Annotated in this window: 90 protein-coding genes and 2 tRNA genes (1 of these 92 cut by a window edge); 45 read left to right on the top strand and 47 right to left on the bottom strand. The window is 59.6% G+C overall.

What is annotated here, in order from left to right:
• The first annotated feature begins 89 nt into the window (after positions 1 to 89).
• Entirely contained in the window at positions 90 to 617 is a 528-nt protein-coding gene (locus tag ABD837_RS20730; RefSeq protein WP_345058424.1) for a DUF2062 domain-containing protein, read from the top strand.
• Between the two features lie 236 nt (positions 618 to 853).
• Here the strand turns inward: ABD837_RS20730 and ABD837_RS20725 are convergent, their stop codons facing one another.
• From ABD837_RS20725 to ABD837_RS20715, 3 genes are all read right to left on the bottom strand, one after another.
• Positions 854 to 1,381, bottom strand: coding sequence for an NADPH-dependent FMN reductase (locus ABD837_RS20725; protein ID WP_345058422.1), 528 nt, complete (start codon positions 1,379 to 1,381; stop codon positions 854 to 856).
• A 943-nt stretch (positions 1,382 to 2,324) separates the two neighbouring features.
• Positions 2,325 to 2,522 (bottom strand): hypothetical protein, encoded by a 198-nt coding sequence (locus tag ABD837_RS20720; protein WP_345058420.1) that lies wholly within the window; start codon positions 2,520 to 2,522, stop codon positions 2,325 to 2,327.
• Complete coding sequence (locus ABD837_RS20715) at positions 2,497 to 2,895, bottom strand: hypothetical protein (RefSeq protein ID WP_345058418.1); 399 nt, start codon at positions 2,893 to 2,895, stop codon at positions 2,497 to 2,499. The genes ABD837_RS20720 and ABD837_RS20715 overlap by 26 nt, the downstream gene beginning before the upstream one ends.
• Before the next feature lie 342 nt (positions 2,896 to 3,237).
• On the opposite strand from ABD837_RS20715, the gene gcvT reads away from it, so the two are divergent.
• Both gcvT and ABD837_RS20705 read left to right on the top strand, forming a co-directional pair.
• Positions 3,238 to 4,341, top strand: a complete 1,104-nt coding sequence (gcvT, locus tag ABD837_RS20710) for a glycine cleavage system aminomethyltransferase GcvT (RefSeq protein ID WP_345058416.1) — start codon at positions 3,238 to 3,240, stop codon at positions 4,339 to 4,341.
• 128 nt (positions 4,342 to 4,469) lie between these two features.
• Positions 4,470 to 5,207 (top strand): 2-phosphosulfolactate phosphatase, encoded by a 738-nt coding sequence (locus tag ABD837_RS20705; protein WP_345058414.1) that lies wholly within the window; start codon positions 4,470 to 4,472, stop codon positions 5,205 to 5,207.
• A 99-nt stretch (positions 5,208 to 5,306) separates the two neighbouring features.
• Here ABD837_RS20705 and ABD837_RS20700 read toward each other — a convergent pair whose 3' ends face one another.
• Both ABD837_RS20700 and dtd read right to left on the bottom strand, forming a co-directional pair.
• Entirely contained in the window at positions 5,307 to 5,633 is a 327-nt protein-coding gene (locus ABD837_RS20700; protein ID WP_345058412.1) for a nucleotide pyrophosphohydrolase, read from the bottom strand.
• 12 nt (positions 5,634 to 5,645) lie between these two features.
• Complete coding sequence (gene dtd / locus ABD837_RS20695) at positions 5,646 to 6,092, bottom strand: D-aminoacyl-tRNA deacylase (protein WP_345058410.1); 447 nt, start codon at positions 6,090 to 6,092, stop codon at positions 5,646 to 5,648.
• Between the two features lie 76 nt (positions 6,093 to 6,168).
• On the opposite strand from dtd, the gene ABD837_RS20690 reads away from it, so the two are divergent.
• Positions 6,169 to 7,683 (top strand): hypothetical protein, encoded by a 1,515-nt coding sequence (locus ABD837_RS20690; protein ID WP_345058408.1) that lies wholly within the window; start codon positions 6,169 to 6,171, stop codon positions 7,681 to 7,683.
• A gap of 83 nt (positions 7,684 to 7,766) precedes the next feature.
• Here the strand turns inward: ABD837_RS20690 and ABD837_RS20685 are convergent, their stop codons facing one another.
• From ABD837_RS20685 to ABD837_RS20670, 4 genes are all read right to left on the bottom strand, one after another.
• Positions 7,767 to 9,149: a hypothetical protein gene (locus tag ABD837_RS20685; protein WP_345058406.1), complete on the bottom strand. Its 1,383-nt coding sequence runs from the start codon at positions 9,147 to 9,149 to the stop codon at positions 7,767 to 7,769.
• A gap of 37 nt (positions 9,150 to 9,186) precedes the next feature.
• Positions 9,187 to 10,431, bottom strand: coding sequence for an OmpP1/FadL family transporter (locus ABD837_RS20680; RefSeq protein WP_345058404.1), 1,245 nt, complete (start codon positions 10,429 to 10,431; stop codon positions 9,187 to 9,189).
• A gap of 165 nt (positions 10,432 to 10,596) precedes the next feature.
• The gene (gene mltG / locus ABD837_RS20675; RefSeq protein ID WP_345058402.1) at positions 10,597 to 11,634 is read right to left on the bottom strand and encodes an endolytic transglycosylase MltG; all 1,038 of its coding nucleotides are present in this window, start codon (positions 11,632 to 11,634) and stop codon (positions 10,597 to 10,599) included.
• Positions 11,634 to 13,139 carry a helix-turn-helix domain-containing protein gene (locus ABD837_RS20670; RefSeq protein WP_345058400.1) on the bottom strand — a complete coding sequence of 502 codons (1,506 nt, stop codon included), beginning with the start codon at positions 13,137 to 13,139 and terminating at the stop codon, positions 11,634 to 11,636. The genes mltG (ABD837_RS20675) and ABD837_RS20670 overlap by 1 nt, the downstream gene beginning before the upstream one ends.
• Before the next feature lie 264 nt (positions 13,140 to 13,403).
• Between ABD837_RS20670 and aceB the strand changes: the two genes are divergently transcribed.
• Together aceB and aceA are read left to right on the top strand one after the other, a co-directional pair.
• Positions 13,404 to 15,029 carry a malate synthase A gene (gene aceB, locus ABD837_RS20665; protein WP_345058398.1) on the top strand — a complete coding sequence of 542 codons (1,626 nt, stop codon included), beginning with the start codon at positions 13,404 to 13,406 and terminating at the stop codon, positions 15,027 to 15,029.
• 195 nt (positions 15,030 to 15,224) lie between these two features.
• Complete coding sequence (gene aceA / locus ABD837_RS20660) at positions 15,225 to 16,508, top strand: isocitrate lyase (protein ID WP_345058396.1); 1,284 nt, start codon at positions 15,225 to 15,227, stop codon at positions 16,506 to 16,508.
• A gap of 153 nt (positions 16,509 to 16,661) precedes the next feature.
• Here the strand turns inward: aceA and ABD837_RS20655 are convergent, their stop codons facing one another.
• A complete protein-coding gene (locus ABD837_RS20655; RefSeq protein ID WP_345058394.1) occupies positions 16,662 to 17,834 on the bottom strand; it encodes a ribonuclease D in 1,173 nt (390 codons plus the stop codon).
• 279 nt (positions 17,835 to 18,113) lie between these two features.
• Between ABD837_RS20655 and ABD837_RS20650 the strand changes: the two genes are divergently transcribed.
• A complete protein-coding gene (locus ABD837_RS20650; RefSeq protein ID WP_345058392.1) occupies positions 18,114 to 21,221 on the top strand; it encodes a SusC/RagA family TonB-linked outer membrane protein in 3,108 nt (1,035 codons plus the stop codon).
• Between the two features lie 36 nt (positions 21,222 to 21,257).
• Entirely contained in the window at positions 21,258 to 22,625 is a 1,368-nt protein-coding gene (locus ABD837_RS20645) for a RagB/SusD family nutrient uptake outer membrane protein (RefSeq protein WP_345058390.1), read from the top strand.
• A gap of 96 nt (positions 22,626 to 22,721) precedes the next feature.
• On the opposite strand, the gene ABD837_RS20640 is transcribed toward ABD837_RS20645, so the two are convergent.
• Both ABD837_RS20640 and ABD837_RS20635 read right to left on the bottom strand, forming a co-directional pair.
• Complete coding sequence (locus tag ABD837_RS20640) at positions 22,722 to 23,633, bottom strand: prohibitin family protein (protein WP_345058388.1); 912 nt, start codon at positions 23,631 to 23,633, stop codon at positions 22,722 to 22,724.
• Positions 23,634 to 23,776: 143 nt separating this feature from the next.
• Positions 23,777 to 24,238 carry a hypothetical protein gene (locus tag ABD837_RS20635; RefSeq protein WP_345058386.1) on the bottom strand — a complete coding sequence of 154 codons (462 nt, stop codon included), beginning with the start codon at positions 24,236 to 24,238 and terminating at the stop codon, positions 23,777 to 23,779.
• 145 nt (positions 24,239 to 24,383) lie between these two features.
• Here ABD837_RS20635 and ABD837_RS20630 point away from each other — a divergent pair, with 145 nt between their 5' ends.
• Positions 24,384 to 24,620, top strand: a complete 237-nt coding sequence (locus tag ABD837_RS20630) for a hypothetical protein (protein WP_345058384.1) — start codon at positions 24,384 to 24,386, stop codon at positions 24,618 to 24,620.
• Positions 24,621 to 24,895: 275 nt separating this feature from the next.
• Here ABD837_RS20630 and ABD837_RS20625 read toward each other — a convergent pair whose 3' ends face one another.
• The 3 genes from ABD837_RS20625 to ABD837_RS20615 all read right to left on the bottom strand — a co-directional run bounded on the left by ABD837_RS20625 (position 24,896) and on the right by ABD837_RS20615 (position 27,470).
• The gene (locus ABD837_RS20625) at positions 24,896 to 25,204 is read right to left on the bottom strand and encodes a hypothetical protein (RefSeq protein WP_345058382.1); all 309 of its coding nucleotides are present in this window, start codon (positions 25,202 to 25,204) and stop codon (positions 24,896 to 24,898) included.
• A gap of 112 nt (positions 25,205 to 25,316) precedes the next feature.
• Entirely contained in the window at positions 25,317 to 26,552 is a 1,236-nt protein-coding gene (locus tag ABD837_RS20620) for an S-adenosylmethionine:tRNA ribosyltransferase-isomerase (RefSeq protein WP_345058380.1), read from the bottom strand.
• Between the two features lie 111 nt (positions 26,553 to 26,663).
• Positions 26,664 to 27,470 (bottom strand): class I SAM-dependent methyltransferase, encoded by an 807-nt coding sequence (locus ABD837_RS20615; RefSeq protein ID WP_345058378.1) that lies wholly within the window; start codon positions 27,468 to 27,470, stop codon positions 26,664 to 26,666.
• A gap of 182 nt (positions 27,471 to 27,652) precedes the next feature.
• Here ABD837_RS20615 and ABD837_RS20610 point away from each other — a divergent pair, with 182 nt between their 5' ends.
• A complete protein-coding gene (locus ABD837_RS20610) occupies positions 27,653 to 28,231 on the top strand; it encodes a hypothetical protein (RefSeq protein WP_345058376.1) in 579 nt (192 codons plus the stop codon).
• A 78-nt stretch (positions 28,232 to 28,309) separates the two neighbouring features.
• On the opposite strand, the gene priA is transcribed toward ABD837_RS20610, so the two are convergent.
• The 6 genes from priA to rpsF all read right to left on the bottom strand — a co-directional run bounded on the left by priA (position 28,310) and on the right by rpsF (position 37,361).
• A complete protein-coding gene (gene priA / locus ABD837_RS20605) occupies positions 28,310 to 30,853 on the bottom strand; it encodes a replication restart helicase PriA (protein ID WP_345058374.1) in 2,544 nt (847 codons plus the stop codon).
• A gap of 68 nt (positions 30,854 to 30,921) precedes the next feature.
• On the bottom strand, positions 30,922 to 33,018 hold the full coding sequence (locus ABD837_RS20600) for a thioredoxin domain-containing protein (protein WP_345058372.1): 2,097 nt from the start codon (positions 33,016 to 33,018) through the stop codon (positions 30,922 to 30,924).
• 107 nt (positions 33,019 to 33,125) lie between these two features.
• Positions 33,126 to 36,059, bottom strand: a complete 2,934-nt coding sequence (locus ABD837_RS20595; protein ID WP_345058370.1) for a GSCFA domain-containing protein — start codon at positions 36,057 to 36,059, stop codon at positions 33,126 to 33,128.
• Positions 36,060 to 36,159: 100 nt separating this feature from the next.
• Positions 36,160 to 36,603, bottom strand: a complete 444-nt coding sequence (gene rplI, locus ABD837_RS20590) for a 50S ribosomal protein L9 (RefSeq protein ID WP_345058368.1) — start codon at positions 36,601 to 36,603, stop codon at positions 36,160 to 36,162.
• A 91-nt stretch (positions 36,604 to 36,694) separates the two neighbouring features.
• Positions 36,695 to 36,970 (bottom strand): 30S ribosomal protein S18, encoded by a 276-nt coding sequence (gene rpsR, locus ABD837_RS20585; protein ID WP_241934763.1) that lies wholly within the window; start codon positions 36,968 to 36,970, stop codon positions 36,695 to 36,697.
• A 13-nt stretch (positions 36,971 to 36,983) separates the two neighbouring features.
• Positions 36,984 to 37,361 carry a 30S ribosomal protein S6 gene (gene rpsF, locus ABD837_RS20580; protein ID WP_345058361.1) on the bottom strand — a complete coding sequence of 126 codons (378 nt, stop codon included), beginning with the start codon at positions 37,359 to 37,361 and terminating at the stop codon, positions 36,984 to 36,986.
• A gap of 504 nt (positions 37,362 to 37,865) precedes the next feature.
• Here rpsF and ABD837_RS20575 point away from each other — a divergent pair.
• The 19 genes from ABD837_RS20575 to ABD837_RS20485 all read left to right on the top strand — a co-directional run bounded on the left by ABD837_RS20575 (position 37,866) and on the right by ABD837_RS20485 (position 63,702).
• Positions 37,866 to 39,200, top strand: a complete 1,335-nt coding sequence (locus ABD837_RS20575; protein ID WP_345058359.1) for a c-type cytochrome — start codon at positions 37,866 to 37,868, stop codon at positions 39,198 to 39,200.
• A gap of 97 nt (positions 39,201 to 39,297) precedes the next feature.
• Positions 39,298 to 42,309 (top strand): TAT-variant-translocated molybdopterin oxidoreductase, encoded by a 3,012-nt coding sequence (locus ABD837_RS20570; RefSeq protein WP_345058357.1) that lies wholly within the window; start codon positions 39,298 to 39,300, stop codon positions 42,307 to 42,309.
• Positions 42,310 to 42,319: 10 nt separating this feature from the next.
• A complete protein-coding gene (nrfD, locus tag ABD837_RS20565; RefSeq protein ID WP_345058355.1) occupies positions 42,320 to 43,777 on the top strand; it encodes an NrfD/PsrC family molybdoenzyme membrane anchor subunit in 1,458 nt (485 codons plus the stop codon).
• Positions 43,770 to 44,294: a DUF3341 domain-containing protein gene (locus ABD837_RS20560; RefSeq protein WP_345058354.1), complete on the top strand. Its 525-nt coding sequence runs from the start codon at positions 43,770 to 43,772 to the stop codon at positions 44,292 to 44,294. The genes nrfD and ABD837_RS20560 overlap by 8 nt, the downstream gene beginning before the upstream one ends.
• Before the next feature lie 2 nt (positions 44,295 to 44,296).
• Positions 44,297 to 45,067, top strand: coding sequence for a c-type cytochrome (locus ABD837_RS20555; protein WP_345058352.1), 771 nt, complete (start codon positions 44,297 to 44,299; stop codon positions 45,065 to 45,067).
• 2 nt (positions 45,068 to 45,069) lie between these two features.
• A complete protein-coding gene (locus ABD837_RS20550) occupies positions 45,070 to 46,380 on the top strand; it encodes a quinol:cytochrome C oxidoreductase (protein ID WP_345058350.1) in 1,311 nt (436 codons plus the stop codon).
• A 99-nt stretch (positions 46,381 to 46,479) separates the two neighbouring features.
• Positions 46,480 to 47,550, top strand: coding sequence for a cytochrome c oxidase subunit II (locus tag ABD837_RS20545; RefSeq protein WP_345058348.1), 1,071 nt, complete (start codon positions 46,480 to 46,482; stop codon positions 47,548 to 47,550).
• 23 nt (positions 47,551 to 47,573) lie between these two features.
• Positions 47,574 to 49,469, top strand: coding sequence for a cytochrome c oxidase subunit I (locus ABD837_RS20540; protein WP_345058346.1), 1,896 nt, complete (start codon positions 47,574 to 47,576; stop codon positions 49,467 to 49,469).
• Between the two features lie 132 nt (positions 49,470 to 49,601).
• The gene (locus tag ABD837_RS20535; protein WP_345058344.1) at positions 49,602 to 50,735 is read left to right on the top strand and encodes a COX15/CtaA family protein; all 1,134 of its coding nucleotides are present in this window, start codon (positions 49,602 to 49,604) and stop codon (positions 50,733 to 50,735) included.
• Between the two features lie 66 nt (positions 50,736 to 50,801).
• Entirely contained in the window at positions 50,802 to 51,653 is an 852-nt protein-coding gene (cyoE, locus tag ABD837_RS20530) for a heme o synthase (RefSeq protein ID WP_345058513.1), read from the top strand.
• 86 nt (positions 51,654 to 51,739) lie between these two features.
• Positions 51,740 to 52,324 (top strand): cytochrome c oxidase subunit 3, encoded by a 585-nt coding sequence (locus ABD837_RS20525; protein WP_345058342.1) that lies wholly within the window; start codon positions 51,740 to 51,742, stop codon positions 52,322 to 52,324.
• 22 nt (positions 52,325 to 52,346) lie between these two features.
• The gene (locus ABD837_RS20520; protein ID WP_345058340.1) at positions 52,347 to 53,120 is read left to right on the top strand and encodes a cytochrome c oxidase subunit 3; all 774 of its coding nucleotides are present in this window, start codon (positions 52,347 to 52,349) and stop codon (positions 53,118 to 53,120) included.
• A gap of 88 nt (positions 53,121 to 53,208) precedes the next feature.
• Positions 53,209 to 53,553 carry a cytochrome C oxidase subunit IV family protein gene (locus ABD837_RS20515; protein ID WP_345058338.1) on the top strand — a complete coding sequence of 115 codons (345 nt, stop codon included), beginning with the start codon at positions 53,209 to 53,211 and terminating at the stop codon, positions 53,551 to 53,553.
• 3 nt (positions 53,554 to 53,556) lie between these two features.
• The gene (locus ABD837_RS20510; RefSeq protein WP_345058336.1) at positions 53,557 to 54,231 is read left to right on the top strand and encodes a hypothetical protein; all 675 of its coding nucleotides are present in this window, start codon (positions 53,557 to 53,559) and stop codon (positions 54,229 to 54,231) included.
• A complete protein-coding gene (locus tag ABD837_RS20505) occupies positions 54,215 to 54,790 on the top strand; it encodes a DUF420 domain-containing protein (protein ID WP_345058334.1) in 576 nt (191 codons plus the stop codon). The genes ABD837_RS20510 and ABD837_RS20505 overlap by 17 nt, the downstream gene beginning before the upstream one ends.
• 40 nt (positions 54,791 to 54,830) lie before the next feature.
• Positions 54,831 to 55,085 (top strand): hypothetical protein, encoded by a 255-nt coding sequence (locus ABD837_RS20500; RefSeq protein ID WP_345058332.1) that lies wholly within the window; start codon positions 54,831 to 54,833, stop codon positions 55,083 to 55,085.
• A 56-nt stretch (positions 55,086 to 55,141) separates the two neighbouring features.
• Positions 55,142 to 55,468, top strand: a complete 327-nt coding sequence (locus ABD837_RS20495) for a DUF983 domain-containing protein (protein WP_345058330.1) — start codon at positions 55,142 to 55,144, stop codon at positions 55,466 to 55,468.
• 179 nt (positions 55,469 to 55,647) lie between these two features.
• Positions 55,648 to 59,550, top strand: coding sequence for a sensor histidine kinase (locus ABD837_RS20490; RefSeq protein WP_345058328.1), 3,903 nt, complete (start codon positions 55,648 to 55,650; stop codon positions 59,548 to 59,550).
• A 321-nt stretch (positions 59,551 to 59,871) separates the two neighbouring features.
• Positions 59,872 to 63,702 carry a hypothetical protein gene (locus ABD837_RS20485; protein WP_345058326.1) on the top strand — a complete coding sequence of 1,277 codons (3,831 nt, stop codon included), beginning with the start codon at positions 59,872 to 59,874 and terminating at the stop codon, positions 63,700 to 63,702.
• Positions 63,703 to 63,718: 16 nt separating this feature from the next.
• Here ABD837_RS20485 and ABD837_RS20480 read toward each other — a convergent pair whose 3' ends face one another.
• The 12 genes from ABD837_RS20480 to ABD837_RS20425 form a co-directional block, all read right to left on the bottom strand.
• Positions 63,719 to 65,215 (bottom strand): hypothetical protein, encoded by a 1,497-nt coding sequence (locus ABD837_RS20480; protein WP_345058324.1) that lies wholly within the window; start codon positions 65,213 to 65,215, stop codon positions 63,719 to 63,721.
• A 676-nt stretch (positions 65,216 to 65,891) separates the two neighbouring features.
• Entirely contained in the window at positions 65,892 to 66,524 is a 633-nt protein-coding gene (locus ABD837_RS20475) for an exonuclease domain-containing protein (RefSeq protein ID WP_345058322.1), read from the bottom strand.
• 93 nt (positions 66,525 to 66,617) lie between these two features.
• Positions 66,618 to 68,243, bottom strand: coding sequence for a hypothetical protein (locus ABD837_RS20470; RefSeq protein WP_345058320.1), 1,626 nt, complete (start codon positions 68,241 to 68,243; stop codon positions 66,618 to 66,620).
• 153 nt (positions 68,244 to 68,396) lie between these two features.
• Positions 68,397 to 70,400, bottom strand: coding sequence for a family 20 glycosylhydrolase (locus ABD837_RS20465; protein ID WP_345058318.1), 2,004 nt, complete (start codon positions 70,398 to 70,400; stop codon positions 68,397 to 68,399).
• A 145-nt stretch (positions 70,401 to 70,545) separates the two neighbouring features.
• A complete protein-coding gene (locus ABD837_RS20460; protein ID WP_345058316.1) occupies positions 70,546 to 71,895 on the bottom strand; it encodes a DUF58 domain-containing protein in 1,350 nt (449 codons plus the stop codon).
• Between the two features lie 2 nt (positions 71,896 to 71,897).
• Positions 71,898 to 72,449, bottom strand: coding sequence for a riboflavin biosynthesis intermediates N-glycosidase (gene ybiA, locus ABD837_RS20455; protein WP_345058314.1), 552 nt, complete (start codon positions 72,447 to 72,449; stop codon positions 71,898 to 71,900).
• 124 nt (positions 72,450 to 72,573) lie between these two features.
• Entirely contained in the window at positions 72,574 to 73,584 is a 1,011-nt protein-coding gene (locus ABD837_RS20450; protein ID WP_425554364.1) for an AAA family ATPase, read from the bottom strand.
• 69 nt (positions 73,585 to 73,653) lie between these two features.
• Positions 73,654 to 73,917, bottom strand: a complete 264-nt coding sequence (locus ABD837_RS20445; protein ID WP_345058310.1) for a hypothetical protein — start codon at positions 73,915 to 73,917, stop codon at positions 73,654 to 73,656.
• A 128-nt stretch (positions 73,918 to 74,045) separates the two neighbouring features.
• The gene (locus ABD837_RS20440) at positions 74,046 to 75,599 is read right to left on the bottom strand and encodes a hypothetical protein (RefSeq protein ID WP_345058308.1); all 1,554 of its coding nucleotides are present in this window, start codon (positions 75,597 to 75,599) and stop codon (positions 74,046 to 74,048) included.
• Between the two features lie 12 nt (positions 75,600 to 75,611).
• Entirely contained in the window at positions 75,612 to 76,406 is a 795-nt protein-coding gene (locus tag ABD837_RS20435; protein ID WP_345058306.1) for a DUF4129 domain-containing protein, read from the bottom strand.
• Between the two features lie 32 nt (positions 76,407 to 76,438).
• Positions 76,439 to 77,392 (bottom strand): hypothetical protein, encoded by a 954-nt coding sequence (locus tag ABD837_RS20430; protein WP_345058304.1) that lies wholly within the window; start codon positions 77,390 to 77,392, stop codon positions 76,439 to 76,441.
• Between the two features lie 29 nt (positions 77,393 to 77,421).
• The gene (locus tag ABD837_RS20425; RefSeq protein ID WP_345058302.1) at positions 77,422 to 78,408 is read right to left on the bottom strand and encodes a stage II sporulation protein M; all 987 of its coding nucleotides are present in this window, start codon (positions 78,406 to 78,408) and stop codon (positions 77,422 to 77,424) included.
• A 168-nt stretch (positions 78,409 to 78,576) separates the two neighbouring features.
• On the opposite strand from ABD837_RS20425, the gene ABD837_RS20420 reads away from it, so the two are divergent.
• A complete protein-coding gene (locus ABD837_RS20420) occupies positions 78,577 to 79,302 on the top strand; it encodes an RDD family protein (protein ID WP_345058300.1) in 726 nt (241 codons plus the stop codon).
• A gap of 99 nt (positions 79,303 to 79,401) precedes the next feature.
• Here ABD837_RS20420 and ABD837_RS20415 read toward each other — a convergent pair whose 3' ends face one another.
• Together ABD837_RS20415 and ABD837_RS20410 are read right to left on the bottom strand one after the other, a co-directional pair.
• Entirely contained in the window at positions 79,402 to 79,770 is a 369-nt protein-coding gene (locus ABD837_RS20415) for a hypothetical protein (protein WP_345058298.1), read from the bottom strand.
• Positions 79,771 to 79,986: 216 nt separating this feature from the next.
• Positions 79,987 to 81,186 carry a proline dehydrogenase family protein gene (locus ABD837_RS20410; RefSeq protein ID WP_425554363.1) on the bottom strand — a complete coding sequence of 400 codons (1,200 nt, stop codon included), beginning with the start codon at positions 81,184 to 81,186 and terminating at the stop codon, positions 79,987 to 79,989.
• A 135-nt stretch (positions 81,187 to 81,321) separates the two neighbouring features.
• Between ABD837_RS20410 and ABD837_RS20405 the strand changes: the two genes are divergently transcribed.
• Positions 81,322 to 82,449, top strand: a complete 1,128-nt coding sequence (locus ABD837_RS20405) for a chorismate mutase (protein WP_345058294.1) — start codon at positions 81,322 to 81,324, stop codon at positions 82,447 to 82,449.
• Between the two features lie 16 nt (positions 82,450 to 82,465).
• Here the strand turns inward: ABD837_RS20405 and ABD837_RS20400 are convergent, their stop codons facing one another.
• Positions 82,466 to 82,894 (bottom strand): hypothetical protein, encoded by a 429-nt coding sequence (locus tag ABD837_RS20400; protein ID WP_345058292.1) that lies wholly within the window; start codon positions 82,892 to 82,894, stop codon positions 82,466 to 82,468.
• A 35-nt stretch (positions 82,895 to 82,929) separates the two neighbouring features.
• Complete coding sequence (locus tag ABD837_RS20395; protein ID WP_345058290.1) at positions 82,930 to 83,379, bottom strand: hypothetical protein; 450 nt, start codon at positions 83,377 to 83,379, stop codon at positions 82,930 to 82,932.
• Positions 83,380 to 83,491: 112 nt separating this feature from the next.
• Between ABD837_RS20395 and aroB the strand changes: the two genes are divergently transcribed.
• Entirely contained in the window at positions 83,492 to 84,538 is a 1,047-nt protein-coding gene (aroB, locus tag ABD837_RS20390) for a 3-dehydroquinate synthase (protein ID WP_345058288.1), read from the top strand.
• Between the two features lie 108 nt (positions 84,539 to 84,646).
• On the top strand, positions 84,647 to 85,891 hold the full coding sequence (locus tag ABD837_RS20385) for a 3-phosphoshikimate 1-carboxyvinyltransferase (RefSeq protein WP_345058286.1): 1,245 nt from the start codon (positions 84,647 to 84,649) through the stop codon (positions 85,889 to 85,891).
• Here the strand turns inward: ABD837_RS20385 and ABD837_RS20380 are convergent.
• Positions 85,875 to 86,684 (bottom strand): ABC transporter substrate-binding protein, encoded by an 810-nt coding sequence (locus ABD837_RS20380; protein WP_345058284.1) that lies wholly within the window; start codon positions 86,682 to 86,684, stop codon positions 85,875 to 85,877. The genes ABD837_RS20385 and ABD837_RS20380 overlap by 17 nt on opposite strands.
• A gap of 114 nt (positions 86,685 to 86,798) precedes the next feature.
• On the bottom strand, positions 86,799 to 87,869 hold the full coding sequence (locus ABD837_RS20375) for a M42 family metallopeptidase (protein WP_345058282.1): 1,071 nt from the start codon (positions 87,867 to 87,869) through the stop codon (positions 86,799 to 86,801).
• Positions 87,870 to 87,928: 59 nt separating this feature from the next.
• Between ABD837_RS20375 and ABD837_RS20370 the strand changes: the two genes are divergently transcribed.
• Entirely contained in the window at positions 87,929 to 88,222 is a 294-nt protein-coding gene (locus tag ABD837_RS20370) for a hypothetical protein (protein WP_345058280.1), read from the top strand.
• A 1-nt stretch (position 88,223) separates the two neighbouring features.
• Here ABD837_RS20370 and ABD837_RS20365 read toward each other — a convergent pair whose 3' ends face one another.
• The 5 genes from ABD837_RS20365 to ABD837_RS20345 form a co-directional block, all read right to left on the bottom strand.
• Positions 88,224 to 89,792 (bottom strand): acyl-CoA carboxylase subunit beta, encoded by a 1,569-nt coding sequence (locus ABD837_RS20365; protein ID WP_345058278.1) that lies wholly within the window; start codon positions 89,790 to 89,792, stop codon positions 88,224 to 88,226.
• Positions 89,793 to 90,030: 238 nt separating this feature from the next.
• Positions 90,031 to 92,190, bottom strand: a complete 2,160-nt coding sequence (locus ABD837_RS20360; RefSeq protein WP_345058276.1) for a S9 family peptidase — start codon at positions 92,188 to 92,190, stop codon at positions 90,031 to 90,033.
• Positions 92,191 to 92,318: 128 nt separating this feature from the next.
• Positions 92,319 to 92,744 carry a hypothetical protein gene (locus ABD837_RS20355; RefSeq protein ID WP_345058274.1) on the bottom strand — a complete coding sequence of 142 codons (426 nt, stop codon included), beginning with the start codon at positions 92,742 to 92,744 and terminating at the stop codon, positions 92,319 to 92,321.
• Positions 92,745 to 92,832: 88 nt separating this feature from the next.
• Complete coding sequence (locus tag ABD837_RS20350; protein ID WP_345058273.1) at positions 92,833 to 95,448, bottom strand: ATP-dependent Clp protease ATP-binding subunit; 2,616 nt, start codon at positions 95,446 to 95,448, stop codon at positions 92,833 to 92,835.
• Between the two features lie 161 nt (positions 95,449 to 95,609).
• Positions 95,610 to 96,284: a WbqC family protein gene (locus ABD837_RS20345; RefSeq protein ID WP_345058271.1), complete on the bottom strand. Its 675-nt coding sequence runs from the start codon at positions 96,282 to 96,284 to the stop codon at positions 95,610 to 95,612.
• Positions 96,285 to 96,405: 121 nt separating this feature from the next.
• On the opposite strand from ABD837_RS20345, the gene ABD837_RS20340 reads away from it, so the two are divergent.
• Positions 96,406 to 97,278, top strand: coding sequence for a hypothetical protein (locus ABD837_RS20340; RefSeq protein ID WP_345058269.1), 873 nt, complete (start codon positions 96,406 to 96,408; stop codon positions 97,276 to 97,278).
• A gap of 2 nt (positions 97,279 to 97,280) precedes the next feature.
• On the top strand, positions 97,281 to 98,195 hold the full coding sequence (locus ABD837_RS20335) for a lysophospholipid acyltransferase family protein (protein ID WP_345058267.1): 915 nt from the start codon (positions 97,281 to 97,283) through the stop codon (positions 98,193 to 98,195).
• A gap of 210 nt (positions 98,196 to 98,405) precedes the next feature.
• Here ABD837_RS20335 and ABD837_RS20330 read toward each other — a convergent pair whose 3' ends face one another.
• The gene (locus ABD837_RS20330) at positions 98,406 to 99,038 is read right to left on the bottom strand and encodes an L-threonylcarbamoyladenylate synthase (protein ID WP_345058265.1); all 633 of its coding nucleotides are present in this window, start codon (positions 99,036 to 99,038) and stop codon (positions 98,406 to 98,408) included.
• 205 nt (positions 99,039 to 99,243) lie between these two features.
• Between ABD837_RS20330 and mltG (ABD837_RS20325) the strand changes: the two genes are divergently transcribed.
• The 9 genes from mltG (ABD837_RS20325) (at position 99,244) to ABD837_RS20285 (ending at position 110,744) form a co-directional block, all read left to right on the top strand.
• Positions 99,244 to 100,326 (top strand): endolytic transglycosylase MltG, encoded by a 1,083-nt coding sequence (gene mltG, locus ABD837_RS20325; RefSeq protein WP_345058263.1) that lies wholly within the window; start codon positions 99,244 to 99,246, stop codon positions 100,324 to 100,326.
• 142 nt (positions 100,327 to 100,468) lie between these two features.
• On the top strand, positions 100,469 to 100,960 hold the full coding sequence (locus ABD837_RS20320) for an acyl-CoA thioesterase (RefSeq protein WP_345058261.1): 492 nt from the start codon (positions 100,469 to 100,471) through the stop codon (positions 100,958 to 100,960).
• Positions 100,961 to 101,110: 150 nt separating this feature from the next.
• On the top strand, positions 101,111 to 102,100 hold the full coding sequence (locus ABD837_RS20315; protein WP_345058259.1) for a YihY/virulence factor BrkB family protein: 990 nt from the start codon (positions 101,111 to 101,113) through the stop codon (positions 102,098 to 102,100).
• A gap of 111 nt (positions 102,101 to 102,211) precedes the next feature.
• Positions 102,212 to 102,298, top strand: a tRNA-Ser gene (locus ABD837_RS20310).
• A 74-nt stretch (positions 102,299 to 102,372) separates the two neighbouring features.
• A tRNA-Ser gene (locus ABD837_RS20305) sits at positions 102,373 to 102,457 on the top strand.
• A gap of 135 nt (positions 102,458 to 102,592) precedes the next feature.
• The gene (locus tag ABD837_RS20300; protein ID WP_345058257.1) at positions 102,593 to 102,796 is read left to right on the top strand and encodes a YqaE/Pmp3 family membrane protein; all 204 of its coding nucleotides are present in this window, start codon (positions 102,593 to 102,595) and stop codon (positions 102,794 to 102,796) included.
• Positions 102,797 to 103,194: 398 nt separating this feature from the next.
• Positions 103,195 to 104,457 carry a zinc dependent phospholipase C family protein gene (locus tag ABD837_RS20295; protein WP_345058255.1) on the top strand — a complete coding sequence of 421 codons (1,263 nt, stop codon included), beginning with the start codon at positions 103,195 to 103,197 and terminating at the stop codon, positions 104,455 to 104,457.
• Positions 104,458 to 104,704: 247 nt separating this feature from the next.
• The gene (locus ABD837_RS20290) at positions 104,705 to 109,639 is read left to right on the top strand and encodes a beta strand repeat-containing protein (RefSeq protein WP_345058253.1); all 4,935 of its coding nucleotides are present in this window, start codon (positions 104,705 to 104,707) and stop codon (positions 109,637 to 109,639) included.
• A gap of 217 nt (positions 109,640 to 109,856) precedes the next feature.
• A complete protein-coding gene (locus ABD837_RS20285) occupies positions 109,857 to 110,744 on the top strand; it encodes a T9SS type A sorting domain-containing protein (protein ID WP_345058251.1) in 888 nt (295 codons plus the stop codon).
• 192 nt (positions 110,745 to 110,936) lie between these two features.
• On the opposite strand, the gene ABD837_RS20280 is transcribed toward ABD837_RS20285, so the two are convergent.
• Together ABD837_RS20280 and ABD837_RS20275 are read right to left on the bottom strand one after the other, a co-directional pair.
• Positions 110,937 to 112,307 (bottom strand): TolC family protein, encoded by a 1,371-nt coding sequence (locus tag ABD837_RS20280; protein WP_345058249.1) that lies wholly within the window; start codon positions 112,305 to 112,307, stop codon positions 110,937 to 110,939.
• Between the two features lie 71 nt (positions 112,308 to 112,378).
• Positions 112,379 to 115,343, bottom strand: the 3' portion of a protein-coding gene (locus tag ABD837_RS20275; RefSeq protein ID WP_345058247.1) for an efflux RND transporter permease subunit. It continues 143 nt past the right edge of the window; 2,965 of the gene's 3,108 nt are visible here — the last part of the coding sequence; its start codon lies beyond the right edge, outside the window; it ends in the stop codon at positions 112,379 to 112,381.

Genomic DNA, 115,343 nt, shown 5'->3' with positions numbered 1-115,343 from the left:
GGCCCACTCAACGCCAGAAGCACCCGGGCCGTCCCCGGCGAAGATACGGGCCCCTGCCGGGCTTTCCGGGTTTCGCCATCCCCTCGCTTATGACCCCCTTGCCCCCGCCCCCCCTCGTGCCGCCCCCCCCCGCTTCCTGGCTGCGCCGCCGCGTGTTCAACCCGCTACTGGACCTGCTCAAGGCCGGGCTCTCGCCCGAAAAACTAGCCCTCACCGTAGGCCTGGGAGTGGCTGTCGGGTTGGTTCCGGCCTTCGGCATTACAACCGTGTTGAGCGCGGCCGTGGCCCTGCGCCTGCGCCTGAACGTGGCCGCCATGCAGCTGGCCACCCACCTGATGACGTTTCTCCAGCTGGCGCTGTTCATTCCGTTCCTGCGCGCCGGGGCCACTATCATGGGCCAGGGCGGTAAAGTGGCGCACCTCACCGTTGCCAGCCTGCGCCAGCTTATCAGCCGCGAGGGCTGGGCAGCGGTGGGCAAGCTCTTGTGGCGGGCCGAGCTGGGCGCGCTGCTGCTGTGGGCCGTGGCCATGGTGCCGCTAGTGACGGTGCTGTATTTCGTCCTCCGGGTGGTGTTTCGGCAAGTACTGGCAAAGCAGGAGGTGGTGGCGGGAAGCTGACGCCCGGATAACATTGCCCGTCATGCTTCGACAATCTCCGCATGACGGGCGTTTATTCCCCCAGCTAAATCATCTAAGTAATCGAGCAGAAGTAATCAGGTCATCGTCCGGCCCGGTCCGACCGCCCTAGGCGGTCCGACCGGTTGTCGTCATCGCAAAACCGGAGGTGCTTCAACCGGTCAGACCGCCTGGGGCGGTCGGACCGGGCCGATGCCGAATTACTTTTGCTCGACTACTTAAAACGCCAGTAAGGCTGCGGCCTGCTCGTGCAGAAGCTGCCGCGACAGCTCCTGGCGCAGCCCCAGCTCCGGGTCGAGGTCCTGGTTGATGAAGGGCAGGCGCACGCGCTGGGGCAGCACCGCCGTGCCCAGGTACATCAGGATGTCGGTGAGGTGCGTCATGGCCAGCAAGCCGCCCTGGCCGCCGCTGCTCAGGCCCACCAGCGCCGCTTTCTTGCTTTTGAATGCGCCCGGGTAGGGCAGCCCATCAATAAATGCCTTGAGCACGCCCGGGAACGAGCCGTTATACTCGGGCGTGATGATGACCCAGTGGCTGCTGGCGGCCAGCTGGTCGGCCAGGCGGTTGAATTCGGGGTGGGTGCCGGCGTTGGCGTAGAGGGCCGTGCTGGTGAAATCGGTCGGCAGCTCGGCCAGGTTCAGCAGCTGGTAGTCGGCCCCCAGCTCGGCGAGGATGGTAGCATAGTAGTCGGCCACGCGCCGGGCGCGGGAGGCCGGGCGGTTGGTGCCGGAGACGATGGTAATCAAAGGAGCAGGGGAGGAGTTTGTAACAGTTGGTACCGAAACCAGAAACGATGACGGAGGTTCAGGAGACGTGGAGGCTAGTGCACCAACCAACTAGCGGCGGTTATAAAAATAATATCCCCAACTGACCTACAATCAGAAATTTGGATAACCGCAATAAAGCTATTCAGCGTCGGGCTGTCGGGGAGTGACCTGGCCGCTCCGAATGAGACTGGCCACGCGCCTACTCGTGTGCTCATGGTCGGCGCGGCCTGCAAAAGCACTTTAGGTTAACAAGCGGAAAAAGGGGCCTAATCATTAAAAAGCCGGCTTTGGCAGAGGGCTGCGAAGGAAAGCGGCCCCACCCCATTCAAGCGCAGGCCGGCCCGCGAAAGGCGATTTTACCACTCGTCCCCTCAAGCTATACTCGTGGCTAAGTGGTTTGCGAAAACAAAGTAGGGTGCGGGGCTTGCCCCCGCCCGTTGTTGCACGATTGGCGTGTGATTCGTGCAACGACGGGCGGGGGCAAGCCCCGCACCCTACTTCGCGATGAGTACAATTCGGCCACCTACCAAAAAAGAAGCCCCTGCCAGTAGCTGACTTGTCCTTACCCAAAACGGCGGTTGTTGCTCCGGTCCGACCGCCCTGGGCGGTCCGACCGGTTGTTGACGGAGCGAAACCGGGGGTTCTTCAACCGGTCCGACCGTCTAGGGCGGTCGGACCGGACCGGTCAAGTGCCGCCAGCAGGCAGGCAAAGCGTTTTGGGTAAGGACAAGGCTGCTGTGGTAGCCGGGGCTTCTTTGCGTTGCTTCCCCTGGTTCTAAGCCAGGGGCAGTCATCCCCGAAACAGGACTTTCCGAAGCCCGCGCCCGGCTGGTGGGCTCGCGCTGGGTAGGCCCTTTGTTCGTTCGGGGTTCGTTCTGCGTTCGTTCGGGGCCGCACCGGGCCGCCCCCGCCCGAAGTTGAACTATGCCAGGGTGCGCGTCTTCACCGCCTCGTGGCCGGGGTTGTCGGTAGCCGTCACCGTGATTTTGTCGCCAGCCAGCGACGTGTTGCGCTTGGTGCTGAGGTAGTGCCAGCGGTTAGGGTCGGCCTGCTGCACGGCGGGGCCCTGCTCCACCAGGCTGCCGTCGCTGTTCTCAATCTTCACCGTCACGGCCTTCACCGCGTTGGTCGTCGTTGGCCGTGATGGCAATCAGCTCGCCCACCTGGCCGGTGTATTGGCTCAGGTCCACGTCGGCGATGTTGGGGGCCTGCATGAAGTCGCGCAGCAGCACGTTGTACACGCTGATGTCCTCCGCCTTGGCTTGCTCGGCGTACTCGGCTTGCACGGCCGGGTCCTGGGCCTGGCCTTTGGCGTAGATAACCGCCTGTTGAAACCGCTCGCGCTGGGCCAGCTGCCCAGCCGAGGGTGGCCCGCTGGGCGCCTGCGGGTTCACGCCGACCACGGTGCCCCGGCTGGTTTGCCGGAATACCAGCTGCCCGCCGAGCATGCCGCTCAGCCCCTGGGTCACGATGTTGTTTTTGACATTAGCCATACACTTGAAAATGGGGGTTAGGGTAGATAAACACCTGGCCGTCAAGCCACGCTTCAACCGCCTAACGGCCAGCTTCGGACATTAGTATCGGGCCTGGGGCCGAGCCGGCGAAATCCTCTAATGGTTCCTGTGCGCTGCTTGTAACGGTGTTTCGATGGGTGCGCCGGGCGCATGCCAACCCAAAAAGCCCCACGTTGTCGTTGCAGAGCCTGTTTATTCCCCAGCAGCAGCTTCTGCGTTCCTGAAAAGCCGCTCAGCATAGAAGCAGCTTTTGTTTTTTGCCCCCACCTTTGCACCGCAATTCGTCATCCCGCCCACCCGTTATCCCAGCACTCCCTCCACATGTCCGTTTCCCTGAAAACCGTTACCCTCGATAGCAAGCACCGCGAACTGGGTGCCAAAATGGTGCCTTTTGCTGGCTACGACATGCCGGTGCGCTATTCCTCCGACCTCGACGAGCACCACACCGTGCGCCGCGCCGTGGGCATGTTTGACGTGTCGCACATGGGCGAGTTTCGCCTGCGCGGCCCCCAGGCCCTCGACCTCATCCAGCGCGTGACGAGCAACGACGCCAGCAAGCTGGCCGACGGCAAAGCCCAGTATTCGTGCCTGCCCAACCACGACGGCGGCATCGTGGACGACTTGCTGGTGTACAAGCTGGCCGATGAGGACTACCTGCTGGTGGTGAATGCCTCCAACATCGAAAAAGACTGGAACTGGATTCAGCACCACAACACGCAGGGCGTGGAGATGGAGGACATCTCGGACCGCACCAGCCTGTTTGCCGTGCAGGGCCCGAAAGCCCAGGCCGCCCTACAGTCGCTGACCGACGTGGACCTAAGCAGCATTCCGTACTACTCCTTCGTGCAGGGCACCTTCGCCGGCGCCCCCGACGTCATCATTTCAGCTACCGGCTACACTGGCGCGGGTGGTTTCGAGCTCTACATTCCGAACGAGAGCGCGGCCATGGTCTGGGATAAAATCATGCTCGCCGGCCAGCCGTACGGCATCAAGCCCATCGGTTTGGGAGCCCGCGATACCCTGCGCCTCGAAATGGGCTACTGCCTCTACGGCAACGACATCGACGACACGACTTCGCCGCTGGAAGCCGGATTGGGTTGGATTACCAAGTTCACCAAGGAGTTCACCAACTCCGAAAACATCAAGAAGCAGAAGGAGGCCGGCGTGAGCAAGAAGCTGGTGGCCTTCGTGATGGACGGCCCCGGCATCCCGCGCGGCCACTACGAGCTGGTGGACGCCGACGGCCAGAAAATAGGCGACGTTACCAGCGGCACGCAGTCGCCCTCGCTCAGCAAGGGCATTGGGATGGGCTACGTGAGAACCGAGTTTGCAACCCCCGGTACGTCCGTTTTCGTGCAGATTCGCGGTAAGAACCTGCCTGCTACCGTGAGCAAGCTGCCGCTGACAAAGGGCACGGAAGAGTAGCGCGCAGCCTTTGCTGCGTGTTTCGCCGCGCCGTGGCGAAGGCGGAGCCGCGCCGTTTCCAGATTCGAATAAGCTCATATCCAACTCGCTGCTGTGCGGCGAAACACGCAGCCAAGGCTGCGCGCTACATGCCCAAACTAGATATTTGCTTTTCGCCCGAGCTGCTGCCGCTGTATGATTTACGCGGCCAGGTAGCCGTTATCGTGGACATTCTGCGCGCTTCGAGCACCATCGTCACGGCGCTGGGCGAGGGCGTAACCCACGTGTTCCCGGTGGCTTCGTTGGAGGAATGCACCGCTTACGGCCAGCAGCACGGCTGCCTGACGGCCGCCGAGCGCGACGGCCTGCCCGCCGCCGGTTTCGACCTGGGCAACTCGCCCTTCGGCTTTTTGGATAAGGCCAATCCAGTGCGTGGTCGGGCCCTCACCATCAGCACGACCAATGGCACGGCGGCGCTGCGCCGCTCACTGGCGGCGGCCGAAATCGTGGTGGGGTCATTCCTGAACCTGGCCGCCGTGGCCGACTTTGCCCGGCAGCAGCAGCGCGATGTGCTGGTGGTGTGTGCCGGCTGGAAAGGCCACTTCTGCCTCGAGGATACCGTTTTCGGTGGCGCACTAGCCGCGCGGCTAAGCGCAGACTTCGATGTGCGCAGCTCTGATGCAACACTGGCTGCGCTGCACCTGTGGGAGCAGGGCCAAGCTGATTTGCCGGCCTACCTGCTGCAGTCGGCGCACGTGCGCCGGCTCAATTCACTGGAAGCCAGCCAGGACTTTGACTTCTGCCTGCAGATTGATTCCTACGCCGACGTGCTGCCTGTGTGGCGCGATGACCGACTGGTAATGGGTCTGAAACATGTGTCATCCTGAGTTTGCGAAGGACCTTATCACGTTGAAGAGGCTTGCGTTAATTCAATCGGCGCAAATGTGATAAGGTCCTTCGCAAGCTCAGGATGACAACGCGAAGGGTTACTTCAGCTTCTCGTTATTCTGGTGGCGCTGGCTGTCGCGCTGGGTCTTCTTGGCCAGGTTGCGGGTCATGGCTTCGGTGAGGTCGACGCCGGTTTGATTGGCCAGGCAGATGAGGACGAACAGCACGTCGGCTAGCTCGTCGCCGAGCTCCCGGCCTTTGTCCGACTCCTTGAACGACTGCTCGCCGTACTGGCGCGCGATGATGCGCGCCACTTCGCCCACTTCTTCCGTGAGCATGGCCATGTTGGTCAGCTCGTTGAAATAGCGGACGCCGGTGGTGGTTATCCAGGTATCAACGGTTTTCTGGGCTTCTTCGATGGTCATAGTAGGTAGGCTTTAAGCGGGCGAATCGAGCACAATGGTCACGGGGCCGTCGTTGTGCAGGCGCACCTGCATGTCGGCTCCGAAAATGCCGGTGGGCACAGGCTGGCCCAGCTCGGCGGCCACTAGGGCCACAAATTGCTCATACAGCGGCTCGGCCACGGCGGGTGGGGCGGCCCCAATGTAGCTGGGGCGGTTGCCCTTGCGCGCATCGGCCAGCAGCGTGAACTGGCTCACCACCAGCACCTGGCCGCCGATGTCCTGGACGCTGCGGTTCATCTGGCCGTTTTCATCCCCGAAAATGCGTAGCTGCACCAGCTTGCGGCACATCCAGGTGAGGGAGGCGGTATTATCGGTTGGGGCGAAGCCGGCCAGCACCAACAGGCCCGGGCCAATCTGGCCGGTAACCTGCTCGTCGACCGTAACGGAGGCTTCGCGAACGCGCTGAATAACGAGGCGCATAGGAGGGAAGGAGGAAAAAGAACGAGGGAATGTTGGGAACGGCTGCCGACCTTCGCGCCGACCTTCGCGCCGACCTATGCCCGCCGTTGCCCCCACAAATAACGCCCCTGAACGCCTACGTCGCGCCGCGTGGCTGCTGGGCGCGCTGCTGGCAGTGGCTATTCTGCGCCTGTGGCGGCTGCCCGAAGCCGGCCCACCCGACTTCGATTCGGTGCGCAACTGGCAGGTGGTGCAGGAGCTAGCCCAGGGTAACTTCGCGCACCTGTTTCATCACGGCAGCCCGGGTTTTTTGCTGCTCTTCGCTCCCGTAGCCTTGCTGACGCGGGATTTCATGGTCTTCCAGGGTATCAACGCATTGCTGGGCGTAGCGGGCCTGGGGCTGTTTGCGGCCTGGGTATCCCGGGAAGCCCGACTGCCGGGCCCCGAAGCCGCCGGGCTGGTGTTGCTGGGTGGCACCAGCCTGCTGCTCACCTTCTCAGGTCGCGATTTTACCATGAGCTCGGTGAGCTTGATAGTGGCCGCCGGGCTACAACGAAGCCACTTTGCGCGGCTGCAACAGCCAGGTAGAACTGGGCTAGTGCGCGTGGCCAGCTGGCTGGCGCTGGGCCTGTGTCTGAACTACAAATTCCTGTTTGCACTGCCCATTCTGGCTGTGCTGGAATGGTGGCAGGCCGATGGCACCTGGCGGCGCGCCGGGGGCCGGGCGCTGCTGGTGCTGGCCACACCCTACGTGCTGTTCGGGCTGCTGGGTGTAGCCGTGGGGCTGCCATGGTACCGTTGGCTGGGTTTTTACTGGCGCACGGTGGTGCCCGCTACCGCCAACGTGGCCGGCCGGCAGGCCACCTTGCACCTGGATTTGGCCTATTACCCCCGTTACCTGGCTACGTTCGAGTCGCCGCTGCTGCTGGCGGGGCTGGTCGCGGCCCTGGTAGTAGCAGCCAGCCAATGGCGGCGCGGCGAGCTACGGCGGGGCCAGCCGCTGCCCCTGCTGTCGTATCTGCTGGTTTGGGCCGGCTGCCTGCTGGCTGGCATGTCGCTGCTCATAAAAGCGCCACGCGGGCTGCTGCTGGCCTACCTGCCGCTGGCTGCGTTGGCAGTGCTTAGTGGCCGCCACCTGCTGCCTCGCCCGGTGCTGGCACTAGCATTGCTGGCAACAGTAGCTCTGAATATTTACCGTATTCAAACCCAACTATACGCTCCGCTGCCCGGGCGCTACCCGGCCGTGGCGGCGTGGCTGCGGCAGCACGGTGCTACCCACGTAGCCAGTACCGTCGGCAACGGCCTCGCGCTCTACCTAGGCCCCGGGCAGACTCTGACGGTCATCACCGACGAGCGGGAATTGGCTGCTCTGCGCCGTCAGGGGATACAATACGTGCTTCTCGATGGCTACTGGCGTGTGGCCGGCGTGGCTCGGTTCGACTCGTTGCGCCGCCAGCAGCCGGTAGCGGCCTGGCCCGCTCCACCGCTGCAGCAGCCGCTGTTGTTTCTGGAGCATTCGGAGTTCACCGGCTTGAGTTTCGGCGAAACGCTGGCCGCCAGCCGGGCCGCGGCGGCCGACACCCTGCCGCTGCGCTTATACCGCTTGCGCTAGCACGGGCAGCAACGCAAAAGCCCCGGCTGCGGGCTGCTTCGGGCGAAGCGGCCAACAGCCGGGGCTTTTGCGTGGAAACGCGGCTACTGCACTGAAGTGGGCAGCTTGTTGGCTTCAATAGCCGGAATATTGGCGCGGTAGGCGGTATTAATGGCCTGAATGAAGGCGTTGGCCAGCAGGGCGTTGCCGCGCGGCGTCAGGCTGTAATAATCGAGCGAGAAGAAGTTGCCCCGCACGGGTTCGGCCGAATACGTCACGCCATTCACGAGAATGGTTTCGCCCACAAAATTGGGGAAGGCGGCGTTGGCATCGAGTGTGCGCTTGTTGTCTAGACCAATGGGCATTTTGTAAATGGTGGCGACGGTTTCGAGGTCGGTGTTGTGCCCATTCACCGCCAGGTTAATTCGGGCGAGCTCGGTTTTATCAATCACGTCAGCATCGCGCACGGGGTTGCGGCTGTCGCGGCCGTAGGGCAGCTGCAGCGTGGTCCCGTTCACCACCACGGGGGTGCGCAGGCCCAGGCGGGGCAGCACGGTAGCCAGCACGTAATCGTCGTTGGTGATGGCCTGAACAAAGCCGTTGTCGTTGATGTACACGCGGGCCGTGTCGCCAAAGGTTGCTTGCAGGCGACTTTGCAGGGCCAAGCCGCGGCCCAGACGCAGCAGCGGCAGATTAGTAAGAGCCGGCAGGCGGGCAATAATGCCCGGGCGTCCGTTGGCAGCGAGCACGGCCAGGATTTTACGGGCATTGGCGTTTAGCACCGCAGCACTAACAATCCCGCATTCGCCACCGCTGCGCAGGTAGGGCAGCAGGTTGTCGAGCCCCATGAAGTAGGTGAAGAACGTGGCCGACGCGCTAGCGGTGCTCACCGTTTGCAGGTAGGTGCGGCTGTCGGTGACGGGTAGCAAGCGCTCGAAGTAGGGGTTGAATGCGCCGCTGGGCGTGGCGTTGGTCGCGTTGCCCAGGCCTGCGGTCTCAATCTGGGTTAGCAGCAGGCCGGGTACGCCCAGGTTTTGCGGCACCGTGTTGGCGGTGGCACTGCGCGTGAGCAGCCGCATGGTATCGGGCCCGCCGCAGGCATTGGGGTTGATGACGGTGCGCAGCACGGCCTGGCCGGCAATGCGGCGCACCACGGGCAGGCCGCTGGCGGGCAGGTCGACCAGCGAGAGGTAGCCCGAGCCGGTGCCCGGCTCCAGGTAGGGCTGGGTGAACGTCGCATTGGCATTGGCCCGGCTGAACTGTTGGGCCAACAGGTTCGGGTAGGAATACTCCTGGCTGGCGCGGGTGAGGCCGCCGTTGCTCAGGCCCGCCGTGTAGCTGTCGCCCACGGCCACGTAGCGGCTGGTATCGAAGCCGGTGCTGGGCGTGGGCGTGTCCTGGTTGGGGGCGCAGGCCGTGAGCAGCAGCGCACCTGCCGTGCCCAATCGGGCCCAGGCTCCAATAGACCGCGAATACATCTTCATCATGATAAAAAAACGAATAAGAACCGAGGAAGAAGATTAGTTAAAAAGCTGCCGCCAGGCCCACCGAGGCCGTTTGCACCGCCATCTGGTAGCTGCCGCTGATGTTGGCTACCTGCGCGCTGAGCGGGTTGGTGCGGGCAATGCGCTGCTGGCCGTATTCAAAAGAGTAGGCTCCTTCGAGGCTGAGGCGGCGAGTGAGCTGGTAGCACAGGCCCGCTGATACGCCCAAGCGGTTGGCATCGATAAACTCGGGGTTGATATACTCGTCGCGAATGGGCGTTTCGTCGTAGCGCACGCCGGCCAGCAGGGTGAGCTTCGGGTTTACCTGGTAATCGGCACCGATGCGGAAGGTCATCGCGTCTTCGTAGCGGCGCGGGATGTTCACGCGGCGGGCGGGCTGGCCGCCGTTGGCGGCGAGGTCCAGCTTCAGCGAATCGAGGTTGCTCCAGCCGGTGAGGGTGAAGTCGAAGGTGAGCAGCAGCTGCTTGTTGATGCGGTCGGCAATGCCCACCGACACCACGTTGGGTAGGTTAATTTGGGTGCCCAGGCCGGTGCTGGCCGGTAGCAGCGCTGCGTCGCGGGAGGGCACGCCAGCGTAGGTACTGCTACCGTTTTTTAGTTTGAGATTAACGCCGGTGCGGTAGCTGATGCCGAACGACAGGTTGTCGCCGGTGCGGCCATACAGGCCCACGCTCACGCCGTAGCCCGAACCGCTGGCGCTGAGCTGGGCGTTGGCCGACGGGTCGTCGTACTGACCCAGGGCGCGGCGCTGCGAGTATTTGCCGTAGGCGTAAATGAGGCCCACCCCGGCCCCGAAGTTCTCATTCAGCTTAAAGGCCACCGTGGGCTGCACGAAGTAGGTGTTGAGGCGACTTTCCTGAATCACGGCGCGGCCTTCCCAGGTGTCGGGCCATTTGGTGTGGTAGCCGTAGGGCGTGGTCAGGCTCAGGCCCAGCGTCACGCGCTTGGTCAGGGCGCGGGTGCCGTAGAAGTAGCCGCCGGGCTGCACGGCCAGCTCCTGGTCGGTGCGCAGGTAGGTGTCCTGGCCAATAAACGAGGCCCGCCGAATTTGGCCGATGCCGCCAAAGCTCAGTCGCGTGAGCGAGTCGCCCCACTGGCTCAGCAGGCCGGGGTTCATGCTCAGGCCCGCAATGCTGTTGATGTAGGCCGTGCTGGCCCCGCCCAGGCCCAGCACCCGCGCCCCCTGCGGGCCGGTATCAAATCCGCCGGCCGAAGCCGTGAGTCCACAGAAGACAGGAATCAGAAAAAGAAGAGGTTGACGCATACGGACGGTTTGGCGGAAAATTGGGAAACAAATGTACATAAACGCTGGCTAGCATCGCTGCTGATTAGCAAGGAAATGCCATTGGAACCGCACGCGTAATTTCCGGTGGCCGATTAGCTGCGAAACTGTGGCCAAAAGACGGTTTTCATAGCCCTGATGCCGTTTTTACCGCTTCACGCCCAGGCTGTCGAGCCGGTGCTGGTAGCGGCGCGCGTTCAGCTTGTGCTGCGCGTAAGTTTCGGCAAAGTCGGAGAAGCCGCTGCCATCGGGCCGGGCGCAGAAAAACAGGTTTTTGTTGTGCGCCGGCTTGAGCACGGCCAGCAAGGAACCAGGCAGTGGCGTGGTAATGGGGCCGGGCGGCAGGCCCTTGTGGCGGTAGGTATTGTAGGGCGAATCCACTTTTTTGTCTACGTTCAGCACGCGCTTGCGGGTACCCAGGCCGTGCAGGGGCCAGAGCAGGGTAGGGTCGGCTTGCAGGGGCTGGCCGTTGCGCAGGCGGTTGAGGTACACGGCGGCGATGAGGGGCTTATCCGTCGGCTGGGCCGTTTCGCGCTGCACAATGCTAGCCAGCACGCTCACCTGCACACGCGTCATCTTCAAAGAGTCGGCTCGGGCCTGGCGCTCCGGCTTCCAGAAGCGCCGGTAACGGGCCGCCACCGAATCCAGAAAAACCGGCGCGCTCGTGTTCCACAGCAGCCGGTACTGCCCGGGAATAAACATGGTGCGAATGGTGCAGGTATCGAGGTGGTAGCGGGCCAGCAGGCCGGCATTATCACCGAGCAAAAGCTCCAGCTTGAAGGAGTCGGTTTCGAGCGGGCCGCACACCCGGCGTGGCAGCTGGTCGAGGTAGTGGAAGGGCTTGAGCTCGAGCTTTACCGTGTCCTGCCGGCCCTGCAGCAGCATTTTCACCAGGTCTACATTGCCCATGCCGGGGTCGAGCCGATAGCGGCCGGGCTTCACGTGGGGCGGGTAGTCGTGGTGCTCGGCCACCCAGCGGAAGGTGGCTGGCTCCAGCAGCAGCTCGTGTTTCTGCAGCGAGTCGAGCACCGCCGCATAGCCCGTACCCGTGCGGATATATAAGTAGGCCGGCCCCTCAGGAAATGCGGCGACGTTGGGCTGGTACAGCACGCGCCACGCGGTGTAGCCGGCCGCCCCAAGCAGCGACACCATTAGTATCCCTCCAATTAATAAGCTGCGGCGCATCAGAATTTGGCTTGAACAAGCTCTTCCACTGCGGCTTCAAAGGCTGCCCGCTCCGCTTGGCGCACTATCTCGGTGGGAGCCGCCGCGCGCGATTCGCAGTCGGCAATTGGGCAGCGCTCGCAGGTTTCGTTCACGATGCGGAAGGGTAGGGCCGGGTCGGCCAGGAAACGGACGTGCTTTTGCAGGTTGTCGTCGCAGCGCAGGCCCACGGTTACGCTTAGGGCTACCTGGGTGGGGGTGCCGGCGCGGGCCAGCGTGAAGCACAGGTATTCGTCGTCGGTGCCGAAGTAGCGCGATTTTTGCGCGCCAGCTACGGTTACGGGGGCTTCGGCCGTGTCGGGCACGGGCAGGGCGCGGGCTTCGCGTATCAGGCGCAGGCTCACCCAGCGGCGGCAGTAGTGCTCGTTCAGCTCGTTGCCGTGGGGGTTGTGCAGGCGGGCCAGGTGCAGCTCCTTGGTCAGCTCGTAGGGCGCGGCCGCATCCGTCTGGTCGAAGCGCAGGAAGAACAGGCTTTGCAGCCCAAAATGGCGCGGCAGCAGCGTGGTGAGGCGCTGCATAAACATCTCGGGGCTCACGTCGTACTGCGTCATCAGGTTCAGCAGTAGTTCGGGCTGCCACTTCTTGCCCCCGAAAAACTTCTTTACGTCGCGCAACAGGCTTTCCTCTTCCATCAGGAGCGCCCCGGCAAAGTAGGAGGCCTTGAAGTTGTTCAGCACTTCATCGAACGAGCGCACCTGCAGGCTGGTGCTCACGTAGGGCCGCTCCGTTAGCTTGAGGTAGTTGAAGGCTACCTCGCGGCCCAGTACGAAGGCCTGCTGGCCCCGGCTCAGCCCCGGCCGCAGTAGCAGGCGCCTGGTTTTGGGCTGAAACACGCTTCGCAGCCGCGCCTGGGTGGCTACGGCGTGGCGGCCCAGCGTTTCCCGGTCGATGGTATAGCCGTATTCTTCCGTGAGCACGCGCTCCAGCTGGCCGAGGTCGAAGGGCGCCGCGGTGCTCAGTTGGTGGCTGCCCACGAAGGCGCGCACGTCCTGCTCCAGGTCTTCGAAGTAGTTGTCGTGCATCTCCTGAAACGAGCGCAGCGCGGCCAGAAACAGGTGCTCCTGGCGCATCTCGTAGTTGCGCGCAATCTCAAAAATGGTGCTGATGAAGGCATTCATCCGGGCCGGGGCGTTGGCAATCAGCTCGATGATGCGAGCCGGCTCCAGGCCGTACATTTCCAGGGGAAACTCCTTCAGCATCTTAGAGTTCAGCAGCTCGCCAATGGGTTCGAGCCGACGCGGCAGCTCCAGCGAGGTAAGCTGGTCGTAGCGCACGTCGAGGGCCTTGCTCAAACTCAGAATCTTGTCGGCTTTGGGGTACTTCTTGCCCTTCTCAATCTCGTTGAGGTAGCTGACCGACACGTCGCACACCCGCGCCAGCTCGGCCGGGCTCAGGCTGCGTTCCTGTCGCAGCTCGCGCAGCTTCAGACCAAAAATGAGGCGAACGACTTGGCCGTGGTTGAGCATCGATTGATTTTAAAATTTTTAGGAAGGCTGGTTGGCGGGCGAAGAAACCGTTGGAACCGGCCTGCAAACGAACAGGAAGGGCATTTGAAGATGCACTACTGCGCAGCCAAAGGTACGGAGCTTGGCAAATTTTATTGTTTTAGCGAAAATTCGCTAACAATTATAAATTCGCTTCCGTATGTTTGTGCAAGTTGTCAGCTAGCAGTGCACGCAGCTGTTGGAAATCAATACATCAGCACTTTGTCCCACCCATACCTCGATTCTATGACTTTCACCGACGTTGCTCCTGCCCCCGTGCCCACCTACCTCACTCCCGAGCGGGTAAAGGTTATTGGCACCTACTCGCCGGCCTTTGCCGAAATCCTCACGCCCTCGGCTCTGGCCTTCGTGGCCGAGCTCCACCGCCGCTTCGACCACACCCGGCAGGCGCTGCTGGCCCGCCGCGCCGAGCGCCAGGCGGATTTTGCCGCTGGCATTCTGCCCGATTTCCTGCCCGAGACCCAGCGCCTGCGCGAGCAGGACTGGACCGTGGCCCCGCTGCCGGAAGACCTGCTCGACCGCCGCGTCGAAATCACCGGTCCGGTAGAGCGGAAGATGATTATCAACGCGCTGAACTCCGGGGCCAGCGTGTTCATGGCCGATTTGGAGGACTCGAACGCGCCAACCTGGGACAACGTCATCCAAGGCCAGATTAACCTGCGCGATGCCGTGCGCCGCACCATCTCACTCAGCACGCCCTCCAAAGAGTACCGGCTGAACGAGAAAACCGCGGTGCTCATGGTGCGCCCACGCGGCTGGCACCTGGTCGAAAAGCATATTCTGGTTGATGGTGAGCCAATCAGCGCTTCGTTGCTCGACTTTGGCCTCTATTATTTCCACAACGCCCACGAGCTCTGCGCCCGGGGCACCGCGCCCTACTTCTACCTGCCCAAGCTGGAAAGCCACCTCGAGGCGCGGCTCTGGAATGACGTGTTCGGCTTTGCCCAATGGTCGATGAAGCAGCCCAAGTGCGTCATCAAAGCCACGGTATTGATTGAAACCCTGCCGGCTGCTTTCGAGCTGAATGAAATCCTCTACGAACTGCGCGAGCACAGCGCCGGCCTCAACTGCGGCCGTTGGGACTACATTTTCAGCTACATCAAGCGCCTGGGGCTCAACCCTCAGTTCCGCCTGCCCAACCGCGCCGAGGTAACCATGACGGTGCCCTTTATGGCGGCCTATTCGGCGCTGGTGGTGCAAACCTGCCACCGCCGGGGCGTGCACGCCATCGGCGGCATGGCTGCCCAAATTCCCATCAAAAACGACCTAGCCGCCAACGAGGCTGCACTGGAGAAAGTGCGGCAGGATAAAATCCGCGAAGCTACCAACGGCCACGACGGCACTTGGGTGGCGCACCCCGGCCTGGTTCCGGTGGCCCTAGAAGTTTTCAATCGCCTCATGCCCGGTCCCAACCAAATCGAAAACAAGCGCCCCGACGTGCAAGTGACGGCGGCTGACTTGGTGAAAGCTCCCGAAGGTAACATCACCGAAGACGGCCTGAAACTGAACATCGATGTGGCCATTCAGTACCTGGCCTCGTGGCTGGGCGGTAACGGCTGCGTGCCCATCTACAACCTGATGGAAGACGCTGCCACCGCCGAAATCAGCCGCGCGCAGGTGTGGCAGTGGCTGCACACGCCCGGCACCACGCTGGCCGACGGCCGCCCGGTTACCACGGAGCTGTACCGCTCGCTGGTACCCGGCCAGCTCGAGAAAATTAAAATACAGGTAGGGGAGGAGGTTTACGAGAACGGCCAATTTCTGAACGCAGCCCGGCTTTTTGATAAGCTGGTGATGAGCGAGCAGTTCATCGAATTCCTGACCTTGCCAGCTTACGAGCAACTGGCGTAGGGAATTGTAGAGACGCAACATTTTGCGTCTCGTCGCCCGCGCCGTTCGGAGGTGTTTCCAGCGCTAGCCGTTCAATGACCAGACGCAAAGTATTGCGTCTCTACCTCTAATAAGAAAGTTTCAAAAAAGCTGCCCAACAGGTAGCCCGGCACCTCTTTGCCTAAACCCAACCCACCATTATTCAAACTCAACCCCATGAAAACGCAACCCCAACGCGCCGCTGATATTGCCCTCGACTGGGCCCACAACCCTCGCTGGATTGGCATCCAACGCCCCTACTCGCCCGAGGATGTGGTGAAGCTGCAGGGCTCCGTACACATCGAGTACTCGCTGGCCCGCCAAGGGGCCGAGCGGCTCTGGGACCTGCTGCACACCCGCGAGTACGTGGCCGGCTTGGGCGCGCTCACCGGCAACCAGGCGGTGCAGGAAGTGCAGGCCGGCTTGCTGGCCATTTACCTCAGCGGCTGGCAGGTAGCGGCCGATGCAAACGGCGCCGGCCACATGTACCCCGACCAAAGCCTGTACCCCGTAGACAGCGTGCCAGCCGTGGTGCGCCGCATCAACAACGCACTGCTGCGCGCCGACCAGATTCAGCACCTTGACGGGCGGAGCGACGTGCACTACCTCGCGCCCATCGTGGCCGATGCGGAGGCGGGCTTCGGCGGCAACCTGAACGCATTCGAACTGATGAAGATGATGATTGAGGCCGGCGCCGCCGGCGTGCATTTTGAAGACCAGCTGTCGTCCGCCAAAAAGTGCGGCCACCTGGGCGGCAAAGTATTGGTGCCCACGCAGGAGGCAATCAACAAGCTCGTGGCCGCTCGCCTGGCCGCCGATGTAATGGGCGTGCCCACCCTGATAGTGGCCCGCACCGATGCCGACGCCGCTGACCTGCTCACGGCCGATGTAGACCCGCGCGACCAGCCCTTTATTCTGCAGGAAGCCGAGCGTACCAACGAAGGTTTTTACCGCATCCGCTGCGGCATTGAGGCCGGCATTGCCCGCGGCCTGGCCTACGCGCCCTACGCCGACCTTATCTGGATGGAAACTTCGCACCCCGACCTAGGCGACGCCCGCAAATTTGCCGAAGCCATTCATGCCCAATTCCCGGGTAAGCTGCTGGCCTACAATTGCTCGCCGTCCTTCAACTGGGCTTCAAAGCTGAGCGTGGAGCAGATGGAAACCTTCCGCGAGGAATTGGCCGCGATGGGCTACAAGTTCCAGTTTATCACCCTCGCGGGCTTCCACGCCCTCAACACCAGCATGTTTGAGCTGGCGCAGGCGTACCGCCAGCGCGGTATGGCCGGCTACTCGGAGTTGCAGGAGCGCGAGTTTGCCCTGGCCAAGGACGGCTACCAGGCCGTGAAGCATCAATCCTTCGTGGGCACGGGCTACTTCGACGCCGTGCAGAACGTGGTAACCAGCAACCAGACCAGCACCGCCGCCCTGGTCGGCAGCACCGAGGAGGCGCAGTTCTAGAGATAGAAAGCTGCAATACTGGTACAAAGCCAGCGCGTCATGCTGAGCGCAGCCGAAGCATCTCTACCGCGAGAGTAATTAGTTACTTTCTCGGTAGAGATGCTTCGGCTGCGCTCAGCATGACGTTCCTTTTTATTTCGTGTCTGCTGCAGCTTAAGCTTGAAACGGCTCCTCAATCGAGGCGTAATCCTCGTTGTGGTTCTCCGCCGAACCTTTCAGCAACTGCTGCTGCCAGGGGCGCAGGGCGTGCACGGTTCCGAGCTCAATGATGTCGGCGATGAGGCGATTGCTGAGCACCATGTTGGCCATCGTGCTGCCGTGGTCGGTAGCGAGGTGGCCTTTGAGCGCCATCAGCAGCGCTTCGCGGGCATCGGCGCGGGCAGCAGCGGGGCCATTGAGCCGGCGGCGGAACGGAAACTTGCGCTGCTCGGCCGGCAATGGCGCATCGGGCGCCAAATCGGTGGTGCCGATGGCCAGCAGTTGCTCGGCATAAGGCGGGCGCTTCAACTCGGGGTGCAGGCCGTTGGCGGTGCGTAGCTGCAGGGCCGTTTCGATGGGGTTGCGGGTGAGCTCGGCCAACCGGTCGTTGCTGAGCACGTGGTAGGGGGGACGGTCGAGCTGCCGGGCCACGGCATCGCGCAGCATGTACAGCTCCCGGAAAACGGGCATTTCCTGCGCCGAAATCTTGTATTTGGCGGCGTTGCGCGACCACGGCCGTGGGTCGTCGCGCCCGTAGCGCACGGCTTCGAGGGCAAGGTTTTCCTGCGCGGCCCAGTCGGCGCGGCCCAGTTCGGCCAGGCGCGCGCTGAGACGGTCAGTGAGCTGGAACAGGTAGAGCACGTCGTTGGCAGCATATTCTTTCTGCGCTTCGGTGAGCGGGCGCTTCAGCCAGTTCGATTTCTGCTCGCCCTTGTCCACCTCGAAGCCCAGCTCGGCCTGAATGAGGCGGCCCAGCGAAATATTATTATCCTCGGCAGCCAATAAGGTAAATTGGACACTGGTGTCGACAATATTGAGGCAATTCACGCTGAATACCTCGTCGAGCAACAGAATGTCGGACTTGCAGGAATGGAACACTTTGGCCACGGCTGGGTCGCGCAGCACGGCGAACAGCGGCTCCAAATCGGCGGCCATATCAGGCAGTGGCAGTGGGTCAATAAGGTACACCTCCTGGCCATCAAATACCTGAATTAGAGCCAGATGTCGCCCATAGCGGTGGCGCATGTCGTCAAACTCCAGGTCGATGCCAATGCGGGGCAGGGTGGCAAAATGCGCGGCGGCGGTGGCCACGGCCTCGGCGGTGGTCAGGTAATGAATGGTGGGCATTGAAGCGAAATGCAGAACGAAAGGGAGCCGTCCAGAGGCCGGGCCCGGAATAGGAGGGTAAAGGTAGGCACGGCAGCCACGGTTGCCGAAACTACTGCGCCGAACACAAAAACCGGCGCCAAGTATGGCGTGTGCATTTATATTCGCCGAAGCATCGTGCAGGATAGTAGATGTAAAGTGTGAAGTTGCCATCCTTTCTGGGTTATACTTCGCTTTCCTTTCGGACCATCTCTGCGGAAAGTTGTTCCCGTTTTATCACTCACCAACCCTTTTGTTCAAATGAAGCAAACCCTATTACTCCCTTTCAGGCTCCTGCTACTATTGGTAGCATGCTTGTATTCGGCATCGGCCTGGGCGCAGACCAATGCCATAAGTGGCCGCGTTACGGCTTCGGATGGTGGTGCTCTCCCCGGAGCTACCATCTTGGAGCGTGGCACCACCAACGGCGTAAGCACCAACGTTGACGGCGCCTTCTCGCTGAGCGTGCAGCCAAATGCCACCCTGGTGATTAGCTCGGTAGGTTACACTTCGCAGACCATTGCAGTGGGCAGCCAGAGTGTCATCAACGTAACGCTGGCGGCGTCGGCTACGCAGCTGAGCGAGGCCATTGTAGTGGGCTACGGCACGCAGACCAAAGCTGATGTAACAGGTTCGGTGGTGTCCTTGACCACTAAAGACATTGCCAATGCCCCGGTCCAGACCTTCGAGCAGGCAATTCAGGGCAAGGCAGCAGGCGTGGTTATTGAAAACTCCAGCGGTAAGCTCGGGCAGGGCATCAAGGTGCGGGTTCGCGGTACCTCCTCGGTGAGCGGCGACACGCAGCCGTTGTATGTGATTGACGGCATTCCGGTGCAAACCGACAACTTCTCTTCGACCAGCGCCCCGACCAACCCAATTGCTGACATCAACCCGAACGACATCGAGAACATCACGGTGCTGAAAGATGCAGCGGCTTCGGCCATTTACGGCTCGCGCGGTACCAACGGCGTGGTCCTCATTACCACCAAGCGTGGTAAAGCAGGCGCTACCCGTTTCAACATTGGCTACCAGAACGGTACCAGCGAGGCCACGCACCTGCGTGAGTTTCTCAATGCCAAGGAGTACGTAGAGCTGTTTACAGAGGCCCTGAAAAATGCCGGCCGTTCCGATGCCAGCATTGCTAACCGTTTTAAGGGCTATGCCGCTGGCGTAGCTGTTGATGCGAACTACAATGTAGATACGGACTGGCAGAAGCAGGTATTTCGCAAAGGCAATTTCAGCCAGTACGACCTGAACGCCAGCGGCGGTACCGACAAAACCAAGTTTTTTATCTCGGGCCAATACAGCACCCAGGAAGGCATCTTGGTTGGCAATAAGCTGCAGCGCATTGCCGGCCGCTTCAACGTCGACCACCAGGCAACCGATAAGCTGACGCTAGGGGCCAACGTGGGCCTGTCGCGCACGCAGAACAACCGCCTGCCCAACGACAACGCGTTCAGCAACCCGGTGCAGATTGTGGCCCTGGCTCCCATCACGCCCCTGATTGACCCGCGCACCGGCCTCACCAGCGGGGCACTGGATTTGGCCACGGGCAACCCCAACAACAACTTTCCCTTCTACTACAACCCTTTGCTGGGCATTCAGAACAACGCAGCTACCTATACCACCTATGGCTACCGGGCGCTGGGCAACGTGTATGCGCAGTACGAATTTCTGCCCGGTCTCTCCTTCCGCAGCGAAGTAGGACTCGACCTCCTGAACCAGGACGAAGACCAGTACTTGGCCCGTGTAACGTCGCGTAACTCCAACCCGACCAACGGCTTCGGGTTCAGTGCTCATACCACCAGTGCCCGCTTCACCACCAACAACTTCTTCTCGTACCGCAAAGTGCTGGGGGAGGTGCACAGCATCGAAGCCACTTTGGGTACGTCGTATGAGCAGCGTCGCGCAACGGGCAACAGCGTGTCGGGCACGCAGTTCGCCAGCGATGCCTACCGCACGCTGAGCAATGCCGCTACCTACACTGCTGGCAGTTCATCTAGCACCAGCAATGCCCTGCTTTCTTACTTTGGTCGCGTCAACTACGGATTCGCCAACAAATACCTGCTGGGTCTGAGCGCCCGTGTCGACGGCTCGTCGCGCTTTGGTGCGAATCAGCGCTACGGTTTCTTCCCGGCTGCTTCGTTGGGCTGGGTCGTAACGGAAGAAGCATTCCTGAAGGACCAGAAGGTGCTGAGCTTCCTTAAGCCGCGCATCAGCATTGGCCGCACCGGCAACCAGGGCTTCACCGATTTCGCTTCGTTGGGCCTGTATTCGGGTACCTCGGGCTATGTGGGCGTGCCCGGACAGCGTCCGAGCCAGCTCGAAAACCGCGACCTGAAATGGGAGTCGACTACCCAAAGCGATGCTGGCATCGAGTTTGGCTTGTTCAACAACCGCGTGAGCGGGGAAGTAGACGTGTACCTGAAGCGCACGACCGACCTGGCCCTGTTTGCACCAGTGCCCGCTACTACTGGTTTCCCTGCTCAGTTCCGTAATGTGGGCAACCTCGAAAACAAGGGGGTCGAATTCGCCCTGACTACGCGCAACTTTGTGGGCGACTTCAACTGGACGAGCACCTTTAATGCTTCGCGCAACGCGAACAAGGTAACCAACCTGAACAGCCAGCCCATTTTGGGCCAATACCTGAGCCGTGCGCAGGAGGGATACCCACTCGGTGTATTCTTCGGCCCCGAGTATGCGGGAGTAGACCCCGCCACCGGTGACGCCCTTTATTACCGCAACACCGCCAGCAACGACGGCACCAATACCGGTGTCATCAACCACGCAGCCGGTACCACTACAGCCGTCGATTCGGCCCAACTCGTGAATGTGGGCGACCCCAACGCGCGCTGGACGGTGGGTTTCACCAACACCATTACCTATAAAGGTTTCGACCTGAGCGCGACCCTGACGGGAGTGTTTGGCAACAAAATTTTTGACGGTGGTGCTCAGTTTTACTCGGTTGCTTTCAACAACGGCCCCGACAACCAGACCCGCGACCAGTTGAACCGGTGGCGCAAACCAGGCGACAACACCGACGTGCCGCGTGCTGATTATCTGAGCGGGAACGGTGCGGCCAACTCTTCGCGTTTCGTGCGCGACGGTTCGTATGGTCGCCTGCGTACCGTGACGCTGGGCTACAGCTTGCCGGCAGCTTTTGTGAAAAAGGGCTATCTGCAGTCGGTGCGGGTATACGCGCAGGCGCTCAATCTGCTCACCTTCACCAAGTACAAAGGCTGGGACCCCGAAGTAAATACCGACTACCTGGCTTCCAGCACTACGCAGGGCAACATCAACCAGGGCATCGATTTCTATTCGGCCCCGCAGCCGCGCACCATCACGTTCGGTATTAACGTCGGCTTCTAGAGTCGGCCTTTTCCCTCCTTTGACTTCCTTATTAATATGAAAAAAATCGTTTATGCGCTGGCCACTGCCCTGCTACTGGCCGGGCCGCTCAGCAGCTGCAACAGCAAGCTTGACATCGCCCCCGTCGACAGCATTGCGGCCGACAAGGCGCTTCTCACGTCCTCGGACGTTGAGGCGGCCCTAGTGGGCTGCTACACGGGTATTCAGAACGCCGAAGCCTACGGTGGCTACATCCAACTGATGTCGGACCTGCTGGCCGATGACGGCGAAATAACCTTTATTGGTACGTTCATTCCGCCCAACCAAATCAACCGCAAGTCTATTCTGAAGGACAATGGTTTCGTGTCGGCCATTTGGGTGAATGCCTACAACGTCATCAACCGCACCAACAACGTGCTGGCGAACATCGACAAGCTCGATACTCCCGCTAAAAGGGCCCGCGTCGAAGGCGAAGCCCGCTTTATACGGGCGGCCATGTACTTTGAGCTGGTGCGCCTGTATGCCCGCGACTGGGCCGACGGCACGCCCGCTTCCAATCCCGGCGTGCCGCTGGTGCTCACGCCTACTAAAGTGGTCGATGCCTCCTCACAGGTAGCCCGCAATACGGTTGCCGAAGTGTATGCGCAGGTAATTTCCGACTTCACCACTGCTGAAAGCAAAATGACGGCTACCTCGTCTGCTGGCAGCTTTTTTGCCAACAACGCCGCCGCGGCGGCCATGCTTTCGCGGGTGTACCTGCAGCAAGGCCGCTTCACGGAGGCAGCCGCGGCAGCTAACCGCGCCATCACGAGCAAATACATCCTGAACCCGAGCTACGTTGATGAGTTCTACTCGGGGGCCGACTTGCTGGGCAATTCCAGCGAGGATATTTTCGCCATCCAGAACTCGGCTCAAAGCGGTAGCAACCAGCTTAACACGTTTTATTCATCCAACCAGCGGGGCGATATTTCGGTCGAGCAAGCACATTTGGACCTGTACGACCCCAAAGACGAGCGTCTGGAATTGTTCGACATCACAGCCGGACAAACCTACAGCCTCAAATACGATTCGCAGTATGGCAACATTAAGCTCATCCGTCTGGCTGAAATGTACCTAACCCGCGCCGAAGCCAACTTCCGCGCTGGCACTACAGTTGGGGCAACCCCACTGTCTGACATAAACCGTGTACGCACTCGCGCGGGTCTGGCCCCCTATACCACCCTCACGCTCGCCAGAATTTTGAATGAGCGCAAGCTGGAACTGGCCTTCGAAGGGTTCCGCTTGGCCGATGTGAAGCGCAACCGCGAAACCGTGCATGACCCCAGCGGGGTAGCACTGCCTTGGAATTCGCCCCGCCTGATTTTCCCAATTCCGCTGCGCGAAATCAATGCAAACCCCAAGCTGACCCAGAATGCAGGCTATTAGCCCACTAGGCATTCATTGATGAAAAAAGGCCCGTCGCACTTGCGACGGGCCTTTTTCGTGGTACCGGTGAGCCGAATGCCCCGGCTGGGCTCTGGGTCATTTATCACCCATCAGCAACTGGGGCATTTGACTGCGCCCGCCGCCCATGATGATGACCTTGGCATTGGGCGAAGTGGCAATGGCCTGGTTGGCTTTGATGGTTTCGTACTGCAGCAACTTGTCGCTGAGTTCGGTGTTCACGATGCGCTGGTAGTCGGCAATGCCTTGGGCCTCAACTCGTTTGCGCTCAGCTTCCTGCTTCTCCTTTTGCAGCACGAACTGCATCTTCTGGGCGTCCTGCTCGGCCGAAATCTTGCTTTCGATGCTGGCCTTCACCGACTGCGGCAACTGGATGTTGCGAATCAGCAACTGGTCGAGCCGCAAGCCGTTGCGCACGAAATCCTTTTCGATGGACGCCAGAATTCGGGTCTGGAACTCTTCGCGCCGCGTCGAGTATAGCGCCACCGCGTCGTAAAACACGGCCCCGTCGCGGATGCGGGTACGCGAAATGGCCCGCACAATCTTGTCCTGGTAGTCTTCGCCGATGGTGGCCAGGATTTTAGGCGCTTGGTCAGGCACCACGTGGTAGAGCACGGTGAGGTCGATGACGACCTCCAGGCCGTCGGCCGAGAGCACACGAATGGCGTCGTCGCCGGCCTGTTGGCCCTCGCTGTGCACCGCCGACATGGTGTAGTTCTGGGTGCGGGTATCGAAGCGCGTGACGTCCACCAGCGGGTTCACCACGTTTAGGCCGGGCTGCAGCACGCGTTTCTGCACCTGCCCAAACAGTGTTTGCACGCCCACCTGGCCCACGCCTACCTGCACCACCGTGCTCAGCGCCAGTCCCAGCACCAGAAACGCGCCGCCCAGGAAAATCAACCCGCCGCGCAGGCGCTCCAGGCGCTCCGAAAATCGCGAAGCATTCAGGCCCAGCGCCAGAATGATAAAACCGAGGATAACGAGTGTCATGGTGAGTGAAGTTTGATGTGCTGGTTATTGAATGAACTGATATAGTTGGCGAGAAGGGTGGGCCTGAATTGATTGTTCCTAAACCCCCTTTCGCCTGAAGCCCCGTAGCTGGGTGTTATCCGAATGCTTTATCCGTTAACGCCTCAATCCTCGTCGGTTTCAAAGTTCAGGGTGCGGGCCAAATCCACGCTTTCCTGGGCAATTTCTTCGAGCAGTTCCGGCGCATCGGCATCAAGAGTGCGGCCGAAAAGGTTGAGTAGCTCCTCGCCTTCCTCGTTCACGTAGAGGTTTTCGTAGAGGCGGTCGAACAGCCGGGCATCGCGGCCCACGATACGGTCAATGTCTTCGGGCGAGCGGGCCTCGTTCAGGGCGCGGTGCAGCACGTCGAGTACCTGGCGGCTTTCGTCGTGGTCGCCCAGCTCCGATACCAGCTTCAACAGGGCCATGGCCAGGCCCAGGCGCACCTGCTCGAAGCGAAAGGGCAACTGAGCCGGTGGTGCCGTGCGCAGCTGGTCGTGGGCACGCAGGGCAGTAGGAGTGAGGTAGTACTTCACGTCGTTGGGGGCCGTGAAGGCAAGGTGCAGTAATTGTTCGTAAGGACTCATGATAAAATCAACGGTTGAGGCCGCAACCGAGGCGGCAGGGGTGCGTAGGCGAAAAGGCGCAAGGTACACGCTGGCCGCAGCCCCGGGCATCAATCGCCAGGAACTGTGCAGCATTACATCCATCTTTCCTCACTTATTAATTCCGATGACCCACAAAGCAAAATGGCTACTATTTGCCCCCTCCGGATTGGCCGTTATTGGCGCAGGAGCCAGCATGATACACTGGGCCGGCAGCCTAAAAGACCAGGACGCGCCAACTTCTAAGTGGTTGGCCGCTGGTACAGCAGCGCTGGTTGTCTTCAATGCCGGCATTAGCCTATTTGGGCGCGGCGTGGTCGAGAAGGTGTTGCACGAAGTGCGCGAAAAGCCCCAGCCTCGTTAAGTGCTGCATAATAGCCGCTTTTTTAGCTTGTAGTCAGGATGCGAGGCGGAGCTTACCCAAACGTTTTACTATGCTGCAAAGGGGCTTTAGTAAGAGACCAAGCTGCTTTAGCAGCCTGCTGCAGCACAACGTTGTAGCAGAAGATGTTGAATGGTGAATACTTCCGACCTGTACGCTGCGTGCTGGGCGTGCTGGCAACTACGGGCATAAAAAAAGACCCCAGCCATGGCCGGGGTCTTCCTGGAAATACGGAAAGGAACAGTTCTTGGAAAGGACTATTCGGTTTTGGCTTCCGCTTTCTGCGTAACCTGTACTGTCTTGTTGCCTACTTTTTGGGCACCGCGCTTCACAGCGTGGCCGGTTTTCTTGGCGCCGCGCTTAATGGCGCTGCCCGTTTTGTGAGCTACATTACCAGCAGCATCTTTCGTGTTATCGATGGCCTGGCCAGTGTTGGTTTTGCCGGTTTTAGTCACCACTTTGGTGGTGCCATTGTCGCGCACTTTTACTTCGGTAGAAGGAGTGGTTTGAGCAAAAGCGGTGGTGGCAAAGGCAAACAGGGCGAGGAACAAAGTTGCTTTTTTCATAATATTATCAGAAGGAAAAGGGTTTGTGGGGCTTGTACGCTCCCATCTGCCAAAGGTTCTTCCACTACCGTGCCAGCTTATTCAATGCTTGCAACCAATTGCCTGTGGGGCACTACGGCAGCAGCAGCGAACTGTCGCCGTAGCTTAGGAAGCGGTAGTCATGGGCCAGCGCATGCTCGTACACTGCCCGCCAGCCCGGCCCCAGTAGGGCGGCCACCAATAGCAGCAACGTGCTCTCGGGCTGATGAAAGTTGGTGATAAGCCCATCTGCCAAACGAAAGCGGTAGCCCGGTGCGATAAGCAGGCGCGTGCTCGCCTCCAGGGTGTCGGTGCCCCGGGCTTCGAGGTAGTGCAGCAGCGCCTCTAGCGCCGCCTCCGGGCTAATGCTGGCCGTGGCGTCGGCTTGTTCGTAGGGTTGCCACTGCGTCACGAGCAGTTCAGCGGGCGCAACAGGAGCAAGCACCAAGCCTGCACCCAGCCAATACAGGGTTTCGAGGGTGCGAAGGCTGGTAGTGCCCACCGCAATAACCGGTGCGGGCCGGTGCGCCAGCAGCTGGCGCAGGAGTGCTGCGGTTACAATTATGGGCTCGGTGTGCATGGGGTGGTCGGCCATGCGGTCGGCCTTTACTGGCTGGAAGGTGCCCGCGCCCACGTGGAGCGTAACGTGGCCGGTGGCAAACCCCCGGGCCTGTAGCTCCGCCAGAATTTCGGGCGTGAAGTGCAGGCCGGCCGTGGGCGCGGCCACGGCTCCTTCGGCAGCGGCGTACACCGTCTGGTAGCGCACGGCATCGGCGGCGGTATCGGGCCGGTCGATGTACGGCGGCAGGGGCAGGTGGCCAGCGGCGCGCAGCACTTCGGCAAAGGGCAGTTCGGCAGGTTCCCAGCGGAAATCAATGAGGGCCGTACCAGCTTCCTGGGCTTGGCGCCCGGCATGCAGCGCGGCCACCTGGCCGTCGGCCGTTTCAAATTCGAGGCTTACCAGGCCGTCTCTCCAGCGGCGGCCATTGCCTACCAAGCAGCGCCAGGTGCAGTGGCCCGTTTGCTGCAACGCCAGCTCCAGGCTGCGGTGCGGGGCCACCGGCTCCAGACAAAACAGCTCGACCTGCCCACCCGTGGGGCGCCGGGCCAGCAGCCGCGCGCGTACCACCCGGGTATCGTTGAAAATAAGCAGCGCGCCCGCGGGCAGTTCGCCAGGAAGGTCCCGGAAGGTTTTATCCGTGATGGTGCCACCACGACTCACCAGCAGGCGGCTGGCCGCGCGGTCGGGCAGAGGCTCGGGCGCAATGCGCGCGGCGGGGAGCGGGTAAGTAAAATTGTGAATGGAAAGCTGGCGTGGGTCGGGGTTCATGCCGCAAAGGTCGGACAGAACGGGTATCCCGAAACGTGATTTCGGCCCGCATAGACGACCCATTGTTGAATCATTCATGCGAGCCGAAATAAGCATTTAACGTTGGCCTGTTTATGGGCGCTTAAATAACAGCAGGTGCTGCTGCGGCAGCGTTTCGATGGAATCGGTGAGTACCAGCCCGACTGCGGCCATTTCCTTGCGGGCCTGTCCGATGCTCATCTTGTGAATGCGCTTAATGGGCACGTTAGCGTCTTCGGCTCGGTACTCGACCAGCGCCAGGCGGCCGGTGCCGGGCCGCAGCGCCCGCCGGATGGCCCGGCCCATTTCGCGGGGGTGGTCGAACTCGTGGTAGGCATCGACGATGAGCACCACGTCGACGCTGTCGGCCGGTAGGGCCGGGTTGGTGGTAGTGCCCAGCACGGGGCGCACGTTGCGGACTTTCAGCTTCTGCTTATTTTCCTGGAGCGCGGTAATCATTTCCGGCTGAATGTCAACGGCCAGCACCTGGCCGCGCGGCACCCGTTTGGCCAACTGGAAGGAGAAAAAGCCGGTACCCGCGCCAATGTCGGCCACCACGTCGGTCGGCTTCAGGTTCAGCTCGCGCAGCAGAATGTCGGTGCCTTCTTCCTGGCGGCGGCCGGTGCGCTCGAGCCAGTTGGCACCTTCGTGGCCCATGACGTGGGCAATCTGGCGGCCCAGGTAATATGTGCCGATGCCGTTGGGGTCGCGCGGGGCCGCCATTTCGTAGCCGGTGGTGTCGGAGGCCACGGCCGCCGACAGGCGGCGCTCGCCCAGCAGCGAAGGGCGGCTTTCGACGGGCACCTGGGTGCAACTGGTGGCCGCTGCCAGCAGGCCCACGCCCATACTGATGCACATAAAACCAAAAGCCCGCTGCTCGACTGGAAGATAATGCCTCATACAGAGCGCAAGTAAGTACATTTGCTGGCCTCAACACCAACCGGCCACCAGGGGTTCAGCAGCTGATGCCGGGCTGGAAAGCAAATTCGAGGTACTGTTCAGCCACAAAGTTTTTGCCCAATAACAGCCAAAACCAGTTGGTCGCCGTAGAATCGCCAAATCCACTAATTACCCCCACACCCATGAAAAACCATTTCTCCACTGTCAGCAAGCTCGTTGCCGCTGCCGTTTGCGCCCTCTCGCTGGGCAGCTGCAGCCGGGCCGAATACGCGATGCTGCCCAAGGGTGCTTCGTACCACGGCGTAGCCCGCGCGGCTACTCCGGTGCCTGCCCCGGCTCCCGTTGCGGCGGTTCCCAACACCGTGGCACCCGAAACGGCCACGCCTGCCGAAGCGGTAGCCGCCAGCAATTCAGTCCCCACGCAAGTGGCCCGCGAACGGACATCCACCGAAAAGACGGCCAATGCCGCCGCCGCTACTACCATTGCTACCACCACCGCTGCGAAGCCCACCCTCCTGCAGCGAGTGGCTCTGAATAAGGTAACCCGCAAAATGGACAAGCTAATGCAGAAAGCTGGCTCTGTTCGTTCGCACGACAACACGGCTTCAACGGCGAAAGGCGGCATCAGCGGCAACCTGCGCACTGGTCTTATCCTTCTCCTGATTGGCCTCCTGGTCGGTATATTTAACGGTCTGATAGGAACCATTATCGCCCTTATCGGGGTAATATTTATTGTGCTCTGGCTGCTTGACTCGTTGTAGGACGCTTTCGGGTAGACAATAAAAAAGACCCGCTCAGCTAGTGAGCGGGTCTTTTTTTGTCGCCACGAGGCCCGGCAGCTACATGGGGTCCACGTCGGCCACGAGGCGTGCCTGCCGGAACTCCTTCTGGTCCTTCACCATGTCCATGGCTTCGCAAATCAGCTGCTTGGCTTGCTTGAGCACGGTGTGGGCCCGGTCAAGCTTGATGGTGATTTCCTGGAGGTAGAAATTGCGGATGCGAAAGATGTAGGGCGCTTCCGGCCCAAGCACGGCGGCGCGGCCCAGGCGCTCCACCAGCTCCTGGGTCAGCAAAATAGCGGCGGCTTCGCCCACGGCTTGGTCGATGTGCTTCACCGTCATTTTGATGACGCGCATGAAGGGCGGGTAGCCGTGCTCGTGGCGCTGCACGATTTCGTAGTTGTAGAACTCGATGTAGTCGTTGCGGATGACCTTGTCGAAAATCACCTGCGTGGGGTCGGCCGTTTGGATGATGACCTTGCCCTTCTTGCCCTTGCGCCCGGCCCGGCCGCTCACCTGCACAAACATCTGGTAGGCCCGCTCGTGCGCCCGGAAATCGGGGTAGTGAATGATGCTGTCGGCGTTGATGATGCCCACCAGGCTCACGTTCGCAAAGTCGAGGCCTTTGGTTACCATCTGGGTGCCCACCAGCACGTTGGTGGCCTGCTTCTCGAAGTCGGCGATGATGGTCTGGTAGCTGTTTTTGGCGCGGGTCGTGTCCAGGTCCATCCGCTGGATGTTGGCCTGCGGGAGCATGATTTTGAGGTCGTCCTCAATCTTCTCGGTGCCGAAACCCTGGGTTTTCACGGCCCGCGAGCCGCAGGCGGGGCACTTGCTCACCATGCTGTCGTGGTAGCCGCAGTAGTGGCAGCGCAGCTCGTGGCTGTGCTTGTGGTAGCTCAGGCTCACGGCGCAGTTCGTGCATTTCGGTATCCAGCCGCAGTCCTGGCAGGCCACCACGGGCGCGTAGCCGCGCCGGTTCTGGAACAGAATCACCTGTTCCTGGCGGCCCAGCGTGCGCTCCACTTCGCCCAGCAAATCGGCGGTGAAGTGGTTGTGCATGGTTTTGTGTTCGCGGGCCTTGCGGGTATCCACCAACTCAATTTCCGGCATGCCAGCCTCGCCGAAACGCTTGGTGAGGCTCACCAGCCCGTAGCGGCCCTGCTTGGCCTGGTAGTAGGTTTCGACGGCCGGGGTGGCCGAACCCAGCAGCGTTTTGGCTCCCTGGAAGTTGGCCATCATCAGGGCTACTTCGCGGGCGTTGTAGCGCGGGGCCGGGTCGTACTGCTTGTAGCTCGATTCGTGCTCTTCATCCACGATGATGAGCGCGAGGTTATCGAAAGGCAGAAACACCGCCGAGCGCACGCCCACCACCACTTGGAAGCGACCCGAGAGCACGCCATTCCACACTTCCACCCGTTCGTTGTCGGAGAATTTGGAGTGGTACACGCCCAGCCGCGTGCCGAACACGCGCATCAGGCGGGTCACAATCTGGGCCGTAAGGGCGATTTCGGGCAGCAGATACAGCACCTGCCCACCGCCATCCATAGCTTTGCGGATGAGGTCGATGTAAATCTCGGTTTTGCCCGCGCCCGTCACACCGTGGAGCAGCGCAATTTCCTTTTCGCCGAAATGGGCCATTATTTCATCGCGCGCCGTGGTCTGGGCTTCAGTGAGCGAGAAATTCATTTGAATAGCGCCCTCGTTTTCGAGCGGGAACCGGCTCACAATCTGGTCGAATTGCTCCAGCACGCCGTTTTTGATGAGCGTGTTGACCGCTGAAGCCGAGAGGTGCGGGCTGCTGGTGAGGTAGGCTTTCTCGATGCCGGCTTGGTTGGCGTGCTCGTTCTGGTACACGGGCACGCGCTGCATGTACTTCATCAGCACATCGAGTTGCTTGGGCTTGCTGGTGAGTTGCTCGAATAGCTGCTCCAGCGAGGCTTCGGCCACGAAATGGTGGGCCAGCCGCACCTTCTTCACCACCTTGGGCGCGTACTTGTCGGCCGTGTGCTCGAAGAGGAAAATCACGTCCTTGTGCATCAGCGACTTGATGACTTTGTGGAAGGACGTGATGCCCAATAGGTCGCCGACCTCGGTGAACGTCAGCGCCTTGCCATCTTCTACCACACCCAGCGCGTCCACAATCAGCTCTTCCTGTGTGGAGAGCGGGTACTCGTTTTCCTCCCGCGAAAAGCCCGGGTGCAGCTGAATGCGCGACTCCGAACTGAGCTTTAGCGCCGAAGGCAGCGCCGCGTTAATCACCTCGCCAATGGTGCACATGTAGTAGTCGGCCATCCAGCGGAACAGCTTGAGTTGCGGCTGGGTAACTACGGGGGCATCGTCGATGAATTCGAGGATGTATTTGGCCTGGTAATCTTTGGGTGCCGTTTCATGCACTGCTGCCACAATGCAGCTAAGCGTCTTTTTGGCTCCAAACTGCACGATGACGCGGCCGCCAATCACCACACTGTCATTCAGCTCGTACGGCACCCGGTAGGTGTAGAGCCGGGGGAGGGGCAGGGGCAGAATAACGTCGGCAAACAGCGTTACCCGGTCGGGCGCAGGCGCGGCGGCGGGAGCAATAAAATCAAGCGTGAGACTCAAAACAGGTATAGCGTAGGGGCGGATAGTAAAGATAACAGGACCGTAGCGGCGCACCACCGCGTCGCTGCTTACAGCGCCGCCAGCGCCTCGGCCACGCCATACACCGGAGCCTGGCAGGCATAGTTGCGGCACACGTGCAAGGCCGTGCGGCCATCAGTTGGCGTCGGCAGCAGCTTCAGCAATGGCAGTTCCGAAGCCGCTTCGGTGCCAGCCAGCACGGTGTCAAACAGGAAATGGCGACTGATTTCCTCCCGGAAAGCCTCCGCATCCGGGCCTTGTATGGCAATTTCGGCGCCCGGCCGCAACAGTGCGGCATATAGCGAAGCCCAGTTGGTAAGGTGCTGCGGCTCTTTCACCACCAAATGGCGCAGTTGGAGCAGCATTTCAACCGCCAAGTCGGTATATTGAGCCTTCTCGAGGTGCCGGCCTAGGCGGCGCAGGTTGTGCGCCATAACGGAGTTGGAAGCCGGGATTACGTTATCGAACAACTCTTTTTTGCGGGCAATCAGTGGTTCAGCGCGGCTGTCGGTGTAGAAAAACAACCTTTCCGTCGGGTCGAAGAAGTTGGCCAGCACATATTCCGTCAGTGTTTCGGCCTTGCGCAGCCATCTTTCGGTGAAGGTGACTTCGTAGAGGCTGATGTAGGCCTGAATGACCAGCGCGTAATCTTCGAGAAAGCCGCTAATGCTGGCGCGGCCGTTTTTGCAGGTCCGGAACAGGCCCGCACCGTCGCGCAGGTTCGCTTCGATGAAGCGGGCGTTGCGCTCGGCCACCACCAGAAACTCGGGCTCTCCGAAGGCCCGGTAAGCATCTGTCAGGCCTTGCAGCATCAGCGCATTCCAGCCGGTGAGAACTTTGTCGTCGAGGCCGGGGCGCACGCGCACAGCGCGGACAGCCATTATTTTCTGCTTCCAGCCCGTAATTAGCTCAGGCAGAACCCCAGGCGCAAGCTGATGAGCGGCCGCAAAGGCCTCGTCGGTTTCGCGGCGGTGCAGGATGTTGCGGCCGTGTTCCCAATTGCCGGCAGCCGTGCAGTTGTAGTAGTCGGAAAACAGCGGCTCCTCATCGCCCAGGATTTGCCGCAGCTCTTCTTTCGTAAAAACGTAAAATTTGCCCTCTTCGCCTTCACTATCGGCATCGAGCGAGGAGTAGAACCCGCCCTCGGCATTGGTCAATTCCAGCCGGATGAATTCAACGGTATCATACACCGTTTCCCGAAAAAGCTCGTCCTGAGTCAGCTGGAAAGCCTCACTATAAAGGCTCACCAATTGGCCGTTATCGTACAGCATCTTCTCGAAGTGCGGAGCCAACCACTCGCCATCGACTGAGTAGCGGGCAAATCCGCCGTGTACCTGGTCGTATATCCCGCCCCAGGCCATTTCCCGCAGCGTCAGCACCGCCTGGTCCAAGACAGTACGGCTGCCGCTGATGACGTGGGCCCGCAGTAAAAAGCGCCAGATGCTGGGCATCGGAAACTTCGGAGCGCGATTCATGCCGCCACTTTCCCGGTCGAAATTCGTGCTCAGATTATACACCAGCAGCTTGAATTCCTCATCGGAAACACCAGCCGGGCCAGTTTGCGGGGCCACGCCAATGGCATTCAGCGCGGTATGGTCGGCTTCCTGGGCCTTGTTGCGGCTATGGCTGCCGTATTTGGATAGCTCGCTTTTACCAATCACCTCCATGAACCGCTCCGCCGATTGCTCCAGCTCGGCCCGGTGTTCTCCGGCGTAGGCTTCGCCAATGTTGGTGAGCAGCTTGGTCCAGTTGCCTTGCGGAAAGTACGTGCCGCCGTAAAACGGTTTGGCGTCTGCCGTCAGAAACACATTCAGCGGCCAGCCGCCCTGCAGGCCCATGGCGTGCAGGGCATCCATGTAAATCTGGTCCACATCGGGCCGTTCCTCGCGGTCGACCTTTATGCAGACAAAATGCTCGTTCATTACCGCCGCCACGGCCTCGCTCTCGAACGATTCGCGCTCCATTACGTGGCACCAGTGGCAGGCCGCATAGCCAATGCTTACCAGAATAGGCTTCTGCTCGGCCTGCGCACGGTGCAGCGCCTCGGTTCCCCACGGGTACCAATCCACGGGGTTGTGGGCGTGCTGCTGCAGATAGGGGCTGGTTTCCTGGGCGAGGCGGTTGGTGTGCGAAGGAGTGTGGGCCATAACGAGCAAAGTAGGGGAGGTATTGAAACACCAAACCCGGCGAAAAAGGCCGGGTTTGGGAAGTAATTAACACAAGAGGCCGAATATCAGCCGCAAATTCTGCTAGTTTACGAAGCTGGCTTTTTCGGCACCTTGGCTTTTGCAGCTACCTTTTTACCTGGGTCGGCTTTCTCAGCTCCCGCCTTCGCGGGGGCCTTTCGCGCCGGAGTTGGCTTTGCCGGTGTCGGCTCAGCAGTTGCTTTTGCCGTCTTAGCAACAGGTTTAGCTTTTGGCGTTGCAGCAGGCAAAGCAGGTTTAACCAGCGGTTTGGGTGCTCGTTTGGCAGTGGGTTCAGCCGACGGTATAGTCGGTGCAGCAGCTTTATCAGCTACAATTGCTACTGGCTTAGCTGCCACCTTGGGGGCTTTCGCTGGTTTTGCAGGAGCATTAGCTGCTTGTGCCACTCCGGTAGCTTTTGCCACCTTCTTTCCAGCGGCACCTTGCATCGGAGTAGTTGCAGCATCAACCGCTTTTGCTGGTGTTGCGCTAGGTGCGGGCTTCGACATTTCTTTCGCCGGCGCCACCGTTTCAGCCGCAGCAGGTTTGCCAGGTGTGGTTTTGGCCTTTGGCTTCGGCCTCCCGCCAGTGGAAGAATCACCCAAGCCTGAAGCTTCTACCATCGCCGGAGCTATTGGAGCACTTGAAGCTGATGGGTCGGCTCGTTGCGCAGTTTCCGTAGCAGTCACCGTTTTAGAAGCGAGTGCCTTTTTGCTGCGTGGTTTGGGCGCTCCCTGTTTTGCCGGTGTAGTTGGCTCAACCAATGAAGCCGACGTGCCCGTGAGCCGTCCCGCGGCTACCTGGGAGCGTAGCACCAGCGTGTCATCTGCCGGAATTATCGGGCTGTCAATCGCGGGCTTTTCGGTGCGCCCACCTACTTGTGCCCGGCTTTTGCGCTTCGACGGCTTCGCTGCCTTCGGAACAGCAGGGGTCGTGGCTTGGTTGGGCTCGTTCGCTGCTGTATCGGAGGTAGCCGATACCAGGACTACTGGTGTCGCGGCCACCGCGGGCGTTGCGCCGCTCATTGGAAGCGTAGCCACGGGCTGTTCCTGGGGCTGGCGATTACCGCGCCGGTCGTTGCTGCGGGCAGCTATGAGTGCTTCTTGGTCAACAACTGCTTCAACGGCACCGCGCGGGGTGGGCGCCGAAGCGGAGTTGTGGTCTGCATCGGCGGCATCGGCTGCTACCGGGCGGTTACCCTTTTTCTTCTTGCGGTTTCGGCTTTTGCGCGAAGAAGAATTCGGTGTTTCCTGTTCCGAATCAGCTGGTGCTCCAGTAGAAACTGCTGGGTCTTCAGGAGTAGCATTCGTCGCTGGTGCCGCTGCCGCCGCAAACAGCGGTACCCGGGCCACACCGCGGCCGCCTTCATTTCGCCGGTCTGGGCGTGGCTCCCGGGCTGCAGGAGCCGCTGTAGTGCTTTCTGCCTGGGTTGCTCCCATCGAAGCAGATACCTCAATTGGCATTTCTTCCGCGGCCGTTTCCAAAGCTTCGGCTGAGGCTGCTAACTGGCCTTCATCCAATCCCATCTCCGCTGCCAGCCGCAAGGCATGTTTGCGTGCCGTACGCTTGGCACCGCCCCGTGAGCGGCGCTTTTTCTTCCGGCCTGCTTCCATATCTGCCACATCAGCAGCTGCATCAAGAGCCTCAGGCGTATCGGGAGCTAAAGCAACCGGTGCCAACTCTACAGGCACTGATTCTGTTAGAGAAGGCTGCTGGGCGTATTCATCCGCCTCCTTAAAGCTGGGCGCCTGAAACTGCTCGGTTTCGGTTGGCTGTGCTGGTTGGCCCTTGCCGCGCCCGTCGCGACGGCCTCGCTCGGGCCGTGCTGCCCGCTGCGCCCGAAACTCCTCCGGCGACAGGCGCGGGGGCCGCGATTGACTCTCCGTTAGCTGCGCTGGTCCGGGAGCCTCACTTATCAAATTCTCGGGTACAGGCGTAGGCATTGGGCCAACGGCACCTTCGCCAATGTCAATCCGCTCCTCGTCGTCCTCCGGCTCGGGGGCACGTTCAGGCTGAGCGGGGAGGGGCAGTGCTTCCAAACGGGCGTGCACACTACGCAACTCGTTGGCCACGTCAACCTTACGCAGGCTGAGCTGCTCCAGCTTTTCGCGGGTACTCTCCAGAAACTGCCGGTGCTCGGGCGCGCCCTCGTGCAGCGGCCGGTGGCCCAGTGCCTGGCGCACCCCCGTCCACTCCTTGCGGAAACGGCCAAAGTCAGCATCGAAGTAGGTGCGCGCAAACTTGTCCCAGATATAGTCCTCGGCCACTTCCGACGGGTGCAGCATATCGGCCGCGTAAAAGCGGTAGTCGCGCAAGTCGTCCGTCAGCAACTCGAACGCCGGAAAATAAGCCACGCCCGGCAGCAAGTCGCTCACAATATGGGTGGCCACGCGCAGCACCGACTTGCTCACCGAATTCAGCGGCAGCGTGTCTTTGAGATGACGCACCGGGCTTACAGTCAATACAAAGCGGAGCTCTGGGTTGATGCGGCGCAGGTAAGCATGCGTCTCAGCCAGGGCATTAATGATTTCATCCGGCGTCAGCAGCTCGCGCACAAACAGGTCGGCGGGCTGCTTATGGCAGTTGTTCACCAGCTCACCGGTTTCACGCAGGCGGTAAGCCCAAGCCGTGCCCAGGGTCAGCAGCACCAAGTCGGTATTGCGCAGGAAGTCGCCCGTTTGGCGCACCACTTCCTGAATGTATTGCAGCAGCTCCACCGGCGAGTCGGCCCCCACGCTACCGTGCAGGTCGTAGCTCTGCCAGCGGCCGCGCGCCTGCACCAGGTGTTGTTGCCAGTCTACTTCCTCGCCAGCGGCTGCGCGCAGCAGCCGTGCCAGCGCCAATGGCTGAAACACGGTGCCAAACGGGTTTACTCGTGTTTCTACCTTGTGGGCTTCCAGCCGCGCGCCAATGCTGTCGGCGAAGCACGAGCCCATCGTCAGTACCCGCGCCGTGCGCGGCAGTTGCCCGGTAGCCGGGGCAATGGTCAATTCAGTTCTAAACATTAAAGCAAAAATAGCCCTTAACCGGACACGCGTCCGAAAAACGGAATAAAAAAAGCCCTGCCGACAGGCAGGGCTTTTCAATCTGGCAAAGAAACCGAGACTACTCGGCTACCACGCGGAATTTTACCGTGTGCTTTACTTCCTTGTGCAGGTTAGCCGTAGCGGTGTAGTCGCCAGCCGAAGCAGGCTCCTGGTCGAACGACAAACGCTTGCGGTCGATGTCCACACCCTTAGCTTTCAGCGCTTCGGCCAACTGCAGGGTGGTCACGCGGCCAAAGATTTTGCCGCTCTCACCCACCTTGGCGGGGATGTCCAGTACCATGTCACCAACCTGGTCGGCAATGGCCTGAGCGTCACCTTTGATTTTGTCGGCTTTGTGTGCGGCCTGGCGCACGTTCTCGGCCGTGATTTTCTTGTTCGTCTTATCGGCCAGCATGGCCAGACCCTGCGGCAGCAGGAAGTTACGGCCGTAACCCGATTTCACGGTTACGATGTCGTTCTTGTACCCGAGGCCCTTAACGTCGTCTTTGAGGATAATTTCCATTGTCTTGATTAAGATGTGAGAGCTTGGCTCTTAAAATGTTAGAGGCACAGGGCTGCTAACATTCCAAGTTCTGAGCTCTCAGGTCTAAGGTCTATTTCAGAGCGTCGGCTACGTACGGCATCAGGGCGAGGTGACGGGCCTTGGCGATGGCCTGGGTCACTTTGCGCTGGAATTTCAGACTGGTGCCGGTGAGGCGGCGGGGCAGCACTCGGCCCTGCTCGTTCACAAACTTCAGCAGGAAGTTCGGGTCTTTGTAGTCCACGTACTTAATGCCGTTCTTCTTGAAGCGGCAGTATTTCTTGCGGTTGTCCTGGGGCTTGTTGTTAGCCGACCGGTCGTTGTTGCGGTTGAATGCGGGAGATGCCATTGTCGATGCTGGATTATTGGGCTACGGCTTCGGTTTCCTTGGCAGCCTTCTGCTGGTTCATTTCGCCGTTGCGGCGGCGGTTGTTGTACTCCACGGCGTGCTTATCGAGCACGGTCGTGAGGAAGCGGATGATGCGCTCGTCGCGGCGGAAAGCCAGTTCGAGTACGTCCACGATATTGCCTTCGCCAGTGTAGGACAGGCAGAAATAGTAGCCTGTGCTCTTCTTTTGAATCGGGTAAGCCAGCTTGCGCAGGCCCCAGGCTTCGGTGGATAAAAGGGCGGCGCTATTTTCCTTAAGCACCTGAGTGAACTTCTCGACCGTTTCTTGCACCTGGCTCTCGTTCAGAACGGGAGTCACGATGAAGACCGTCTCGTAATTTCTTTGTTCCATTACGATGGGGGTGAATTGTGGGTATAAAAAAATTGATTGGGGCGCAAAGGTACTGACTTTCCGGCACATTGCCAAGGCCCGCCACACTATTGCTGGTAATCAGGCCGACACAAGAATGCCCGCACATTGCGGCAATCGGCTGGACCCAGGCTTTAATCGGTTGCTACCTATATATAAGGTGTAGGCCAACAGTCCGAAACCTTCAGAAAAAAGCGCCACTAAATGTGCTTTTGCGGCCAACTAAAAGTGAGAGTTGCCGGTTCAGTTTAAGAGCTTTCTGAACCATCAGGCAATCTGTTGCAAAACCAGTCTGTTCGAGGCCGCTGTGGTTGGGGCATCGGGTCTTGGGCGTCGCCGAAAGTGGTTAAAAAGCTGTTATTATGAATGTGTGCAACGGCCAGGACCCCCCGGAAATTGCACCCCATTTTTTGCCGCCTACGATTCCTGACCTACATTTGTGGCCTTGAAATGCCCCTAGCGTTTCGCTTTACCCTCTATTTATCTATGAAGAGCCTTCGACTTCGCTCGTTACCTCATCTGTTGCTGGCGCTGGTGCTCACGTTTGCTGGCGTTCAGCAGGCAGCCGCCCAGGAAGCCGCCACGGTGAAAAAGGAAGGGGTAGTTCCCGGTGCAACTGCTGCCGCTACTCCCGCAACTGCTACTGCTCCCGCCGCTGGTGGGGGCGATGCCGCCGCCATCGCTGCCGGTGATGCCCTCTTTAAAGGCAACTGTGCCCAGTGCCACGCCGTGAATGAGCAGGTAGTTGGTCCGGCTTTGGCTGGCATCACCAAGCGCCGCCCCATTTCCTGGCTGATTCCCTGGATTAAGAACTCCAGCAAAGTAGTAGCCAGCGGCGATGAGTATGCCGTAGCGCTTTATAACAAGTACAACAAGCAGCAGATGCCCTCGTTCGGCCTGTCGGACAAGGAAATTACTTCGATTGTAGCCTATGTGACTTCGCAGGAAGGACAAGGTGGTGGAGTAACTGCTAAGAATGCCCCCGCTGCTGATGGAAAAGACGGTGCTGCAGCCGCAGATGGCGGGACTGACGCTGGCTCCGGCAAGTATGTTGACATCCTGCTCATCGTGTTAGTAGTAGTGCTGATTGTGCTGGTGGTGACGCTGGTAATCATTGGCAACCTGATGCGTGACGTACTGCGTGGCCGCAAGGACCTCGACGGCCGCGACGTTGAAATCCTCGACCAGCGCTTCGACTGGAGCAAATTTTACCGCTCGCCCGTGTTGCGTGGTATTGTAGGGACGGTTTTCGCCCTCGTTTTACTTTATGAAGGCGTACAAAGCGTGATGGCAGTAGGCCTGACCCAGGGCTACCAACCCACGCAGCCCATTGCTTTCTCGCACAAGCTGCACGCCGGCGAACACCAGATTAACTGCGCCTATTGCCACACTTCGGTGTACAAGGCAAAGTCAGCTAATATTCCCTCGGCCAACATCTGTATGAACTGCCACTCGCAGATTAAGACGGAGTCGCCCGAAATCAAGAAAATCTACCGCGCCATCGAGCGCAAGCAGCCCATCCAGTGGGTGCGCGTCCACAACCTGCCCGACCTGGCGTATTTCAACCACTCGCAGCACACGCAGGTGGCCGGCCTCCAATGCCAGACTTGCCACGGCCCCATTCAGAACATGGAAGTGGTGTACCAGTACTCAGCTCTCACGATGGGCTGGTGCATTAACTGCCACCGCGAGATGCCCCTCAACACCAAGGATAACAAGTACTACGACAACCTCGTGAAGCTGCACGACACCAAAAATGGTGGTGCCCCCTTCACCGTATCGTCCAACGGCGGTACCGAGTGCTCGAAGTGCCACTACTAAGCAACTGAATTTGGTAGGGAGTACTGGGTAGTCAGTATTCTTGCCTGCCCTTGTTAACTACTGACTACCCAATACTGATTACTGATTACCCCTCCAAATGAAGTACTGGAAAGGAATTGAGGAACTGGAAAGCGCCCCGGAGTTCATGCAATCGGCTTTTGCCGAATTCATGCCGGTAAAGGAAAGCCACGAGAGCAGCGATGCTACGTCGGCTCCTCGCCGCGATTTCCTCAAACTGATGGGCTTTGGTGTTGGCGCCGCAGTGCTGGCATCGTGCGAAACGCCGGTAAGAAAGGCAATTCCATACCTGAACAAGCCTGAGGAAGTCGACCCGACTATTTCGAACTTCTACGCTTCCACCTACTTCACCGGCGCCGACTACAACGCTGTGCTGGTGAAGACCCGTGAAGGCCGGCCGATTAAACTCGAAGGAAACCCGGAGTCGCCCATCACCAAAGGTGGTTTGTCGGCCCGTGCCCAGGCCGCCGTACTGAGCCTTTACGATGGCGGCCGTTTGCAGCACTTCGCTATCAAAGGCAAACAGGCCGAGATGGCGAAGGTGGACCGCGAAATCCGTGAGAAGCTGGCTGCTACGACCGGACGCATTGCTATCGTATCGCACACGATTATCAGTCCAAGCACGAAGAAGGCTATTGCTGAATTCACTGCCCGCTACCCCAATACCACGCACGTGATGTACGACGCGCACTCGGCTTCGGCCCTGTTGCAAGCCAACGGCGGCGTGGTACCAGGTTACGATTTCAGCAAGGCCAGCGTCATCGTGAGCCTCGGTGCCGACTTCCTCGGTACGTGGATTTCGCCCGTGGAGTACGCTAAGCAGTACGTTATAAACCGCAAGGTGAGCAGCGCCAAGCGTACTATGTCGCGCCACATCCAGATTGAAACAGCTCTCTCGCTCACTGGCTCGAACGCCGATGTGCGTATTCCGGTGAAACCGTCGGAAATGGGTGCTAACGCATTGGCCATCTACAACCACGTTGTGAATGGCGCTGGTGCCGATACGAAAACAGCGCTGGGTAAAGCTGCTGCCGAGTTGAAAGCAGCTGGCAGTGCTGGCCTGGTTGTTTCCGGTTCCAACGACCCAGCTGTTCAGGCCTTGGTAACGGCCATCAACCAAGCTTTGGGCAATGCTGGTACTACTACTGGCGGTGCACCAAGCAACCTGCGGCAGGGCGACGACGCCCGCATGGCAGCGCTTGTGAATGAGATGAATGCCGGTACCGTTGGTGCCGTGATTTTCTATAACGCCAACCCGGTATACAACCACCCGCTGGGTGCGAAAGTGAAGAGTGGCATTGCCAAAGTGGCCCTCAGCATTTCGCTCAACGACCGTCTCGACGAAACCGGCAGCCTTTGCCAGTATGCCGCGCCCGATAACCACTGGTTGGAATCGTGGAACGATTTCGAGCCTAAAAGGGGCTACCTCAGCTTAGCCCAGCCGGCAATTACGCCGCTGTTTGCTACCCGCCAGGCCCAGGAAAGCCTCCTGCACTGGGCTGGCAACAATACGACTTACTACAGATACCTCCGTGCCAACTGGCGTGGCATCACCCCGACTGATGCCGCTTGGGATAAAGTTGTGCACGATGGCGTAACGATGGGTACGGCTCTGGCCGCTGCCCCTGCCATGACTGGCATGAGTGCGGCCGCCGCCGCTTCGCAGTTGGGCAACGCCGCCAAGCCGAATGGCATTGAATTGGCGCTCTACGAGAAAGTAGGCCTCAGTGCCGCTGGTACTGAAGCCAACAACCCGTTCCTGCAGGAACTGCCCGATGCTGTATCGAAGGCAACCTGGGGCAACTACATCGCTGTGCCGCGCAAGATGGCCATCGAGCAGAAGTGGGAGCAGGGTGACGTGCTGAAAGTAACGGCCAACAGCTACAGCGTCGAACTGCCCGTACTTATTCAACCCGGTCAGACCAATGGCACGGTGAGCATCGCGCTCGGTTACGGCCGCACACTGGCTGGCAAAGCCGGCGACAAAGTAGGGGAGAACGCTGCCCCACTGGCCATGATGGCCAACGGTGGTACTCAATACCAAAACGTAGTAACGCTAGAAAAAACCGGCGCTACCTCGCCTATTGCTCAAACTCAGACGCACCACACGCTGATGGACCGCCGCCCGGTGGTGCAGGAAAGCACCCTGGCGCAGTATGTAAAAGACCCCAAAAAGGTAACGGAGTACGAGAAGGTTTCCACACCCGATGGGTTGGAAGCTCCTAGTAAGGTGTCGCTCTGGCAGGACTATCAGTACAACAACCACCACTGGGGCATGGCTGTCGACCTGAACTCGTGCATTGGCTGCGGCTCGTGCGTGATTGGTTGCCAGACCGAGAACAACACCGCCGTGGTAGGCAAGCAGCAGGTAATTAACCGCCGCGAAATGCACTGGATGCGCATCGACCGCTACTACAGCTCCGATGCACACAAGAGTGACTTCGACACTAAAGGCAAGGTGGCGACCTATGCTGCCATGGAAGACCCTTCGGAAAACCCACAGGTTATCTTCCAGCCCATGATGTGCCAGCAGTGCAACCACGCGCCCTGCGAAACGGTATGCCCGGTACTGGCTACCACGCACAGCACCGAAGGTCTCAACCAGATGACCTACAACCGTTGCATTGGTACGCGTTACTGCGCCAACAACTGCCCATATAAAGTGCGCCGTTTCAACTGGTTCTCGTACTACTCGAACGAGAAGTTCGAAGTAGTAAACGGCCACATGTTCACCGACCTCGGCCGCATGGTGCTGAACCCGGACGTAACTGTACGTGCCCGTGGTGTGATGGAGAAATGCTCGTTCTGCGTGCAGCGTATCCAGCTCGGTAAGCTCGAAGCCAAGAAGCAGAAGCGTCGTCCCAAGGATGGCGAGATTGTAACGGCGTGCGCCCAGTCGTGCCCTACCGAAGCCATCGTGTTCGGTGATATGAAAGACCCCAAGAGCCGCATCAGCCAGTTGCTGCGCCGAGAAGACGGCGAGCGCGCTTTCCACTCGCTCGACTCCATCAACGTGCAGCCGAACGTGACCTACCTGACGAAGATTCGCAATGCCGAATCGGAATTTTTTGCCCCCGAAGTAGAAGCTTAATTATCCCTTTATGCAGCACGTATCAGCAATACGCGAGCCGCTCGTAACCGGCGGCAAGACGTTACACGACGTCACGCAAGACATCTGCTACCAGGTGGAAGCCAAACCCAACCTGCGTTGGATGGCCGCCTTGAGCGTAGCCCTGTTTTTCTTGGGGATTTTCTTCTACTCCGTATACCGCACCGTTTGGTACGGCATCGGCGAGTGGGGCCTGAACAAGACCGTTAACTGGGCCTGGGACATCACCAACTTCGTGTGGTGGGTAGGTATCGGCCACGCCGGCACCCTGATTTCGGCGGTACTGTTGCTGTTCCGTCAGAAATGGCGGAGTTCCATCAACCGCGCGGCCGAAGCCATGACCATCTTCGCCGTAATCTGCGCCGCCATGTTCCCGGTGTTGCACATGGGCCGTCCGTGGTTGGCATTCTACGTTTTCCCGTTCCAGAACACGCTGGGTTCGCTCTGGGCTAACTTCAACTCGCCCTTGTTGTGGGACGTGTTCGCCATCTCGACCTACTTCACCGTGTCGCTGGTGTTCTGGTATATCGGTCTGATTCCGGACTTCGCTTCGATTCGGGACCGCGCCAAAGGCCCTATTGCCAAGTTCAGCTACTCGATGTTGAGCTTCGGCTGGAAAGGCTCGGCCAAAGCTTGGTCGCGTTACGAAACCGTTTCGCTGATTCTGGCCGGTGTTTCGACCCCGCTGGTACTGTCAGTACACACCATTGTATCGATGGACTTTGCTACCTCGGTGGTACCGGGCTGGCACACCACCATCTTCCCGCCCTACTTCGTGGCTGGCGCTATCTTCTCGGGTTTTGCCATGGTGCTTACCCTGATGCTGATTACCCGGGTGGTATTCCGCCTCGAAGATTATATCACGCTGGAGCACATCGCACTGATGAACAAAATTATGATGGTAACCGGCTCCATTGTGGGTGTGGCTTACATCACGGAGTTCTTCATCGCCTGGTATTCGCAGGTAGAATTCGAGCAGTACGCCTTCATCAACCGTGCTACCGGCCCCTACTGGTGGGCTTACGCTGCGATGATGACCTGCAACGTGATTACGCCACAGCTGGTGTGGTTCCGCCGCGTGCGCTACAGCATCCCGCTCACGTTCGTCCTGTCCATCATCGTGAACATCGGTATGTGGTTCGAGCGCTTCGTAATCATCGTGACTTCGTTGCACCGCGACTACCTGCCGTCGAGCTGGGCCATGTTCTCGCCTTCGATTATAGACATCGGCCTGTATGTAGGTACCCTCGGCTTGTTCTTCACACTCTTCCTACTCTTCGCCAAGTTCTTCCCGGTGATTAACATGGCCGAAGTAAAGACCATCCTGAAGTACACCGTTGATAACGGCCCGACTTACAACCCCGAGAAAGCGGCTCACGCCCACGCCCATCAACCTGCCATCCACGGGGCCCCTGCCTCGGCTCCCGTAAACTACAACCAGCATGACTAAGCAATTCGCCCTCGGCATCTTCGAAGACGAAGACGTGCTGCTGCACGCCGTGGAAAATGTGCGCGCCGCCGGCGTGAAAATCTACGACGTATTCTCGCCTTACCCGGTGCACGGCATCGATGATGCGCTTGGTATTGAGCGTTCGCGCCTGCCTATTGCTGCCTTCTTTTTTGGCATGACGGGCCTAGCCTTCGCGCTGTGGATGCAGATTTACATGCTGGGTTTCGACTGGCCGATGATTATCGGTGGTAAGCCGCACATCAGCCTGCCGGCCTTCGTGCCGGTCGCGTTCGAGCTCACGGTGTTTTTCACCTGCCACGGTATGGCCATCACGTTTTTCACCATTACGGGTCTTTATCCGCGCTTCAAAACACCGGTGATGGACGTACGTGCCACCGACGACAAGTTTGTAATGGCCATCGAGTTGGATGAAACCAGCTCGCAGTTTCCCCGGCTGACCCAGTTGCTCCGCGAAAACGGTGCTTCGGAAGTCAACCAAAAAGAAATGACCAACTAGTAATGACGCATCCGCTGACCCTGAGCCTGCGCGTTTCGGCGCTGCTGCTGTCCTTGGGCCTGGCCACCACGGCCTGTACCCACGATGGAAATGACCCCGGTGTGGAATATGCCCCGGAGATGTACGAGTCGATACCCTACGAACCGCTTAAGCAAACCAGCTTTAACACGGTTAACTCATTCGGCATAAACCAGCGTACCCCGGCTAACGGTACGGTGCCCCGCGGCAAGCTTAACTACTTCGACCATATCCCGAAGGACAGTGTCAGGATAGCTGAGCGCACACTCCGCAACCCTTTTGCCTACACCAAAGCCAATTTGGAAGAAGGCAAAGTGCTCTACACACGTGTTTGCTCGCACTGCCACGGAGAGCAAGGTGATGGCCAAGGCCTTGTAGGTGTCAAGTACAAGGGTGTGCCGAATTACTCGGCTGGTGCCTACAAAACCATGAATGATGGTCACATCTACCACGTCATCCAGTGGGGCCGCAACCGCATGATGCCCCACGGGTCCATCGTAAATCCGGAGGAGCGTTGGAAAATCGCCATGTATGTGCGGGTGCTCCAACGTGGCGAAGGCCCAGATGCGCTGAGCAAACTGGTGGCCAAAGGCCCAACCAGCACGGTAACCAGCGACTCGACTGAAACTACGGACCCTACCAATACTGCACCGGTAGGGCAGGCGCAAGCCAACAAAGCTTCCGAAACTCCCGGCCAAGGTGGCGCCGTTTCGCCCAACGGTTCTGGCGTGACCCATATTCCCGGCAACAAATAACTATGGCAACTCTGACGCACCACGAAAGCGCCACGGCTGAACAGCTCGTTGTTACGGATGGCGCCCGTAAAACTTTTATCACCATCATCGTTGCCGGCGTAGTATTGCTCGTTGTGGGCATTCTCGCCCAGGTAATGGGCTGGGGCGCAGCTGAGCATGGCGAAGCCGCTGGCCACGCGGCAGCCGCGCATGGCGCTACCCACGAAGAAGGCCACTCAGTGCTCATCAAGCGCATTTTGGTAAGCCTTTGGCATAGCAATCTGTTCTTCCTTGGCGTTTCTGCCATTGGTACCGTGTTCATGGCTATCAACTACGTGGCATATGCTGGGTGGTCGGTAGTTGTAAAGCGTATCTCTGAGGCCCTGAGCGCCTGGGTAATTCCCGGCGGTGTGGTGATGCTCATTGTGTTCTTCGTGGGCCGTCACGATATTTTCCACTGGACGCACGATGGTATTATGGACCCAAAGTCGGAGCACTTCGATGCCATTATAAAAGGCAAAGAAGGTTTTCTGAATCTGCCTTTCTACGTGATTCGTATGGTGAGCTACCTCGTAATCTGGGCTGCCTTCAGCTGGAAGTTGCGTCAGCTCTCGCTCGCGGAAGACTTGAACGGCGGTACCTACTGGTTCCACAAAAGCATCACGGCTTCAGCTCTGTTCCTCGTTCTGTACGCGGTGACTTCGTCCATGGCAGCATGGGATTGGGTGATGTCGGTTGACACGCACTGGTTCAGCACCATGTTTGGCTGGTATGTATTCGCCTCGTGGTGGGTATCGGGCATTGCTGCCATTGCCCTCACAGCTATTATACTGAAACAAAATGGCTACCTGCGTGCTTTAAACTCCAGCCACATCCACGATTTGGGCAAGCTGATGTTCGGTTTTAGCATCTTCTGGACTTACGTGTGGTTCGCCCAGTTCATGCTGATTTGGTACGCAAACCTTCCCGAAGAAGCAGTGTACTACAACCAGCGCCTTGGTGGATTTGAAGGACGTTACACCTTTATGTTCTTTTTCAACATCGCCATCAACTTCGTTTTCCCTTTCCTGGCACTGATGACGCGTGATGCCAAACGCCAGATGATTATGATGAAAATCGTTTGCGTTGCCATTCTGTGCGGTCACTGGTCCGACTTCTATTTGATGCTGATGCCGGCAACTTTGCGCGGCGAAAATGGGTTCTTGATTGAGATTGGCATTGCTGCAATTTTCCTCGGCGCATTCCTGATTGTATTCACCCGCCGTCTGGCTTCGGCTTCGCTGGTGCCCGTGAATCACCCCTTCCTCGACGAAAGTGTGCACCACACCACCTAAGGTTTAGATTTCAGGATGCAGTATTAAGTAGCAAGGCAGCTTGCTAACGCTTAGCTACTGCTTGATGCCTGATACTCAGTACTCACTACTACAAACTCAATGACTGCTCTAACCATTTTACTGGTGCTGGTGCTGCTGTTGGTCGTGTTCGGCCTGCTGTATCGCCTACAGATATTTACTTCGATTTTCTCGGGTTCTTTCACTCGCGACATCGGGGTAAGCAATAGTGTGAATGCTATCCTGATGATGGTGTTCCTGATTGGAGGCGGTGCTTGGTTCGCGTATTCGTTTGTTGAGAATTTCAACAAGATGAACCCACCCATTGCTTCGGTACACGGTCACAAGATGGAAACTATGTTCTGGACCACGATGGCGGTGATTGGAGTTGCGTTTGCCATCACGCAGACTCTTCTGTTCTGGTATTCTTATAAGTATCAGCACAAGGAAGGCCGTCGGGCTTATTTCTTTTCCCACAACAATAAAATCGAAGTTATCTGGACCATCATCCCGGCTATCGTGATGGCTTCGCTGATTTTCGCCGGCTGGAAAGCTTGGACGCGCATCACTGGTCCGGCCCCGAAAAATTCGGTGGTTGTGGAAGTAATGGGCAAGCAATTCAACTGGCTTGTTCGTTACCCCGGTCGCGACATGAAGCTGGGTGTTATCAACTACCGCATGATTGATGCGGTGAATGAGTGGGGCTTCGACCTGAGCGACAAGTCGGCTCTGGATGACTTCACGACCAACGAAATTCACGTGCCCAAGGGCGTGCCGGTGCTGATTAAGATTCGCTCGCGCGATGTACTGCACGCCGTGTACATGCCCCACTTCCGCGTGCAGATGTACGCGGTACCCGGGATGCCGACCCGCTTCTGGTTCACGCCAACCACGACAACCGATGAAATGCGCGCCAAACTGGGCAACCCCAAGTTCAATTATGAACTGGCTTGCAACCAGCTTTGCGGTGGTAGCCACTTCGCCATGAAAGCGACGGTGATTGTAGATGAGCCCGATGATTACCAGAACTGGTACGCCGCGCAGCAATCATTCTCACAAAAGAATCCCGAAGTAATGGCCGCCTTCAAACAGAAAGCCAAAACGATGGTTACTCCCGTAGCGGCTGCGCCCGAAGTAGAGGCTGCTCCTATGCCCCTGGCAGCTTCTAACTAACTACATACAAAAGGTATCCTGCTATGTCAGACCTGACACCCAAACCAAATCTATCGCCCAGCGTGCAAGCGCAGGGTGGCGTTGGCTCCGCTCCGGTGCCGACTGTGGAGCATGGTGACCACCTGCTGCACCACGAAGACCATGAGCACGACCATCATGACCAGCATTGGCTGTGGAAGTACGTGTTCAGCCAAGACCACAAGCAGATTGCCAAGCAGTTCCTGATTACGGGTATGTTGTGGGCTATCATCGGGGGTACGCTGTCGAGCTTATTCCGCTTGCAGCTCGGCTGGCCCGAGGGCACGATGGAATGGCTGAAGCCTGTACTCGGTCACTGGATTGAAGCCGGTAAGCTCAACCCTGAGTTCTACCTCGCCCTTGTGACGATGCACGGCACTATCATGGTGTTCTTTGTGCTCACGGCCGGTCTATCGGGTACGTTCTCGAACTTCCTGATTCCGCTGCAAGTGGGTGCCCGCGATATGGCTTCGGGCTTTATGAACATGCTGTCGTACTGGTTCTTCTTCATTTCCAGCGTGGTCATGTTCTCGTCGCTGTTTATTGAGACGGGCCCAGCTTCTGCGGGCTGGACAATCTACCCGCCGTTGAGCGCGCTGCCGCAAGCCATTCCCGGTTCCGGCGCGGGCATGACGCTGTGGCTGGTGAGTATGGTGTTCTTCATTGTATCGCAGCTGCTAGGTGGCGTTAACTACGTGACAACGGTTATCAACCTGCGTACCCGTGGCATGAGCATGAGCAAGCTGCCGCTTACCATCTGGGCTTTCTTCCTCACGGCTATCCTCGGCATCCTGTCGTTTCCGGTGCTGTTCTCGGCCGCTTTACTGCTGGTGTTCGACCGTTCGTTCGGGACTTCGTTCTTCCTATCGGATATCTACATTGCCGGACAGGCACTGAGCAACCAAGGCGGTTCGCCGGTATTGTTCCAGCACTTGTTCTGGTTCCTGGGTCACCCCGAGGTGTACATTGTGATTATGCCTGCCATGGGTATGGTGTCGGAAGTACTGGCTACCAATGCCCGCAAGCCCATCTTCGGCTATCGCGCCATGATTGGCTCGCTGATTGGCATTTCGCTGCTGTCGTTCGTCGTGTGGGCTCACCACATGTTCGTAACCGGCATGAACCCCTTCCTGGGCTCGGTATTCATGTTCCTGACGCTGATCATCGCTGTGCCATCGGGCGTGAAAGTGTTCAACTGGCTGGCCACGCTGTGGCGCGGTAACATCCGCTTCACGGCCGCTATGCTTTTCTCGATTGGTTTTGTGTCGCTGTTTATTTCGGGTGGTTTGACGGGTATTATCCTCGGCAACGCGACCTTGGATATTCAGATGCACAACACTTACTTCGTGGTAGCTCACTTCCACTTGGTAATGGGTAGCTCCGCCTTCTTCGGCCTATTTGCCGGCGTGTACCACTGGTTCCCGAAGATGTTTGGTCGCATGATGGACGAGAAGCTGGGCTACATCCACTTCTGGCTGACTTTCGTGGGTGTGTACTTGGTGTTCATGCCGATGCACTACGTAGGCATCGCCGGTTTCCCCCGTCGTTACTACGCCTGGACTGGCTTCGATGCGTTCTCGCAATTTGCCGATATGAACAAGTTCATCTCGATTGCGGCCATCATCGCCTTCCTGGGTCAGTTTATCTTCATCTTTAACTTCTTCTACAGCATCTTCCGCGGCCGTCGCGCTACCCAGAATCCCTGGAACTCGACCACGCTAGAGTGGACCACGCCCATTGAGCCCGGCCACGGCAACTGGCCCGGCGAAATTCCCGCCGTGTACCGCTGGCCCTACGATTACAGCAAGCCCGGTTCGGAAGTGGATTTCATCCCACAAAACGTACCGTACTCGCAAACGCAGTCGTCGAACCTGCCCTATGAGCAGGAGCTAGCCGACTAAGGTGTCGATACAAGCAAAGTCCCCGAACGGGCCGCCTCACCGGCGGCCCGTTTTTTTTAGCCTGCTACTTTCATCACCATTTGCAAGGGATGGTTGTTATCAAATGGGTGCAGTAGCAACCGACTTTTAAGAATGGAGAATAATTTAAATACTGCGGCCTTGCGCCGGTTTCGCTCGTTCGGCATTCTCACAGTAGTAGCCGTTTACTTGCTGATACTGGTAGGTGGCGTGGTGCGTAGTACCGGCAGTGGCATGGGCTGTCCCGACTGGCCCAAGTGTTTCGGGCAGTGGGTACCACCCACCGAGGCCAGCCAACTGTCGCCCGATTACAAAGAGGTATACACTGCTCAGCGCGTGGCCAAGAACCAGAAGCTGGCCCGTACGCTGCAAAAAATGGGTTTCGCGCAGGTAGCAGGCAGCATCTTCGCCCATCCCACGCAATATATCGAAACCGACTTTAACCCGGTGAAAACCTGGATTGAATATGTGAACCGGTTGCTGGGTGCGCTTATTGGAGTGTTTGTGTTTCTGACGGTGGTATTTGCGCTGCCGTATTGGCGGCGCGACCGCACGATTTTCTGGCTGGCGCTGGCTTCATTTTTACTCACTGGGGTGCAGGGCTACTTGGGGTCGCTAGTAGTATCGACCAACTTGCTCCCGGTAATGGTAACGGTACACATGGCGCTGGCTTTGGTAATTGTGGCGCTGTTGCTCTATGCCGTGGACCGGGCGCAGTGGGGGAGGAGGGCATCATTGGAAACTGATGATAACCTCGTGCAAGCTCGAACCATACAGCGGCCAGCACTTTCGCTACAAGTGTGGCTATGGGCGGCGCTGCTACTCACTTTCTGGCAAATTGTGCTGGGCACACAAGTGCGCGAGCAGGTTGATATCGTTTCGGCCGCGGCCGATTACCTGGGGCGCGAAACCTGGGTTAGCAAGCTGGGCAGCGTATTTAGCCTGCACCGTACGATGTCGGCGGTAGTGGTGCTCGTGAATGTATATGTGGGCTACGAATTGTGGCAATTAAGCCTTACGTGGCTACAACGACTGGTTACGGCTACGCTGGGCATTATCGGGTTGGAGATTGTGGCGGGCATCGTATTAGCCTCATTTGCGTTACCACCGGCCGTGCAGCCGGTGCACCTCACCTTGGCTACCGTGTTGTTTGGTGCTCAGTTTCTGATGCTGCTGGCGGTAGCCCGCGCCCGAAAAGGTCGGGAAACTATTGCGCCTTCGGATGCTGCCCGGCGGGTTGTTGCGTAACTTTGCGGCCCCGTTGAGGGCTGGACTCCAGAGCCGGTGCTTACGGCCTATAAAACACAGGTATTGATGGTGAAGGCCCGCGCCTATTTTCAACTGCTCAAGTTCCGGCTTTCGCTCACGGTGGCGTTTTCCAGTGCCATCGGCTACATGCTGGGGGTGCATGAGCTGAGCTGGAGCCGCGCGTTGCTGGTGATGCTGGGTGGGCTGCTCGTAACGGGCTCGGCGAACATCATCAACCAGGTGCACGAGCGGGAACTCGACAAGCTGATGACCCGCACCGCCAAGCGGCCACTTCCCACAGGCGTGCTCTCGCCGGCCGAAGCATGGGTATTCTGCGTGTTGCTGGGCGTAACCGGGCTGGCGCTGCTCTGGTACTACTTCAACCCCCTCACGGCGGGCCTGTCGTTGCTCTCACTCATACTTTACGGCTTCATCTACACGCCGCTCAAAACGATTTCGCCCATCTGTGTAGCAGTAGGCGCTATTCCCGGCGGATTGCCGCCTCTCATTGGATGGGTGGCTGCAACGGGTTACATTGGTGTTGAGGCGTGGGTGTTGTTCGGCATCCAGTTTATGTGGCAGTTTCCACACTTCTGGGCCATTGCCTGGGTCGCCGACGACGACTACAAACGGGCCGGCTTCAAGATGCTGCCCTCGCCTGGCAATCGCGACTTGCGCACGGCCTTTCAGATAATGACCTACACGTTGCTGCTTATCCCGTTGAGCCTGCTGCCGCTGGAATTTAATATCGCGGGCCGCGTCTCGGCCTTGGTGGCTGTGGTAGCTGGTATCCTGTTTTTGTTACTCACGGTGCAGCTCATGCGCACGCAGTCGCGCAAGGCGGCGCTACGCATCATGTTCGCCTCGTTTCTCTATTTACCCATCGTACAAATTGCCTTGGTACTGGACAAAATCTAGCTATTAATTGTTAATGATTGACAGTGGGTGCTTTCGGCTCCGGCTGGAAATTCATTGACTCTTACGATTACCAATTCATCATAATTATGACTCCCGAGATTTTAGCCGAGAAGGAAACCGGACTAGGCTGGCACCCCAAGCGTGTGCTTCTTATCCTCCTCATTTTCAGTATCGTGATGATGTTCGCGGCTTTCACCAGCGGTTACATCGTGCGCCGCGACGAAGGCAACTGGCGCGAGTTCGACCTGCCCGCCTCGCTGCTCATCAATTCCATCCTCATTGCGCTCAGCAGTGCCACTATGCAGTGGGCCTTTTTCTCCGCTCGCAAGGACGAAATCGGTCGTGCAAAAACTGGCCTGATTATCACCTTGGTGCTAGGCTTAGCCTTCCTGGTGGGACAGTACTACAGCTTTGGCGATTTGGTGGCGGGCAACACGTATTTCGGCGGGGCCGATGCCAATCCTTCCGGTTCGTTCGTATACGTGCTCATGGGCGTGCACGCTTTTCACCTTATTACTGGCCTTATTTTTCTGGCCGTGGTACTGAAGCGGACGCTTAATTATCAGGTGCATTCGCGCGCTATGCTCTCCATTGGCAACGCCACCTTGTACTGGCACTTCCTGGGCGGCCTTTGGCTGTACCTGTATTTGTTCTTACTTTTGAACCACTAAATTCGACGTTACGCTGTCCGCTATGTCCCAACCGACCACTTTGCAGCCCACCGCTGCTTCTGCCACCCTCGACGCCCCACGCACCGGCAACTGGGATGGCGGCAACGAACCCTTCAAAGCGAGCTACGGCAAGCTGATGATGTGGTTCTTCCTGCTGTCTGACGCTTTCACCTTTGCTGCCTTCCTCACTACCTATGGCATGATTCGCCATAAGCACGAGGTATTTACCGGCGAAGCCAAAGACTTCGTTTTCAGCACGCGTTGGTGGCCTATTCCGGACCATGTGTTCAATGCTTTTCCAGGCATGGGACACGCCAACGTTCCGCTCGGTTTCGTGGCTCTGATGACCATGATTCTGATTCTGAGTTCGGTAACCATGGTATTGGCTGTTGAGGCCGGCCACCGCATGGACAAAGCCGATGTGCAGAAATGGCTCCTCTGGACCATCCTGTTTGGCGCTACTTTCCTGGGCAGTCAGGCTTGGGAGTGGGGCCACTTCATCAACGGCCACGTTGAGCCCACCATTATGGCCGACGGCACCAAGTTCTTCGGTGCCAACCTGCACATGAACCAATACGGGCCAGTGCTTTTCGCTGACCTGTTCTTCTTCATTACCGGCTTCCACGGCACGCACGTATTCTCGGGCGTCTGCCTGCTGGTGTGGTGCTTTATTGCCACCACCAACGGCACGTTCGAAAAGCGCGGCCACTACGAGATGATTGAGAAAATTGGCCTCTACTGGCACTTTGTAGATTTGGTGTGGGTGTTCGTATTCACCTTCTTCTACCTCGTTTAATCTCACGTATAAAGGTTGAATTATGATTCTGGGTTTGGCAAAACTGTCAGTCCAGCATCTATAACTCATTAGTTATAATTCTCTTCAAATGGCTTCTCACGCAACTACCGAGCACACGCTTGCTCCCGGCGAAATCGCCAAGCCGAACACCGCTTGGATTTGGAAAACCTTCGGCATTCTGGTGGCCATCACGGCCATCGAATTCGTGTTCGTGTTCCTGATGCACCCCAGCACGCTGCGCAACAGCATTTTCATCGGCCTCACCATTCTCAAGGCCTTCTTCATTGTGGCCGAGTTCATGCACTTGAAGCACGAGACCAAAGGCCTTATCTGGACCATTATGGTGCCGGTAACGCTGCTGGTTTGGCTACTAGTGGCCCTCATCACGGAGGGTTCGTTCATGGGCGAAGTCCTGCAAAACATGTTTAAATAGCGGATGCGGCCCCGCCAAACCCTTTTGCTGGGGCTGCTGCTATTGGTGCCGGTACTGGCCTTTTTGTTTCTGTACCGCTTCGGCACAAACCGTTACGCGCTGCCAACTTACCTGCCCGACCGTGTGGATTCCACACAGGTTGGCGGGAAGTGGCAGCGCGATACTGTTTTCCACCAAATCGCTCCGTTCCAGTTGTTGGCTTCGACCGGCCGCGAAGTCAGTAGCCAAGAGTTAAGCCAAGGCCTGTACATCGCGCAGTTTTTTGCCGATGATGCTGCCAGTCCCCTAGTGGCTCGCCAATTGTTGCGGGTGCAGGAGAAATTCCGGCACGAGCCGCGTGTGAAGCTCGTGACGTTTGTGCTCGACCCCACCGCTTCCAACACGGCTAGCCTTTCGAAACTGGCCGAACAGTATGGCACGATTGCCGGCAAGTGGTTTCTCCTGGCTGTCCCAGCCGATACGCTGCACCAACTCACCCAACGCGAGTTTCGGCTTACGACGGACCCTAAGCGCCTGCCCGGGGCTGTGTTCACAGCCAACATCCCAGCCGGTCGGCTGTTATTAATCGACAAGCAGCGCCGCGTGCGCGGTATTTATGACGGTACCGATGGGCGCGAAATTGACCGCTTACTCACGGAAGTAACCGTGCAGCTTTACGACTATGAACACCCCCACTGAACAATTGCACCCGCCCGTGCTGGCTCCTGGCGACTATACGCGCTACAAAATCATCCTTGGCACGCTGGGGGTGGTGGTGCCCCTACTAGTAGCCGTCCTGTTTTACTATAAAGGTGCCTTCCAGATTGCGGGCTCGGCACCTTATCTCAAGTCATTGCCAGCTCTCAATGCGGTGTTGAACTCGTTGACGGCGGTAGCACTACTGGCTGGGTTCTACTTTATTCGACAGAAGAATGTACTGGCTCACCGTGCTTCGATGGGGACGGCTTTTGCACTGGGCGGCCTGTTTTTGCTTTCGTACGTGGCCTACCATTCGCAAGTAGACAGCACGCATTTTGGCGGCGAGGGCACTATCCGGACGATTTACTTCCTTCTGCTGCTCACGCACATTAGCTTGGCTGTCGTCACGGTAGGGTTGGTGCTGTTTACGCTCTATTTTGCCCTTACGGGGCAATACACCAAGCACAAAGCCATTGCTCGCTGGACGTTCCCGGTGTGGCTGTACGTGTCAGTAACTGGCGTTATCGTGTATTTCATGATTTCGCCGTACTATACCTGATGTTGAGAAACTTTGCCGCGGCCCTGGTGTTGCTCTAATTATGAAAAAGACCTTTTTTACCACTGCTTTTGCCCTGCTCGTGGGCCTGTTGCTGAGCTTGGCCCCGCTGGCGGCTCAGGCACAATGCACCATGTGTAAGTCACAGGTGGAAGCTGCCCGGCAGGAGCGCGACGACTACGACGTGGCCGGCCTCAACAAGGGCATCGTGTACATGATGACCGTGCCATATATTCTGATGGGCGCGGTGGGCTACTTCTGGTATCGTCGCACGCACCCGAAGAAAGCCAACGCTTAATGGCTGTGCCTGGCACAATGCGGGCACTCCTGAAGTTGCAATGCCCGCGCTGCCACATGGGCAAGCTCTTTACGCACGGGGCTTTGAGCTGGAAGTTTATGGACATGCCGGCTGAGTGCCCGCACTGCCGCTATGCCTACGAACCTGAGCCCGGCTTCTACTACGGGGCCATGTACATCAGCTCGGGGTTTTCGACGGGTATCTTGCTGAGTATCGGCTTTCTGCTGAACTACTTCGCCAACGACCCGCCCCTGTGGGTATACGTGCTGACAGTAGCCGCTGCAGTGCTTGTTGTGACGCCGCTGCTGTTTCGTTATTCGCGGGCGGTGATGCTTTACGGCTTTGGTGGGGCGCATTTCGACCCACGCTATTTATCATCTTAGCTTGCAAGCATATGGGTTGATTTGAATGCTGCTTTCGGGCAGCATTTTTTATTGGGCCTGGAATTTGTCGAGATACTGCCCGGGCCGCTCCGCCATGTATAGTGCCTTTTTAGTGCTTACTGGCTTTCTTTGAGCGGACAGCCCTTTTCCGCCCGATTCCTGACCTGATACCCGCTTTCTTGCGCGCTCCCTTTCGCCTATCTCCGGCTATTCTTTCGGCAACCACGCGGCAGCGGCTGCCGTGGCTGCTATTGCTGGCGGCAGTGCTGTGCTTTGGCGGTGGCTACCTGGCCAGCCGCTACGGCCAGGCCCCGGGCGTGGTGCAGCGCACCGACGTAGCTCATTTGCAGCAGCTCGTGCGCAACGCCGAAGCCATTGCCCGCCGCGAAGCCGACACCGTGGCCATGCAACTGCAGCACGGCCCGTACAGTTTTCAGCAACTACTGGCCGAAACGACCTACCCGACCTGCGTGCTGGAAAACGGTGTGCTGCGCTACTGGTCCGACGCCACCTTGCGGCCCGAAACGGAAACGGCCCCTGCAGTAGCAGAGCGGCTGATTGAGACGCCGTTGGGGAACTTTGTGCAGTTGCGGCGGCCGGCCGGCCGGTTTCTGATACTAATGTATTTGCCGCTGAAGCGTCATTACCGCATCAACAACCGCTACTTGCGAGAGGGCGGTGAGCAGGCGTTGTTTCGGGGGCTGGAACTCGAAATTGTAGGGGAAAATCCGGCTCCTGGCTTGGCGCGGTTCGAAGCTGGCGATGGGCGTTACCTGTTCTCGATTCGGCGAATTCAGCCCAACCCGCTCACCGGGCAATACGTGCCACTGGGGCTGCTGGCGTTGGGAAGTTTGTTATATGCAGCCGCCTGGCTGCTACTGGCCCGGCGCTGGTGGCATGCTGGCCGTGCGGTAAGTGCCGTGCTGGTGCTGGTGCTGCCACTGGTGCTGCTGCGAGCGGTGCTGGTGTTTCTGGGGCTGCCTTACTCATTCATCGAACTCCCCTTGTTCGACCCACGGGTGTACGCGGCCGCGTGGTGGGCACCTTCGTTAGGCGACCTGTTGCTAGAAGCGCTGCTGGCCCTGCTGGTGGCAGCCGGCGGCGTGGCTCTATGGCGTCGTTACAACGTGCCGAGCCGTGTGCCAGCTCCGGCCTCAAGGCAGGGGCAATTACTAGCCGCTGCCGCTATCGGCGTTGCCTTCGCAGCTTGGCTGGGGCTGCTGTTTGGGTACTACAGCACTGCTTTTGGTAGCTCACAGCTCAACCTCGACGTGAGCCGCAACGTGCAGCCTAGTGGGTTCTGGGTGATGCTGGGCTTGGCCGTGCTACTGCACACCGCCGCTTGGCTCACGGGTTTGTTTGGCCTGACGCAGGTGGCCGGTGCTTTGTTGCGCCACGTGCCGCGCCGGGTGCTGCTGTGGGCCCCTTTGGCCGCGGCGCTGCCGGTGTTGGGAACCGGGCTGGCGGTGGGCGAGCCGCGGCTGCTGCTGACGGGCGTGCTACTGCTATTTGCCGCGCTGGTGCGGGCCGTGAACCTGCGGGCCGCCCCTGGACGAGGCAGTTACCAGGCCTCAGTACTGGTGGTGTTGCTGCTGGCCCTCACTTCGGCCACGGGGGCGCTGGCCCTCTACGAGCATTTCGAGAAACAGCTGCTGGTCGATAAACAACGGCTGGCAGGCAACCTGCTCATCGATAACGACTTTCAGGGAGAGTATTTGTTGAGTGAGCAGATGCGCAAAATCGCGAGTGACCCCTTTGTGCGGAGGTCACTGACTGCTGCATTCAGCAACACCGACGCGGTGCGTGAGCGTATTGCTCGGCAATACCTGAGCCAATATTTCGATAAATACGAAAGCAACATCACCTTATACGATGCTCCTGGCGACGCCGTGGGCGCGATTCCGGGAACCCCCAGTCTGCTAGCTGCCCGCATCAACACGGCCCGGACAGCAACGGCCACTGGGCAAGCTGGGGTATTTCTGATGCAGTCGGACAACCCGTTTGGCTCGCGGCGCTACGTGGCTTACATCACCGTGCCGGGGCAGCGGGTGAATGGTATTGGCCTGCCGCTGGGGGCAGTACGCGTGGAGCTGGCCCTAAAAAAGCTAACTCCCTACAGCGTGCTGCCCGAGCTGTTGGTCGACCAGAAGTTCTTCGAGCCCGGGCTGGCCACCGAGCTCAGCTACGCCGGCTACAACCGCGGGCAGCTGGTGTATAGCGAGGGCGACTTCGACTACGCCAACCGACTGCCCGCCGACTTGCTCACCGACCCGCGCCTCTATGCCACCGGCCTCACGCGCAAGGGCTACCAACACTTCGGGGTGCGCGGTTCCCTCGGCCGCACCGTGTTGGTAACGACGGCCACGTATTCGGTGGGCGACTGGCTGGCTAACTTTTCGTTTCAATTTCTGCTGTCGGCCAGTTTCTGGCTGGTACTGGGTGCGGTGGGGCTACTGGTGCGCGACCGTGCGTTGCCGCGCCTCAATTTCAGTACCCGTATTCAGTTGCTGTTGAACGTGGGCATTGTGGTGCCGCTGCTGGTGGTGAGTGTGGCCACGGCCAGCCAGCTTATTGCTTCGTACAAGCGCGACCTGGCCCGCACCTACGAGCGGCGCGGCCAGCTGGCGCTGGAAAGCCTGCGCCGGCAGCGCCACCTGCTCTCCGACAGCACAGCGCGGCCCACCCTGACGGCGCTGGCCAAGAACGTGGCTGCCCTCACCGAAACCGACCTCAACCTCTACGATGCCCACGGCGAACTGCTGTCCAGTAGCCAGCCGCTGATTTTTGATGCCGGCCTGCTGGGCCCACTGCTGAACCCCCAAGCGGTGGTGGCGCTGCGTGAGCGCAACCGCCCCCGCGCGTTGCTCACAGAGCAGGCGGGCTCGCTCTCGTTCAATTCGTTGTACCTGCCGGTGCGGGCCGGCGCGCACGAAGCTGTGGTCGCCGACCTGGCGGGCCACGCCCTGGGACATGGCCCGGCTGGCGCAACAAACAATAAGACGGGCAACTATTCGGTTAACTCGTCATTAGACGATGATGGTTCGTCGGCCGACGAAATGGACATGGCTACCGGGCCCATATTGGGGTACGTTGGCATTCCCTTCTTCGACTCGGAGAAAGCCCTGGATACCAAGCTTACCGAGCTGTTTACCACGATTCTGAACATCTTCACGCTGATGTTTCTGATTTTCCTGGGGCTGGCATTTGTAGCGGCGCGGCAACTCACGGCCCCGCTCACCCTCATCACCGAAAAGCTGACCCAGACCACGCTCACGGGCGAAAACGAGCTGCTCGACTACCGCAGCTCGGATGACGAAATTGGCCTGCTGGTGCGCGAGTACAACGCCATGCTCACCAAGCTCGAGGCCAGTAAGCGCGAGCTGGCAGCGCAGGAAAAAGAAGCAGCCTGGCGCGAAATGGCCCGCCAGGTGGCCCACGAAATCAAGAACCCGCTCACGCCGATGAAGCTGAGCCTGCAGTTCCTGCAGAAGGCCATTGCCGAGCGCCGGCCCAATTCGGAAGAGCTGATTGGTCGCATTTCCCAGACGCTTATCACTCAGATTGACGTGTTGAGCGACATTGCCACCAGCTTCAGCACCTTCACCAACCTGCCGGCCATGCGCCCCGAGCGCCTCGACGTGGCCGAGATTCTGCGGCGCTGCACGGCCCTGCACCAGCCCGATACCGACGACGGCGCCCTCGACCTGCACCTGCCAGCCGATGCCGAAAGCGGCCGCTACACCGTGTATGCCGACGAGAGCCTGCTGGTGCGCACCTTCAATAACCTGTTGATAAACGCCCGCCAGGCAGTGCCGGCCGACCGCGCCCCGCATATCGACGTTTCGCTGGGGTACGTGGGAGCCGGCAGCGTGCGCGTGGCCATTCGCGACAACGGCGCGGGCATTCCCGACGATGTGCGCGAGAAAGTCTTCGTGCCCAACTTCACGACCAAGGAAACCGGCTCGGGCATCGGGCTGGCCGTGGCCAGAAGGGGCATTGAGAGTGCCGGCGGCAAAATCTGGTTTGAGACGCGGGTAGGGGAGGGAACCGACTTTTTTATCGAACTGCCGCTGGCGGGGTAGCCGGGCGCTGGCAACAAGTCGTTACAAAGCCCTGGCAAGTCGTTGCAAAGGTCCGACAAGCCGTTACAGAACTCCGGCAAGTGGTGGATTAGCCCCGGCAAGCCGTTACAAGGCCCCGGTAAGTCGCGAATAATCTCTGGCAAGGCGTTACAAGGCCCCGGCAAGTAGTGGAGAAGGCGCGGCAAGTCGTTACATGCCACCGGCAAGTGGTGGAGCGGCGGCAGCAAGGCGTCCGGAACCAGTGGCAAGCGGCTAAACGGGGCCGGGCACCAAAGTTCTCCGCTGGTGCGTTGTGCGCCTGCTAACCCCGACCTTTACCGCATGATTCGTCGCTTCCGTCTGTGCTTCCCCCTGGTGGGCCTGCTCGTGGCGGCGTTGCTTTTGGTGAAAGCGGAAGTGCGGGCGCAGACGAGGCCGGCAAAAACCGGCGAAGCCCTACCGCCCAGCACACGCCGCTGCCGCTGGGTGCGACTGGCCCCCGGGCGCGACACCACGAGCTTCACGCTGACGGACACGCTGACCATCGTGCCATCATCGGTACTGGCCAATGGGCGCGGGCTCGACTACGACGGCCGCACGGAGCGGTACCGCTGGGTGCGGCCCGCTCCGCGCGACAGCAGCGGCGCAGGTCGGCCCGATTCGCTGCTGGTGTGCTACCGGGTGCTGCCGTTGCGCCTCACGGCGGCGCGCTTCCGGCGCCCGCGCAGCTTGATGGACAGTATTGGGTTTCGGCAGGGTGCGATGCGGTTCGAGGATTTCTCGGTGAAGGAGCAGATTTTGAACACGCCGGGCATCAGCAAAACGGGCAATCTATCGCGCGGGCTGAGCTTTGGCAACACCCAGAACGTGTTTGTGAACTCGGCGCTGAACCTGCAGCTGGAAGGGCAGCTGGCCGAAAACATCCAGCTCACCGCTGCGATTTCGGACCAAAACGTGCCGTTTCAACCGGAGGGTAATACCCAGCAGCTGCAGCAGTTCGATAAAATCTACCTCACGCTCATCAACCCCATCTGGAACCTGACGGCCGGCGACGTGGTGCTGCGCAACAAGCCCGACTACTTCCTGCGCTACTACAAAAACATCCAGGGTGCAGCGGCCGAGGCCAATTTTGGGCCGCCCATCGTGGGCCTGGCGGGCTACGGCGCAACCCAGGGCGTGGCCAATGCCACCTTCCTGAACGGCGTGGCCGGGCAGGTGCCGGGCGGCGGCATTGCGGGCCCTTCGCCGGCCACGCTCAACCCGCCCGCCATCAGCCAGCCCCAGCTTACCGACCCCAACCGGCAGGTGCCCGGTGTGGCCCCGCCGCTGCCGTTGGGCGACCAAGCCCCACTGGCTGGCACCACCGTGACAAGCAGCGGCGTGCGCAAGGGCGTGGTGTGGCGCTCGTCCACCGCCGTAGCGGGCGGGGTGGCGAAGGGCAAATTTGCCAGCCTCGACGTGCCGCCGATTGAGAACGTGCAGGGGCCGTACCGCCTCAACGGGCCCAATGGCGAGCAGTTCATCATTGTGCTCGCCAATTCGGAAAAGGTGTACCTCGATGGCCGCCTGCAAACCCGGGGCTTCGACGCCGACTACACCATCGACTACAACTTGGCTGAAGTCACGTTCACGCCGCGCCACCTCATCACGCGCAATTCGCGCATCAAGATTGATTTTGAGTATTCCGACCTCAACTATTCGCGCTCGCTGGTGGCCGCCAGCCACTACCAGCAGTTGGGCCGGCTGAGCGTACACGGCAACTTCTACCAGGAAGCCGACAATCCCAACAACGCCCTCAACCTGAACCTGAACGATACCACCGTGCTAAAAAAGCTGCGCCGCGCCGGTAACGTGGCCGTGGCCGAAGTAGCGGGCGGCGACTCGGTGGGCTACTCGCGCACGCAGGTGCTGTACCGGCGCGACCCCACCACCGGCCAGTTCAGCCGAGCCGTGGGGGCCGACACGCTGCGCGGCGTGTACTCGGTGCGCTTTACCGACGTGGGCCAGGGGGGCGACTACAACCTCTCGACCGACCCGGCCGACCAGACCAGCAACGGCCGGGTGTACCGCTTCGTGGGCACGGGCCAGGGCCGCTACCTGCCCGTGCGCCGCATTCCCACGCCGCTGCTGAAGCAGCTGGCCACGGTGGGCATTAGTCTGCAGGTGGACAGCAGCACGACGGTATTCGTGGATGCGGCCCGCTCGCGGCTCGACCGCAACCGCTTTTCGCCGGTGAGCGACCAGGACGGCGCTTTTCGGGTAGGCTACGTGGTGCAGGACCGCCGCTTGCCCGAAGCCTTGGCGGCTGGCGTGCTGCGCGGCTACCGCCTGCGCTCGACCATGGACTACGAGTACACGGGCAAGCGCTTCGCGCCGATTGACCGCTACCGCGACATCGAGTTCGACCGCAACTGGAGCAACGTGAGCAACACGGCCAACGTGGGCGCGGCGGCCGTAGCCCGCGAAGACAATATTTTCAACTTCAGCCTGGGGGCCAGCCGTGATGTGAACAACAGCGTGAACTACCGCCTGAGCCGCCGCTTCCGGCCCGGCGAGGTGAATGGCGTGCAGCACTGGCTCGACGCGGCCCAGCAGGTGGGCAACCTGCAGATGCGCGGCTCACTGTTTCTGCTGAACTCGCAGGCCGGGCGGTTCAACTCGAACTGGGCGCGGGGCGAGGCCACGGGCCGCTACGTGGGCGGCCGCATCGTGCCCGGCTACGCCTACCGCTTCGATAAAAATCTGGTGAGCTCGGCCAGTACCGACACCATCCGGTCAGCCAACTATTTCGACGAGCACGACATGTTTATTCAGAGCCGCGACTCGGCCCGCACCCAGTTCCGCCTCGACTACACCTACCGGCGCGACCAAACCCCTAACCGCGAGCAGACGCAGTTGCAACGGCGCGGTACCGCCCAAACCTGGCAGGGCACGCTGGCCTCGCGCCTGGGCAAAAACCAGGACGTGCGCGTGCTGGGCACCTACCGCGACCTCGACTCGCTGGGCCTGGCCCGTAACCGCACGGTGCTGGGGCAGCTGTTCTACAACGTGGGGCTGCTGCAAAACCAGGTGCGCTCGGAGCTGAACTACAGCATTGCCACCGGCCGCGAGCTCAAGCGCGACTACTCGTTTCTGGCCGTGCCGGCCGGGCAGGGCACGCACTACTACGCCGGCGACCTCAACAAAAACGGTGCGCAGGACAAGGACGAATTCTTCGAAGCCCAAACGCCCGACGCGCAGTACCGCACCTACATCAAGGTGTATTTGCCGACCAACGACTACGTCACGGCCTACACCAACCGGCTGGCTTACCGCCTCACCACGGCGGCTCCGCGCGGCTGGCGCGAGGCCGGCGGCTGGCGCGCGGTGGCCTCGCGCTTCGCCACGCTCACCAGCATCACCGTCGACCGCCGCACCACCGACCCAGGCGTGCTCAAACGCCTCAGCCCCTTCAGCTTCGATAAGGAGGACGACCAGCTGCTGGCCTTTAATCAGCTGTTTCGCAATACGCTGTACTTCAATCGCTCGAATCCCATTTTTGGGGCCGAGCTCACCGTGCAGCAAACCCAGCAGAAAACTAAGCTCGTGCAGGGCTTCGACCTGCGCAACCTCAGCACCCAGAGTCTACTGCTGCGCCGCACGCTGGCCACCACGTTCACGGGCCGCCTCACGGCCGCCCGCGACATCCGCGAGGCCACCAGCAACTACCTCGTCACGCGCAACTACCGCCTGCTGATTTACACCGTGCAGCCCGAAATCAGCTACCAGCCCACGCCCAGCCTGCGCCTCACCGGTACCTACGCCCACACCCAAAAGCAGAACACCCTCACCACCCTGCCCACGCTGCCCACTCCCACGCCCGCCGAAACTCATCCTGGCATTTTCGACGACCTCGGCCTCGAAGCCCGCCTGAGCCAGGTAAGCAAGCGTACCGTGTCGGCCGCCACGCACTATACCCGCGTGAAATTCGATGCTGACCCGGCCGCCCTCAACTCGGTGGTTGCCATCGAAATCCTCAACGCCCTGCGCCCCGGCAGCAACTTCACCTGGAACCTGAACGTGGAGCAGCGCCTCAGCAACGGCCTCAACATCACGCTGGCCTACGACGGCCGCAAAGCCAGCAACCTCAACACCGTGCACACCGGGCGCATGCAGGTGGCCGTGCTGTTTTAGGACCGGGGCAATTAGCTCAGCCTTTCGCCGCCTGCAGTTGGTGCAGTACCAGTTCCCACAGGTGTTCGTAGGGGATGATTTCTGCTTCTCCAAAGGCATCGCCGGGCGGGGGCGTAGTGGTCAGCGTCTCCAATGTAGCCAGCCCGCGCTTGCGCGCTTTGGCAGGGTCGAAACCGGTGTCGGCCAGGGCGCGCAGCAGGCGCAGAAACAGGCGGCTGCGCCGGAGACTGTGGTCGCGGAGGTGGCGCTGCTCGTACTTGCGCAGGCGTTCCAACCGCACCAGGGCTTCGTCGAAATTCCGCTGGCGGAGGTGGTAAAGCAGCTGTAGAACCAGAATGGCAACGTTTTGCCCGCTTTTGTCGCGGCTGTACTCCGGCAGCATCGCCGCCCATTTGGCGGGCGGCGTTGGCACAACCGGCTGCGCTTGTGGGGCCACAAAATTGATGTAGCCCCGGTACAGCTCCCAGCGCTCCAGGCCGGTTGGGCGTAGCTTCACGATGGCCGGGTTTTGCGCCACTGTGTCCAGCAGCTGCCGGGCGTAGTCGTACTTTTTTTGGTGCAGTGCCAGCAGCAGGTGGTATTCCTGAAAAAAGAACCAGTTGCTCGAGGTGGGAGCGAAGAGGTGAATGCCTTCCTGCGCCAGGCGCAAGCCCGGGGCCAACTGCCGGCCACCCAGGTACGCCACCACCCGCATGAAGGTGTTGTACCGAACGTCGAAGCGCCGGGCGTTGAGCTTGCCCTGGCTGAACTGGCGCGCGGCGGCGCCCGTCAGGCGAATGATTTCGGCGAAGTTGCCATTAAGCTCCTCCAGCGCCATCCGTAGCCGATACAGAAAAGAAAACGTGTTGAATGTTTTGGCCTGCCGGTGCAGTGCCTCCAGCTGCTTAAGGCACGCCGGCATTTGCGGTAGCAGGGCCCGGCGGTCCTTCACCGGGCCCGATAAGAGCAGATACATGCTGTTGAACACGCGCTCCGCTTGGTCCTCCAGCTGCTGCACGCGCAGGCTTTGCTGAAGGATGAGGTCCATCTGGCGGTAGGCCGCGGCCTTATTGAGTTGGGCATAGAGGGTGGCAAGCAGGCGGGCGCTTTGCACCGCATACGGGGTGAATTCGCCCGCTTGGGCCTCCGTCAGGCAGCGGCGGAGCAGGCGTATGCTCAGAATAAATTCACCCTCGCCGGATAGGGCGGTGCCTTTGTGCAGCAAATCCAGGCAGGCCATTTGGTAGCGGCGCGATACGAAGCTGAGCGGGTTGCTGTGGTCCAGAAAGTAGAGGTGGTTGAGCAGCTTGTTTTGCACGCGGCTCTTCAGCCGTTTGAGTGCCACCACGTTGGTGCTGGTGGCCTGGCCATACAGTGCTTTGGTGGCCTGCACCTGCGTGCGAGCCGCACCAGCCAGCAGCAGGCTTACCAGTTGGCCTTCCCGGCTGTCGTGCGCCGCTTCCAAATCAATAACGGGCAGGGTTGGCAGACGCCGAAGGTCCACGATTCGCGCCAGGGTGGCAAGCTCATCCATGTTGTAAAACCAATGTTGGAGTGGGAAGACGGCCGTCCCGCTGCCAGCCCTTATGGCTAATTGGACAGCGAACAGGTCGTGCCCTCGCTAGTGCTAGCAGCAAACCTACGAGTCTATGAAATGTCCCTGAAACGGCCAAAGTCTTTGCAAAATAATTTTTGAAAATGGTCATTTGAGGTCTTTGAGACACAATTAACGAATGCGACTCCTATATACAGCGCAAAAAAACACAAGTATGCCTTGTCCCTGAAACGGCCATTTATTCCTTTTACAGCGCATCAATGCGCTGTAAATTTGTGTAAAGTATTCTCATATCCAATTGATTAATTTACGTTCAGTGGTTAAAGTCCTTTGATATCCGGGCTGCTTGCAGGAGCCAATTACCTTCAAGCTATACCAACGTTTCGACGAGCAGCCTGCTATTACGCTCTCCCGCAATTCTCCTTTTTTCTGCTTTTTGGTTGGTCCATCCTTCCATTCCACGCCAGTACTTCGCGCTGCTACTCCCGGCCCGAGGAATATTTTGTCCGTCTACCAATAGTCTCCTGGCTGAGCCAAACGGCCGCCACTAGCAGCGAAACAAGCGTCTATGCCTGCTTGTCGGACAAAAAAGAAGCGCCTGCACCGGAAACGGCGCAGGCGCTTCTGCGTTGAAAAAAAGCCAGTGCCTCTACAACTAGCGCTGCCAGCGCGAACTGCCAACGGCTTTCGCTGCCTGCCGGGCAGCCCGCGCCGCCAGCCCAGCCGTGAGCTCGCGCTGCTTGTAGCACAGCGGCAAATCGGTGCCCGAGCGGAAGGCGCGCACGGTAATTTCGGCACAGGCCCGGGCGTCGCTCAACGCGTCGTGGTGGTTGAGGGGAATGCCGAACTGCCCGGCCACGTGGTCGAGCTTATGGCGCTCGAAGTGGGGCCAGCACAGCTTGGCCAGCTTCACCGAGCACAACGCATGGAAAGCCGGAACGGGCAGACCAAAATCGCGGCAGCTGTATTCAAGCACGCTCACATCGAAGGCCGAGTTATGGGCCACTACGGGCTGGTGGTGCAGGTAAGGCAGCAGCAGAGGCCACACGTCGGCCAAGGTAGGGGCATTGCGCAGCTCCGCTTCCGAAATGCCGTGCACCTGTTGGTTGCGCCAGTCTACGCGCAGCACGCGCGGGCGCAGCAGGGTCGCGTAGGTTTCCACAACCTGGCCGCCACGTACTCGCACCACACCCACGGCGCAGGCACTGGCCCGCTGCTCGTTGGCCGTTTCAAAGTCGATGGCCGAGAAGTCGAGGCTGGCCAGGGAGCGGGAAATTTCTGCTTGCATAACCTGCAAGTTAGGACGGTGCGCTGAATGGGGATAAGAGATAAGGGAAAAGGCAGAAAAATATGGTTGTTATCCTTTCTGATTCCCAATGTCCTATTTCTTCGCCCTCACTCCCTCGTCAAGCATGGCATCGGGCTCGCAGCACACGTCGGGCACTTCGAAGTAGTTTTCCATCACGCCATTGATATTACCCTCGCACCCTTTAGTCAGGTCAATATCGAACTCGATATCGGAGTTGAATTGCCGAAGGGGAATCAGCACGCGGCCGTAGGGTAACCGCAGCGGGGGCAAGGTAAGGTGCGGTGTGCCCGCCCGGTGGGCCATTCGCAGGGCGGCAAAGCGGGCCTGCATCTGGGCATCGAAGGGCACGGCGCTGGTGGCCAGCTCGCGCCAGGCTTCGGGCACGTGCCCGGCGGCGAGCAAGCCCACCAGCAACAGCAGGCTCGCTAGTCGCACCAGCCGCTGTGGGAAGCTGGCGGCAGCCATTGGTGGCAGTTCCACCAGCTGCGGCAGTTTCTCAGGTTGCGACTGAGTCATCAGTGGCGACAAGCTCTCAAACGGTTGCTGGTTTTCGGGCGATGAAACAGTCGACAGGGCCTCGGGAACCGCGCTGCTTGCCGCAATCCCGGAATGCCGGCCCACCAGCCAGCCCAACCCGGCGGTTGAGCCCAGCAGGACCAGCAGAATCTCGTTTTGTGCCCGCATCAGCGGCGCACCCACCACCAGATAGCGGAAGAGCAGGAACCCAATAAAATTGAGTGCCGCGTAGGCCAGCAGCAGCGTCCACCATTGCCGCCGGGCAAGCGGGCGAGGTGCCGGAGCAGTTGCCGGGACCTGCCGCCCGGCCCACCAGCCCAGGCCGCCCGCCGCCAGCGCACTCAGCCCGTGCATGGGTTTAACCAGGAATAGCCCCATCGACAAAACCGAGCGGGGAATAAGCACCAGCCAACGGTAAGCGTAATAGGGGTCCGAAGGCGGAGCCATGGCGGCCGCGCGGGCCCAGTTGCCGGGCGCAGTAATCGCCACCACCGCCGCCAGCACCGCAATAAGTAGCCAGCCCAGCAGTGCGGGCCGCACCGCACGGGGCAGCGCCAAGGCCAGCACCGCCAGTACCGGTAGGGCCTGCACCAGCGTCAGCTCGTTGCCCGTGAGGGCGAGCACCAACGGCAGGCATGCCCAAATGGCCGCCCGCCGGCGGCCGGCGGCGGGCCCCCAGCCCACGCGCAGGGCCAGGGCCGTAAAATTCAGCAAGCCAATCAGCGTGAGCTGGTACACCAGCGCCCCCGCAAACCAGTACAGAAACGAAAAAGGTGCAGGGGCCGCGTTACAAAACAGCACCAGCAGCAGCCCAGCGGCCCACCATGCCTGTCTGCGCGTGCAGTTAAACCCCAGCGGCGGCCACCGCAGGGCCCGCAGCAGGTGGGCTAGACTGGCCCATAGCCCCAGAAACAGCACTGCCGAGGCCACCTTCACGCCGCCCAGCCAGCCGTAGGCCACCGGGTTCAGCACCGTCATAATAAACGTAGTGGTGAAGCGCCCCGTCCAAGTCTGAAACAGCCACAGCTGTACGCCCCAGGTACCATGCTCGCGCATCCAGGTGCCGTTGCGGAAATCGTCGAAAAACGGCTGATTGAACGCGCAGAGCAGCAGGAACGGGGCCAGTGCCAGGGCAATACCCAGGCGCGGAAGTAGCAGGCGTAGCGAGGAAGCAGTAGGCAAAGTGGAAATGGCTGTAGAGACGCAGGTGCGCAGCTCGTTATGGAACGGTATGCGCGGCCGTCGTTCAATATTGCCGCTCAACGACGAGCCGCAAAATAGTGCATCTCTACTTGGTTCAGTCTGCGTTCAGCGACGAGCAGCAAAGATGCGACGCTACAGCCCGGCCAGCTTGCGGGCGGCCTTCACTACCGCCAATTCGGCCTGGCCGGCGGGCGCTTGCGCAGCATCGAGGGTGGCGCGAGTCGCGGCCAGCCAAGCGGGGCTGGCTGCCTGTCCGGTTTGCAACTGCGTGAGGCGCTCCATCAGCACGGTCGCCACCGTGGCCAGCCGGGCCGAGAGCGGCGCGTACTCCGTCAGGCTGAGGTTAGAAGCCAGCAGGGGCTGCAGCAGCACGTCGTTGGCTTGCCAGCGCAGCGCCTGGGCGCGTAGTTGTGCCAACTGCCGCGGGGCTGGCGGCAGAAAATTCGGCGCGCCAATGCGGGGCGTGACTACGCTATCGACCAGCACTGCAAAGCGGCGCGCCACTTCCGATTCGGCCGGGGCAGCGTCTACCAAGCGGTTGAGCGGGGTGGCGGTGGTGTAGTTGAAACCCTGAAAATTACGCTTATACTCCTTCACCGGCTCAATTACCTCAGCCAGCGTGCGTAGCGGGCCCACGTTGTCCGTGCCCGCCAACTGCTTTAGCAGCAGCTCGGGGGCACGGCGGTGGCGCAGCCCCAGCGTTTCCAGTTGGGGTGAAAGTAGGTTCAGTCGGCGGTACATGTCGGCCACGCTTTGGGTGGCAGCCTGGGGCGACCACAGGCGCTCAGCCACGGCGGCCGCCCGCGGCCACATGCGGGAATCAAGCACCGTTGAGTCGGCATATTCCGCCCACATAGCCGCCTCACCGCCCAGTACCAGCTTTTGCTCGTCGGGCGTCAGGGGCGTATCGGGTGGCAGTGGGTCCACGGTGTAGGAGCTGGCGGCGCTGAAGTTCAAATCCAGGTAATAGCCGTTCGAGAGCACCACCGGGTGGCCCAATCGGGCGGCCTCGCTCAGGCCTTTCTTGCCACGCCAGCTTTGAATAACGGCCTCTTCGGGCAGGTCAGGCCCCAAAATTTCGTCCCAGCCAATCATGGTTTTGCCGCGCTTTTGCAGCATGGCCATTACCCGGCGGTTGAAATAGGTTTGCAGCTGGTGCTTGTCCACGGTTTTGCCGTCGGCCTTCACCATGTGGTGGGCCTGCATCCAGGCCACTATGCGCGGGGTGCGACGCCAGTTGCGCCCGTCGTTCTCGTCGCCGCCGGCGTGGAAGTAAGGGTCCGGAAACAGCGTCGTCATCTCCGTGACGAGCGAGTCGAGAAAAGTATAGGTCGTTTCGCGAGTCGGGTCGATGGCCACGTTAGTAGTGCGCCAGCGCGTGTAGGGGGCATACACCGAGTCGTTGGAGGCCAGGCGCGGGTAGGCCACAATCCAGCTGGTGGTGTGGCTGGGCATGTCGAACTCCGGCACCACCCGAATGCCGCGCGCTGCGGCGTAGGCCACTACCTCGCGCACTTCGGCCTGGGTGTAAAACAGTCCGTCGGTGCTGCCTACCGTCTGCAAACGCGGGAAAACCTTGCTCTCGATGCGGAAGCCCTGGTCGTCGGTGAGGTGCCAGTGCAGCACGTTCAGCTTCGTGGCCGCCATGCCGTCGAGGTTGCGCTTGATGACGGCCACGGGCATGAAGTGCCGTGCCGCGTCAATCAGCAGCCCGCGCCAGGCAAAGCGCGGTTGGTCCCGAATGTCGACTTCGGGCAGGTAACGACCTTTTTTATCGGGGCGCGGCAGCTGCTCCAGCGTGGCCAGTGCCCGCAGCACGCCCAGGCTGGTAGGCGCGTCGATGCTCACGCCCATGGGCGTCACGCGCAGCGAATACCGCTCTTCATCAAACAACTCGGGCCGGCCCACCCGCCCGTAGCGGATTTGCAGCGTGGCTGCGCCAACCACCTTGGTCGCCGGCGACAAACGGCCAACGGTACGGTTCACCGCGGCTGCTACCGCCGGGGCGGCGGGACTGGGCAGCAGCGGTTTCAAGGCTGCTTTCAGTAGCAGGCGGCCCTGGCCGTAGCGGGCTTCGGCAGGCAGCGGCAGCAGGGTGGTTGCCGTTTGGGCCGCCCCGGGGCGCGTCGTCAGCACTAATAGTGTCAAAAGCCATTTCGCCCAGTTGCGCGGTTTGAAGGCCCTCCGTATCATGTTCAGTTACTAATGATTTCCCGGTCGCCTACAAATACGCGTCCATAAAATCCGGCAAAAACCCCCTCATATTCAACAAAACAGAGCTTTATATCAGGCCCCGGGCTTTGAATTCCAGGTACTTATTAATCGTATTCGCCGTCAAGTCCTTGGGTGCCGTCAGTAGCGAATAAATGCCGTAGCGCTGCAATTCGAGCACAATCTGGCGTTTTTCCTGGGCAAATTTTTCGGCGATGGTCTGGTTATACACGTCCTCGGTGGTGGCGGCCGGCGTTTCGAGGAAGGTGCGCAGCTCGGTGTTTTCGAAGAACACCACCAGCAGCAGGTGGTCCTTGGCCAGCCGGCGGAGGTAGGGCAGCTGGCGCTGCATGCTGTGAAGGGTTTCGAAGTTGGTGAACAGCAGCAGCAGGCTGCGCTGCTTGATGCGGGCCCGCACTGTGGCGTAGAGTAACTCGAAATCGGTTTCGAGGTACTTGGTTTTCTGGCGGTAGAGGATTTCCAGCAGCTTCAGGAGGTGGCCGGGTCGGCGGTCGGCGGCCAGCGTGGCGCCGGGCTTGTTCGAGAAGGTGAGCAGGCCGGCTTTGTCGTGCTTGAGCAGCGCAATGTTGCTAACTACCAGCGTGGCGTTGATGGCGTAGTCGAGCAGGCTCAGGCCGTCAAACGGCATCCGCATCACCCGGCCCTTGTCAATCAGGCAGTATATTTGCTGGGCGCGCTCGTCCTGGAAATGGTTCACCACCAGCGCATCATGGGCCCCGGTGCCGGCGCGGCGGGCCGTTGCTTTCCAGTTGATGCTACGCGGGTCGTCGCCGGGCACGTAGGGCCGTATTTGCTCGAACTCCATGCTGTGGCCCACCCGCCGGATGCGCTTCACGCCCACTTCCGTGAGGCGGTTGTGGATGGCCAGCAGCTCGTACTGCCGCATTTGCAGGAAAGAAGGGTACACCGGAACCACCTTGCCCTGCTCGTAGCGAAACCGCCGCCGCACCAGCCCCAGCGGCGACGCGGCGTAAATGTTCAGCGCGCCAAACTCGTACTCCCCGCGCTTAACGGGCCGCAGCTGGTAATCGATAATCTGCGTCTCGCCGGGCTTAATAGCCGTTTTGAACAACACGTCGCGCCGCTGAAACTGGTGCGGAATTTCGTCAATCGTTTCGGTCTGGATGGCAAACCGGTAGCGGTTTTCGAGGTAAATCCGGACGTCATTGTCCGAGCCGTTGGCCAGTTTTTCGCCCAGCACCCGCCGTCCGAACACCGGCGCAGTCTGGCCCTTGGCCGGGGCATACAGCAGCAGCGCATCGAGCAGGGCCAGTACCCCAAACAAGCCCAGCGCAATTTTCATCGGCCCCAGCAGCCAAGGCAGAAAAAAGGCCACCACAAAGCCGGTAGCAATAGCCGCCAGTGCCTGGAAGAAGCGGGAAGTGAGAAAAATGCTCATAATTACTTGCGTAGTTGGTCCCGCACTGCCATCAAGGCGAACCCTAACAAGTTGGGCCCTTGCCAGTGGGTTGGGGCAGCCGCATCAGCGGAGTCAGCCGCTAGGCCGATGCCCCAGATGTTGTCTACCGGGCTGGCCTCGACCAGTATCCGTTCGTTGGTGGATAGTAGGAAATCCGTCAGATTCTTGTGTTGCTCAAACTTGTGCAGGTTGCCGGCAATCACGATTTCAACCTTGTGCGCTTCCCATATCTCAGGCTCGAAGTGTTGAATTTCGCGCCCCAGCTTTTTGGCTTCGGCTGGGCTTTTAGCAGAGAGAATTTTGGCCAGCGTTTCATTGTCATTGAACAGCCGCGCTTTTTCGGCCATCATCCAATGCTCGGTAGACCGGTACGTGATGCCGGCTACCACAAAACTGGCCACCCACCACTGGCTCAGGCAGGATTTGGTGACGGTACCGTCCTTACTGGGCTGGTTGCCCCAGAAGAACAGGTATTTGACCCGGGGGGTATCCTGCGCCAACTGGTCAAGCAGCCATTCAGTGGAATATAGCATCAACAGTGTGGGTAAAGCGCGGCTCCTCGGGTCGCGTTGTTGTTAGTGTAGTCAGCGAAGTTTTGCGCGGGCCCAGGTGGTCAATGACGCGAAAGGCCACATTTCTACATTGTTCAGGAGATGTCTACCGTGGTACCTCCACGCTCTGAATAATCTGTTTCACCACTTCATCCGGCGTGCCGCCTTCCATCTCGCGCTCGGGCGTGAGCATGATGCGGTGACGGAGCACGCTGGGGGCCAGAAACTGCACGTCTTCCGGCGTCACGAAGTCGCGGCCGCGCAGGGCGGCCAGGGCTTTGGCACCGTTCAGCAGGGCCAGCGAGGCGCGGGGTGAGGCGCCGAGGTACAGGGCTTTGTGCGCCCGCGTTTGGCCCACCAGCTTGGCGATGTACTCCAGAATATTGGCCTCTACGCGCTGCAGGCGTACTTGCTGGCGCAATTGGGCCAGGTCGGCGGCGCTCAGTATGGGCTGCACGGCCTCCAGGTTGATGCTGCCCTGGCCGCCGTGGTGGCCGGTCAAAATCTGCACTTCCTCGGCCAAAGTCGGGTAGCCCACGTGCAGCTTGAACAGGAAACGGTCGAGCTGCGCCTCGGGCAGGCGGTAGGTACCTTCTTGCTCCACGGGGTTTTGGGTGGCCAACACCAGGAAAGGCTCCTGCATGGTGTAAGTGGTGCCGTCCTGCGTCACGGTGCGCTCCTCCATCACCTCAAACAACGCTGACTGGGTCTTGGCAGGGGCGCGGTTGATTTCGTCAATCAGCACCACACTGGCGAAAATGGGGCCGGGGCGAAACTCAAAATCGGCCTTGTTCTGCCGGAAAACCGAAGTTCCCAGCACATCGGACGGCATCAAATCGGGCGTGAACTGAATACGGCTGAACGGCACGGCCAGCGTGCGGGCCAGCAGTTTCGCCATCAGGGTTTTGGCCACGCCGGGTACGCCTTCGAGCAGCACGTGCCCATCGGCCAGTACGGCGGTGAGCAGCAACTCCAACAAATCGGTTTGGCCGACGATGATTTTGCCGATTTCGGCCCGAATGGCTTCGGTTTGAGCGGTGAGGCGGGCAAAGTCCGTACGCGGCGCGAAAGCTTCCTCTGGCGTGGTGGCTGGGGCGGCCGTTTCGGCGGGTGCCATCGGCGCGGCAAATTCGGTCGGGGCCGGAGCGGATGATTGAGGAGTCAGGTCGAGGTTTTCGGGTTCCATCTACAAAGTGCTGGCGTAGCCAATGAATGTTTGAGCAGTAGCCTCGTCGGCACAGGCGGCAAGCAACTGCCGGTGCACGGTACGGGCGTATTCAGGAGAAACTAATTTTTTCGATACCAGCAGCAAATCCTGGAGCAGTGAAGCATATTTGTCCCAGTCAATATCGGCCAATAGCAGCTTGTCGGCCGCCGAGCCGCTTTGTTGAAATAGTGCTTCATCCCAATTGAAGCGGAGCAAAATGAGCAGCTTTTCAAGGGTGAGCATTGTGGCAAAGGGTGCTTGAGTTGCGAATAAAAGCTGGGAAAATGGCCTTAAAATGCTTCTTAAGCCTGTTTATCGGAATAATTCAATTTGGTGAAAACGGGCTTTATTGGTACAGTGCAAAAAGGAATTTAACGGCTGACTTCCCGTCGGAAATCACTCAGAGCCTTGCTCAGTTGCAGCAGTTGCTGGTCGTTGAGCTGGGGGGCGGTGCGGGCGAAATTTACCAGCCGTAATAGCTCGTCGACGCGTGGCCGGGCTACTCCCGACTTTTGGCTGAGCCGTTCCCTGAACGCTTCGTCGCCAAACTCAGGGCTGGGCTCCTGAAAGCGGTTGCGCAGGTAATCCAGAAACAGCCCGATTTTCTTTTCGGCAATGGGCCCGTGGCTGCGGCCCTGGCGGTAAAGGCTGGCCACGGTGCGCGTGAAGAGCAGCGTAGTGTTCGGCAACGGCTTGATGGTGGGGATGATGCGCTGCCGGCGGCGAGCTTCGACCAGCACAAACAGCAGCCCGCCGATGATGAGCAGGTACCAAGCCGTGTTCAGTGCTTCGTGGCTGGTTACCAGGCGCAGCAGCGACTGGTTGCCCAGGCGGCCCTGCTTCTGGTACTCGTCCCACCAGGCGGCGCGGGCCGGCAGGTAGGAGAGGGCCGTGGCGGCAAACTGGCTGGTGGCGGGCCGTAGCACAAACTGGTTGGTGAAGGCAATGGGCAACGTGCACAGGTACACAAAGCCCTGGCCGTAGGCGCAGCGCACCAGCACCGGTCGGCCCTGCGCATCGGCCGCCAGCGAGCGGGCGGGGCCATAGGCCGGATGCGGGTGGGCCGAGTCGGCTTCGAAGCGCAGGTCAGCATCGGTGCCCGGAAGGCGGTAGCGAGGCCCGGCCAGCGCAGGATTGGTAAAGCGAATCGTCACCGAATCGGGCACGGGCAGGCCCCGTGGGCCGCGCCGGGTGGCCAGCCGCACGCGCCGCACGTCCAAGCCCAACGTATCGAGTAGTTTCTGGCCTGCCTCACCAAAGTTCTCCGCTACGATGAATACGTTGCGGCCCAGTGCGGCGTAGCGCAGCAGCAAGGGCAGGTCGGCCGAGGTTGCCGTAAAGCTGGTGTTCACGAACAGGTAATTTGGCCGGGTACGCAGGAGCGCCTCGGTTTCCCAGTCTCCTTCTTCCTCGTCGTCCTCACCTTCTTCATCCTCAGCTACTGTGGTGCTGTCGCTGGCCTCCGCTGTCACAGACTCTGCATCAGCTTCTGTGGCGGAGGAACTGTTTGTTTCCTCATCCGTGGCCGGGTCAGCTGTCTCAGAAGGCTCGGCTGCAGCTACAGTTGCAGTCGAATCGGTAGCGGAAGTGGCGTCGGAATTGGCGGCCGAATCCGGCTCAGTTGTGCGTTCAGTGGAGTTATCCTCTACCACGGTGCGCTGGCGGGCCTCGGCCATGGCTTCGCTGGTTTCCAGCGACAGACCACTGAGCTGGTTGTAGATGGGCAGGCGCGAAGTAGCCACCGAATCGGTGCCGAGCAGGCGCGGCAGCTGGTCGTACAATACGTAGGTACCGTACGGAATCCGGTCCTTGTTTACCAGTGTGGGCGTCCAGTCAATCGGTTTGGGGCGGTTGTACTCCAGCGCCACGTAGGCCGCAAACAGCAGCAGCAATCCTCCCAGGTACCAGCGCAAATTCATCGTCATCGGAAACAGGCCTTAGCGCGAAGTGGAAGAATAAGGGCGGCCCAGTTGCGTGCGCAGGGCCTGGTATCCGGCCCGTACCTGCGCGTAGAGGGAGGGCGTGAGCGCCAGCTCGCCATACCACACGTACTCGAACTGCCGGGTGGCCTCGCGGAAGGACGTGCGCAACGCCCCGGTGGCGGGTAGCTCGGCCAGGTAGGCGTGGTTGGTTTTGTCGGGCTGCCAATTGATGAGGCCGCCGTCGGCCAGCGTCTTCAGCAGCTGCAAATAGCCCAGGCGCACGGCCAGCCGCCAGTTACCCGCGGCCTCGGCTTCGGCCAGGCGGGTTGCAAAGTCGACTTCGTGAATGTTCTCGGCCATGGTATCGTAGGCCAGCGCCGCGCGCCGGGGCGAACGGCCCAGCATCGCGGTGAAGTCAATTTCCAGCAGGCGCAGCACGATGAACACGCCTGCTCCCACAAACAAGGCGTAAAATACCCAGCGCCAGAAATGATTGTAGCTGCGGCTAATGAGCCAGTTACCAATGGCATCGCGCACCCGCGCCCAAAAGGCATCCCAGGCGCTCTGCTCGGGTTCGGTTACGTCTGCTTCGTACTGAAACTCGCGCTGTCCACGCAGGTCCCGCAGCCGGGCGGCATCGGGCCGGCGCAGGCGCGGGGCAGGGCCCTGCGCGGGCTGCAGCACCGGTACGGCCGTCACCATCGGGTGTGGTGCAGCTTGGCCAAGACCAGGGGCCGCACTCAGCAACAGCACCAGCAGCAGGCGAAACCGCGCAACGCGGAGGCAGCGAAAGAGGGAAGCGAAAACCAACAGAAAGTGATTTAGTAGTCTGTACGCTGGGGTTAGTATTCGCCTTCCTCGTCGGGGCGCAGGGCCGCGTTTTGCACCGGTGCGGGCGCCTGGCCAATCTGACCGACCAGCTGGTGCAGGCCGGTGCCATCGCGGCGCTCTACCAGGTTGAAGTACTGAAAGGCAAGGGCCAACAGCAGTGGCGGGTAAATAAACATGTTAAGCAAGCCAGTCAGTGCCGAGATAATGACGGTGAACAATCCTGTTGACGAGCCTGCTTCGCTGGTATGCACCAAGCCAAAACTGCCAGCCAGAAAGTACACTATACTAGATAGCACGCCTCCGAAAACGCCTAATGCAATGCCCAGCATCATGGTCATCAGGAACATCAACCCAAACGTCGACCACCACTTTCCGCGCACCAGCCGCAGGCAGCGACTACACGTTTCGCCAAATCCTGTTCCTTCTACCACTTTCGTAATATAGAACAGGCTAAAAGCTACTGACAGATAAAAGCCTGGAATGGCTAGAAACACAAATCCAATACCCACCAGGAATAGCAGACCAAAATAGGACAGGTACGAGCCAATGAACTCCTGCTTCACCACCTCCCACACCTGGCGAACGGAAATGGGTTCAGACGAGGGCATCGGTCGCAGAAGGCATTTCACGTAGGCATACACAGTGAGTACCAATAACATGATAAATATGCCACTCACGACAATGTTTGCCCAGTAAAACGGCGACTGGTACATCTCCGTGACCATTGCCATCTGGCGCAACCGGTTAGTACCGGTACCAGACCCTTGGACGACTTTGCTGAGAATCTGATTTTGCACCAACCCCGTCACAATGCCCTGCAGAATGGCAGCTGGCAGCACGAGGTAAAGCAACGCCTGCCCAAGGCCCCGCCAATGGGCACCGATAAAATCAAACGTGGCCGAGAATTTCTGGCCGAAGTCGCGCCGCTGGCGGAAGTCGGCTTCCTGGGTAAAGGCTAGTCGCATCAAAAAAGGAAAGAAGAATAGAAAACGAATTACAATACAGGCGGCGTACCTGCGGCTTGCTGGCCGGCCAGCGCGGCCCCGCGCCGCCGCAGCTGCCACGGGTACCAGCCGAAATACCACAAAATAAATGCTGCCGAACAACTGATAATGGCGATGCTGGCGGCCAGCGGCATTTCGGTGTGGCGCGTTACAAAACTTTCGAGGAAGCCGGCCACCATGAAAATGGGCACCAGCCCGAGGGCCAGCTTGCCGCCCTCGCGGGCCGAATGCCGCAGCGCCTCGCTGCGGCTGTGCGTCCCCGGAAACAAAATGCCCTGGGCCAGCACAAAGCCCGCCGCGCCCGCCAGCACAATGGCCGAAATTTCCAGCGTGCCGTGAATCCAGATGGTGAGCACCGACGTGGCCAGCAGCCGCTGCTGGTAAAAGAAGTACTGGAAAGAGCCCAGCATCAGCCCATTAAAGAATAACGCACCGGCTGTGCCCAGGCCCGCCGTCATGCCCAGGGCAAATGCCGTGAGGGCCACCTTGATGTTGTTGAAGGTGATGAACAGGAACATAGAAGTTTCCTCGTCGCTCTTATACACTGCCATCGGGTCGCCGCGCCGAATGTTTTCGAGGGTCATGTTCACGTAGCCATCGCCGAGCACGCTGCGCACAAACGAGTCGTCGTAGGCCGCCGAAAGAGCTCCCAACGCCGTACAAAGCACAAAAAATAGCAGCGTCCAGCCCAACGTGCGCTGGTGGCGGCTTACTACCAGCGGCAGCTCGTACATCCAGAAATGCCCGAAACGCCCGCGCGCCTCCGACTTGTTTTTGTAAATGGCCTGGTGCAGCTTCCCCGCCAGGCCGTTGAGGTAAGCCGTAGTGGGCGAGCTGGGGTAAAAGGTCTGCGCGTAGGCCAGGTCATCGGTCAGGGCCACGAAGCGGGCGGCCAGCTCGTCGGGGCTGGCAGCAGGTTGGGTTTCGTAGTGCTGCCAGCGGGCCTGGTTTTGCCGCAGGAAAAGAGCTTCGCGCATGGGGCGTGGTTAGGAGCTTAAAGGTAGGGTGCCAGCCGGAAGTTACCGTGCCCGCCGGCCGAAAATTGCCTGCTACCGGGCATATGTGCGGCCCGCGCCGTATTTTTCTTGGCTTTAATTGCGTTCCCATCCTTTCCTCCAGGCACAGTCCGCTTTTCTGCCTCCCTCATGAGTACCATCCGCATCCAGACCACCCAAAACGTTACGCTCGAATACGAGATTGCCAGCACCGGCGAGCGTGTTCTCGCTACGCTTATCGATTATGGCCTCTATGTGGTCTGGTTCATTGCCTGGGCCATACTCAACAGTAATTACCACATTGCTCCGGAAGGGCGCGGCGGGCAGGTTCTAATGTTTCTGCCCACCACGTTCTATATGCTGGCCTGCGAGGTGTTTTTCAATGGGCAGTCGCTGGGCAAAAAGGCTCGCCACCTGCGCGTGGTGCGCCTCGACGGTACGCGTGCCGGCCTCGGCGACTACCTGCTGCGGTGGCTGCTGCGCCCCCTCGAAATAGTGTCGACATTTGGAGTACTGGCCTTTGTCAGCATCCTGCTCAACGGCCGGGGGCAGCGGCTGGGCGATTTGGCTGCCGGCACCGGTGTCATTACTCTCAAGCCTAAGGCAGCGGCCCGCAATCCATTGGCGGTCGAGGCCACGCTGGTGGAAGGCTACCAGCCCGTATTCGCCCAGGCAGCCACCCTCACCGACCACGACGTGGCGCTTATCCGCCAGTTGCTGTACCAGGGCAGCCGCCAGGAAAACTACATGCTGCTGAATGAACTCGCGAATAAAGTAAAGGCGGTTACGGGCATTCGAACCGACGTACCTGATTTGCCCTTCCTGCAAACGGTGCTGCGCGACCATGCCCATCTGGTTGCGGTAGGAGCGAGCTAAACAAGAAAAATTGCTTTATAGCTACTCGCCACACGATACATAGAAACGGCCAACCCATTGCTGGGCCGGCCGTTTCTATCTAAACAGGGGTAAAGGCTGCTAAGAGAACTGCTGGAAATTGGCTTCCTCGCGCCAGAACTGGCGGGTATCGCGGATGAGGTTTTTCAGGAATTCCTCATCCTGTTTCAGGCTGCGCCATTCGCCCATGCCCATCTTTTCGCACAGCTTGTAGAAATTGTCGCCCTGCCCTTTCGAGCCCTGCACTTTCACGAGGCAGCTCAGGGGTGGGTGACCGGCTTCGTGTTCCTGGGTCGAGATTTCCGCGAGCATTTCGTTGAGACGGGATTTTTCGTGCGAAATCTCCAGGTTCAGGCCCAATTCGGCTTCCTGCACCAAAGTGAGGTAGCTTACGGTTCCGGTTTGCAGCCGGGCATAGCGAATGAGATATGTGCGTATACGACCTATCATGGTGGGACGAAAGATGAGCAAAAAACCGTTTTGGGGGCTGAAAATTAGTGAATTTTACTCGGACGGCGCTGTTTAATGCAGCGCCATCGAGCCGAAATTTTTCAGCCAGGCGGCTAACCCTCTGCCACAATCGTTCCGAAAATTGCCATTCGACTGTTTTTCGTCCTGTCTTAGGATGGTTTAACCCAGTTTAGCTCGACCGTAGTCCCTGCCTTGCTAGTTGCTTTGGCGGCGGCGCAGCTCTTTTTGAACTAGCAAAAATTCGCGACTAGTCTGGCCCGCAATGGCCGTATTCTCGTCGGCGCGGCGCAGTAGGTAAGGCATTACTGCCGCAACCGGACCGTAAGGCAGGTACTTGGCTGTGTTGTAGCCAGCGTTGGCCAAATTGTAGGTGAGGTTGTCGCTCATGCCGTAGAGTTGGGCAAACCACACGCGGGGGTCGCCGGGCGCCAGGCCGGCCTGCTGCATCAGCTGGGTGAGCAGCAGCGAGCTGGCCTCGTTGTGGGTGCCGGCGCAGAAGCTGATGCGGTCGATGTGGTCGATGCAGTAGCGCAACGACTCGTCGTAGAGGTCGTCGGTGGCCTGCTTGGTGGGGTTGATGGGGTTTTGCTGGCCGCGCTGCTTGGCCACGCGGGCTTCTTTTTCCATGTAGGCGCCGCGCACCAGCTTGACTCCCAGGTAGTAACCGGCCTCGGCGGCGGTGTCGTGGGCCTGCTTGAGGGCGTCGAGGCGGTCGTGGCGGTAGAGTTGGTAGGTGTTCCAGACGATGGCCTTTTCGCGGTTGTACTTGGCCATCATGTCGTAAGTCAGCAGGTCGATGGTGTGCTGAAACCAGCTTTCCTCGGCATCGATGAACAGGCGCACGCCATGCTGGTGGGCGCGGGCGCACAGGGCCTCTACGCGGGCCAGGGCGCGGTTGTGGGCGGCTTCCTCAGCAGGGGTGAGCAGCTGGCCCGCTTGAATTTTCTCCAGAATAGCCACGTCGGCCACGCCGGTTACCTTAAAGACCGAGAACGGAATGTGGGCCGAGCGGTGGGCTTCGTCGATGGTGGCCAGCACCTCATCGCGGGTGCGGTCATAGCTGGCGTCGCTACCTTCGCCCTCCACCGAGTAGTCGAGGATGGTGCCGATGTGGTATTTGCCCAGCTCAGTTGTAACAGGGCGGCACTCGGCAATGGTCTCACCGCCGCAGAACTGTTCAAAAATGCTGTGCTTGATGAGGAATTTGGTACCGGGGATGCCCCACTTCAGGGCCGATTTCATCAGGCCGCTGCCGGTTTTTACCAGCGTGCCGTTGTTCATGGCCGCAAATAGGCCGTACACTTTGCGCAGTTGGAAATCAGATTTTGAAGCGAAAGCCACGCGGGTGTCTTCGAAGGACAGGGGCGGGGCCTGAGTAGCGGGGGCGGGCGTCATTGGGTGGGCGGCTGGGGTGGGAGTGAGGCGGGCAAACGAGGACACGAAGGTAAAAGGCAAACAACCTTTTGGCCGATAGAGTTAGGTTTGCGGTCCCGCGCGGCATTGGCGCGGGAGGTTTATTTCTTCGTTTCCATGGCTTCTGTTTCCGATACGTATTTCACCCGCTTGCTGGCGCAAAAAGGGCAGCCCATTCTCATCGCGGGTCCGTGCTCAGCCGAAACCGAGGAGCAGGTGTTGGCCACTGCCCACGGCCTGAAAGCCCTGGGCAAGATTGACTTGTTCCGGGCCGGTATTTGGAAGCCGCGCACCCGGCCGGGCTCGTTCGAGGGCATGGGCGTAGTGGCGCTGCCCTGGCTGCAGCGCGTGAAGGCCGAAACCGGCATCCCAACGGCCATTGAAGTGGCCACCCCGCGCCACGTGGAGGAAGCCCTGGCCCACGGCATCGACGTGCTCTGGATTGGCGCGCGCACCACGGTGAACCCCTTCGCAGTGCAGGAGCTGGCCGACGCCCTGGCCGGCACCGGCGTGCCCGTGATGGTGAAAAACCCGGTGAATCCCGACGTGGCCCTGTGGGCTGGCGCCCTCGAGCGCATGGAGCGCGCCGGCATTACGGACTTGGCGGCTATTCATAGGGGATTCAGCACGTTTGCCCCCAGCCGCTACCGCAACGCGCCCACCTGGATTCTGCCCATCGAGCTAAAAACGCGCTTCCCGCACATTCCGCTCATTTGCGACCCCAGCCACATTGGTGGCCGGCGCGACTTGCTGCTGCCCATCTCCCAAAAGGCCCTCGACCTCGATTACGACGGCCTCATCATTGAAACCCACCCCGACCCCGACCACGCCCTGAGCGACGCCGAGCAGCAAGTGACGCCCGCGCGCCTGGGCGAAATCCTGAACGAGCTGAAATACCGCTACCGCTCGAGCAGCAATGCCGAATACCTCAACAAAGCCGAAGAGTTGCGCCAGAAAATGGACGTGGCCGACCGTGAAATCGTGGAAGCCCTGGCCCGCCGCATGGCCCTGGTGGAGGAGTTGGCCGAATACAAGAAGGAGAACAACGTGAAAATCCTGCAATTCGACCGCTGGCAGGAAATCTTCCAAACCCGCACCGACTGGGCCGGCAAGTTGAACGTGAACGCCAAATTCGTGGCCGAGCTCTACAAGCTCATCCACCTCGAAAGCATCCGCAAACAAACCGAGGTACTCAACGGCCGCCCACAAGTGGACGGTGTCGAGCACCTCGGGCCAGGGCTCTAATCGAGGTCAGCAGTCGCTATTGTACGCGTTCGTAGGTGTCGAGAGGAAAATCGCAGGGACTGCCGTAGTCCAACGTCAGCGTGTTGTTGCTGACGTTGTACCGCACATCAGCCGAGTAGGTGTTAGCAGTCGAGTCCGGGAACTGCAGCTTCGTGGCGAAACGCAGCACTGAAATTGCGGTGCCAGTACTGAGGCACGGCGGGCTCGCCGTGGTAAAGCTGTGCCTGCCGAGCCGTGTTGCGCGGTTGCCTTTGTAAAAAACGAACCGGGTAGGCGTGAAAGTCACGGTTTCGTCGGGTACTGGTCCGGGTAGGCAGTAGCACTGGCGGTTGGTGAGCCGCCAGGTGCCTTCGAGACTGCTACTGGGTGCGGGGCCTTTATCTGATTGGCAGCTGGTTAAGGCAATGGCTACCACGCTGGACAAAATGAAACCGTACTTTTTCATGTCATTAAGCTGCACAGGTGCGAAGGGATGGCGGGTTAGCGGGTACCGCAAAGCAAGGGCATGGCCCGCTGGTAGGTGACGCTGGGGCCATCGTACGCATCGATAGCAAGGCTCAGCGTGGTAGTGTCGACGTGCACCCTCTGAGGCACCTGCATGCTATCGTGAGTGGTTACCAAATACGTTTCGAGGTGCTGGGTGAGGGGTGAATTTCGCTGTTCCAACCAGTAAGGTGTGGTGTTAACGACAGTGCCGTTGACCAAAGTGGTCATTTGCTGGGCCGTGAAAATGAGTTCACGGCGCTGGTTGGGGTCGGCCGGGCTGGTGCGCCCGTTCATGCCATTAGTGGATGCCGTCAGTTGCCATTGGCCCACCAGCAATTGAGTAGGGGCAGCCGCAGGAGCTGCCGCGTCTTTGGAACAGGACGTGAGGCTGACTACCCCAACCAGCACGATGCCAAAAAGCAAGGAAGAAAAGGATTGGTACATGATGCAGAAAAAAGGTGAAAAGAAAGGACCGGAAACGTGCCTATACCCCCCTGACCGGTGTGGCCGCCGCCGGGTTGCGCGGGCCGAAACTTTTTGTGCCGACTTTTGCCGCATGGATAATTCCGTCATCATCGGCTCCGGGGCTTTGCCGGCCCTAGCCGAATTACTGTACCGCCCGGCCGTGAGCCGCGTGTTTGTGCTCGTGGACAGCAACACGGCCCGCCAATGTCTGCCCGCGCTGCTGCCGCACCTGCCGGCCGATTACAAACTCATTGAAATACCCGCCGGCGAAGAATATAAAACCCTCGCCAGCTGCGATACCGTGTGGTGCGAACTCACGGGCCAACACGCCGACCGGCACGCGGTACTCGTGAACCTGGGTGGTGGCGTGGTAACCGATTTGGGGGGCTTCGCGGCGGCGCTCTACAAGCGCGGCATCCGCTTTGTGCAGGTACCCACCACGCTGCTGGCGCAGGTCGATGCCAGCGTGGGCGGCAAAACGGGCGTCGATTTTCAGGGCTACAAAAACCAGTTGGGCGTGTTTCAGGTGCCGGCCGGGGTATTCATCGAGCCGAAGTTTTTGGAAACCCTCGACCCGCGTCAGCTCAAATCAGGTTACGCCGAAGTCGTGAAACACTGGCTTATTGCCGATGCCGAAGCATTCAACACCAACCGTCGCCTGGGCTGGCTGACGGACGACTGGACCAGTATTATTCAGGAGTCGGTGGCGCTGAAGCAGCGCATCGTGGCCGACGACCCCCTGGAGGCCGGCCCGCGCAAGCTGCTCAATTTCGGCCACACCGTGGGGCACGCCATCGAAAGCTACCTGCTGACCCAGCCCGGCCGCGAGGCCCTGCACGGCGAGGCAGTAGCGGCGGGCATGGTTTGCGAAAGCTGGCTCTCGGTGCAGCGCGGCCTGCTCAGCGCCGAAGAGCTCGACAAAATCGAAACCTTCGTGTTCTCGGTGTTCGACAAGCTCGATTTCGTGACCCTGGAAACCAACGCCATCGCCGAATTTGCGCTCCAGGACAAGAAAAACGCGGGTGCCACCATCAACTGCACGCTGCTCAGCGGCATCGGCCAGGGGGTATATGACCAGCCCGTAACGGTAGCCGAAATCGCCGAGTCGCTGCGCTACTACCACCGGCTGCAGGCCTAGCCGGCCGGTTGTCCGTTGCAGGTTGTCCGTTGTCAGGCGTTCGCCCGCGCCTGCTCACCAACCGTCCAACTGACTGACAACTACCAACTACCAACTGACAACTAAAATATGCACCTCTCCTGGACTGGCGGGCCGCTGCGCGGCACTGCCCAACTCCCGGCTTCCAAAAGCGAAGCCAACCGCGCCCTCATCCTGCAGGCCCTGGCCGGCGGCGGTACCCTCGGCAACCTTTCCGATGCCAACGATACCCAGCTGATGATGCGCCTGCTGGCCGCCGCGCCCAGCACCACCGACCTCAGCGCTGAGGATGCCGGCACCGTCATGCGTTTCCTGACAGCTTACCTGGCTGTCACCGACTGGCGCGGCCGCCTCACCGGCACGGCGCGTATGCAGGAACGGCCTATAGCGGTGCTCGTGGATGCGCTGCGCCAGGCCGGGGCCAGCATCAATTACCTGAATAACGAGGGCTACCCGCCACTGGAAATTGCCGGCTTCACGGCGGCAGCCAATGTAACTGAGCCGACCGCACTATCGGTGCGTGGCGACATCAGCAGCCAATACATCTCGGCCCTGCTGATGGTGGGTCCGTACCTGCCCGGTGGTCTGCGCCTCACACTCACGGGCCATATCGGCTCGCGCCCCTACATCAACATGACGGTGGCCCTAATGCAGCGTTTCGGGGCTGATTACTCGGCTGCGGGCGACGTGCTGACGGTGCGCCCCAATGCTTATCGGCCCACCGATTACTCCGTGGAGTCGGACTGGTCAGCGGCCAGCTACTGGTACTCGTTTGTTGCGCTGGCCCCGGCGGGCTCCGAAATTACGCTGCCCGGCCTGCGCCGCGAATCCTTGCAGGGCGACCAGGCTATTGCGAGAATGATGACGCTACTCGGAGTAGAAACCACCTTTCTGCCCGAAGCTGTTCACCTGCGCCAGGTGCAGCTGCCGCAACAAGCTGAAACCCCAACCCTCGATTTCACCGACTGCCCCGACCTGGCCCAGACGGTGGCCGTAGTGGCAGCCGCCCTCGGCCGTCCCGTGGAGATGACTGGCCTCGAAAGCTTGCGCATCAAGGAAACCGACCGCATTGCCGCGCTACAAACCGAACTGGCCAAATTCGGTGGCGACCTACGTGACCTGGGCGAAGGCCATTTCCGGGCCGAATCAACTGGTTTTGTTGTCGATAATCAATCGGTGGCTACCTACCACGACCACCGCATGGCCATGGCCTTTGCGCCGCTGGCCATGCGTGGCCCGCTCACCATTGAAGCGCCAAACGTGGTGCGGAAATCCTACCCGCAATTCTGGAAGGAACTCGCAAAAAGTGGTTTTACAGTTAGCGAAGCTGACTGAAATACGCCGCCGATTGTCGCAGCCGGCTGCCATACCAGCTAAATAATTCACCGTCGACAATCTCGATTTTCGCGGCCGGGCATATGGCTTGAAACTCGGCCATATGCTTTTCGCCAAACGGATAGGGTTCGGAGGATAACAAAATGCGCTGCGGCCTTGCCGCGGCCAATTGCTCGGCCGTGATTTCCGGGTAGCGGCTCAGCCCGGCGAAGGCATTCACCAGGCCTGCCCGGTGCAATAGGTCGTCGATAAATGTGCCCGTGGCGGCTGCCATGTAGGGCTTGCGCCAGATGAAGTAAGCTGCTGAATCAGGGGATTCCCCAGCTGCAGTAGCTTCTAAGTTTGCAAATGAGGCTTCAATGTCGGCCGCCAGCGCAGTGCCTTTTTCCTTGGCCCCAACAATGAAGGCGACGCGCCGAATCATGTCCAGGGCCTCGGTCAAATTGCTGATATCGCTGAGCCAGACCGGGTAGCTGGTCGCTAATTGCTCGATTCCGTCCTGGTAATTCTCTTCCTTATTGCCGATGATTAAATCGGGCTTCAGGGCGGCTATTTTTTCGAAATTGAAGTTTTTGGTGCCGCCAATCACTGTGGCATTTGTGCGTGCATCGGCTGGGTGAATGCAGAATTTCGTGACCCCCACCACCCTCTCGCCCAGCCCCAAATCGAACAGCAGCTCCGTCTGCGACGGTACCAGCGATACAATGCGGCGCGGCGGAAACGGCACCGCCACGCGGCGGCCCATTTGGTCGGTTACGTTGAGGGGCAGGGACGGAATAACTGGTAAATCCATGTAAAAAATTCTGTCATCCTGAACGCAGTGAAGGACCTTATCACGGTGAGGCAATTTGCTCGGTCGTGATAAGGTCCTTCACCGTGTTCAGGATGACGGATAAAAAAGAAAACGCTAGTTGAAATACCGGAAATCGTGGCCGTCTTCGATGCGCAGCAGCGTCTCGTAAATCAGGCGCGTCACACCGTCCACGTCGTCGCGGTGCACGGTTTCGACGGTGGTGTGCATATATTTCAGGGGCAGCGAAATTAGGGCTGAGGCCACACCCGAACCGGAGTAGGCGAACGCATCGGTATCGGTGCCGGTGGCGCGGGTAGCAGCGGCGCGTTGGAAGGGTATTTCGGCCTGCTTAGCCGTGTCGATGATGAGGTCGCGCAGGTTGTTCTGCACGGCGGGGCCGTAGGTAATCACCGGGCCTTTGCCGCAGCTGATGTCGCCGGCTGTCTTTTTCTCATACATTGGCGACTGGCTGTCGTGCGTCACGTCCGTAATGATGGCCACGTCGGGGTTGATGCGGTGGGCCACCATTTCGGCGCCGCGCAAGCCAATTTCCTCCTGCACCGCGTTCACGATGTAGAGACCGAAGGGAAGCTTCTTGTCGTTCTCTTTGAGCATGCGCGCTACCTCGGCAATCATGAAGCCGCCCACGCGGTTGTCGAGGGCGCGGCCCACGTAAAACTTTTCGTTTAGTACCGTAAACTCGTCCTCAAACGTCACCACCGAACCCACGTGGATGCCCATTTCGGCCACTTCGTCGGCGCTGCTGGCGCCGCAGTCCAGAAACACGGTTTCGATGGTCGGGGCTTTGTCCTGCTCGACTTTGCGCACGTGAATGGCGGGCCAGCCAAAAATGCCCTTCACGATGCCCTTCTCCCCGAAAATATTCACCCGCTTGCTGGGTGCTACCAGCGGGTCGGAGCCGCCGTTGCGGCGCAAGTAGAGATAGCCTTCCTTGGTGATGTAATTCACGAAGTAGGAAATCTCGTCGGCGTGGGCCTCAATCACGACCTTGTATTTCGCTTCGGGGTTAATTACACCCACCACCGTGCCGTAGGTATCCACGAAATACTCGTCGATGTACGGCTTGATGTATTCCAGCCACAGTTTCTGGCCTTCCTTTTCGAAGCCGGTGGGGGAGGGGTTGTTGAGGTAGTTTCGGAGGAATTCGAAGGATTCGGGACGCATAGTAAAATTAGGCTCGGGATTGGAACGCTCTGGAAACTGTAATTAATAATTTGATTGATATGCCGACAACAACAAGATTAACAAATGTTAAAGCGGCTGTTAAGCTTATTGTTGAGATTGGTGCCCCTAACATCGTTACAATTCCAATAGCGCGAATGTGCTTCGTAACAGGCTTTGAAAGTGTATTTACGTCTGGGCTATTGAGCTTAGAACTAGCAAAGGCGAAGCTAGAAAGAAGTCTTGAGCCAAAACCCAAGAAAGGCGCTACAAAAACAACCACCAACCCAACGAATAAAAAAACAAGAGGTGCAAAGTATGGGGATGATGGATTCATGAGCACCTTTTTAGAATAAACTACAACGGAATGTTGCCGTGCTTCTTACGCGGCATAGTGTCCACTTTGTTCTCCAGCATCTTGAAGGCGCGAATCAGCTTCTGGCGCGTCTGCGAGGGTAGAATTACCTCGTCTACGAAGCCGCGGTGGGCGGCGCGGTAGGGCGTGGCAAACTTCTCCTGGTACTCATCTACCTTTTCCTGCAGCTTGGCAGCCGGGTCCTCAGCCGTGGCAATCTCACGCTTAAAGATGATTTCGGCCGCGCCCTTGGCACCCATCACCGCGATTTCGGCGGTGGGCCAAGCGTAGTTCATATCGGCACCGATGTGCTTGGAGTTCATCACGTCATAGGCTCCCCCGTAGGCTTTGCGGGTAATCACGGTGATGCGCGGCACGGTGGCCTCGCAGAAGGCGTAAAGCAGCTTGGCGCCGTTGGTGATGATGCCGCGCCACTCCTGGTCGGTGCCGGGCAGGAAGCCGGGCACGTCTTCCAGCACCAGCAGCGGGATATTGAACGCATCGCAGAAGCGCACGAAGCGAGCGGCTTTGGTGCTGGCATTGATGTCGAGCACACCGGCCAGCACGGCCGGCTGGTTGCCCACGATGCCAATGCTACGGCCCGCCAGCCGCGCAAAGCCCACCACAATGTTTTCGGCAAAGTTCTGGTGGACTTCCAGGAAGGAGTTGACATCGATGATACCTTCAATCACCTCGCGCATGTCGTAGGGCTGGTTGGCATTCTCTGGAATCAGCTTATCCAGCACCGGGCGGCTTTCGTCGCTGCTGGCCTCGTAGGGCTGCGCAGGGGCAGTTTCCTCGCAGTTCTGGGGCATGTAGCTCAGCAGCTGCTTGATGTGGTTGATGGCCACCACCTCGTTGGCGCAGCTGAAGTGCGTGACGCCGCTCTTGGCCGAGTGGGTGCTGGCGCCGCCGAGCTCTTCGCTGGTTACCTCCTCATGGGTCACGGTTTTCACCACGTTGGGGCCGGTCACGAACATGTAGCTCGTGTGCTCCACCATCAGAATAAAGTCCGTGATGGCGGGCGAGTACACTGCGCCGCCCGCGCACGGCCCCATAATGGCCGAAAGCTGCGGCACCACGCCCGAAGCCAAAGTATTCTTATAGAAGATGTCGGCGTAGCCACCTAGGCTCACCACCCCTTCCTGGATGCGGGCACCCCCGGAGTCGTTCAGGCCAATAACGGGTGCGCCGTTCTTCATGGCCAGGTCCATGATTTTTACGATTTTCTCGGCGTGCGTTTCGCTCAGCGAACCACCGAAAACGGTGAAATCCTGCGAGAAAACGTACACCAAGCGGCCGTTGATGGTGCCGTAGCCCGTTATCACGCCATCGCCGAGGTAATGCTCCTTATCCAGGCCAAAGTCCTTGGAGCGGTGCATCACAAATTTGCCAATTTCCTCGAACGAGCCTTCGTCCATTAACAAATCAACCCGTTCGCGGGCGGTGAGCTTGCCTTTTTTGTGTTGGGCATCAATGCGGGCCTGACCGCCCCCAAGGAGGGCTTCTTCGTTTTTACGGGCCAGCAATTCGGTTTTGGAGAGGTGGGCGTGGGCGTGCGGGTCGGGCATGAGCAGGGCTAAGCGCGCGGGTGGGAGGAGTGCGCGGGAATTGAAGCCCAAAGGTAGGTTACGGGTAGATTATGGGGCGGCGGGTTTTAGGTGAGGAGGAGTGGAAAGAAAAAAGAACGTCATGCTGAGCGAAGTCGAAGCATCTCTACCGCGAGAGTAAAATCAATTACTGCTTCGGTAGAGATGCTCCGACTTCGCTCAGCATGACGTGCTAGCGACGCCCAGGCAAGCGCTTATACTACAGCGTCTTGCCCATCAGCATCAGCATAAACGCAAACTGCCGCGCCGTGTCGTCAATCGACTTGAAGCGGCCCGAGGCCCCGCCGTGGCCAGCGGCCATATCGGTGTGCAGCAGCAGCACGTTCTTGTCCGTCTTCATGGTGCGGAGCTTCGCCACCCACTTGGCTGGCTCAAAATACTGCACCTGCGAATCGTGCAAGCCCGTGGTAACGAGCATGTTGGGGTAGACCTGCTTTTCTACGTTGTCGTAGGGCGAGTAAGAGAACATGTACTTGAATTCCTCCTCGTTGGCGGGGTTACCCCACTGGTCGTACTCGCTGGTGGTAAGCGGGATGCTCGGGTCCGACATGGTCGTTACCACGTCCACAAACGGTACGGCAGCAATCACGCCTTTGTACAGGTCGGGGCGCATGTTCACCACGGCGCCCATGAGCAGGCCACCGGCGCTGCCGCCCATGGCAAACAGCTTGTCTTTGGCGGTGAACTGCTTCTTAACCGTCGCGTTGCCCACGCGCACGTCCTGCGGATGGGTGAGGTATTCCGAGCAATCAACAAAGTCGTTGAAGCTGTTGATTTTGTGCGCCATGCGTCCGTCTTCAAACCACTGCCGGCCCATTTCCTGTCCGCCGCGGATGTTGCATAGCGCGTACACAAACCCGCGGTTGAGCAGGCTCAAGCGCGCGGCGCTGAAGGTGGGGTCCTGTGACAATCCGTAAGAGCCGTAGGCGTATTGCAGCAGCGGGGCGCTGCCATCGAGCTTGGTGCCTTTCTTATACACCAGGGCCATGGGAATGAACTTGTTGTCGCGCGATTTCACGAACACGCGCTCCGTCACGTAGTCGAACTTATTATAGTTGCCCAGCACCGGCTGCTCCTTTACCAAGGTGCTGGTATGGCTGCTCATGTCGTACTCAAAAATGGAAGCCGGTGTGGTGAGCGAGGTGTAGTTGTAGCGCAGCACCGGCGTGTCCATCTCGGCATTCACGCCGATGGTGGCGGTGTAAGCCGGCTCTTCGAACTGAATGTAGTGCTCCTGCTTGTCCTTCAGGCTCACCACCTTTAGCTGGCGCAGGCCGCCTTTGCGCTCGTTCAGCACCACGTGGCTGCTGAACAACTCGAAGCGCTCGAGAAATATTTCGGGGTGGCGGGTGAGGGCATCGGCCCAGGCCGACTTGCCGGTAGCCGTCACGGGGGTTACCATCAGGCGGTAGTTGGGTGCGCCCAGGTTCGTGCGGATGTAGAACTTGTCGGCCAGGTGCTCCACGTCGTAGAGGTGGTCCTTCTCGCGGCGCTGAAACACCTTGGGCATGTCGGTGGGCACGGCCGCATCGAGGTAGCGGTACTCCGACGACAGCGAGCTAACCAGGTTAATGCCAATGTATTTCTTCGATTTCGAGCGGTTGATGTGCACGTTAAAGGTGTTGTCCTTCTCTTCGTACACGAGGGCGTCATTCTTCGGGTCGGTGCCCAGCACGTGGCGGTACACCTGGTAGGGCAGCAGCGTGGTCACGTCCTTGCGGGTGTAGAACACCGTCTTGTTATCGGTCGCCCACGCCATTTCGCCGCCGGTATTCTGAATGCGCTCGGGGTAGTCTTTGCCCGTGGCCAGGTTGCGGAAATGCAGGGTGAAGAGGCGGCGGCTCACGGTATCGGTCGAGAACGCCAGCAACTGGTTGTTGTCGCTCACAGCCCAGTCGCCAATCTGAAAATACTTTTGGCTGCTGCCCATCTCGTCGCCATTCAGCACAATTTCCTCGGTGCCAATGGTGCTGCCCTTCTTGCGGCAATAAATGGGGTATTCGCGCCCAAACTCGTAGCGCGAGTAGTAGTAGTAGCCGTTGTCGCGGTAGGGCTCGGTGGCATCCTCCTGCTTGATGCGGTTCTTGATTTCCTGGGCCAGCTTCTTCTGCAAAGGCACCGTAGCGGCCATTTGCTGGTCGTAGTAGGTGTTCTCGGCGTTCAGGTATTTGAGAACGGCCGGGTCGGTTGGCTTATTCAACCAGTAATAGTTATCGGTGCGCTGAATACCGAAATCAGTAAAAACTTTGGGCTTGATAGGCGCCATTGGCGGAGCTGCCGGGGCCGTTTGCGCAAGTGCTCCACCGCTGGCTAAAGCCGCACCTGCCCCAGCGAGGGCCATTCGTTGAAGAAAATTCATAAGAAGAAGGCGAGAAGTACAGCGATTGTAGTTAGGATGGTCTATATCAAGCAGCAAGGTAATGCATAGGCGCAAAAAAGCCGGCCCCTTTCTTAGGAGCCGGCTGCTAATTGCCATATGAAAGGTGGTTAGCCCTTCTGTCCGTCGGCCACTTTTACTTTGCCGGTAGCCGTATCAACCTCGGCAAATGTGCGCTCGCCAACTGTTACCAGAATCGTTTTGGGCCCCAGCAGCACTTTGCTGATTTTTCGTGGGCCGACAACAGTAGGGCACGAGCCTACCACATCGGCCTTCCATGCCAAGCGGTTGCCCTGGTATGCCAGCAGCTGTTTGTTATCAGTAGACACCAAATAGACTTTGCCATCCGAAAGTGCCTTCATGCCGCGTACCTGCGGCGAAGGCACAAACGAAGGGCTGCCCTGCCCGATTTCGGGCTGACGAACAATTAGCTGAGCGTTATAAGGCGCTTCTGGCTTCTGGTCTTGGGCACTAACGGCTACTGGCAGGGCCAGCAGCAGGGCAATTGCGAAAGAATGAAAGTGTGTTTTGAACATAGTGAAAGGGTATGGGTGAAAGAATACTCGCAAAGAAAGGGCTGGCTCCCTTGCGGAAACCAGCCCTCTAACGTTCGCTTGCTAGCACTTATTTCTTCGTGTCAGCATCGGGAGCTTCTGGCTTGTCGGCCGGGCGCTCGTCGCTGGCGAGGTTCTGCACCTCGCCGCTCTTGCTCACAGCGAAAACCAGTTCCTCTGCGCCTTCGGTGTAATCGGCGGTGATAACGTCGCCGTGTACAACCTGGGCTTTGAGGATTTCCTCGGCAATCGGGTCTTCGATGTACTTCTGGATGGCACGGTTCAGCGGACGGGCACCGTACTTGGGGTCGTAGCCTTTGTCGGCTACGAAGTCCTTGGCAGCTTCCGTCAACTCGACACGGTAGCCGAGGGCTTGAACCCGCGAGAGGAGCTTGGCCAAGCTGATGTCGATGATTTTGTGAATGTCCTTTTTGTCCAGCGAGTTGAAGACGATGACGTCATCCAAACGGTTGAGGAACTCGGGCGAGAAGGTTTTCTTCAGCGCGTTGGTGATGGTGCTCTTGGTCAGCTCATCTAGGTTGTCCTGGCGGGCCTTGGTGCCGAAGCCGATGCCGGCGCCGAAGTCCTGCAAGTCACGCGCCCCAATGTTCGAGGTCATGATGATGATGGTGTTCCGGAAGTCCACCTTGCGGCCCAGACCATCGGTGAGGATGCCGTCGTCCAGCACCTGCAGAAGCAGGTTGTACACGTCTGGGTGCGCCTTCTCAATCTCGTCGAGCAGGATAACCGAGTACGGTTTGCGGCGGATTTTCTCCGTCAGCTGGCCGCCTTCTTCGTAGCCCACGTAGCCGGGAGGTGCGCCTACTAGGCGCGATACGCTGAATTTCTCCATGTATTCCGACATATCGACGCGTACCAGCGCATCTTCCTTGTCGAACAGGTATGTGGCAAGCACCTTGGCTAGCTCCGTTTTACCCACGCCCGTCGGGCCGAGGAACACGAACGAACCGATGGGCTTCTTGGGGTCCTTTAAGCCAACGCGGGTGCGCTGAATGGCTTTCACCAGCTGCTTAATGGCTTTGTCCTGGCCAATTACTTTGCCTTGCAGCTCCTCGTTCATGTTGAGGAGTTTCTGGCTTTCGTTCTGGGCCACGCGCGAAACGGGGATGCCGGTCATCATGGCGATAACTTCAGCCACGTTTTCCTCCTTCACCGTGTAGCGCTTCTTCTTGGTCTCCTCTTCCCAGCTTTTTTTAGCCGTTTCAAGTTGGTCCAGAAGTTTCTTCTCGGTGTCGCGGAGCTTAGCAGCTTCCTCGTATTTCTGCGATTTCACCACGCGGTTTTTCTCGCCTTTGATGTTCTCAATCTGCTCTTCGAGCGTGAGAATGTCCTCGGGCACCACAATGTTGTTGATGTGCACGCGGGCACCGGCTTCATCGAGAATGTCGATGGCCTTGTCCGGCAGGAAACGGTCCGACATATAACGGTCCGACAGCATCACACACTGCTCAATGGCCTTGTCGGTATACACCACGTGGTGGTGGTCCTGGTACTTGTCCTTGATGTTGTGCAGGATTTCGATGGTTTCCTCGGGCGTAGTGGGGTCCACCATTACCATCTGGAATCGACGGGCCAAAGCGCCGTCCTTCTCGATGTACTGACGGTACTCGTCCAGCGTGGTGGCGCCGATGCATTGAATCTCGCCGCGGGCCAGAGCCGGCTTGAACATGTTCGAAGCATCGAGCGAACCCGAAGCACCACCGGCGCCCACAATGGTATGCAACTCGTCGATGAATAGAATCACGTCGGGCGACTTCTCCAGCTCGTTCATCACGGCTTTCATGCGCTCCTCAAACTGGCCACGGTACTTGGTGCCAGCCACCAGTGAAGCCAAGTCGAGCGTCACCACGCGCTTGTTAAAGAGCACGCGGCTTACCTTTTTCTGAATAATGCGCAGGGCCAGGCCTTCGGCGATGGCCGTTTTGCCCACGCCGGGCTCACCGATGAGGATGGGGTTGTTCTTTTTGCGGCGGCTCAGAATCTGGGCCACGCGCTCAATTTCTTTCTCGCGGCCTACAATGGGGTCGAGCTTATCGTCCTCAGCCAGTTTGGTGAGGTCGCGGCCAAAGTTGTCGAGCACCGGAGTGCGCGACTTTTCGCCGGGCTTTTTGGCAGCACCGGCACCAGCGCCAGCCCCACGGCCTCCGCCGGGTCCCGAAGCCCCAAAGAGGCGATCGTTGTCGTCGTCGTCCGTGTCGGGGGTACGGTTTTGCGGGGCAGCACCGGCATTACCGTGGTAATCCAGCGAGTCGCGCACAGTTTCGTAGTTCACGTTGAATTTGCTGAGAATTTGGGAAGAAATGTTGTCCTCATCGCGCAGGATGGACAACAGGAGATGTTCAGTACCAATAATTTCCGACTTGAAAATCTTGGCTTCGAGGTAGGTGATTTTCAACACCTTCTCGGTTTGCTTGGTGAGCGGAATCGAGCCGGTAATGCTGGTGCCCTGCGTCGCGGTGTTCCGGGTGGCCTGTTCGAGCGAGAATTTTAGCTCGTCGATGCTCACGCCCAGCTTGCGCAACAGGCCAAGGGCGGTGCCTTCGGCTTCGCGAATCATGCCCAGGAGCAGGTGCTCGGTGCCGATGTAGTCGTGCCCGAGACGGATGGCTTCCTCCCGGCTGAGGGAAATCACCTCCTTGACGCGGTTTGAGAATTTAGCTTCCATGCCAATAAACGTAGTGAAAAATCAAGTAAGCCCCGCGTCGGGCGAGTAACACGAACGACGGGTTGGGCCGGGGTGACTTGAAAACAAGCCGGTTCGGGCGATGGTTCGAACCAAAATAAGGTACATAACCAGTAATTCAACTAATGGCCAATATTTGCAGGCTATTGCAAAAACTGGCCGGCTGCCGGGCCCTGCGAAAACAACAGGTCCAGCACACTCAGGCCGGGCTCAAAACCTGGGCCAAACACTTGCGGATAGGGCCGCACGAGGGCTGAGGCTGCCGGAGTGTCAGGTTTCGGGGAAATCGAGGCGGCTTTGGGTGTCAACCAGTCGCGGCAGTCGGCTACGACAGGCTGGCTAGTAGGTAGACTGGGATTTTGCGCAGAAGGTTGCGCCGGGTAGTGCGCGTGGTATTCGGAGGTAAGGTGCACGGGCAGCGGCAGCCGAAAGCACTTCAGCATGAGCTGCAAAAACTGCTGGTTCAGGTCGAAGAGGCGCCCGGGTTTCTGTACGTAAATATCGTGCAGGTAGTCGGCGTAATATTCAAAGTACGGGCTGTTGCCGTAGGCGGTTTGCAGTGTGCGCCAGTGGCGGTGAATCCAGTTCTGGCGGTAGTCGATTTCTATTTCGGCAATGCTCACCTTTTCGGCGCGGTTGCCATCGAGTACCGGCACGGTGAGCGGCTGCACCCCCTGCGCCGTGCGGATGAGGCAGCGGTTGCGGTAGGTTTGCTTGCGGTAGTGCTCGTGCGCTTCGAGCAGCAGGCCATCGGCGTGCAGCAGCGCGGCAAAAAAGTGCGCCGGCGGGTGGTAATGGAGTTCGGTGAGGATAATCATGGTGGGGAAGGACGACTAAGGCAGGACCAAAGCCGCGCCGCTGCAAAAGAACGTCAGGCCGCGCGGCACTTGGCATGGCGTTGGCGTAATGCGTCCTTTTCCATTACCGTACTTTTGCCCCATGCGTTACCTTCTCACCTTGCTGGCCACCTTTACCACGCTGGTTGCCCAGGCCGGGCCGCCGCAGCTGCTGCTCGATGTAGCCCGCTTCCGCAACCTCGATAAGGTGGTGAGAGGGGCGGAAGTGGAAATATATGTGACCGTGCCTACGCAGCCGCTTACCTACCGGCAGCGGGCGCCGCGCTCGTTCCAATCGTCGGCCGTGGTTACGCTCGATATTTTGAAGGCCGACGGCAAGCCTGCCTACCACGAAGTCATTACCCTGAAGCCACCGGTGCTCAACGATACCACCATTGCCATCAAAAATCCGTTGAGCTTCCTCAAGCGCGTGCAGCTCCCCGATGGTAAGTACACCCTACGTGGTATGGTGAAGGACCAGTACAAGAGTGCCAACGGCGAAACTATTGTTGAGAAACCGTTGGTGTTGGAAACGCCGGCTACTAGCCCGTTCCTCAGCGATGTGGTACTGTTGGCCCGCCCGGCTGTGCGCGGAGCTAGCGACGACAACTTTGGCCGGGGCGGCTACCGCCTCACCCGCACGCCCGGCGGTAGCTACGGACGCGGGGCTGAAAATCTGTTTTTCTACACCGAGCTGCACAACGCCCCAGCCAGTCCGGCCCTGCGCGTGCATTACCACCTTACCACCCCCGACGGTTCGGCCGCCGATGCCGACGGCGAGCTCACGCCCCAGGCTGGACGGCCGACCACCGTAGTGGGCCAGTTGCCTTTTGGGCCGTTGCCCGACGGGCCGTTCACACTGTTTATAGAAGTGTATGGTGGCCCCGGTAACAAAAAGCTAATTGCCGGCCACCGCGCCATTGGCCAGCGCAACACGGCCGATTATGCGCCTGCCGGGGCGCCGGCCGCCCGCTAGGTATGGCCATAAAAGGAACGATGGCAACCACCGCCCGGCCCTATGCCTGGTACTTCGAGCCGGTGCGCTGGCTGCTGCTGGGGCTGGCGCACCTGCCGTTGGCCGTACTATATGTGTTGGCAGAAGTTATTTATGTGCTGCTGGCTTACGTGGTGCGCTACCGCTGGCGTGTGGTTACGGAAAATCTGCGCAATTCTTTTCCGGAGAAAACACCGGCCGAAATCGAACGCACGGGCAAGGCTTTTTACCGGCACTTTTCCCAGGTAGTGGTTGAGATTTTGAAGGCCGCCGCCATTTCGTCCGAAGAGCTGCGGCCGCGCATGCACTTCACCAACCCGGAGGTTATGACGAACCACTTCGCTGAAAACCGGTTGGTGCTGGCGTTGGGCTCACACATGGGCAACTGGGAGTGGCTCCTAAACGGCGCAGAGCTGGAATTCCCCGGTCGGGCCGCCGGTGTGTACAAGCCGTTGAACAACCTGTTTTTTGAGCATTTCACGCGCCGCCTGCGCACCCGCCTCGGGGCCGATGCCGTGCCAATGCTGGCCACGCTGCGCTACATGGTGGCCCATCGCGGCGAAGGTCGTATCCTCAGCCTGCTTACCGACCAGGCTGCCGGCCCCGAAGACCGTCCTTACTGGACCCAGTTCCTCAACCAGGACACCAGCTTCTATACCAGCGCCGACCGCCTGGCCGTGCAGTTCGACTGTGCTTTAGTTTACATTGGAATTCAGCGAGTACGGCGCGGGTACTACGAAGTCACCTTCAGCGAACTACCCGATGGCCGCGTGGCTAAGGTGGCGCCGGCCGGCACGTTTCCCGTCACCGAAGCTTTTGCCCGACAACTGGAAACGGACATGCGCGCCTCGCCCGAACAATATCTGTGGACACACAGAAGATGGAAGCACAAACGGTAGGGTAGCCTGTCATTGCGAGAAGTCACGACGAAACAATCCGTCTACCCTCAGCGACCAGCCTAACTTGTGACAAAGCCTTTTGAGAAGATGTGACACCCTTTTACTTCAAACACAGAGCCCCGACACTACGCAGCGTCGGGGCTTTTCACATTATTAGGCTGGTCGCAGAGAGGAAGGCTGGCTTCGCTCACAGTGACAGATGGGGCTTTTCTAGAGGAACGGCTCGATGTCGCCGGCGCCTTCGCGGACGATGTCGAATTCGTCGTTGATGCAGTCGACGATGGTGCTGGGAGTGTTATTGCCAAAACCCCCGTCAATCACCAAGTCCACGAGCAGGCGGTATTTTTCGAAAATCAGGTCGGGGTCGGTCACGTACTCTTCGAGGGTTTCGGCACTTTCGCGCACCGACGTGCTCACGATAGGGTTGCCGAGCTCCTTCACCAACTGGCGAATAATCTGGTTGTCGGGCACACGGATGCCGACGGTTTTGCGCTTGGTGCCGCCGAAGCGCGGAGCGTTAGCGCTAGCTTCGAACAGAAACGTGAAGGGACCGGGCAGCGCCTTCTTGATGACTTTGTAAGTGGCGGTGCTGATGCCGTGAGCGTAGTCGGAAATGTGCGACAGGTCGTAGCAGATAAAGCTCAGGTTGGCTTTTTCGGGGTTGATGCCCTTGATGCGGCACACGCGCTCCACAGCTTTGGCATTGGTCACGTCGCAGCCGATGCCATACACGGTATCGGTGGGGTAAATAATGACACCGCCCTTGCGCAGTACCTCAACGGCTTGCTGAATGCGGTTTTGGGGCGGATTCTCGGGATGAATGCGGAGCAGGGTTGCGGGCATAGAAAAAACGAAGAATGTAAGTGAAGCGGGAAGGGCGGGGGCCGCCGCAAGCCGACCAAAACCGGCTCAGCGGCTTGGGCGGGCCAAAGGCGCGGGAAAGGTACTACCTCCGGCCGAAACGCGCCAACTTGGCCACGCCGCGCGGGCTGCCGTGGCGGAGCTTCGTACTTTTGGCGCCGCTCCTCTGTTTTCTGCTTTAATTCCCATGGCCAAACCCGCCCCAAAGTCCATCCTCGAACGCCGCGACGATGCCCTCAAACGCCGCAAGCGCTGGGGCGCCGTGAGCGTTGTTTTCACGCTTGCGCTGGTCTGCTTCTCGTACTATTTCTACCAGGTATTCTTCACCGCCAACATCGAAATCAAGGGCAAGCCCACCTACGTCATCGTGCGCCGCGGCGACGACTGGCAGCAGGCCCTGAAGACCATTGATGCCACCAACGTGGTCGTCGACCGGCTTTCGCTGCACTTCGTGGCCAAGCTCATGAAGTACCCGGCCCATGTGAAGCCCGGCCGCTACGAGCTCAAGGACGGCTACACCAATAGGCAACTCATCAACGTGTTGAAGGCCGGGTTGCAGTCGCCGCTCAAGCTCACCTTTACCAACGTGCGCCTGCGTCGCGAACTGGCCGACAAGCTCTCGACCCAGATTGACGCCCAGCCCGCTACCATCGACTCGCTGCTGGCCAGCCCGGGCTACACCCGCAGCTTGGGCTTCGACACCACCACGGTGCTGAGCATGTTCATCCCGAATACCTACGAGCTGTACTGGAACACCTCGGCCACCAACCTCATGCAGCGCATGAAAAAGGAGTACGAGAAGTTCTGGACCCCCGCCCGCGACGCCCAGCGCGAGAAGCTGCACCTCACCCGCGCCCAGGTGAGCACGCTGGCCAGCATCGTGGAAGCCGAGCAGCAGCAGCATGCCGACGAGCGGCCGCGCATTGCCGGCGTGTACCTCAACCGCCTCAAGCGCGGCATGAAGCTGCAGGCCGACCCCACGGTGGTGTACGCCAACCGCGACTTCACCATCAAGCGCGTGCTGAACGTGCACCTGCAAAAGGACTCGCCCTACAATACCTATAAGTACGCTGGCCTGCCGCCTGGCCCCATCAACCTGCCCAGCATTGCCAGCATCGACGCCGTGTTGAAGCCCGAAAGCAACAGCTACATCTACTTCTGCGCCAAAGAGGATTTCAGCGGCTACCACGCGTTTGCCACGAATGAGACGGAGCACATTGCCAACGCGCGCCGCTACCAGGCCGCGCTGAACCGGGCCGGGATTAAGTAGCCATCCGGCGAACGTCATGCAGAACGCAGCGAAGCATCTTGCCCGCAGCCAGTAATCCAATCGTAAAGCTGACATCATATTAGTGGTGGCGGGCAAGATGCTTCGCTGCGCTCTGCATGACGTTCAGATAATGCCTGTTATCATGTACACCTCCGACATCCAAATCCGCGTGCGCTACGCCGAAACCGACCAGATGGGCTACGTCTATCACGGCAATTACGCGGCGTATTTCGAAGTGGCTCGCACCGAAGCCTTTCGCAAGCTCGGCATCAATTACAAGGACATGGAAGCCGATGGCGTGGGCATGCCGGTGGGGGAGTTGCGCACCAAATTCCGCCGCCCGGCCCGCTACGATGACCTGCTGACGGTGCGCCTGCTGCTGCGCCAGCCGCCTGAAGGGGCGCGGGTGCTGTTCGAGTATGAGATTTACAACGAGGCCGGCCAGCTACTCACCGAAGGCCATACGCTCATGGTGTTCGTGAAAACGGCTACCGGCCGGCCCGTGGCCATGCCCGCCAACATTCAGGAACGTTTGCTGCCGTATTTTAGCGAAGACGAATTTGATAGCCCCGTGCTGCCCACGCCCGGGGCCATTCCGCCCGATGCGCCCGCACCGGCGGCGTTTCGCAAGTAATAAGCAGCAGTAGTTGTTCGTCATGTGGAGCGCCGCGAAGCACCTCTGACGTTTCATTGTTTAGATTGAGCTACTGTTACGGTTGAGATGCTTCGGCAAGCGAACGCCGGAGGAAGCATCACGTTCCATGATTTAATAGTCAAAACGTCCTTGAAAGCCCCCGCCGCCATTCGCCGAGCCCGCCTGCCCGATGTGCGCCAGCAGCGTCCCTACCGGCGGCTGATTGTGGGGCTAAAACGGTTGCGTATCGGCAACAGCGGAGCTTCGCTCTACGATATTCTTGACCGCATCTTACACGAGCTGCGGCTTGACTCGCTGGAGAAGCGCGCCGCCTACATGGCCTTCAACCTCACGGTGGCCCTGTTTCCAACCATTATTTTCCTGTTCACGCTCATTCCGTACATCCCCGTGCCGAACCTGAACGTTGACATCCTCCAGTTTCTGGCCGACTTCATGCCGCGCGAGTTGTACGCGGCCACCGCCGGCACCATCGAGGACATTGTGAACATTCCGCACGGCGGTTTGCTTTCGTTCGGTTTTGGCACGGCGCTGGTACTCAGTTCCAACGGCATCATGGCGCTGCTCGATGCTTTTGAAAAGAAATATCCTTGGTTTAAGCATCGCAGTTACCTTCGCAAGCGCATGATTGCCACCGGACTGACCTTCGTGCTGGCACTGATTCTGTTGCTGGCCATTGCGGGCATCTTTTTCGGTACCTACCTCATCGACGGGCTGGTGTTCTATGAAATCGTGCCCGAGCGGTTCACCGATTTGGTGCTCACCCTCATCCGCTATGGTTCGCTGGTGGGGCTGTTTCTGAGCACGACCTGCGTGATTTATTACTTCGTGCCGCCCGTGCACGACAAGTGGCCGCTAGTGTCGGCGGGGGCCATTGTGGCCACGCTGCTCATTTTTCTGGTGTCGTTTTTGTTCACGCTCTACGTCCGTATTTTCAACTCCTACAACACTTTCTACGGCTCCATCGGGGCGCTGGTGGGCTTCATGGTGTGGCTGGAATTTGTGTGCATGACGCTCATCATCGGCTTTGAGGTGAATGTGAGCATGGACGCCATCACCGGCCGGCGTCGCCAGATGATGCGCGAGCAGCTGGAGTCTCAGCGCGTCGGCGCCGAAAAATGAGGCGCTGGCTCTCAGGCTGCTAGCAAAAAGTTGGTAGTTTTTTCGCAAAGCAGGTTTTTCGTTTCGGTTTCCTTTTTACTTTTGCACTCCCCAATCACTCGGGGAGCTTCTAGAGAGGTGGCAGAGTGGTCGAATGCGACGGTTTCGAAAACCGTTATACCGGCAACGGTATCGGGGGTTCGAATCCCCCCTTCTCTACGAAAGGCTTTTTCTGCGCCGGAAAAAGCCTTTTTTGTTTCAATTACGTATTTCGGCGCACGAGTAATTGACCCAGAGAGCTGGCAGAGTGGTCGATTGCGGCGGTCTTGAAAACCGTTGAGGGTCAAACCTCCGGGGGTTCGAATCCCTCGCTCTCTACAAGTAAGCCCTCATTTCCAGTTCGGAAATGAGGGCTTTTGCTTTTCAGCGGCCAAGTATTGGTGGATAGCAAAGGAGACTCTGCTAGTTGGTGGAATATAGTACGTTTGCCGGCCCCTACTTTTCCTCCTTACAATGCTACTGGCTATTCTGCTCCCCGGTATTTCGATGATTCTCAACGGCCATATTCTCAAAGGCATCGTGTGCGGCATTCTGCACCTGACGCTGATTGGCTGGATTCCGGCCGCTATTTGGGCCGTGGCCTCGCACAGCGAGGACCTGGCCGAAAAGCGCCACCGCGAAACCCTGGAGCTGCTGGCCCGGCAAGGGCGCGTGTAATCGCATGCGCCGCGAGCCAGCTGCCGGAAATCAATTCCCGGGATTTTGCTGGTGGCCGAGAGCGTGCCGGTGTAGGTGCCATGCACGGTAAGTAGGGCGGCAGAGCAGCGCCCGTTGATGGTAAAGTGGAAAACGAGGGGGCTGAGAACTGACGGGGGTGGCAAGAAACGAACGTAAATTCTTTGAGGGTGGCTGCCCCAAAAGCGTGCATTCGTCCGATTTTTCCTGCTGGCCCGGGTTCTTGGACGCGGCGCTGGGGCTTGGCCAAACGTTCTGCTCGCGCAGCACTTACGCCTTTGCAGCACGGCCGTACCGACAGGTAGGAGAGGGGCGGCAACGCAGGCTGGAGGTTTGCCGTTGAGCCAGCACGTAATGTTGTGCTTTCTTCTCCTTTTTTCATGCTGCGCTCTTTTTCTCTTTTGCTGGTATTGGTGCTGGCGTTGGCAGCCCGGCCCGCAGCCGGTTACGCCGTACTCACTCACCAGGCCAACATCGATTCGACCTGGGAGCGCTGCTTGGTACCGGCTATTCTGAAGCGCTACCCAAACTCGACTCCCGAACAGTTGGCCGATGCCAAGGCCTACGCTTATGGCGGGGCCATCATTCAGGACATGGGGTATTATCCTTTTGGCTCGGTGCTGTTTACCAACCTCACGCACTATGTGCGCTCGGGCGATTTCGTGCGCAACATGCTGGCTGAGGCCCGCGACCGCAACGACTACGCCTTTGCCCTGGGCAGCCTGGCCCACTACGAGGCCGACCTGAACGGCCACCCCGAAGGCACTAACAAAGCCATGGCCTCCGTCTACCCCGATTTGCGGGCCAAGTACGGTGATGTCATCACCTATGAACAGGCGCCCAAGCAGCACACGCAGCTGGAGTTTGCCTTCGACGTGGTGCAGCTGGCCAGCGGCAAGTACCGCAACTCGGACTATCACCAGAAAATTGGTTTCCAGGTTAGCAAGGCTACTTTGGAGCGGGCCTTCCTGAAAACCTACGGCTTGGAGCTAGGCCAGGTCATCGTGAACGTGGACTTGAGCATTGCCAGTTTCCGCTTCGCCGTAAGCCAGCTGATTCCGACGGCTGCCCGCGCGGCCTGGCATTCCAAGCGCAAGGACATTCTAAAAATTAGCCCCGGCGCTCGGCGGCGCGACTACCTCAAGCAGGAGCGGCCCCGCGAGTACCGCAAGCTGTACGGCGATTCCTACAAAAAGCCCGGGTTTGGGGCCCGCATCATGTCCTACTTTATTCGGGTGCTGCCCAAAATCGGGCCGCTTAAGCCCTTTGCTTTCAAGCTGCCCACTCCAGAAGCCCAGGCGCTGTTTCGGGCCAGCTTCCGCAAAACCATGGCGGCCTACTGCGCCGACATCAGCCGCCAGCCGGCCGACACGGCTGCCATGCCCCTGAAGCTGGCCAACGCCGACTTTGATACCGGCCACCCCACGCGCGCCGGCGAGTACCCGCTAGCCGACGAAACCTACGGCGAGTGGCTCCGCAAGCTGTCCGACAAAAAATTCGAGAACCTAACCCCGGTGGCCCGGCAGAACATACTGGCTTTTTTTGGTACAGAGCCTAAAACACCGGCCTCGGGCGAGGAGAAGGAACAGCGCAAGCAGGCCGATACGCGGAAGGCCCTCGATGAGCTGCGGGCGCTAAAATAGCCGTCTAAACGCGCGTCCAAAATTCATTGGACTGTAGCAAACGCATTAGGAGCCGATGCGGGTAGCGGGGGGGGGAGGCGATGCCTGATTTTTTCCCTACCTTGTTGGCTGCCAAAACCTGAAACCGACGGCATGTTATTGGTTTAAATCTTGATATGGATTTTTCATTGATAGGATTTTGCCGGTTTCCATTTGTGGCTGTTCCCACTTATTCAACGTTTTATTTCCACATTTTACACGCACATTTATGCAAACACTCTACACGAAGGGGCAGCCTTTCCGCTGGATGCGGCTGCTAACCCTGTTGCTTTTGCTGCCGCTGGCGGGCAGGGCGCAGACCTTTTATGATTTATCAACCGGCAACTATTCGCAGGACTTTGCTGACATCGCCAACTGGACCAACAACTTCGCGGCCGGGGCGGGAGCAAACAACTACCGGACAGCAACTAGTGTGGCGACTTCGCCGGCTAACCAGAGCGCCGTGTTCGTTACTGGCGCTAGTGGAGGCGTACAGAAAGGGACGCTCAACATTGTGCTGCTGGCTACGGGCACCGCCGTTCCCAGCAATGCTGCGGCCTTCGACCTGCTGCTCAACTTCTCCAACCGCACGGCAGGCAACCTTTCGTTCGACTATGCCAAGGTGGTCAATACGGCTAACGACGCTAATCCCCGAAAGCAAACGCTGAAAATTCAGTATAGCATCGACAACGGGGTAACATTCACCGATTACACAGCCACGGGGTATACTGCTCCCATTGTAAGCAATACCACCACTGCCGAATCGGGCACGCGAACCATTGCTTTGCCCGCTGCGCTCAACAACCAGGCAACGGTAGTAGTGCGGTTTTTTGCTTCTCCCAACGGCGACAACACCGGCAGCGGCAATCGGCCCAAAATTTCCATCGATAACGTGGCGGTTACTTCGACGGCCATACCAACGGTGACCTGCGTAGCACCGGCCGCACCTACGTTCTCGGGCACCAATAGCAGCAGCACCAGCGTGGCCTTTGTGCCCGATGCCACCAATACCAGTCCTTATACCGTCACCGCGACGCCAACGGCCGGGGGCACGGCCATTACGGCCACGGGCACCAGCTCGCCCATCAGCCTGACCGGCCTGGCAGCCAGCACCGGCTATTCAGTAACGGTGACGGCTACCTGCACTTCGGCTGCGGGCGGCGGAACCGTGACTTCGGCGGCGGCTACCGTCACGACCACGGCGGCTTCAGCCAGCTGCATAGCACCCACGAGTGTGAGCGCCACGCCAGGGTCAACCTCGGCCAGCATTGCCTTCACGGGCGATGCCACGGCCACTGGCGGCTACACGGTGGCAGTGACACCTACGGCTGGCGGCACAGCCATTACGGCCACGGGTACCAGCTCGCCAATTACTGTGACCGGCTTGGCCCCCAATACCAGCTACTCCGTGACGGTGTCCAGCGACTGCGGTGGCAACGGCACGGCTACTTCCAGCCCGGCTGTCACCTTCGCCACCCTGGCTCCTAACCCTGAAATCAACGTGCAGGTAGCGGGCGTTGACTACCTGACCGGCAGCACCTACGACTTCGGCACGACCAACTTCGGCACACCTGTAGGCCCCGTAACGTTCACGGTACAGAATACGAGCACGACCGACGTGCTGACAGTGAGCGGTGCCGGCATTACTAGCAGCACCGGAGCGGGCTTCACCCTGAGCGCGCCCAGCACGCCCTTCACCGTTGCCCCAAGCAGCACGGCCACCTTCACGGTAACCTTCAACCCCACAACGGCTGGGGCTAAGACCGGGGTGGTCACCATTACCAACAACGACCAGAGCGAGCCGAGCTACGTCATCAACCTGACCGGCCAGTCCAACACCCCACCGCCTACGGCCACCAACTACTCGGCTACGAGCATTCTGGCTGGTATTCAGAGCACTGAAGTGGTGACCGGCACCAGCCTGAGCGGTGCCACTGTCACGATTACCAGCAACACGGCCGGGACCGTAACCGTGGGCACTGTTACGGCTTCGAGTACCCAGGCCAGCTTTACGCTGCTGGCAACCCAGGCGGGCTCCTTCACGCTCAACATTACGACTGCTGGTGGTTCGCTCACCCAGGCCGTGACGGTGACCACGCCGCCTACCGGCTTCTTCGAGCCGTTTGAAGCTGGTACGAAGGCCACCTACCCGTCGGGTAACGTGGTACTGACCACTGGCTCATGGAACTTCACCGAAGCCCTGTTGGGCGCCCAGGCTCCTACGGCTACGCCCGGCACGGGCGAGAAAAAGAACAACGGCCAAGCCGTGCGCCTGCGCACGCTGGGCACGGCCAGTATGAACTTCGATAAGAGCGGCGGGGCCGGCAACATCACGTTCCTGGCCGCACTCTACGGCACCGACGCGGCACAAACCTCGCCGGCCAGCGCCGTATTGGTGGAGATTTCGACTGATGGGGGTGCCATTTATACTACGGTGGGCAGCATTACGCCCACGGCCACCCTGGCCTCGTACACCCTGGCCGCCAACAAGACGGGCAACGTCCGGTTGCGCTTCAGCAGTAACACGACCGGTACTACCCCGCGCATCAACCTCGATGACGTGCAAATCAGCGACTATGCACTCGCGGTTTGCGACGCGCCAACCGGCCTCACGCCGGGCAGCATCACCAGCAGCTCCGCTACGGTGAGCTTCACGGGCAGCGCTTCGGCCGCCAATGGCTACACCGTGACGACTATGCCGGTTACCACGACCCAGACGCCAGCCGCCGGGGCTACTTCGGTGAGCTTCACGGGCCTGCAGCCCGGCACTACTTACGCGGTGAGCATCGTGAGCAACTGCTCGGCTACCAGCACTTCCAGTGCTGCTACCACCAACTTTACTACGCTGGCCCTGGCCCCCACCCTGGCCGTGAGCCAGAGCGGCACCAGCTACCCCAGCGGTGGCACGGCTTATGACTTCGGCAACCAGACGGTGAACACCACCAGCTCGGCCGTTAGCTTCACCCTCACGAATAATGGCCCCGATGCCCTGACCATCAGCGCCATTACTACCACCGGCGATTACGCCGTAAGCGGTGCGGCCCCTACTACTGTGCCCGCTGGCGGCACGGCCACCGTGAACGTGACGTTCACGCCTACTGCTACGGGTACGCGCGCCGGCACACTGGTTATCAGCTCCAACGCTACGAACGGCGGAACCTATACCGTGAACCTGACGGGCAATGGCCAGGCTGCTGCCCTGCCTGACCTGACGGTGACCACCGGCACTCCGACTTCGCCCACGCCCATTACGGGCAACTACAACAACGTTACCATCGCACCGAACGGGTATGCCATCCTGGCTGGCCCGCTGACGGTGGCCGGCACGCTGACCATTCAGGGAGGCGGCGGCCTGTTGCAGGGCGGCGCGGGGATGGGCTGCCAGCTGCTGACCGGTTCCGGCAATTTCAACCTGCAAGCCGGTGGCACGCTGGGTATTTGCGACCCGGCCGGTATTTCGCCCACGGGCGTGCCCACAGGCGCTGTGTTGCTGACGGGCACCCGCACGTATAGCCCCGCTGCCAACTACATCTACTCCGGGAACGTTGCCCAGACAACTGGTTTGGGCTTGCCTTCGACGGTGCTCGGCCTGGGTGTGCAGAACGCCGCTGGCGTGACCCTGAGCCATGCCGTGAGCCTGACGCAGGGCTTGAACCTGAGCCTGGGTAATCTGATTACCAATGGCCAGACCTTCACGCTGCTCTCGTCGAACGCGGGCACTGCCGGGGTCGTGAATACGGGTGGTGTGGTAGTGGGCACGGCTACCGTGCAGCGCTCCATCAACAGCAGCAACGCCATTGGCTACCGCCACTACTCGGCCCCGGTGAGCAACACCACCTTCGCCGACCTGACGGTGCCCGGCGTATTTACGCCCACCTTCAACCCCACTTACAACGGTAGTGCTACCCCGGGTGCGGTAACGCCCTTCCCAACGGTGTTTGGTTACGACCAGGACCGCATTGCCACGGTAACCTCGAACTACAGCGCATTCGATAAAGGCTGGTTCTCGCCCAATGGCGTCGGCGACCCGATGGTGGTGGGCAAAGGCTACAGCGTGAATGCTCCCAACACGGCTCTGGTGGACTTTATGGGTAACCTGAACAGCGGCCCCGTGCCTTCGGGCACGCTGAACCGTGGCGCCGATGCCGCCGCTGGCTGGCACCTGCTGGGCAACCCCTACCCCAGCCCCCTCGACTGGAGCACGGTAACTCCCGCCCAGCGCCCCGGCATGGACGCCGCCATTTACGTGTTTGAAAGCGCCGGCCAGTACGGCGGCTCGTACCGCGCCAGTGTGAACGGCGTGGGCGGCAACGCCAACAGCCCGCAGCCCATCGTGGTATCGAGCCAAGGCTACTTTGTGCGCGTGACCACCCCCAACGGTACCGGCCAAGTAAACCTGGATAACTCGAACCGCGTGACGGTATTCACCACCCAACCCAGCTTCGGCCGTGGCACCGCCGACAGCCGCCCCCAGGTAGCCCTGACGCTGCAGGGCGCTTCGGCAGCGGATGCTGCTTATGTGTACTTCCAGGCTGGCGCTACTGCGGGCAAGGATGTGGAATTTGACGCGACCAAGCTTGCCAACTCGCACGGCCTGAACCTGACCTCGCTGGCCGGTGGCGAAGCGCTGGCCATCAACGGCCTGCCCGCCCTGGGCACGGCTACGGTACTGGTGCCCCTGAACGTGGCCGCCCCGCAAGCCGGCAGCTATTCGCTCACGGCCGGCTCGCTGGCCAACTTTGCCGGCACCACCGTGACGCTCGTGGACGCCCTGACCAGCACCCGCACGGTACTGACGGCTGGCACCACTTACGCTTTCAGCATGGGCAGCACCACTGCTGCTGGCCGCTTCGCGCTGGAGTTCCGCCCGAGCGGTGCGCTGGCTACCACGGCTGCCAAGGCCCTGGCTGCCCAAACCCAGCTGTTCCCGAACCCCACTTCAGCCTCGTTCCGGGTGCAGTTGCCGCTGTTGGCTGGCAAAACCACGGTGCAGGCCACCCTGGCCAACGCCCTCGGCCAGACGGTGCTGAGCCGCACGCTGAACGCGGCGGCTGGCCAGGCCATCGATGCGGAGTTTGACGTGCGCGCCCTAGCCGCCGGGGTATACACCCTGCGCCTGAACGTGAACGGCATACCCATAGTACGCAAGGTTGTGGTAGAGTAGAGACGGTCTGGGCTACAAACCAAACTGCTTTTCAAAAGCCCCCTGCATTGCTGCAGGGGGCTTTTTTGTGCGCAGGCCTGGCTGGGCCTATGGCACGCCACAGCTCATTGCTAGCAGGCTGAATCATAAAACCTGGCTCCGGCTTAAACCCACTTGCTTAATAGCAGTCTTAAAGGCAACACGGTTACTTTTTATTTGCTATTCGTCATTGCCTTCCATGAAATCACGCCTCACTTATAGCCTTGTGCTGTTGCTAGTACTGGCTGCCACTGTAGCAGGGCTGGCCCACCGTTCGCCTCGCGAAAAACGGCCAATTCGTCGCGAAGTCCGTGCCTACTTCGCGGCCAATGTATTGCCCGTGCTGCGCCAGCAGCGCCAGAAGCTGGAGCCCCAGCTCGCCACCGCCGACCGCGCCCAACTGGCCACTTATCGTGCTCAGTTGAAAGTCCTGAAGGAGCAAGGCCGGGCCCTGCGCCAAGCCGCTGTGCTGGCCATCGGAGCCACGCCCGGCACGCGTCCGGCGCTCAGCGAAGCCCAGCGCGAGCAGGCGCACCAGCTCCGACAGCAGGCCCGCAGCATTATGCTGAGCGTGGCGCAGCTGGCCCAGAAATACGATGGTCCCATCAGCCAGCTGGCCCAGGAGGTGCAGCCGCAAAAGGACAAGTGGGCTGCCGATATCAAAGCCATTGTAGCCAAAAACGCCACCCCCGAGCAACAGGCCAAACTGGCGGCGGCTCAAGGGCGCCGACGCAGCCACGGTCCCGGACAACTGCGCCGCTTTTTCAAGCCTGCCATGTTCCTGCTGCTGGACCCCAATGCTCCCGCTGACTCGCCCGTTGAGCGCGGCGTTGGCAACAGCAGCTTCTACCCAAACCCCGCCGCTGCCACTACGCAGCTGGAATATGACGTAAAGAAAACGGGGCCCGTATCGGTCGATTTGCTCGATAAGGATGGGAACAAGCTGCGTACGCTGCTGCCCGAAACTCAGCAGGAGAAAGGCGGCCACAGCCAGCAGCTGGATTTGAGCGACCTGCCGGCTGGTACGTACTTCTGTAAAATCATCACCAAGAGCGGTACACAAACCAAACGGTTTGTGAAGGAGTAAAGCTGTAGCTGCCTGGTGCTGCGAGTGAAGCACGACGCGACTATTTTCGACAAGCTTTAAAGCAATGAAAGCCCCGGCTCTACTTCAGAGCCGGGGCTTTCATTGCTTTAAAAAGGGGGGTACACCATCAGCTGTGGTGCATTGGGGAGGAATTCCACGGCAAGCGCAGCTCCACTCGCCAAGCCAAGCTTGCTACTCCCGCACCAGTTCGCCGCTCAACCGGCGCAGGGCCAGCTCCGCCTGTTTGGTGGCGTAGCGGATGTCGAGCAGGCGGGTTTCAGCGTCGAGCTCGTTGCGCTGGGCTTCGCGTAGCGCCAATGGGGTTAGCAGGCCCAAGCGGTAGCGCTCCAGGGCGATTTCAACGTTCTGGCGCGCCAGCTGAATGTTGGTTTCCTCCAGGTCGAGCAGCTGCAGGTAGTTCTGGTATTGGGCAAAAGCAGTGGCTGCGTCGGCATCGAGCTGCAGGCCGGTTTGGTCGAGTTGGAGGCGGCGCTGTTCTTCCACGACGCGGGCATTCTGCTCTTGTCGGCGCAAGTTGAAGCCGTCGAAGATGGGCACCGAGGCCGTAATGCCATAGTTCAGGCCCTGTACCTGGTTGACGCTGGAGGTAAGCGTGGTGCCTGCGAAAGCGGCATTGTTGATGTTGCGGGTGAGGCCATAGCCCGAAACCAACCCGATTTGGGGGAAGCGCGAGGCCCGCACCAAGCGGCGGTCGTAAGCAGCCACGTCGAGCCCGAGCTTGGTTTGGGCCAGGCGCGGATTGTTGGCCTTGATGCCGGCCGTGATGGTTTCCTCGCGCAGGTCACGCGTCACGGCCAGGGTGTCGCTGGGGGCGAAGTCGGTGCGCGGAGCCCGGCCCAGCAAGTTGTTGAGGGTGATTTTGGCGGCCTGCAACGCCTGCTGCTGTTGCAGCAGCAGGCTGCGGTCGGCGTTGTAGTCGACGCGGGCGGTTAGCACCTCCACTTTGGCGCTCACGCCCACATCAACCTGCGCCTGGGTGAGGTCAATGCGAGCCTGACCAATTTTCAGGGCTGCTTCGAGTGAGGTGATTTTGCCAGCCTGGCGCACCACGTTGTAGTACGCATTGGCGACGTCTTCCACGGTTTCCTCCACCGTGGCACGGGTAATTTGCTGCTGCTGCAGGCGTAGGCTTTTCAGGCGGTCGTAGGCGATGAACATGCCGAAACCATCAAAAATTGTCCACCCCAGGGTTACATTGGTATTGAAGGCATTGGAAGTTGCTCCGTTCACGATGCGCGGGGCAGATTCGCCGAAGCGCTGGTTGATGTTGTTATTGTTGAACGTGCGGGTAAGGTTGCCCGTGACACTGGGCAGCTGGCCGGCATTGCCGCGCGTCACGTTGTTCTGGGCCGTCTGCTCGTCTAGGCGCGAAACCTGAATGCCGTAGTTGTGCTGCAGGGCTTCCGCAATGGCTTCCTGTAGCGACAGGGGCGCAGCGGCTGGCCCCGATGCCGGGCGATTCAGCTGGCGCGGCTGGGCTGCTGGCAGCTGCGCCAAGGAGTTGAAGGAGAGAAGAAAGAAAAGGAACTTAAAGAATTTCATAGAATCAATTCAGGTCGTCATGCTGAGCGCAGTCGAAGCATGACGTTCCTGTTTGTGGCAGTTCGCCAACGTTACGCCGTTACCGGTTGCTTTTCCTCTTCTGCTTCCTTGGGTTTGTGGCTCTTTGCTGAGGCGAAATACGAGTACATCACCGGCACCACAAACAGCGTGAGACCCGTGGCAAACAGCAGCCCACCCACCACGCCAATGCCCATGGCCCGGCGCCCCAACGCGCCTGCTCCCTGGGCCAGCGCAATGGGTAGAATGCCGAGCACGGCGCACAAGCTGGTCATCAGAATAGGCCGGAAACGGGCCGCCGAGCCTTCAATCAGGCCGGTCATGTAATCAGCACCTTTTTCCACGCTCTGGTTCGCGAATTCTACAATGAGGATGCCGTTTTTCGTTACCAGGCCCACCAGCATAATGATGCCAATTTGCGAGAAGAGGTTCATGGTTTGGTTGAAGTACCAGAGGCTGAACAGGGCGCCGGCGAGGGCCAGTGGCACCGTGACCATGATAATGCCCGGGTCGCGGAAGCTTTCGAACTGCGCCGCCAGAATCAGGTAAATCAGCACCAGGGCGAGGCCAAAGGCAAAGAGCACCGACGACGAGCTTTCGGCGAAGTCGCGCGATTGGCCCGAGAGCGAGGTTGAGAACGAGTCGTCGAGGGTTTTGTCGGCGATGGCCTGCATGGCGGCAATTCCTTCGCCCAGGGTTTTGCCCTTGGCCAGCGAAGCCGAGAACGTAGCCGCGTTGTAGCGGTTGAAGCGGTAGAGCTGGGGCGGCGTACTTTTCTCCACCAGCGTAATCACGTTGTCGAGCTGCACCAGCTTGCCGGTGCGGCTTTTCACGTTCAGGGTGCGCACGTCGAGGGGCTGGTTGCGGTCTTCGCGCGCCACCTGGCCGATAATCTGGTACTGCTTGCCTTCCCGAATGAAGTAGCCGTAGCGCTGCCCACTCAGGCCCGCCTGCAGCGTTTGGGAAATGTCCTGCACGCTCACACCGAGCGACTGCGCCTTTTCGCGGTCAATTACCACGCGCAACTCGGGCTTGTTAAACTTCAGGTTAACATCGACGAAGCTGAAGGTTTTGTCCGCTTGCGCGGCTTCCAGAAACTTCGGGACGGCATCGGTTAGCTTCTCAAAATTCTGGGTTTGCACCACAAACTGCACCGGCAGTCCACCTCCGCGCCCCCCGCCGCCGCCAGAGCTTATGCTTTGGTCCTGCGACACAGACACGCGGGCCCCAGTGTATTTTTTTACCGCGTTGGTGATGCGGTCGGCTAGCTGCTGCTGGGTGTAGGGGCGCTGGTCGGGGTCAATCAGAAACACGCGGGCAATGCCCGAGTTGGCCGCGCCACCGCTGCTGCCGCCGCCGGGCGAAGTCACGGTCAGGATGTTGTCGGCTTCGCGGGCCGAGCTGTCCTGGAGCACTTTAGCCAAGTCGTTCATGTAATTGTCCATGTACTCAAACGAGGCGCCTTCGGGAGCATTGGCGTTAATGCTGAGGCGGTTGCGGTCTTCCACTGGAGCCAGCTCCGAGGGCAGCGCTTTCATGAAAAACCAGATGCCCACACCCGTGAGGGCCACCAGCCCCCAGGCCATCCAGCGACGGTCGAGGAAAGTGGTAAGGGCATTGCGGTAGCCGTCGGTGAGGCTTTGGAAGAAGGGCTCGGTCTTGCGGTACAGCCAGTTGTGGTCGCCGCCCTTTTTCAGCAGCTTCGAGCACATCATCGGGGTGAGGGTGAGCGACACGAAAGCCGAAATCAGCACCGAGCCGGCCAGCACGATGCCGAACTCGCGGAACAGCTTGCCCGTGATGCCTGGCAAAAACACCACCGGCAAAAACACCGCCGCCAGCACCACCGTGGTCGAAACCACGGCCATCAGAATTTCGGCCGAGCCGTTCTTGGACGCTTCGAGCGGGGTTTCTCCTTCCTCAATTCGACTGTAAATATTTTCCAGCACCACAATGGCATCGTCGACCACCAGGCTGATGGCCAGTACGATGGCCAGCAAGGTGAGCACGTTGATGGTGAAGCCCATCAGGTCCATCACGAAGAAGATGCCGATGAGCGACACCGGGATGGCGACCACCGGAATGAGCGTAGAGCGCCAGTCGCGCAGGAACAGGAAAATCACGACCACCACCAGCACAAAAGCTTCCAGAATGGTGTCTTCCACTTCGGCAATCGAGGCCCGAATGAAAACGGAGTTGTCGAAGCCCGTGCTGATTTTCAGGTCCTTCGGCAAGTCGTTCTGGTACTGCTTCATCCGCTTGTTGAACTCGGCGGTGATGGCAATCTGGTTCGAGCCGGGCTGCGGAATGGCCATCACGGCCACCATCGGGATGCCGTTGCGACGCAGAATGGTCTGGTCGTTTTCGGGGTAGAGCTCGGCGTAGCCCACGTCGCTCAGGCGCACCAGCGAGGTCGGGTCGTTGCGGATAATCAGGTTGTTGAAGTCCTTCACACTGGCCAGGCGGCCCATGGTGCGCAGCGAGAGCTGGGTGCTTTGGCCCTGCACCGCGCCGCTGGGCAGCTCCACGTTTTCGCGGGCCAGGGCCTGCTGCACATCTACCGGCGACACGCCCAGCGCGGCCAGCTTCACGGGGTCGAGCCAGAGGCGCATGGAGTACTTGCGCTCGCCCCACACCCGAATTTCGCTCACGCCGGGAATGGTTTGCAGACGTTCCTTGAGCACGTTGTTGGCGTAGTCGGTGAGCTCCAGCAGGGTGCGCGACGAGGAGCTTAAGTAGCTCAGGATGATGGGGGAGGAGTCGGCGTTGGCCTTACTTACCGTGGGTGGGTCCACGTCGCGCGGCAGGCGGCCCTGGGCGCTCGACACCTTGTCGCGCACGTCGTTGGCGGCCGCTTCGAGGTCCACGCCGAGGTCGAACTCGACGGTGATGTTGCTGCCGCCGTCGCGGCTGGTGCTCGACAGGTTTTTGATGCCCGCAATGCCGTTGATGCCCTCTTCGAGCGGCTCGGTTATCTGGCTTTGAATGACATCGGCCGAGGCACCGGTGTAGCTGGTC

This window comes from Hymenobacter glaciei (genome assembly GCF_039539585.1).
In the GTDB taxonomy this organism is placed as follows: domain Bacteria; phylum Bacteroidota; class Bacteroidia; order Cytophagales; family Hymenobacteraceae; genus Hymenobacter; species Hymenobacter glaciei.
Note: the sequence above shows the minus strand (reverse complement) of the source record. Positions and strands in the feature narration are given on the sequence as shown.

Excerpts from the sequence above, each read along its gene's own strand:
- ABD837_RS20730 (WP_345058424.1), top strand. The coding sequence starts at position 90 with ATGACCCCCTTGCCCCCGCCCCCCCTCGTGCCGCCCCCCCCCGCTTCC.
- ABD837_RS20715 (WP_345058418.1), bottom strand. The coding sequence starts at position 2,895 with ATGGCTAATGTCAAAAACAACATCGTGACCCAGGGGCTGAGCGGCATG.
- gcvT (WP_345058416.1), top strand. The coding sequence starts at position 3,238 with ATGTCCGTTTCCCTGAAAACCGTTACCCTCGATAGCAAGCACCGCGAA.
- ABD837_RS20705 (WP_345058414.1), top strand. The coding sequence starts at position 4,470 with ATGCCCAAACTAGATATTTGCTTTTCGCCCGAGCTGCTGCCGCTGTAT.
- ABD837_RS20700 (WP_345058412.1), bottom strand. The coding sequence starts at position 5,633 with ATGACCATCGAAGAAGCCCAGAAAACCGTTGATACCTGGATAACCACC.
- dtd (WP_345058410.1), bottom strand. The coding sequence starts at position 6,092 with ATGCGCCTCGTTATTCAGCGCGTTCGCGAAGCCTCCGTTACGGTCGAC.
- ABD837_RS20690 (WP_345058408.1), top strand. The coding sequence starts at position 6,169 with ATGCCCGCCGTTGCCCCCACAAATAACGCCCCTGAACGCCTACGTCGC.
- ABD837_RS20685 (WP_345058406.1), bottom strand. The coding sequence starts at position 9,149 with ATGATGAAGATGTATTCGCGGTCTATTGGAGCCTGGGCCCGATTGGGC.
- ABD837_RS20680 (WP_345058404.1), bottom strand. The coding sequence starts at position 10,431 with ATGCGTCAACCTCTTCTTTTTCTGATTCCTGTCTTCTGTGGACTCACG.
- mltG (WP_345058402.1), bottom strand. The coding sequence starts at position 11,634 with ATGCGCCGCAGCTTATTAATTGGAGGGATACTAATGGTGTCGCTGCTT.
- ABD837_RS20670 (WP_345058400.1), bottom strand. The coding sequence starts at position 13,139 with ATGCTCAACCACGGCCAAGTCGTTCGCCTCATTTTTGGTCTGAAGCTG.
- aceB (WP_345058398.1), top strand. The coding sequence starts at position 13,404 with ATGACTTTCACCGACGTTGCTCCTGCCCCCGTGCCCACCTACCTCACT.
- aceA (WP_345058396.1), top strand. The coding sequence starts at position 15,225 with ATGAAAACGCAACCCCAACGCGCCGCTGATATTGCCCTCGACTGGGCC.
- ABD837_RS20655 (WP_345058394.1), bottom strand. The coding sequence starts at position 17,834 with ATGCCCACCATTCATTACCTGACCACCGCCGAGGCCGTGGCCACCGCC.
- ABD837_RS20650 (WP_345058392.1), top strand. The coding sequence starts at position 18,114 with ATGAAGCAAACCCTATTACTCCCTTTCAGGCTCCTGCTACTATTGGTA.
- ABD837_RS20645 (WP_345058390.1), top strand. The coding sequence starts at position 21,258 with ATGAAAAAAATCGTTTATGCGCTGGCCACTGCCCTGCTACTGGCCGGG.
- ABD837_RS20640 (WP_345058388.1), bottom strand. The coding sequence starts at position 23,633 with ATGACACTCGTTATCCTCGGTTTTATCATTCTGGCGCTGGGCCTGAAT.
- ABD837_RS20635 (WP_345058386.1), bottom strand. The coding sequence starts at position 24,238 with ATGAGTCCTTACGAACAATTACTGCACCTTGCCTTCACGGCCCCCAAC.
- ABD837_RS20630 (WP_345058384.1), top strand. The coding sequence starts at position 24,384 with ATGACCCACAAAGCAAAATGGCTACTATTTGCCCCCTCCGGATTGGCC.
- ABD837_RS20625 (WP_345058382.1), bottom strand. The coding sequence starts at position 25,204 with ATGAAAAAAGCAACTTTGTTCCTCGCCCTGTTTGCCTTTGCCACCACC.
- ABD837_RS20620 (WP_345058380.1), bottom strand. The coding sequence starts at position 26,552 with ATGAACCCCGACCCACGCCAGCTTTCCATTCACAATTTTACTTACCCG.
- ABD837_RS20615 (WP_345058378.1), bottom strand. The coding sequence starts at position 27,470 with ATGAGGCATTATCTTCCAGTCGAGCAGCGGGCTTTTGGTTTTATGTGC.
- ABD837_RS20610 (WP_345058376.1), top strand. The coding sequence starts at position 27,653 with ATGAAAAACCATTTCTCCACTGTCAGCAAGCTCGTTGCCGCTGCCGTT.
- ABD837_RS20600 (WP_345058372.1), bottom strand. The coding sequence starts at position 33,018 with ATGGCCCACACTCCTTCGCACACCAACCGCCTCGCCCAGGAAACCAGC.
- ABD837_RS20595 (WP_345058370.1), bottom strand. The coding sequence starts at position 36,059 with ATGTTTAGAACTGAATTGACCATTGCCCCGGCTACCGGGCAACTGCCG.
- rplI (WP_345058368.1), bottom strand. The coding sequence starts at position 36,603 with ATGGAAATTATCCTCAAAGACGACGTTAAGGGCCTCGGGTACAAGAAC.
- rpsR (WP_241934763.1), bottom strand. The coding sequence starts at position 36,970 with ATGGCATCTCCCGCATTCAACCGCAACAACGACCGGTCGGCTAACAAC.
- rpsF (WP_345058361.1), bottom strand. The coding sequence starts at position 37,361 with ATGGAACAAAGAAATTACGAGACGGTCTTCATCGTGACTCCCGTTCTG.
- ABD837_RS20575 (WP_345058359.1), top strand. The coding sequence starts at position 37,866 with ATGAAGAGCCTTCGACTTCGCTCGTTACCTCATCTGTTGCTGGCGCTG.
- ABD837_RS20570 (WP_345058357.1), top strand. The coding sequence starts at position 39,298 with ATGAAGTACTGGAAAGGAATTGAGGAACTGGAAAGCGCCCCGGAGTTC.
- nrfD (WP_345058355.1), top strand. The coding sequence starts at position 42,320 with ATGCAGCACGTATCAGCAATACGCGAGCCGCTCGTAACCGGCGGCAAG.
- ABD837_RS20560 (WP_345058354.1), top strand. The coding sequence starts at position 43,770 with ATGACTAAGCAATTCGCCCTCGGCATCTTCGAAGACGAAGACGTGCTG.
- ABD837_RS20555 (WP_345058352.1), top strand. The coding sequence starts at position 44,297 with ATGACGCATCCGCTGACCCTGAGCCTGCGCGTTTCGGCGCTGCTGCTG.
- ABD837_RS20550 (WP_345058350.1), top strand. The coding sequence starts at position 45,070 with ATGGCAACTCTGACGCACCACGAAAGCGCCACGGCTGAACAGCTCGTT.
- ABD837_RS20545 (WP_345058348.1), top strand. The coding sequence starts at position 46,480 with ATGACTGCTCTAACCATTTTACTGGTGCTGGTGCTGCTGTTGGTCGTG.
- ABD837_RS20540 (WP_345058346.1), top strand. The coding sequence starts at position 47,574 with ATGTCAGACCTGACACCCAAACCAAATCTATCGCCCAGCGTGCAAGCG.
- ABD837_RS20535 (WP_345058344.1), top strand. The coding sequence starts at position 49,602 with ATGGAGAATAATTTAAATACTGCGGCCTTGCGCCGGTTTCGCTCGTTC.
- cyoE (WP_345058513.1), top strand. The coding sequence starts at position 50,802 with ATGGTGAAGGCCCGCGCCTATTTTCAACTGCTCAAGTTCCGGCTTTCG.
- ABD837_RS20525 (WP_345058342.1), top strand. The coding sequence starts at position 51,740 with ATGACTCCCGAGATTTTAGCCGAGAAGGAAACCGGACTAGGCTGGCAC.
- ABD837_RS20520 (WP_345058340.1), top strand. The coding sequence starts at position 52,347 with ATGTCCCAACCGACCACTTTGCAGCCCACCGCTGCTTCTGCCACCCTC.
- ABD837_RS20515 (WP_345058338.1), top strand. The coding sequence starts at position 53,209 with ATGGCTTCTCACGCAACTACCGAGCACACGCTTGCTCCCGGCGAAATC.
- ABD837_RS20510 (WP_345058336.1), top strand. The coding sequence starts at position 53,557 with ATGCGGCCCCGCCAAACCCTTTTGCTGGGGCTGCTGCTATTGGTGCCG.
- ABD837_RS20505 (WP_345058334.1), top strand. The coding sequence starts at position 54,215 with ATGAACACCCCCACTGAACAATTGCACCCGCCCGTGCTGGCTCCTGGC.
- ABD837_RS20500 (WP_345058332.1), top strand. The coding sequence starts at position 54,831 with ATGAAAAAGACCTTTTTTACCACTGCTTTTGCCCTGCTCGTGGGCCTG.
- ABD837_RS20495 (WP_345058330.1), top strand. The coding sequence starts at position 55,142 with ATGGGCAAGCTCTTTACGCACGGGGCTTTGAGCTGGAAGTTTATGGAC.
- ABD837_RS20485 (WP_345058326.1), top strand. The coding sequence starts at position 59,872 with ATGATTCGTCGCTTCCGTCTGTGCTTCCCCCTGGTGGGCCTGCTCGTG.
- ABD837_RS20480 (WP_345058324.1), bottom strand. The coding sequence starts at position 65,215 with ATGGATGAGCTTGCCACCCTGGCGCGAATCGTGGACCTTCGGCGTCTG.
- ABD837_RS20475 (WP_345058322.1), bottom strand. The coding sequence starts at position 66,524 with ATGCAAGCAGAAATTTCCCGCTCCCTGGCCAGCCTCGACTTCTCGGCC.
- ABD837_RS20460 (WP_345058316.1), bottom strand. The coding sequence starts at position 71,895 with ATGAGCATTTTTCTCACTTCCCGCTTCTTCCAGGCACTGGCGGCTATT.
- ybiA (WP_345058314.1), bottom strand. The coding sequence starts at position 72,449 with ATGCTATATTCCACTGAATGGCTGCTTGACCAGTTGGCGCAGGATACC.
- ABD837_RS20450 (WP_425554364.1), bottom strand. The coding sequence starts at position 73,584 with ATGGCACCCGCCGAAACGGCCGCCCCAGCCACCACGCCAGAGGAAGCT.
- ABD837_RS20445 (WP_345058310.1), bottom strand. The coding sequence starts at position 73,917 with ATGCTCACCCTTGAAAAGCTGCTCATTTTGCTCCGCTTCAATTGGGAT.
- ABD837_RS20440 (WP_345058308.1), bottom strand. The coding sequence starts at position 75,599 with ATGACGATGAATTTGCGCTGGTACCTGGGAGGATTGCTGCTGCTGTTT.
- ABD837_RS20430 (WP_345058304.1), bottom strand. The coding sequence starts at position 77,392 with ATGCGACTAGCCTTTACCCAGGAAGCCGACTTCCGCCAGCGGCGCGAC.
- ABD837_RS20425 (WP_345058302.1), bottom strand. The coding sequence starts at position 78,408 with ATGCGCGAAGCTCTTTTCCTGCGGCAAAACCAGGCCCGCTGGCAGCAC.
- ABD837_RS20420 (WP_345058300.1), top strand. The coding sequence starts at position 78,577 with ATGAGTACCATCCGCATCCAGACCACCCAAAACGTTACGCTCGAATAC.
- ABD837_RS20415 (WP_345058298.1), bottom strand. The coding sequence starts at position 79,770 with ATGATAGGTCGTATACGCACATATCTCATTCGCTATGCCCGGCTGCAA.
- ABD837_RS20410 (WP_425554363.1), bottom strand. The coding sequence starts at position 81,186 with ATGACGCCCGCCCCCGCTACTCAGGCCCCGCCCCTGTCCTTCGAAGAC.
- ABD837_RS20405 (WP_345058294.1), top strand. The coding sequence starts at position 81,322 with ATGGCTTCTGTTTCCGATACGTATTTCACCCGCTTGCTGGCGCAAAAA.
- ABD837_RS20400 (WP_345058292.1), bottom strand. The coding sequence starts at position 82,894 with ATGAAAAAGTACGGTTTCATTTTGTCCAGCGTGGTAGCCATTGCCTTA.
- ABD837_RS20395 (WP_345058290.1), bottom strand. The coding sequence starts at position 83,379 with ATGTACCAATCCTTTTCTTCCTTGCTTTTTGGCATCGTGCTGGTTGGG.
- aroB (WP_345058288.1), top strand. The coding sequence starts at position 83,492 with ATGGATAATTCCGTCATCATCGGCTCCGGGGCTTTGCCGGCCCTAGCC.
- ABD837_RS20385 (WP_345058286.1), top strand. The coding sequence starts at position 84,647 with ATGCACCTCTCCTGGACTGGCGGGCCGCTGCGCGGCACTGCCCAACTC.
- ABD837_RS20380 (WP_345058284.1), bottom strand. The coding sequence starts at position 86,684 with ATGGATTTACCAGTTATTCCGTCCCTGCCCCTCAACGTAACCGACCAA.
- ABD837_RS20375 (WP_345058282.1), bottom strand. The coding sequence starts at position 87,869 with ATGCGTCCCGAATCCTTCGAATTCCTCCGAAACTACCTCAACAACCCC.
- ABD837_RS20370 (WP_345058280.1), top strand. The coding sequence starts at position 87,929 with ATGCCGACAACAACAAGATTAACAAATGTTAAAGCGGCTGTTAAGCTT.
- ABD837_RS20365 (WP_345058278.1), bottom strand. The coding sequence starts at position 89,792 with ATGCCCGACCCGCACGCCCACGCCCACCTCTCCAAAACCGAATTGCTG.
- ABD837_RS20360 (WP_345058276.1), bottom strand. The coding sequence starts at position 92,190 with ATGAATTTTCTTCAACGAATGGCCCTCGCTGGGGCAGGTGCGGCTTTA.
- ABD837_RS20355 (WP_345058274.1), bottom strand. The coding sequence starts at position 92,744 with ATGTTCAAAACACACTTTCATTCTTTCGCAATTGCCCTGCTGCTGGCC.
- ABD837_RS20350 (WP_345058273.1), bottom strand. The coding sequence starts at position 95,448 with ATGGAAGCTAAATTCTCAAACCGCGTCAAGGAGGTGATTTCCCTCAGC.
- ABD837_RS20345 (WP_345058271.1), bottom strand. The coding sequence starts at position 96,284 with ATGATTATCCTCACCGAACTCCATTACCACCCGCCGGCGCACTTTTTT.
- ABD837_RS20340 (WP_345058269.1), top strand. The coding sequence starts at position 96,406 with ATGCGTTACCTTCTCACCTTGCTGGCCACCTTTACCACGCTGGTTGCC.
- ABD837_RS20335 (WP_345058267.1), top strand. The coding sequence starts at position 97,281 with ATGGCCATAAAAGGAACGATGGCAACCACCGCCCGGCCCTATGCCTGG.
- ABD837_RS20330 (WP_345058265.1), bottom strand. The coding sequence starts at position 99,038 with ATGCCCGCAACCCTGCTCCGCATTCATCCCGAGAATCCGCCCCAAAAC.
- mltG (WP_345058263.1), top strand. The coding sequence starts at position 99,244 with ATGGCCAAACCCGCCCCAAAGTCCATCCTCGAACGCCGCGACGATGCC.
- ABD837_RS20320 (WP_345058261.1), top strand. The coding sequence starts at position 100,469 with ATGTACACCTCCGACATCCAAATCCGCGTGCGCTACGCCGAAACCGAC.
- ABD837_RS20300 (WP_345058257.1), top strand. The coding sequence starts at position 102,593 with ATGCTACTGGCTATTCTGCTCCCCGGTATTTCGATGATTCTCAACGGC.
- ABD837_RS20295 (WP_345058255.1), top strand. The coding sequence starts at position 103,195 with ATGCTGCGCTCTTTTTCTCTTTTGCTGGTATTGGTGCTGGCGTTGGCA.
- ABD837_RS20290 (WP_345058253.1), top strand. The coding sequence starts at position 104,705 with ATGCAAACACTCTACACGAAGGGGCAGCCTTTCCGCTGGATGCGGCTG.
- ABD837_RS20285 (WP_345058251.1), top strand. The coding sequence starts at position 109,857 with ATGAAATCACGCCTCACTTATAGCCTTGTGCTGTTGCTAGTACTGGCT.
- ABD837_RS20280 (WP_345058249.1), bottom strand. The coding sequence starts at position 112,307 with ATGAAATTCTTTAAGTTCCTTTTCTTTCTTCTCTCCTTCAACTCCTTG.